General features: G+C 64.8%; 97 protein-coding genes (1 of these 97 running past the window's edge). 43 read left to right on the forward strand and 54 right to left on the reverse strand.

Annotation, left to right across the window (positions count from 1 at the left end; genetic code table 11):
- A protein-coding gene (gene cobJ, locus FGL95_RS27400) for a precorrin-3B C(17)-methyltransferase (protein ID WP_169593348.1) crosses the window boundary here: on the reverse strand, positions 1-1,189 show its 5' portion. The gene continues 323 nt to the left of window position 1, outside the view; the window shows 1,189 of its 1,512 coding nt (coding positions 1-1,189); the start codon lies at positions 1,187-1,189; the stop codon falls past the left edge of the window.
- Complete coding sequence (locus tag FGL95_RS27405; protein ID WP_169593350.1) at positions 1,186-1,812, reverse strand: precorrin-8X methylmutase; 627 nt, start codon at positions 1,810-1,812, stop codon at positions 1,186-1,188. The genes cobJ and FGL95_RS27405 overlap by 4 nt, the downstream gene beginning before the upstream one ends.
- Before the next feature lie 143 nt (positions 1,813-1,955).
- Between FGL95_RS27405 and FGL95_RS27410 the strand changes: the two genes are divergently transcribed.
- Positions 1,956-3,278, forward strand: coding sequence for a glycosyltransferase 87 family protein (locus FGL95_RS27410; protein WP_240963345.1), 1,323 nt, complete (start codon positions 1,956-1,958; stop codon positions 3,276-3,278).
- Here the strand turns inward: FGL95_RS27410 and cobG are convergent.
- Positions 3,250-4,365, reverse strand: a complete 1,116-nt coding sequence (cobG, locus tag FGL95_RS27415) for a precorrin-3B synthase (protein WP_169593518.1) — start codon at positions 4,363-4,365, stop codon at positions 3,250-3,252. The two genes, FGL95_RS27410 and cobG, sit on opposite strands and share 29 nt — an antisense overlap.
- 57 nt (positions 4,366-4,422) lie before the next feature.
- Between cobG and FGL95_RS27420 the strand changes: the two genes are divergently transcribed.
- On the forward strand, positions 4,423-4,878 hold the full coding sequence (locus FGL95_RS27420; RefSeq protein ID WP_169593351.1) for a DUF4282 domain-containing protein: 456 nt from the start codon (positions 4,423-4,425) through the stop codon (positions 4,876-4,878).
- 174 nt (positions 4,879-5,052) lie between these two features.
- Complete coding sequence (gene cobN / locus FGL95_RS27425) at positions 5,053-8,619, forward strand: cobaltochelatase subunit CobN (protein WP_169593353.1); 3,567 nt, start codon at positions 5,053-5,055, stop codon at positions 8,617-8,619.
- On the opposite strand, the gene FGL95_RS27430 is transcribed toward cobN, so the two are convergent.
- The 3 genes from FGL95_RS27430 to FGL95_RS27440 are packed head-to-tail and all read right to left on the reverse strand — an operon-like array spanning position 8,616 to position 10,622.
- Positions 8,616-9,425, reverse strand: a complete 810-nt coding sequence (locus FGL95_RS27430; protein WP_206072368.1) for a heavy metal-binding domain-containing protein — start codon at positions 9,423-9,425, stop codon at positions 8,616-8,618. The two genes, cobN and FGL95_RS27430, sit on opposite strands and share 4 nt — an antisense overlap.
- A 19-nt stretch (positions 9,426-9,444) precedes the next feature.
- On the reverse strand, positions 9,445-10,221 hold the full coding sequence (locus tag FGL95_RS27435; protein ID WP_169593354.1) for a heavy metal-binding domain-containing protein: 777 nt from the start codon (positions 10,219-10,221) through the stop codon (positions 9,445-9,447).
- Positions 10,218-10,622: a hypothetical protein gene (locus FGL95_RS27440; RefSeq protein WP_169593356.1), complete on the reverse strand. Its 405-nt coding sequence runs from the start codon at positions 10,620-10,622 to the stop codon at positions 10,218-10,220. Before FGL95_RS27440 ends, FGL95_RS27435 begins: the two co-directional genes overlap by 4 nt.
- Positions 10,623-10,806: 184 nt before the next feature.
- Between FGL95_RS27440 and FGL95_RS27445 the strand changes: the two genes are divergently transcribed.
- The 3 genes from FGL95_RS27445 to FGL95_RS27455 are packed head-to-tail and all read left to right on the forward strand — an operon-like array spanning position 10,807 to position 13,617.
- Complete coding sequence (locus tag FGL95_RS27445; RefSeq protein ID WP_169593358.1) at positions 10,807-12,210, forward strand: MFS transporter; 1,404 nt, start codon at positions 10,807-10,809, stop codon at positions 12,208-12,210.
- A 14-nt stretch (positions 12,211-12,224) separates the two neighbouring features.
- Complete coding sequence (locus FGL95_RS27450) at positions 12,225-13,217, forward strand: sigma-70 family RNA polymerase sigma factor (RefSeq protein WP_169593360.1); 993 nt, start codon at positions 12,225-12,227, stop codon at positions 13,215-13,217.
- Between the two features lie 19 nt (positions 13,218-13,236).
- Positions 13,237-13,617, forward strand: a complete 381-nt coding sequence (locus tag FGL95_RS27455) for a PPOX class F420-dependent oxidoreductase (RefSeq protein ID WP_169593361.1) — start codon at positions 13,237-13,239, stop codon at positions 13,615-13,617.
- Here FGL95_RS27455 and FGL95_RS27460 read toward each other — a convergent pair.
- Entirely contained in the window at positions 13,614-14,300 is a 687-nt protein-coding gene (locus FGL95_RS27460) for a heme peroxidase (RefSeq protein ID WP_169593363.1), read from the reverse strand. The two genes, FGL95_RS27455 and FGL95_RS27460, sit on opposite strands and share 4 nt — an antisense overlap.
- Before the next feature lie 155 nt (positions 14,301-14,455).
- Here FGL95_RS27460 and FGL95_RS27465 point away from each other — a divergent pair, with 155 nt between their 5' ends.
- Positions 14,456-15,835, forward strand: a complete 1,380-nt coding sequence (locus tag FGL95_RS27465; protein ID WP_169593365.1) for an amidase family protein — start codon at positions 14,456-14,458, stop codon at positions 15,833-15,835.
- On the opposite strand, the gene FGL95_RS27470 is transcribed toward FGL95_RS27465, so the two are convergent.
- The 6 genes from FGL95_RS27470 to FGL95_RS32540 are packed head-to-tail and all read right to left on the reverse strand — an operon-like array spanning position 15,832 to position 22,879.
- A complete protein-coding gene (locus FGL95_RS27470; RefSeq protein WP_169593366.1) occupies positions 15,832-17,196 on the reverse strand; it encodes a metallopeptidase TldD-related protein in 1,365 nt (454 codons plus the stop codon). The genes FGL95_RS27465 and FGL95_RS27470 overlap by 4 nt on opposite strands.
- A complete protein-coding gene (locus tag FGL95_RS27475) occupies positions 17,193-18,710 on the reverse strand; it encodes a metallopeptidase TldD-related protein (protein ID WP_169593368.1) in 1,518 nt (505 codons plus the stop codon). Before FGL95_RS27475 ends, FGL95_RS27470 begins: the two co-directional genes overlap by 4 nt.
- A 9-nt stretch (positions 18,711-18,719) precedes the next feature.
- The gene (locus FGL95_RS27480) at positions 18,720-19,469 is read right to left on the reverse strand and encodes a TSUP family transporter (RefSeq protein ID WP_206072391.1); all 750 of its coding nucleotides are present in this window, start codon (positions 19,467-19,469) and stop codon (positions 18,720-18,722) included.
- 40 nt (positions 19,470-19,509) lie between these two features.
- Positions 19,510-21,336, reverse strand: a complete 1,827-nt coding sequence (locus tag FGL95_RS27485; RefSeq protein WP_338080053.1) for a serine/threonine-protein kinase — start codon at positions 21,334-21,336, stop codon at positions 19,510-19,512.
- Positions 21,333-22,094 (reverse strand): hypothetical protein, encoded by a 762-nt coding sequence (locus FGL95_RS27490; protein WP_169593371.1) that lies wholly within the window; start codon positions 22,092-22,094, stop codon positions 21,333-21,335. Before FGL95_RS27490 ends, FGL95_RS27485 begins: the two co-directional genes overlap by 4 nt.
- An 8-nt stretch (positions 22,095-22,102) precedes the next feature.
- Positions 22,103-22,879, reverse strand: coding sequence for a hypothetical protein (locus FGL95_RS32540; protein WP_240963346.1), 777 nt, complete (start codon positions 22,877-22,879; stop codon positions 22,103-22,105).
- A 153-nt stretch (positions 22,880-23,032) separates the two neighbouring features.
- Here FGL95_RS32540 and FGL95_RS27500 point away from each other — a divergent pair, with 153 nt between their 5' ends.
- Entirely contained in the window at positions 23,033-24,190 is a 1,158-nt protein-coding gene (locus FGL95_RS27500) for a sensor histidine kinase (protein ID WP_169593373.1), read from the forward strand.
- 22 nt (positions 24,191-24,212) lie between these two features.
- Entirely contained in the window at positions 24,213-24,872 is a 660-nt protein-coding gene (locus FGL95_RS27505) for a response regulator (RefSeq protein WP_169593375.1), read from the forward strand.
- A 71-nt stretch (positions 24,873-24,943) separates the two neighbouring features.
- Here the strand turns inward: FGL95_RS27505 and FGL95_RS27510 are convergent, their stop codons facing one another.
- The gene (locus FGL95_RS27510) at positions 24,944-25,576 is read right to left on the reverse strand and encodes a hypothetical protein (RefSeq protein ID WP_169593376.1); all 633 of its coding nucleotides are present in this window, start codon (positions 25,574-25,576) and stop codon (positions 24,944-24,946) included.
- Between the two features lie 156 nt (positions 25,577-25,732).
- Here FGL95_RS27510 and FGL95_RS27515 point away from each other — a divergent pair, with 156 nt between their 5' ends.
- Genes FGL95_RS27515 through FGL95_RS27530 form a run of 4 tightly spaced genes read left to right on the forward strand, consistent with a single transcriptional unit; the run spans position 25,733 to position 30,122 of the window.
- Positions 25,733-26,218, forward strand: coding sequence for an FxsA family protein (locus FGL95_RS27515; RefSeq protein ID WP_169593378.1), 486 nt, complete (start codon positions 25,733-25,735; stop codon positions 26,216-26,218).
- Positions 26,215-27,798, forward strand: coding sequence for an amidohydrolase (locus tag FGL95_RS27520; RefSeq protein ID WP_338080054.1), 1,584 nt, complete (start codon positions 26,215-26,217; stop codon positions 27,796-27,798). Before FGL95_RS27515 ends, FGL95_RS27520 begins: the two co-directional genes overlap by 4 nt.
- Positions 27,791-29,395 (forward strand): apolipoprotein N-acyltransferase, encoded by a 1,605-nt coding sequence (gene lnt, locus FGL95_RS27525; protein WP_169593379.1) that lies wholly within the window; start codon positions 27,791-27,793, stop codon positions 29,393-29,395. Before FGL95_RS27520 ends, lnt begins: the two co-directional genes overlap by 8 nt.
- Complete coding sequence (locus tag FGL95_RS27530) at positions 29,343-30,122, forward strand: polyprenol monophosphomannose synthase (protein WP_169593381.1); 780 nt, start codon at positions 29,343-29,345, stop codon at positions 30,120-30,122. Before lnt ends, FGL95_RS27530 begins: the two co-directional genes overlap by 53 nt.
- A gap of 57 nt (positions 30,123-30,179) precedes the next feature.
- Here the strand turns inward: FGL95_RS27530 and FGL95_RS27535 are convergent, their stop codons facing one another.
- Positions 30,180-30,524 (reverse strand): RNA polymerase-binding protein RbpA, encoded by a 345-nt coding sequence (locus tag FGL95_RS27535; RefSeq protein ID WP_169593383.1) that lies wholly within the window; start codon positions 30,522-30,524, stop codon positions 30,180-30,182.
- Between the two features lie 168 nt (positions 30,525-30,692).
- On the opposite strand from FGL95_RS27535, the gene FGL95_RS27540 reads away from it, so the two are divergent.
- Positions 30,693-31,016, forward strand: coding sequence for a hypothetical protein (locus tag FGL95_RS27540; protein WP_169593385.1), 324 nt, complete (start codon positions 30,693-30,695; stop codon positions 31,014-31,016).
- 11 nt (positions 31,017-31,027) lie between these two features.
- Here FGL95_RS27540 and FGL95_RS27545 read toward each other — a convergent pair whose 3' ends face one another.
- From FGL95_RS27545 to FGL95_RS27565, 5 genes are all read right to left on the reverse strand, one after another.
- The gene (locus FGL95_RS27545) at positions 31,028-31,480 is read right to left on the reverse strand and encodes a GtrA domain-containing protein (RefSeq protein WP_169593387.1); all 453 of its coding nucleotides are present in this window, start codon (positions 31,478-31,480) and stop codon (positions 31,028-31,030) included.
- A 192-nt stretch (positions 31,481-31,672) separates the two neighbouring features.
- Complete coding sequence (locus FGL95_RS27550) at positions 31,673-32,653, reverse strand: hypothetical protein (RefSeq protein WP_338080055.1); 981 nt, start codon at positions 32,651-32,653, stop codon at positions 31,673-31,675.
- A gap of 61 nt (positions 32,654-32,714) precedes the next feature.
- Positions 32,715-32,891: a hypothetical protein gene (locus FGL95_RS27555; protein WP_169593389.1), complete on the reverse strand. Its 177-nt coding sequence runs from the start codon at positions 32,889-32,891 to the stop codon at positions 32,715-32,717.
- Positions 32,888-34,162, reverse strand: a complete 1,275-nt coding sequence (locus tag FGL95_RS27560) for a hypothetical protein (protein ID WP_206072371.1) — start codon at positions 34,160-34,162, stop codon at positions 32,888-32,890. The genes FGL95_RS27555 and FGL95_RS27560 overlap by 4 nt, the downstream gene beginning before the upstream one ends.
- 10 nt (positions 34,163-34,172) lie before the next feature.
- A complete protein-coding gene (locus FGL95_RS27565; protein ID WP_169593391.1) occupies positions 34,173-34,553 on the reverse strand; it encodes a cupredoxin domain-containing protein in 381 nt (126 codons plus the stop codon).
- A gap of 84 nt (positions 34,554-34,637) precedes the next feature.
- Between FGL95_RS27565 and FGL95_RS27570 the strand changes: the two genes are divergently transcribed.
- Positions 34,638-35,219, forward strand: a complete 582-nt coding sequence (locus tag FGL95_RS27570; protein WP_169593393.1) for a TetR/AcrR family transcriptional regulator — start codon at positions 34,638-34,640, stop codon at positions 35,217-35,219.
- A 54-nt stretch (positions 35,220-35,273) separates the two neighbouring features.
- On the opposite strand, the gene FGL95_RS27575 is transcribed toward FGL95_RS27570, so the two are convergent.
- Positions 35,274-35,927, reverse strand: coding sequence for a TetR family transcriptional regulator (locus FGL95_RS27575; protein ID WP_169593395.1), 654 nt, complete (start codon positions 35,925-35,927; stop codon positions 35,274-35,276).
- 95 nt (positions 35,928-36,022) lie between these two features.
- Here FGL95_RS27575 and FGL95_RS27580 point away from each other — a divergent pair, with 95 nt between their 5' ends.
- The 3 genes from FGL95_RS27580 (at position 36,023) to FGL95_RS27590 (ending at position 37,704) form a co-directional block, all read left to right on the forward strand.
- Entirely contained in the window at positions 36,023-36,946 is a 924-nt protein-coding gene (locus tag FGL95_RS27580; RefSeq protein ID WP_169593532.1) for an oxygenase MpaB family protein, read from the forward strand.
- Between the two features lie 89 nt (positions 36,947-37,035).
- Positions 37,036-37,191 (forward strand): DUF6131 family protein, encoded by a 156-nt coding sequence (locus tag FGL95_RS27585; RefSeq protein WP_169593397.1) that lies wholly within the window; start codon positions 37,036-37,038, stop codon positions 37,189-37,191.
- Between the two features lie 12 nt (positions 37,192-37,203).
- On the forward strand, positions 37,204-37,704 hold the full coding sequence (locus FGL95_RS27590) for a flavin reductase (protein ID WP_169593399.1): 501 nt from the start codon (positions 37,204-37,206) through the stop codon (positions 37,702-37,704).
- Between the two features lie 6 nt (positions 37,705-37,710).
- Here the strand turns inward: FGL95_RS27590 and FGL95_RS27595 are convergent, their stop codons facing one another.
- A complete protein-coding gene (locus tag FGL95_RS27595) occupies positions 37,711-38,151 on the reverse strand; it encodes an SRPBCC family protein (RefSeq protein WP_169593401.1) in 441 nt (146 codons plus the stop codon).
- A 31-nt stretch (positions 38,152-38,182) separates the two neighbouring features.
- Positions 38,183-38,593, reverse strand: coding sequence for a MarR family winged helix-turn-helix transcriptional regulator (locus FGL95_RS27600; protein WP_169593403.1), 411 nt, complete (start codon positions 38,591-38,593; stop codon positions 38,183-38,185).
- Between the two features lie 84 nt (positions 38,594-38,677).
- Between FGL95_RS27600 and FGL95_RS27605 the strand changes: the two genes are divergently transcribed.
- Positions 38,678-40,447, forward strand: a complete 1,770-nt coding sequence (locus FGL95_RS27605; RefSeq protein ID WP_169593405.1) for an ABC transporter ATP-binding protein — start codon at positions 38,678-38,680, stop codon at positions 40,445-40,447.
- Between the two features lie 4 nt (positions 40,448-40,451).
- On the opposite strand, the gene FGL95_RS27610 is transcribed toward FGL95_RS27605, so the two are convergent.
- The 4 genes from FGL95_RS27610 to FGL95_RS27625 are packed head-to-tail and all read right to left on the reverse strand — an operon-like array spanning position 40,452 to position 44,059.
- Positions 40,452-41,990, reverse strand: coding sequence for a serine/threonine-protein kinase (locus FGL95_RS27610; RefSeq protein ID WP_169593407.1), 1,539 nt, complete (start codon positions 41,988-41,990; stop codon positions 40,452-40,454).
- A 10-nt stretch (positions 41,991-42,000) separates the two neighbouring features.
- Positions 42,001-42,294, reverse strand: coding sequence for a hypothetical protein (locus FGL95_RS27615; RefSeq protein ID WP_169593409.1), 294 nt, complete (start codon positions 42,292-42,294; stop codon positions 42,001-42,003).
- Positions 42,291-43,559: a TerD family protein gene (locus tag FGL95_RS27620; RefSeq protein ID WP_169593411.1), complete on the reverse strand. Its 1,269-nt coding sequence runs from the start codon at positions 43,557-43,559 to the stop codon at positions 42,291-42,293. The genes FGL95_RS27615 and FGL95_RS27620 overlap by 4 nt, the downstream gene beginning before the upstream one ends.
- A 17-nt stretch (positions 43,560-43,576) precedes the next feature.
- A complete protein-coding gene (locus tag FGL95_RS27625) occupies positions 43,577-44,059 on the reverse strand; it encodes a GNAT family N-acetyltransferase (protein WP_338080056.1) in 483 nt (160 codons plus the stop codon).
- A gap of 52 nt (positions 44,060-44,111) precedes the next feature.
- Between FGL95_RS27625 and FGL95_RS27630 the strand changes: the two genes are divergently transcribed.
- Positions 44,112-44,615 (forward strand): M15 family metallopeptidase, encoded by a 504-nt coding sequence (locus FGL95_RS27630; RefSeq protein WP_169593412.1) that lies wholly within the window; start codon positions 44,112-44,114, stop codon positions 44,613-44,615.
- Positions 44,616-44,691: 76 nt separating this feature from the next.
- Here FGL95_RS27630 and FGL95_RS27635 read toward each other — a convergent pair whose 3' ends face one another.
- The 3 genes from FGL95_RS27635 to FGL95_RS27645 all read right to left on the reverse strand — a co-directional run bounded on the left by FGL95_RS27635 (position 44,692) and on the right by FGL95_RS27645 (position 47,511).
- Positions 44,692-45,990: an HNH endonuclease signature motif containing protein gene (locus FGL95_RS27635; RefSeq protein ID WP_169593414.1), complete on the reverse strand. Its 1,299-nt coding sequence runs from the start codon at positions 45,988-45,990 to the stop codon at positions 44,692-44,694.
- A 157-nt stretch (positions 45,991-46,147) separates the two neighbouring features.
- On the reverse strand, positions 46,148-46,441 hold the full coding sequence (locus FGL95_RS27640; protein ID WP_169593416.1) for a hypothetical protein: 294 nt from the start codon (positions 46,439-46,441) through the stop codon (positions 46,148-46,150).
- A gap of 86 nt (positions 46,442-46,527) precedes the next feature.
- Positions 46,528-47,511 (reverse strand): NAD(P)H-dependent flavin oxidoreductase, encoded by a 984-nt coding sequence (locus FGL95_RS27645; protein ID WP_169593417.1) that lies wholly within the window; start codon positions 47,509-47,511, stop codon positions 46,528-46,530.
- 77 nt (positions 47,512-47,588) lie between these two features.
- On the opposite strand from FGL95_RS27645, the gene FGL95_RS27650 reads away from it, so the two are divergent.
- On the forward strand, positions 47,589-48,437 hold the full coding sequence (locus FGL95_RS27650; RefSeq protein ID WP_169593419.1) for an oxygenase MpaB family protein: 849 nt from the start codon (positions 47,589-47,591) through the stop codon (positions 48,435-48,437).
- Here the strand turns inward: FGL95_RS27650 and FGL95_RS27655 are convergent, their stop codons facing one another.
- Positions 48,438-48,620, reverse strand: a complete 183-nt coding sequence (locus FGL95_RS27655) for a hypothetical protein (protein ID WP_169593421.1) — start codon at positions 48,618-48,620, stop codon at positions 48,438-48,440.
- Positions 48,621-48,876: 256 nt separating this feature from the next.
- On the opposite strand from FGL95_RS27655, the gene FGL95_RS27660 reads away from it, so the two are divergent.
- From FGL95_RS27660 to FGL95_RS27675, 4 genes are read left to right on the forward strand one after another with little or no spacing between them, the layout of a single operon-like run.
- Positions 48,877-51,054 (forward strand): glutamine synthetase III family protein, encoded by a 2,178-nt coding sequence (locus tag FGL95_RS27660; RefSeq protein WP_169593422.1) that lies wholly within the window; start codon positions 48,877-48,879, stop codon positions 51,052-51,054.
- A 31-nt stretch (positions 51,055-51,085) separates the two neighbouring features.
- Positions 51,086-52,192 (forward strand): zinc-binding dehydrogenase, encoded by a 1,107-nt coding sequence (locus FGL95_RS27665; protein WP_169593424.1) that lies wholly within the window; start codon positions 51,086-51,088, stop codon positions 52,190-52,192.
- 17 nt (positions 52,193-52,209) lie between these two features.
- Complete coding sequence (locus FGL95_RS27670) at positions 52,210-52,641, forward strand: acyl-CoA thioesterase (protein ID WP_169593426.1); 432 nt, start codon at positions 52,210-52,212, stop codon at positions 52,639-52,641.
- Between the two features lie 2 nt (positions 52,642-52,643).
- Entirely contained in the window at positions 52,644-54,386 is a 1,743-nt protein-coding gene (locus FGL95_RS27675) for a SulP family inorganic anion transporter (protein ID WP_169593428.1), read from the forward strand.
- Here FGL95_RS27675 and FGL95_RS27680 read toward each other — a convergent pair.
- From FGL95_RS27680 to FGL95_RS27705, 6 genes are all read right to left on the reverse strand, one after another.
- The gene (locus FGL95_RS27680) at positions 54,309-55,088 is read right to left on the reverse strand and encodes a DUF1206 domain-containing protein (RefSeq protein WP_169593430.1); all 780 of its coding nucleotides are present in this window, start codon (positions 55,086-55,088) and stop codon (positions 54,309-54,311) included. The genes FGL95_RS27675 and FGL95_RS27680 overlap by 78 nt on opposite strands.
- Before the next feature lie 3 nt (positions 55,089-55,091).
- Positions 55,092-55,310 (reverse strand): hypothetical protein, encoded by a 219-nt coding sequence (locus FGL95_RS27685; protein ID WP_169593536.1) that lies wholly within the window; start codon positions 55,308-55,310, stop codon positions 55,092-55,094.
- Between the two features lie 125 nt (positions 55,311-55,435).
- Positions 55,436-56,107 carry a DUF998 domain-containing protein gene (locus tag FGL95_RS27690; protein WP_338080057.1) on the reverse strand — a complete coding sequence of 224 codons (672 nt, stop codon included), beginning with the start codon at positions 56,105-56,107 and terminating at the stop codon, positions 55,436-55,438.
- A gap of 111 nt (positions 56,108-56,218) precedes the next feature.
- Positions 56,219-57,910: a DEAD/DEAH box helicase gene (locus FGL95_RS27695; RefSeq protein WP_338080058.1), complete on the reverse strand. Its 1,692-nt coding sequence runs from the start codon at positions 57,908-57,910 to the stop codon at positions 56,219-56,221.
- Between the two features lie 51 nt (positions 57,911-57,961).
- A complete protein-coding gene (locus FGL95_RS27700; protein WP_240963347.1) occupies positions 57,962-58,930 on the reverse strand; it encodes a zinc-binding alcohol dehydrogenase family protein in 969 nt (322 codons plus the stop codon).
- Between the two features lie 60 nt (positions 58,931-58,990).
- Complete coding sequence (locus FGL95_RS27705) at positions 58,991-59,614, reverse strand: hypothetical protein (RefSeq protein ID WP_169593433.1); 624 nt, start codon at positions 59,612-59,614, stop codon at positions 58,991-58,993.
- A 332-nt stretch (positions 59,615-59,946) separates the two neighbouring features.
- Between FGL95_RS27705 and mdo the strand changes: the two genes are divergently transcribed.
- From mdo to FGL95_RS27735, 6 genes are all read left to right on the forward strand, one after another.
- Complete coding sequence (gene mdo / locus FGL95_RS27710) at positions 59,947-61,218, forward strand: NDMA-dependent methanol dehydrogenase (protein ID WP_169593436.1); 1,272 nt, start codon at positions 59,947-59,949, stop codon at positions 61,216-61,218.
- 75 nt (positions 61,219-61,293) lie between these two features.
- On the forward strand, positions 61,294-62,307 hold the full coding sequence (locus tag FGL95_RS27715; RefSeq protein ID WP_169593542.1) for a MadB family AAA-type ATPase: 1,014 nt from the start codon (positions 61,294-61,296) through the stop codon (positions 62,305-62,307).
- On the forward strand, positions 62,304-63,800 hold the full coding sequence (gene madC, locus FGL95_RS27720) for a MadC family VWA domain-containing protein (protein WP_169593438.1): 1,497 nt from the start codon (positions 62,304-62,306) through the stop codon (positions 63,798-63,800). Before FGL95_RS27715 ends, madC begins: the two co-directional genes overlap by 4 nt.
- 113 nt (positions 63,801-63,913) lie before the next feature.
- On the forward strand, positions 63,914-65,152 hold the full coding sequence (locus FGL95_RS27725) for an iron-containing alcohol dehydrogenase (RefSeq protein ID WP_169593440.1): 1,239 nt from the start codon (positions 63,914-63,916) through the stop codon (positions 65,150-65,152).
- Positions 65,149-66,468: a MadS family sensor histidine kinase gene (locus FGL95_RS27730; RefSeq protein ID WP_169593442.1), complete on the forward strand. Its 1,320-nt coding sequence runs from the start codon at positions 65,149-65,151 to the stop codon at positions 66,466-66,468. Before FGL95_RS27725 ends, FGL95_RS27730 begins: the two co-directional genes overlap by 4 nt.
- Positions 66,465-67,115 (forward strand): MadR family response regulator transcription factor, encoded by a 651-nt coding sequence (locus FGL95_RS27735; RefSeq protein WP_169593444.1) that lies wholly within the window; start codon positions 66,465-66,467, stop codon positions 67,113-67,115. The genes FGL95_RS27730 and FGL95_RS27735 overlap by 4 nt, the downstream gene beginning before the upstream one ends.
- A 6-nt stretch (positions 67,116-67,121) precedes the next feature.
- Here FGL95_RS27735 and mftM read toward each other — a convergent pair whose 3' ends face one another.
- Positions 67,122-67,949 carry a mycofactocin oligosaccharide methyltransferase MftM gene (gene mftM / locus FGL95_RS27740; protein WP_169593446.1) on the reverse strand — a complete coding sequence of 276 codons (828 nt, stop codon included), beginning with the start codon at positions 67,947-67,949 and terminating at the stop codon, positions 67,122-67,124.
- Positions 67,950-68,134: 185 nt separating this feature from the next.
- Here mftM and mftA point away from each other — a divergent pair, with 185 nt between their 5' ends.
- From mftA to mftG, 7 genes are read left to right on the forward strand one after another with little or no spacing between them, the layout of a single operon-like run.
- Positions 68,135-68,227 (forward strand): mycofactocin precursor MftA, encoded by a 93-nt coding sequence (mftA, locus tag FGL95_RS27745; protein ID WP_169593448.1) that lies wholly within the window; start codon positions 68,135-68,137, stop codon positions 68,225-68,227.
- A 2-nt stretch (positions 68,228-68,229) separates the two neighbouring features.
- A complete protein-coding gene (gene mftB, locus FGL95_RS27750; RefSeq protein ID WP_169593449.1) occupies positions 68,230-68,529 on the forward strand; it encodes a mycofactocin biosynthesis chaperone MftB in 300 nt (99 codons plus the stop codon).
- Complete coding sequence (gene mftC, locus FGL95_RS27755) at positions 68,526-69,701, forward strand: mycofactocin radical SAM maturase (protein ID WP_169593451.1); 1,176 nt, start codon at positions 68,526-68,528, stop codon at positions 69,699-69,701. Before mftB ends, mftC begins: the two co-directional genes overlap by 4 nt.
- A 1-nt stretch (position 69,702) precedes the next feature.
- Positions 69,703-70,887, forward strand: coding sequence for a pre-mycofactocin synthase MftD (gene mftD / locus FGL95_RS27760; RefSeq protein WP_169593453.1), 1,185 nt, complete (start codon positions 69,703-69,705; stop codon positions 70,885-70,887).
- Complete coding sequence (gene mftE / locus FGL95_RS27765; RefSeq protein WP_169593455.1) at positions 70,871-71,551, forward strand: mycofactocin biosynthesis peptidyl-dipeptidase MftE; 681 nt, start codon at positions 70,871-70,873, stop codon at positions 71,549-71,551. Before mftD ends, mftE begins: the two co-directional genes overlap by 17 nt.
- Positions 71,548-72,933: a mycofactocin biosynthesis glycosyltransferase MftF gene (mftF, locus tag FGL95_RS27770; RefSeq protein ID WP_169593457.1), complete on the forward strand. Its 1,386-nt coding sequence runs from the start codon at positions 71,548-71,550 to the stop codon at positions 72,931-72,933. Before mftE ends, mftF begins: the two co-directional genes overlap by 4 nt.
- On the forward strand, positions 72,930-74,363 hold the full coding sequence (gene mftG / locus FGL95_RS27775) for a mycofactocin dehydrogenase MftG (RefSeq protein WP_169593459.1): 1,434 nt from the start codon (positions 72,930-72,932) through the stop codon (positions 74,361-74,363). Before mftF ends, mftG begins: the two co-directional genes overlap by 4 nt.
- Here mftG and FGL95_RS27780 read toward each other — a convergent pair.
- The 5 genes from FGL95_RS27780 to FGL95_RS27800 are packed head-to-tail and all read right to left on the reverse strand — an operon-like array spanning position 74,360 to position 78,907.
- The gene (locus FGL95_RS27780) at positions 74,360-75,205 is read right to left on the reverse strand and encodes an alpha/beta fold hydrolase (RefSeq protein ID WP_169593460.1); all 846 of its coding nucleotides are present in this window, start codon (positions 75,203-75,205) and stop codon (positions 74,360-74,362) included. The genes mftG and FGL95_RS27780 overlap by 4 nt on opposite strands.
- Positions 75,202-75,999 (reverse strand): SDR family oxidoreductase, encoded by a 798-nt coding sequence (locus FGL95_RS27785; RefSeq protein WP_169593462.1) that lies wholly within the window; start codon positions 75,997-75,999, stop codon positions 75,202-75,204. Before FGL95_RS27785 ends, FGL95_RS27780 begins: the two co-directional genes overlap by 4 nt.
- Positions 75,996-77,663, reverse strand: a complete 1,668-nt coding sequence (locus FGL95_RS27790) for an FAD-binding dehydrogenase (protein WP_169593464.1) — start codon at positions 77,661-77,663, stop codon at positions 75,996-75,998. The genes FGL95_RS27785 and FGL95_RS27790 overlap by 4 nt, the downstream gene beginning before the upstream one ends.
- Positions 77,660-78,280 (reverse strand): TetR/AcrR family transcriptional regulator, encoded by a 621-nt coding sequence (locus FGL95_RS27795; RefSeq protein ID WP_169593465.1) that lies wholly within the window; start codon positions 78,278-78,280, stop codon positions 77,660-77,662. Before FGL95_RS27795 ends, FGL95_RS27790 begins: the two co-directional genes overlap by 4 nt.
- Positions 78,281-78,331: 51 nt before the next feature.
- Positions 78,332-78,907, reverse strand: a complete 576-nt coding sequence (locus FGL95_RS27800; protein ID WP_169593467.1) for a hypothetical protein — start codon at positions 78,905-78,907, stop codon at positions 78,332-78,334.
- 165 nt (positions 78,908-79,072) lie between these two features.
- Between FGL95_RS27800 and FGL95_RS27805 the strand changes: the two genes are divergently transcribed.
- A complete protein-coding gene (locus FGL95_RS27805) occupies positions 79,073-79,957 on the forward strand; it encodes an SDR family NAD(P)-dependent oxidoreductase (RefSeq protein WP_169593469.1) in 885 nt (294 codons plus the stop codon).
- A 3-nt stretch (positions 79,958-79,960) separates the two neighbouring features.
- Here the strand turns inward: FGL95_RS27805 and FGL95_RS27810 are convergent, their stop codons facing one another.
- A complete protein-coding gene (locus FGL95_RS27810) occupies positions 79,961-80,755 on the reverse strand; it encodes a DUF1707 domain-containing protein (protein WP_169593470.1) in 795 nt (264 codons plus the stop codon).
- Positions 80,756-80,856: 101 nt separating this feature from the next.
- Between FGL95_RS27810 and FGL95_RS27815 the strand changes: the two genes are divergently transcribed.
- Positions 80,857-82,434, forward strand: a complete 1,578-nt coding sequence (locus FGL95_RS27815) for a succinic semialdehyde dehydrogenase (RefSeq protein WP_338080061.1) — start codon at positions 80,857-80,859, stop codon at positions 82,432-82,434.
- Positions 82,435-82,491: 57 nt separating this feature from the next.
- Here FGL95_RS27815 and FGL95_RS27820 read toward each other — a convergent pair whose 3' ends face one another.
- Positions 82,492-82,947: a VOC family protein gene (locus tag FGL95_RS27820; RefSeq protein ID WP_169593474.1), complete on the reverse strand. Its 456-nt coding sequence runs from the start codon at positions 82,945-82,947 to the stop codon at positions 82,492-82,494.
- 107 nt (positions 82,948-83,054) lie between these two features.
- On the opposite strand from FGL95_RS27820, the gene FGL95_RS27825 reads away from it, so the two are divergent.
- A complete protein-coding gene (locus FGL95_RS27825; protein ID WP_169593475.1) occupies positions 83,055-84,218 on the forward strand; it encodes a winged helix DNA-binding domain-containing protein in 1,164 nt (387 codons plus the stop codon).
- A 4-nt stretch (positions 84,219-84,222) separates the two neighbouring features.
- On the opposite strand, the gene FGL95_RS27830 is transcribed toward FGL95_RS27825, so the two are convergent.
- Positions 84,223-85,026, reverse strand: coding sequence for a maleylpyruvate isomerase family mycothiol-dependent enzyme (locus FGL95_RS27830; RefSeq protein ID WP_169593477.1), 804 nt, complete (start codon positions 85,024-85,026; stop codon positions 84,223-84,225).
- 36 nt (positions 85,027-85,062) lie between these two features.
- Between FGL95_RS27830 and FGL95_RS27835 the strand changes: the two genes are divergently transcribed.
- Entirely contained in the window at positions 85,063-86,199 is a 1,137-nt protein-coding gene (locus tag FGL95_RS27835) for an FAD-dependent monooxygenase (protein ID WP_206072372.1), read from the forward strand.
- 4 nt (positions 86,200-86,203) lie between these two features.
- Here the strand turns inward: FGL95_RS27835 and FGL95_RS27840 are convergent, their stop codons facing one another.
- From FGL95_RS27840 to FGL95_RS27860, 5 genes are read right to left on the reverse strand one after another with little or no spacing between them, the layout of a single operon-like run.
- Positions 86,204-87,574 (reverse strand): cytochrome P450, encoded by a 1,371-nt coding sequence (locus tag FGL95_RS27840; RefSeq protein ID WP_169593479.1) that lies wholly within the window; start codon positions 87,572-87,574, stop codon positions 86,204-86,206.
- A 31-nt stretch (positions 87,575-87,605) separates the two neighbouring features.
- Entirely contained in the window at positions 87,606-88,901 is a 1,296-nt protein-coding gene (locus FGL95_RS27845; protein ID WP_169593481.1) for a phthiocerol/phthiodiolone dimycocerosyl transferase family protein, read from the reverse strand.
- Complete coding sequence (locus FGL95_RS27850; protein ID WP_169593482.1) at positions 88,898-102,301, reverse strand: non-ribosomal peptide synthetase/type I polyketide synthase; 13,404 nt, start codon at positions 102,299-102,301, stop codon at positions 88,898-88,900. The genes FGL95_RS27845 and FGL95_RS27850 overlap by 4 nt, the downstream gene beginning before the upstream one ends.
- 8 nt (positions 102,302-102,309) lie before the next feature.
- Complete coding sequence (locus tag FGL95_RS27855) at positions 102,310-103,758, reverse strand: MFS transporter (protein ID WP_169593484.1); 1,449 nt, start codon at positions 103,756-103,758, stop codon at positions 102,310-102,312.
- Positions 103,755-104,645, reverse strand: coding sequence for an SDR family oxidoreductase (locus FGL95_RS27860; RefSeq protein ID WP_169593485.1), 891 nt, complete (start codon positions 104,643-104,645; stop codon positions 103,755-103,757). Before FGL95_RS27860 ends, FGL95_RS27855 begins: the two co-directional genes overlap by 4 nt.
- A 179-nt stretch (positions 104,646-104,824) precedes the next feature.
- Here FGL95_RS27860 and FGL95_RS27865 point away from each other — a divergent pair, with 179 nt between their 5' ends.
- A complete protein-coding gene (locus FGL95_RS27865) occupies positions 104,825-105,607 on the forward strand; it encodes an SMP-30/gluconolactonase/LRE family protein (RefSeq protein ID WP_169593487.1) in 783 nt (260 codons plus the stop codon).
- Positions 105,608-105,655: 48 nt separating this feature from the next.
- Here the strand turns inward: FGL95_RS27865 and FGL95_RS27870 are convergent, their stop codons facing one another.
- From FGL95_RS27870 to FGL95_RS27880, 3 genes are read right to left on the reverse strand one after another with little or no spacing between them, the layout of a single operon-like run.
- Positions 105,656-106,618, reverse strand: coding sequence for an NAD(P)-dependent alcohol dehydrogenase (locus FGL95_RS27870; RefSeq protein ID WP_169593488.1), 963 nt, complete (start codon positions 106,616-106,618; stop codon positions 105,656-105,658).
- Positions 106,619-106,642: 24 nt separating this feature from the next.
- Positions 106,643-106,861 (reverse strand): helix-turn-helix transcriptional regulator, encoded by a 219-nt coding sequence (locus tag FGL95_RS27875; protein ID WP_169593490.1) that lies wholly within the window; start codon positions 106,859-106,861, stop codon positions 106,643-106,645.
- Positions 106,855-107,295 carry a hypothetical protein gene (locus FGL95_RS27880; protein WP_206072373.1) on the reverse strand — a complete coding sequence of 147 codons (441 nt, stop codon included), beginning with the start codon at positions 107,293-107,295 and terminating at the stop codon, positions 106,855-106,857. The genes FGL95_RS27875 and FGL95_RS27880 overlap by 7 nt, the downstream gene beginning before the upstream one ends.
- Positions 107,296-107,506: the final 211 nt, after the last annotated feature.

Here is a 107,506-nt window from a genome sequence, read left to right on the forward strand (position 1 = left end):
ACGGCTTGAGCCGGTCCGACAGCGAGATGACCGCGTAGTCGTGGCCCAGGGGAGCGCCGACCCGGCTCGCGACCGCGTTGGCGGCGGTCATCCCCGGAAGGACCCGGACCGCAACGCCTTTCCACTGATCCTCGGCCGCGACCTCCAGGACCGCCGCAGCCATCGCGAACACACCGGGATCACCGGATGACACCACACAGACTCGGGCTCCGCGCTTGGCGAGATCCAATGCCATTGCCGCGCGCTCGGATTCGACGCGATTGTCGCTGGCGTGACGACGCTGACCGATGCGGTGGGCGACGCGGTCCAGGTACGGTCCGTAGCCGACCAGGTCTGTCGCTTGTTCGAGCTCGCGTCGAACCTCGGGAGTGGTCCACTCGCGTGCGCCTGGTCCGAGCCCGACGACGACGACCTCGCCGCACACTTCCGGCTTCGGGGCAGGCAGATGCCCGCCGCCTGCTGGACCTGGCACCAGTGCGATCGAGAAGTACGGGACCTCGTCGTCGACAACCTCCGAGACCTCGAACACGCGCTGCTTCGGGGTGCTTGCGCGCTCGACGTAGCGGGCGTCGTCGAGTCGACCCGAATCCGACAGTGCTTGGCGCACCGAGGGAAAGGTCCGGCCGAGCTTGAGAATCGCGGCGGCATCGGTGTCGCGAAGGTGGCGCGCGAGCTCGGCCTCGGGCAACGTCCCCGGCAGGATCGTCAACACCTCGTCGCCCTCGACGAGCGGAGTTCCCAATGCTGCGCAGGCCGCGCTCACCGACGTGACGCCGGGAATGATCTCGGCGTCGAACCGCCCGACCAGGCGCTTGTGCATATGCATGTAGGAGCTGTAGAACAGCGGATCGCCTGCGGCCAGCAGCGCGACGCTTCGACCGGCTTCGAGATGGACGGCGAGGCGCGCAGCCGCCGACTCGTAGAACTCGTCGATCGCACCCTGGTAGCCGCCGGGATGATCGGTGGTCTCGGTCGTGACCGGGTAGACGAGGTGCTCTTCGATCTGGTCCGGTCGCATGTACGGCGCGGCGATGGCGCGCGAGATGCTTCGACCGTGGCGCGCGCTGTGAAATGCGACGACGTCTGCAGCGGCGATTATGCGTGCCGCCTTGACCGTCACCAACTCCGGGTCGCCGGGGCCGAGTCCGATGCCCCACAGCTTGCCGCTGGATGTTCCGTTGTCAGTCACTCTATTTCGCTCGCGATGCCGTTCACTGCCGCCGCGGTGATCGCACTTCCGCCTCGACGACCGCGGACGACGAGGTACTCCAGACCGCTGGCGTGTTCGATCAGCGCATCCTTCGACTCTGCTGCACCGATGAAGCCGACGGGTCCGCCCACGACCGCAGCGGGGCGTGGCGCACCTTGCGAAATCATATCGAGCAGGTGAAACAGCGCGGTCGGAGCGTTGCCGATCGCGACGACCGCTCCGTCAAGCCGGTCACGCCAGAGTTCGAGTGCCGCAGCCGAGCGGGTCGTGCCCAGGGACGCTGCGAGGTCTGCGCAACGCGGATCGGTGAGCGTGCACACCACCTCGTTGTCGGCGGGAAGGCGTCGTCTCGTCACGCCGGAGGCAACCATGTTCGCGTCGCACAGAATCGGGGCGCCCGCATCGAGGGCCGCGCGGGCGGCGGAGACAACGTTCGGGGTGAAGGCGATGTCGTCGACGAGGTTGACCTGGCCGCTCGCATGAATCATCCGGACGACGACCTGCGAGACATCGGTCGGCAGGCCGGTCAGGTCGGCCTCGGCACGGATTGTGGCGAAAGACCTGCGATAGATCTCCGCACCGTCGCGGATGTAATCGAGCATGCACTGACCTTAGGCGCGGAGCTTGCGGCACGACCATTCGGCCAAGTCGGGGCGTGACCCACCGTCGATCGAGCAGTCGCAAAGTTGCCTCTGCTCACGATCACGCGCAGAATCACTGCCGCGGCCATTCGGGGAACAGGGTGATGACGAGAGCGGGGGACGACGCTATGCATGCGACAACGACCTCGCTGGACTCGCCTGTGAAGTCGAATCGGCGCGTGCAGCCTGTCGTTCTGACGATTGCTCTGGTCGTCGGCGCCATCACCGCAGTCGTTCTCGTCCTCACAACTATCGATCCCTGGTTCCCCAACATCGGCATCTTCGCCGGTAGCGCGGACCTGCACGTCTACCGCGACGCGGGCTTTCGAGTGCAACACGACCTGCCGCTGTACGGCGGTCCGGTGCTGCTCGGCCACCTCTACACCTACACACCGTTTTCCGCGCTCGTGTTCGTTCCCGCTGCGCGCATTCCTGCGAACTGGGTCGACGAATTCGTGATGGCGACGAATATGTGTCTGCTCGTCGTGTGCATCGTGCTGTGCTGGCGGATGCTTGGCTACCGGCTGACGCCGAAGCTCGTCGGCGCAAGCGCGCTGCTGGCTCTGTGTTTCACCTTCCTCGAACCGATCCGCACGACGTTGTTCTACGGCCAGGTCAACATCGGGCTGATGCTGCTGGTGTTGTGGGATTTCTCCCGCAAGGACGACAGCCGGATCAAAGGCATCGGCGTCGGACTGGCAGCAGCGATCAAACTGACCCCGGGCTACTTCGTCGCGTATTCGCTCGCGCTGCGGCAGTGGCGGGCCGCTGCGGTCGCAGTGGGAACGTTCGTCGCGTCGATCGCCGTGGGGTGGCTCGTGCTGCCCGACGACTCGCGGGCGTACTGGACCGAGAAGTTCTTCGAAGCCGACCGCGTTGCCTTTCCCACGCATCCGGCGAACCAATCCTTGCGCGGTGTGATCGCGCACCTCATCGGTCATCAGGCGCCCGGCGTCGTGTGGTTCCCGCTCGCCGCAGGAATTGCGCTGCTCAGTCTCTACGTCTCGGTCCGGCTCCATCGCGACGGCGAACGCCTGCTTGCGCTCGCGTTGTGCGGAATGACGGCGGCCGCAGTGTCCCCGTTCTCGTGGAGCCACCACTGGATCTGGTTCGTGCCGCTACTCGTGTGGATCGCGCACCGTGCCCTGTCGAACCCGAGATGGTGGCTCGCGGGAGTCGCGATCTACCTCCCCGCAGCCGCTTGGTCTTGGCAGTACTCCGATGACTTCGCCGTCGTCGGGCTGTTCATGTACCCGCCGTGGTGGTCGACTATCGACATCCTCATGAACATCTACATGATCATGTTCGTCTTCATCCTCGCCGGCGCGGTCATTGGTGTGCGTCGGCGGGCAGCGACCCCTCGTGAGTCTTTTAGGAGTCCAGGGACTCCAAAAAGACTCACGACCCCTGGTAGTCGGGGGCAATGACGTCGGTGACGTCCCCGCGGGGACGTCCGCAGCGCCGCTCGCACCCGGACCAGTGTTGGCGTCCGACGAGAGGAATCCCGCTCTCGACGGCGTCGGTGAGGTCGGCGCGGACGTCGGCCAGCGCCTTCGCGCAGCCTGGCTGACCAGCGCAGGCACTTACCCGCAGCCACGGCGATTGATCGTCGAAGATCAGCCCCATCGGCGCCAGCACCCGGACCACCGTTTCGGCGATCGATTCGTCGAGGTCGCAGATCAGGAGCGTCCGCCACGGGGTCACGATGATCGGTCGCTCGACCGCGGCGATGAACTCGGCCGTCCGGGCGGGCAGTATCCCGAGCCGCAGACCCGCTCCGAGACTGACGAGGCCGTCGTCCTGGGGGAGCCAGCCGATGGGAGGTTCTGCGGCGGCGAATTCGAGCGCGTCCGCGAGCGGCTGCACGCTCAACGCCGCCAGCACCCCGTCGGCGCCGCCATCGACTTCGGCGAGCCGCCACTCGTCGGACCGCAGGTCCAGGAACGTGCGGGCAGCGGCGATGACGTGCGCGACGCCGTCTGCCACCGGGATGCGCGCACCCGAATCGGCGCCCGCCAAGAGCAGGGCGAATTCGTGATCCGATACCGCGTGCAGACCGACATCGGCACCGAGCCCGCTGACGTTGTCGCTGCCGTCGTCGATGGAAAACAGCACGCGGCCTGGCAAGTCTGCGAGGTCGGCGTCGGCCTGGAGCAACTCGTCGAGTAGCCGGACATGCTCGCGCACGTCGAGTGTGCCGCCGACGCGACCGGTCAGCGGCGACGCGACGATATTGCGTGCGCGTTCGTGCGTGAGCGACGGCAACAGGCCCGCCTCGGCCACTCGGCGCGCGAGTTCGTCCGGGTCGGATATTGCCCGGAGCTGAATGTTTCCCCGCACCGTGAGTTCGAGCTCGCCGTTGCCGAGCTCGACCGCTGCCTCGGCGAGGGTCTCTAGCTGTGCCGGCTCGAGATAGCCGCCAGGCAGGCGAATCCGCGCCAGCGGACCGTCGGCAGCGTCGTGAAGCTGCAACGCACCTGGGCAGGCATCGGGGCGAGATCGATTCATCAGCAACCAGCGTATGCGGCCATTCCGCCGTGCGACGAGGTGTGTCCGCGTCACCATGGTGAGGTGCCGGATCCAGACGAAGAACGCGCAGTTGAAACCAATCAGTCGCCGGAACGGTTGCTCCTTGCGCCGTCGATGGCGGCGTTCAAGCAGATGGGCTCCGTGCGGAAGCTGTTCAACCCGGACCTCACCATCCGCTTCACCCTCGTCGTGCTGCCAGTGCTCTATTCGATGGCCGTGCTGTCGCTGTTGCTCGGCGGGGTCGGGCTTATCGTGGTGTCGTTCTTCACCTATTGGGTCTACGGCATCGTCGCGGTAGTCGTAGTTCCGCCGACCGTCGTGGTGGGCATCCTGATCGCGCGCGTCGTGTGTGAGTTGCTCGCCGCGCTGGAGCTGACGGTCGAGCGGGTAGCGAACATGTCCGACGACTTCGACGACATTCACGAGATCATCCCGCGGTTCTCCTTCAGCTTGCCCAAGCTGATCAGCCGGGTCCTGCCGAAGGACGAGAAGAAATAGCTGCCTTCCTGCAGCGGTAAGGTAATTCGAAACGCTCGGCGGGTTGCGAGGAAACCGGTGTGAATCCGGTGCGGTCGCGCCACTGTGAACCACGAGGTCACGCGCCTCGGGGAAGCCAGACCTTCACCGCCCGGCGACCACCGAAGGGGCGCGCACACCCCAGGGAAGGCCGCGATGATTCTGCTGTTGTCGACCTCGGATACCGATCTGCTCAGCGCCCGCGCCAGCCGTGCGGAGTATCGGTGGGCGAACCCTGCTCGCCTGCTGGTCGACGACCTGCCCGACTTGCTCGCCGGAGTCGACCTCGTCGTCGTGCGCATCCTGGGCGGCAAACGCGCATGGGAAGACGGACTGGCTGCGGTTGTCGCCAGCGGAATCCCGGTCGTCGCGCTCGGTGGGGAGTACGCGCCGGACGCTGAGTTGATGGAGTGTTCGACGGTCCCGGTCGGTGTTGCCGCCGAGGCGCATCGGTACCTCGCCGAGGGCGGTCCCGACAATTTGCGTCAACTCCACAACTTCCTGTCCGACACGATGCTGCTGACCGGCCACGGCTTCGATGCGCCCGTAAAGACGCCTAGCTGGGGAGTGCTGGACCGCGCGGCTACCGATGTCGACGGTCCGACGATCGCGGTCCTCTATTACCGCGCGCAGCAGTTGGCTGGCAACACCGCCTACATCGAAGCGCTCTGCGTCGCAATCGAAGCCGCCGGTGGCCGGCCGTTGCCGATATTCTGCGCGTCGTTGCGGACTGCGGAGCCCGAGTTGCTGTCCGCTTTGAAGCAGGCCGACGCGTTGGTGGTCACGGTGCTCGCCGCGGGTGGCACCAAGCCGGCGAACGCGTCGGCAGGCGGCGATGACGAGGCATGGAACATCGGCGAACTCGCCGACCTCGACGTGCCCATCCTGCAAGGTCTGTGTCTCACGAGCAGCCGCGATGCGTGGGACGGCGACGACGGCGGGCTGTCGCCGTTGGATGTCGCTACCCAGGTCGCCGTTCCGGAGTTCGACGGTCGCATCATCACCGTGCCGTTCTCGTTCAAAGAGTTCGACGCCGACGGGCTGACGACGTACGTGCCCGATCCGGAGCGGGCGGCTCGGGTCGCAGGAATTGCGGTCCGGCACGCTCGGCTCCGACATATTCCAGTGCCGGACAAGCGGATTGCGTTGATGTTTTCGGCCTATCCGACCAAGCACGCGCGGATCGGCAACGCCGTCGGGCTCGATACGCCCGCTAGTGCGGTGGCGTTGTTGGCGCTGCTCCGCGACGCGGGCTACGACCTCGGGACCGAGCCGATTCCGGGGTTGGCCGAATCCGACGGCGACGCATTGGTGCACGCGCTGATCGCCGCAGGTGGTCAGGATCCTGATTGGCTGACGTCGGACCAGTTCGAAGGCAACCCGATTCGCATTTCCGCCGCGCAGTACGGCAAGTGGTTCGCGACCCTTCCTGCGGACTTCCGCGCAGGCGTCGAGGAGCACTGGGGGAGCGCGCCTGGCGAACTCTACGTCGACCGGTCCGCCGATCCGGCAGGCGAGATCGTCGTCGCAGCAATGCAATTCGGCAACGTGGTGCTGATGGTTCAGCCGCCACGCGGCTTCGGCGACAACCCCGTCGCGATCTACCACGACCCCGACCTGCCGCCGAGCCACCATTACCTCGCCGCCTATCGCTGGATCGCCGACGTCTTCCGCGCCGATGCCATGGTGCACCTCGGCAAGCACGGCAACCTCGAGTGGCTGCCGGGCAAGACGTTAGGGATGTCGGCATCGTGCGGAACCGATGCCGCCCTCGGCGATCTGCCGCTGATCTACCCGTTCCTCGTCAACGATCCTGGCGAGGGAACTCAGGCCAAGCGCCGCGCCCACGCCACGCTCGTCGACCATCTGATCCCACCGATGGCACGCGCCGAAAGTTACGGCGACATCGCGCGCCTCGAGCAACTGCTCGATGAGCACCAGAATGTCTCCGCATTGGATCCCGCGAAGCTTCCTGCTGTGCGCCAACAGATCTGGACCCTGATGCGGGCAGCCAAGATGGACCACGACCTCGGTCTGGAGGAGCGGCCCGACGAGGACACGTTCGACGACATGCTGCTCCACGTCGACGGCTGGCTGTGCGAAATCAAGGACGTCCAGATTCGCGACGGACTGCACATTCTCGGCCAAGCGCCGCGCGGTTCGGCCGAGGTCGATCTGGTCCTCGCCATGCTGCGCGCCCGCCAGATCTGGGGCGGAGAACAGCACGTGCCCGGACTTCGCGAAGCGTTGGGGCTCAGCGAAGCCGGCGACGAGGCGCGCGAGCGCGTGGATGCGGTCGAGGAGCATGCACGCGCCTTGGTAGCGGCGCTGCAAGCTGCGGGCTGGGACGCCGACGCGGCCGACACCCTGACCGACAATGCCACGGTCGCAACGATTCTCCGGTTCGCGGCAACCGAAATCGTCCCGCGTTTGCGCCAGACCGACCACGAACTCGAGCGCGTCCTGCATGCGTTGAACGGCGGGTTCATCCCCGCCGGACCGAGCGGCTCACCCCTGCGCGGTCTGATCAACGTCCTGCCGACCGGCCGCAACTTCTACTCGGTCGACCCCAAGGCCGTGCCGTCACGGCTCGCCTGGGAAACCGGTCAGGCGATGGCTGATTCGTTGGTGGCGCGCTACCTCGCCGACCACGGCGAATATCCGAAGTCCGTCGGGTTGTCGGTCTGGGGGACGAGCGCAATGCGGACCTCGGGTGACGACATCGCCGAAGTGCTTGCCCTGCTCGGTGTTCGGCCAGTCTGGGACGAGGCATCGCGACGCGTCGTGTCCCTCGACGCGATTGGGTTGGCCGAACTGGGCCGCCCGCGCATCGACGTCACCGTGCGCATCAGCGGCTTCTTCCGCGATGCATTTCCGCACGTCCTGGCGATGCTCGACGACGCGGTGCAACTGGTGGCAGCGCTCGACGAACCGGCCGAGCAGAACTACGTCCGCGCGCACACCGCGGAGGCCATGGCCGAACACGGCGACGAACGCCGGTCCACGACAAGAATTTTCGGGTCGAAGCCGGGCACCTACGGCGCCGGACTGCTACAACTGATCGACTCCAAGAGTTGGCGCAGCGACGAAGACCTCGCGCAGGTCTACACCGCGTGGGGTGGCTTCGCCTACGGTCGAGGGCTCGACGGCGCGCCCGCCGCCGACGACATGCGGACCGCTTATCGTCGAATTGCGGTGGCCGCCAAAAACACCGACACGCGCGAGCACGACATCGCCGACTCCGACGACTACTTCCAGTACCACGGCGGCATGATCGCGACGGTCCGGGCGTTGACGGGCAAGGACCCGGAGGCCTACATCGGCGACAGCACGCGGCCCGACTCGGTCCGTACGCGGACGCTGTCGGAAGAGACAGCGCGAGTGTTCCGCGCGCGCGTGGTCAACCCGCGCTGGCTCGAGGCAATGCGCAGGCACGGCTACAAGGGCGCCTTCGAAATGGCGGCGACCGTCGATTACCTCTTCGGGTACGACGCGACCACCAACGTCGTCGCCGACTGGATGTACGAAAAGCTGGCCGAGAGCTACGTTTTCGACGAGCAGAACCGCAAGTTCATGGAGAAGTCGAATCCGTGGGCGCTGCACGGGATCACCGAGCGCCTGCTCGAAGCCGCCGAGCGGGACATGTGGGAGCATCCGGAACAAGCCACCCTCGACGGGCTCCGCCAGGCGTACTTGGAAACCGAAGGGGAACTAGAGGGCTAGGAGTCCAGCCCGAGAACCATTGTCGGGCGCTGGATTTCGTGGTCGGCGCGAATCGGGCGGACCGCCGTGCCGATGGCGAAGAACTCCGTGGTGTGGCCGCCCCACGTGTGGTTGTGCTGGGAGAGATTCACGCCGACGATGCCTTCGGCCTGCAGGCGTTCCGCTTCGCGTTGCATACGCTCCATCGCCAGCTCGCGGGCGTCGTAGAGCGCCTGCGTGAAGTCTGGAAGCTCGGTGTTCTGGCCGATGTTGGCGACAACGTTGCCGAGCTTGCGATGGGCGACGTGATAAACGCAGGTACCCATGACCATGCCCAGCGGCATGTAGCCCGTTTGCAGCAAGGTCCAGAAGTCTTGGCCCGAGAGGTCCGACGTGAAGGGCTGATTGCGGTTGTTGCGCCAATTACCGCCGTGCTCGGCTTTCACCGCGGTGCCGACGGCGATGAACTCGGCAATGTCGGTGCCCCACTCCTTCAGCTCCACCTCGAGCCGGACCGCGACGATGCCGTCGGCGCCCAGGACGTTCGCCTCGGCCTCCATTCGGGTCATCGCCAACTCTCGTGCGTGATACATCGCCTGTGACAGAGTGCCGAGTTCCTGGTTCTTGCCCCACCGGCCGACCTGAATCCCCACGTGATACACCGACGAACCCAGTACCAGCCCGAGTGGGCGGAACCCGGCTTGGCGAACGAGCAAGAATTCGTTTACCGACAAGTCGGAGGTGAAGATCGAGCCCGGCCGCCCAGGCTGCAACTCGGCGAGGCGCGCCATCGCGTCGGGTGGCAGGCCCATCTGGTTGGGTTCCATCTCGAGTCCTTTCGACGGCTCAGGTCAGTCGCATGATCGGCAGCGGTGGTGGGCCGCCGACACCACCGCTGGTCCGAAATTGGGTGATTGCGGTGCCGATCATCAACGCCTCGGCGACGTGGTCGACCGTTTCGTACTGCCCGGCGACGCACCGCCACTCGGTGTGGTTCAGGGTCGAGGTGCGCACGACGACGCCGGTTCCGCCCGAGCGCGCGCACTCGTCGGCGAGTTGAGCGCGGACGTGCTGGCGGGTGTATTGCACGAGAGCGGTGTACGCGGCGACTTCGTTGTTGACCCAGCTGTTGGCCGTTTGCTGTTGGGTGTTCCAGTCCTGGTGAATGACCATGACCGACAGTCCGAGCACCAAACCGGTCGGCACCCAGCCCGCCATCAGCAACTTCGCGAAGTCCTGGCCTGTGAGGTCCGACAGGAACGGATGCCGTGGCCGCACGGTGCCGTCCGCACGGATAGCAGTCCCGATGGCTTGAAACTCGAGGCCACCCGCCGGGTAGGGACGAATCTCCAGCCGGACAGCGACGACGCCGTCACCGCCCAACTGCGCGGATTCCTGCTGCATTCGCGACAACGCCAGCATGCGCGCGTCGTAGAGCGACTGCCGAATTCCCGTTGCTTCGACCACGCTCGCTCGGCCGTAGGACCGCCCGTAGCCGCAATAGCCGCCGGTGTAGCCGATTTGATAGACGCACGACCCCAGCACCAATCCGACCGGCGCGAAGCCGACCGAACGGATGGCGTGGTGTTCGTCGACGGTCAGGTCCGAGGTGAACGGCGTCATTGGCCGGGCAGGGTCAGCCGCGCCAACGCCGTTGCCGCTGCGGCATTCTGCTGCGCGAGGCCGGCCAGTGCGGCGGCTAGTCGATGCGACCACGCGTCCATCGCGACCGTATCGGTCTTGAGCACGATGCCACCGGACTCGTGAATGATCTGCGCGATCGCCGGTTGCCCCACTCCCTTGCGGCGGATGACGAAGCGTTCGTCGCCCGCGGTTACCGACACACCGAGCACGGGCGCATCTTCGCGGGTGCGCCCGAACAGCCCGGACTTCCGCTCGACCGAGACCACGTTGGCCGGCAGCGCCGACGAGAGGGTGTTCATCAGGAAGCCGGCGTACAACGAGAGATCATCGCCGTCCATCCGCAGGCTCGCAGCCAGCGAGTTCAGGTCCCACTGAGTCACGTGTTCGCCTCCTTCTGCAGCTATCCCACGACGATAGGACTCCGATCGGGTGCCGCGCACTCGAACGTGGGCGACGCGTCCGGGATGTCGGAATCTGCCCGCTATCAGGCGCGATGAGTTTCCGGTCTCGTCTCGGTATGTACTCGCGAACCGCTTTTCGACGGACGACTACCGGAGGTTGACGATGGAAACGAAACAGCGCTGGGTGCTTGGCCTGACGTCGCTGGCGTCGTTGATGGTGATGCTCGACATGCTTGTCGTGACGACGGCGCTACGCGAGATCCAGCGCGATCTCGGCGCATCGCTTGCGGACCTCGAATGGACCATCAGCGCCTACACCCTCACGTTTGCGGTACTGCTGATGACGGGCGCAGCACTCGGCGACCGTTTCGGCCGACGTCGGGTCGTAAACGCAGGAATCGCAGTGTTCACGCTGGCATCGGTGGGTTGTGCGCTGGCTCCCGATACCGCGTGGCTGATCGCCGACCGAGCCGTCCAAGGAGCCGGATCGGCGTTGATCATGCCGAACGCCATGGCGTTGCTCAGTGCGGCGTTTGCGCCGCAGCACCGTGCACGAGCCCTCGGGATCTTCTCCAGCATCACCGGCCTGGCTACCTTGGGCGGTCCACTTGTCGGCGGTGCCGTTGTGGAAGGGCTTGCCTGGCAATGGATCTTCTGGCTCAGCGTGCCGATCGGCCTACTCCTCGTTCCCCTCGTTCGAGCACACATCACTGAAAGCGAGCGCGTCGACTCGCGGCTCGACGGTCGCGGACTTGTGCTGGTGTCTGGTGCAGCATTCGGCGTCGTGTGGGGCTTGATTCGCGGCAATGCCGCAGGTTGGACCAGTGCGGAGGTCGTCGCGTCACTCGTCACGGGCATCGTGTTCGGGGCAGCGTTCGTTGCGTGGGAGCGCCACGCGATCGCACCGATGATCCCGCTCGAATACTTTCGGATTCGGGCGTTTTCGGCGGGCAACCTCGCCGCGTTTCTGCTGTACGGCTCGGTATTCGGCACGGCCTTCTTCCTAGCCCAGTTCTTGCAGGTCGCATTGCTTTCCAGCCCACTCGAAGCCGGCCTGCAGATGTTGCCGTGGACGGTCACGCTGTTCGTCGTCGCACCGGTCGCCGGTGCGAAGGTCCGTCGGTACGGCGAGCGGCCGTTCATCGTCGGCGGCCTCGCATTGCAGGCGCTCGGGTTCGGCTTGATCGGGGTTCTCGCCGAGCCGGACGTCGCCTACTCGTCGCTGATCGTGCCGATGATGATCGCTGGCATCGGTGTATCGGCAGCAATGCCTGCGGCTCAGAATGCTGTGCTCGGCGCAGTTCCGCCCACCGCCGTCGGCAAGGCCGCCGGGACCGTGAACGTCATGCGTCAACTAGGTGGCACCTTCGGCATAGCGGTCCTTGCCGCGGTGTTTGCCCACGTCGGTGGGTACTCGACCCCCTCGACGATGAGTGCGGGGTTTGGCGCCGCACTGTACATCGCGGCAGTTCTTTCGCTGTCCGGTGCGATCATCGGGTTGGGAACGGACGCGCGGCGTCGGGCGGTCGCCGCCGTGCCCGCCGTTTCCGAACCGGCGCGGGCATGATGGGGCGCGCAACCATGACGACCAGTGAGGCAACCAGGGTGAGCACCCTAGAGGACGAATTCGCAACGGCCACCGACCCATTCCGGCGGGAGCTGCTCGCACACTGCTACCGGATGCTCGGGTCGACCCACGACGCGGAGGATCTCGTGCAGGAAACCCTCCTGCGCGCGTGGCGAGCATTCGACCGGTTCGACGAGAGGAAAGCAACCATGCGTACGTGGCTCCATCGCATTGCGACCAACGCGTGCCTGACCGCCCTCGACCACCGCAGCCGCCGTGTCCTGCCGTCCGGGTTGGGCGGTCCGAGCCACGACGTGGGGGAGTGGCCGCTGCAACGGCGCCCGGAGATCGACTGGATCGAGCCGCTCCCGCAGGCGGTGTACGCCCCGACCGAGAGCGATCCCGCGGCAATTGTCGCGTCGCGCAACAGTGTTCGCTTGGCCTTCATCGCCGCGCTGCAGACCTTGCCGCCGCGCCAACGAGCCGTCCTGCTGCTGCGCGACGTGCTTGCTTGGTCCGCGGCCGAGGTTGCCGAAGCGCTCGACACCTCGACGGCTGCGGTGAACAGCACGCTGCAACGCGCTCGTGCCGAGCTGAAAGACGGCACTCCCGCCGAAGACGACGTGGTCGAACCGGAGGACCTGCTCAGCCGCGACCTGGTCGACCGCTACGTCACACTCCTCGAGACCGCCGACGTCGCCGGCCTCGAGCAGTTGCTGCGAGACGATGCGATCCTCGAGATGCCGCCCATTCCGAATTGGTACGTCGGCGCGGACGCCATCGTCACCTTCATCGCGCGAATCTTCGCAGTACGTGGCGCTTTTCGAGTCCGTCGTATCGAGGCGAACGGCCAGCCGGCCGCCGCGGTCTACGCCAGAGCCGACGATGGCAGCTATTGCGCGCATTCGATTCAGGTCTTCACCGTCACCTCCACCGGTATCGCCAAGGTGGTCGTTTTCCAGGATCCGACGCTCTTCGAGGGCTTCGGACTACAGCCGACTGCCTAGGTCCGCATATCGTTGCCGTATGACCAACGGATTCGGCGACCTGGCCAAGGCTCAGTACATCTCGCTCACCACCTTCAAGAAGGACGGCACCCCACGTGCCACGCCCGTCTGGTTCGCCCAGGATGGCGAAAAGCTGGTCGTGTGGTCCGAGACCAACGCATGGAAGGTCAAGCGCGCGCGTCGCAATCCCGATGTGCTGGTGCAGAAGTGCGACATGCGCGGCAAGACGACCGGTGAGGTTGCCAAGGGATCGGCCGAGGTGCTCGACGAGCAGGCTTCCGAGCGCGTACGCCAGCTGATCATGAAGAAGTACGGCATCATCGGCTTGCTCACCGTCAAGTTCAGCACCCTCCGTCGCGGCAAGAACGGCACCATCGGGATTGCGATCGCGCCCGCCTAACGGAGGGTTCGTTTCGACTCGAAGCGCCAGATGGCGTATTCGAGGAGCTCGGTGTCCAGCTCCGAGCAGGCGGCGGCTTCGGCCACCAACGCGGCGACCGCGTCGTCCGGCAGTTCGGTCTCCCACAACCCCACCGCGTTGCAGACGTACCTGCTGACCAGATGATCAGCGGGCCCCGGCACCCCGGCGAGCATCACGACGTAGCTCCACGTCAGCCCGGACCGCTGACCCGGCACGGCTTTCCACGCCACCTCGGCCGCGTCGAGCGTCGCGGTGTCCGCCGAGCGGAACTGTTCGGCGGTATCGATGCCCAGTTCGAGCAACGCCCGCGCTGCATCGGCAATGGCGGCCGCCTTTAGCGGAGCGTTTGCCGAGGTCGATGTCGGTTTGCGATTGCCGATGCGGTCCGCCCACTGCTCCGGACCGCCCACCTCGTCGAAGGTGGCGAGCAGAACGGTCGCTGAGTCGTCTGCGGCATCGCCACCTTGCTCGGCGCGATAGGCGCGATAGCGATCGAGGATCTTCTCAACCGAGGTGTAGTGCGATCTGGTCGACGCGATCGCGTCGATGATGCACAGCGCCAGCGAGCGGCGGTATTCGTCCGGCGCCGGCCACTGGCTCGGCTCGCCGAGATCGTCGGCGAACCCGGCGAGCAGGACATCGACTCGGTCGTTGGTAATCATTTCGAACCCCCTTGAAACGCTGCGTAACCTGACTTTTCGAGGCAATCAGCGCCCACCGACAAATAAGCTCTCGTGAGTCTTTTGCGAGTCCCTAGACTCCAAAAAGACTCACGACCCCTTGACCCTCACCCTGTGTCAGCCCGTAGACCTGAGCCATGACCGACGTACTGAAGTCCTCTGCCACCGAGGCTGCCGCGATGATTCGGCGCAAGGAAATCTCCTCGCGGGAGCTGACCGAGGCCCTCTTCGCTCACATCGACGAGACGAACCCGGGGATCAATGCCGTCATCGCGTTCCGTCGCGACGAGGCAATGAACGAGGCCGCTGCCGCCGACGACGCACTCGCCCGCGGCGATGACGTCGGACCGCTGCACGGTGTCCCGATGACTATCAAGGAGAGCTTCGACGTCGCCGGTCTGCACACGACGTGGGGCAATCCCGAGTTCGCCGACCCTGTGGCACAAGAAGACTCGACCGTGGTCGCACGGCTGCGCCAGGCCGGTGCGATCATCATCGGCAAGTCGAACGTGGCGTTCATGTTGTCGGACATCCAAACCGCGAACCCGCTGTTCGGCGTGACCAACAACCCCGCAGACCGCGCGCGGACACCCGGCGGGTCCAGCGGCGGCGCGGCAGCTGCACTCGCGTCGGGCATGACGTTCTTGGAATACGGCACGGACCTGTCGGGCTCGATCCGCACCCCCGCGTCGTTCTGCGGCGTCTACGGACTTCGCCCCACCGCCGAGACCGTTCCGCCTACCGGAATGGCCCCGCCCGGACCGCCCGGTGTCCCGGTCGCAATGACGGGCCTGACGGCGGTAGGACCGCTCGCTCGCACAGCTGCGGACCTTCGGCTCGCGCTCCAGGTCACCGCCGGACCGGAAGGGCCCGAGGCCAAGGCGTTGACGTGGCGCTTGCCCGCGCCGCGGCACCGAGACCTCGCCGATTTCCGCATCCGGTTCGTCCTCGACGATCCGACTGCGCCGGTCAGCGGTGAGGTCGTCGACGCGCTCTCGAACACGATCGACGCCATCACAGCCGCAGGAGCAACAGTCGTCGAAGGCTGGCCCGACGGCATGGACCCGGCAGCGCAGTTCAGGGACTTCGGCTTTCACCTGGACGCCTTCTTCGCACTCCAGGGCGACGGCGCGCTCAGTCACAAGGCTTTCATCGAAGCCGACAACCGGCGCATGGAAACTCGCGCCGCGTGGGCCAGGTCCTTCGACGACGTCGACGTCTTCCTCTGCCCGACGAACAGCACGCCCGCGTTCCCGCACGACGAGCGGCCTTTCGACGAGCGCACCTTCGACACGACGAACGGTCCGCGGCGTTATCACGAGCAGTTCTTCTGGACCTCGCACGCAAGCCTTTCGGGGCTGCCCGCCGCGTCCGCGCCGATCGGCACCACTCCGAGCGGCCTTCCGGTCGGCATGCAGATCATCGGCCCGCATTTCGAGGACGATACGGTCCTGACGTTCGCCGAAACCGTGCGTGAATTTAACCCCTCTGGGGGTGAGACGCGCGCACGGGGTTAGGTGGCTTTGCTGACCGAGGACATGTGAAAGTCAGGGATTCGCAAGGGCGGCATGGCCGTTCGGGTGAACCAGTCCTTCATCTCGCGAGGCAAGGTGGGCAGCGTGGCCCCCGCCTCGGTCACCCGCCGAAGCAGGTCGAGTGGACTTTCGTTGAACCGGAAGTTGTTGACCGCGCCGCGGACCTCGCCGTCCTCGATGAGGTACACGCCATCGCGGGTGAGTCCGGTCAGCAACAGCGACGCCGGATCGACCTCGCGGATGTACCAGAGCGTCGTCAGGAGCAGGCCGCGTTCGGTGCGGGCGACCATCTCCTCGATCGTGGCATCGGAACCGCCTGTCAGCAGCAAATTTTCGCCGGGGACCGCAACCTCGGCGCCGAATTCCTGTGCCGCAGCACGCGGATAGGAGAGTGCGTTGATGACGCCGTTGCGGATCCAATCGACGCGGCCCAGGTGCAGACCGTTGTCGAACACCGACACCGAATCGTCCGACGACGCCGTCGCGAGAAACGGCGAGTGCTCCAGGCCCGGCGCCGCGGGATCGGAAAACAAGGTCAGCGGCAGGTCGGTCAACTTCTCGCCGAGCCGCGTACCGCCGGGGCGTGACAACGCGTTGTGGCCCTCTTCGGCGCCCCGGCCTTCCATCGTCCAGACCAGGTAGAGCATCAAGTCGGCCACGGTCGACGGCGGCAGGAGCGTCTCGTAGCGCCCCGCGGGAAGGTCGAAGTGTGTAGCGGACCAGTCGAGGCGTTGCGACAGGTCGGCGAGCAGCGCCGAGACGGCAATGTCGGTGAAATCCTTTGTGGCCGAACCGACCCAGGCGCTGGCGTCGGCGCCACGCTTGCCGTTGATCTCGACCGATCCGGTCGGCAGCACGAACCGTCGCCGCAAGCCTGACGACGACGCGAGCCAGGTGCTGTCCACTTGGTGGTGTGCGAACCCGAACAACCGGTCGGCACTGTCGAAGCCGGCCGCCAAATCGTCAGTGAGCGAGGCGAAGACGCTGACGTCGGTGGCGCCGGGCTCGTCGGTCCAGCCGTCAGGCGCTCCGTCGTCGCCCAGAAGTGCCATTGCGTCGCTCGCAGGCTCCGCCGTGTCAGCCGCTGCCGCGCTTGCCGCGACGACGGCGGCGATGTCGTCGGGATCCACGCTGCTCGAGGTCATGCTGCCGACGCGAGCGGTTGTGCCGTCGCGCACGATCGACAGCACGGTCCAGGTGCGCGACGACGACACTCCGTTCGTCGTCATGGAATTGTTTGCCCAGCGCAGCGATGCCTCGTGCTGGTCGGTGACAATCACGATCGTCTCGTCCGAACGCGATTGGGCCAGTACCCGTTCGGTCAATTCGTGGGCTGGAATCACTGGCCCGCCTCCGTTCGCGTGTTGAGAATGTTCACGCCGCGCACCAGTACCGATGGGCAACCATGGCTGACCGCCGCGACTTGGCCGGGTTGCGCTTTGCCACAGTTGAATGCGCCCCCGAGCCGCCACGTCGACGGACCGCCGACCGCCTCCATCGAACCCCAGAAGTCGGTAGTCGTAGCCTGGTACGCGACATCGCGCAGCTGACCGTCCAACTGCCCGTTGCGGATTCGGAAGAATCGCTGGCCGGTGAACTGAAAGTTATAGCGCTGCATGTCGATCGACCAGCTCTTGTCGCCGACGATGTAGATGCCGTTGTCGACGCGAGAAATCAGATCGTCGGTCGTCGAGTCGCTGACCGGGTCCGGCTGCAAGGAGACGTTGGCCATTCGCTGGATCGGGACGTGATGCGGCGAGTCCGCGTACGAGCAGCCGTTGGACCGCTCGAGGCCGAGCCGAGCGGCGAAGACACGGTCGAGCTGGTAGCCGACCAGGACACCGTCACGGACTAGATCCCACCGCTGACTGGCCACGCCGTCGTCGTCGTAGCCGATGCTGGCGAGCCCGTGTTCTTCGGTGCGGTCTGCGGTGACGTTCATGATCGACGTCCCGTATTGCAAGGTGCCGAGTTTGTCGGGTGTGGCGAACGACGTTCCGGCATAGGCTGATTCGTAGCCGATCGCGCGGTCGTACTCCGTTGCATGGCCGATCGATTCGTGAATGGTCAGCCAGAGATTGGTGGGGTCGATGACCAGGTCCGTCGGGCCGGCTTCCACGGTCGGCGCCTTGACCTTTTCGGCCAGCCACTCAGGGATTCGTGCCAACTCGGTCGACCAGTCCCAGGTGCTGGCGGTGCCGAGATATTCCCACCCACGCCCGACCGGTGGCGCCAACGTTCGCATCGTCTCGAACACGCCGGACGACTGGTCGACTGTGATCGCCTCCAGCGCGGGATGCAGCCGAACCCGCTGCTGGGTGACGGTCGTTCCCGCCGAATCTGCGTAGAACGTCTGCTCTTTCACTTGCAACAGGCTCGCCGAGGTGTGGTCGACGCCGTCGCTTGCGGCCAACCGTGCGGAGTAATCGGTCAGCAGTTCGACCTTCTCGGCAGTGGGCACGCCGAACGGGTCGATCTCGTAGGGCGACACCCACGTCGCGTCCGCATAGACCGGCTCGGCTGCCAACTCGACGCGGTCGCGGTTCAGCGGCCGCAGCGTCGTCGCGACCGCCACAGCCTGCCGGGCTGTCGCGGCGGCGACCTCGGGCGAGAGTTCGGCGTTCGACGCGAACCCCCAGGTGCCGTCGACCACCACCCGGACCGCGAGGCCGAGTGTCGCCGAATCCGCCACCGCCTGGACCGTCCCGTCGCGCAGCCGAATCGACTGCGTCAGAAGGCGGTGCACCCGGCAGTCGGCATGACTCGCCCCTGCGGCTCGCGCCGCTGACAGCGCAGCATCGGCAAGCTGGCGTAGGGGGAGTGCAAGGAATTCTGCGTCGACCTGGTGAGTGCCCACCGGACCAAACTAGCCGAACTGTTGCCAGCCGAGCCGGATGACCATCGCGACGACAACGACGAGCAGGACGATGCGCACGAAGCCCGAGCCTTTGCTCAGTGCCATTCGCGACCCGAAGACCGCTCCGATGATGTTGCAGCACGCCATTGCTGCGCCGAGGCCCCACAGCACGTTGCCGGTGGCGGCGAAGTAGACGACGCCGCCGAAGTTGGAGCCCAGATTGATCACCTTCGCCATTGCGGCGCTGCGGACGAACTCGGTGCCGAGCACAGTCGCGAAGGCGATGATCAGAAACGTTCCGGTCCCGGGTCCGAGCAGACCGTCGTAGAAGCCGATCAGCGCGGCGGCGAGTGCGACGACGAGGACCACTTTGCGTCGCGTCGGCGGATGCGTTGCCATCGTGACGCCGACTTGTGGGCGCAGAGTGACGAACACCGCGACCCCGATCAGGACCACCATGATGATCGGGATGAACAGGTCACGGTTGATCAGCGCGACCGCTGCGGCGCCGCAGCCGGAGGTCACTGCTGCCAGCAATCCTGCGGGAATCATCAAGCGCCACTGCATCGGAACCTTGCGCGCGAACGTCGCAACCGCGGCGCTCGTCCCGGCGATCGCGGTCAGCTTGTTCGTGCCGAGCACTTGTTGTGGCGTGAGCGTTGGAGCGACGAGAAGGAACACCGGCAGCACGATGAGGCCCCCACCGCCGACGACCGCGTCGACCCAACCGGCAGCCATCGCGGCAGCGAGCAGAGCCATCCACTCGCTTGCGCCCACTCGGCCACTCAATCACAAGGCGTCAGCGCGAGGTCGTACGGGCGCGCAACCGTCGCCGCGCGCCGATGCGTCCAGCGCCGACCGTGGCAGCAATACCTGCAACAAGTCCGAGGGTGGCGCTCGACACCAGGGCGGTCGTCGTAGGTTCGTGGCCTTTCAGGATCCAGACCGCGCAGACACCGGTTGCTGCGAGCAGCGCGGTACTCGCCGGGATACCCAGCGATCCGGAGATTCGGCGACGCCCCTGCACGAGCGAACGGACGAACGACTCGAGGTAGGCAACGCCGAACAGCGCCACCAGCGCGACTGCAACCGCAGCGGCGGTCGTCGTCGGCCGCTGTTCGGTGTGCACCAGGAATCGCCAGTTGGCAACGAGTACACCGTCCTTCGTCAAGAACAGCTCACCGGTCAATTGGCCGGCGACCAGGTACGGGTTGACCAGTGGCGGAACCGTCGCGGCAGCAGCATTCGGCGCGGTGGCGACCAGCGGCGCTGACTTCTCGCCGACCGGTACGCCGCCCACCTGCAACGCAACTCGAACGGTGTCGGCAGGGCCGACGTCTGTCGTCGTCACGACCAGGGGAGCGGTGAGGTCGACCGCGACTGGTCCGCCCACGCTGGGATCGACGCCGGCGATAGTGACTGTGCCGGGGCGCAGGTCGCCACCGGTCGTAGCGGCACCGAGACCGATGAACGGGATGACCATGGCAAGGAGCGCGAACACGGCGGCGACCGCGAACGGAACACGCGCAGACTTGACCTTGACCTTGATGACCGACTGGACCGGAACCAGGTCTTCCTGGCGGATATCGGAAAGCTGAAAAGCGGACTCTCGTACGAGGATCGACGGTCGAACGGGCGCCACGTTCGCGGGCGGCGGGGTCCGGCGCGTCGGGTCCGAGTCCGCATACGCGGGACTCGTACGGACTGTCCCGCCTGCTGCCGACACAATGCGGTCCGCGCCGAGTACCGGGATGCCCGGCGCCGCAAGCCAACCCGTGCCCCAACAGTGCGTCGCCGCCTCAGCGAGAGCAATGCCGAAGGTTTCGGCGCTGGCGTAGCGGTCCGCCGGATCGGTTGCGAGACCGTGCATCACGATCTCTGCGAGCGCGAACGGTACGTCGGGGGCAACTCGCGTCAGCGGATCGGGCAATTCGAACGCGTGGCGGAACAACATGGCCATCGCGTCACCGCCGCGCGGGAACGGCAAGACGCCCGAGAGCAGCTCGTACAGCATCGTTGCCAAGGCGTAGACGTCCGTCGCCGGGCTGAGCTCGTGCCCTTGCGCCTGTTCGGGCGCAATGTAGGACGGGGTGCCGATGATGTCGCCGGCCTTGGTGGCGAGAGTTTCGTTGCCGCCGATCATTTTCGCGATACCGAAGTCGGTGACCTTCAACGCCCCCGACGCCGAGAACATCAGGTTCTCGGGCTTGATGTCGCGATGCAGGATTCCGCGGTCGTGCGCAGATTGCAGACCTGCCGCGCACGCCAGTGCGACCGCGACCGCCGACGGCGCGTCGAACCCGTCCTCGGTGAACCGGCTCCAGACCGTCCCGCCGGTCAGCAGCTCCATCACCAGCAAGCACAATCCCTCGTGCTCGACGTAGTCGAACACGGGAACGACGTGGGGGTGATCGATCGATGCGAGTACCCGTGCCTCGGCGACGAATCGCTTTCGTACATCGGGATCTATCGCGAACTCGCGGGGGATCTCCTTGATGGCGACCGGTCGGTCGAGGCGCTTGTGTCGACCGGCGAGAACCACTCCGAAGCCGCCCTGCCCGATCTGTCCACCGACCTCGTAGGACGGGAGCGCCTGCGCGACGAGGTCGAGTTCGGCGATGGTCACTGCGGCTCCAAGACCTTTTCGTCGGCATCCTTACCAGCGGTATCAGGCGTCGGCGTCAGATATCCGATGGCGAAGAACGTTGCGGCGAAGGCGCCGGCGATGATCAACCACCGGTCCGTAGCGGGCACCCAGACCCGTGTCGCCGATAAGGTGAAGACGAGGACCAAGCCGATGCCGATGCCAGGCGTCATGATCCGTAGCGCTCGCCGAAAGCGGTTGGCGGGCAGCTGATGCCTGGCAATGGCAAGTGCAGCGTCCAGCAGCGCGAGGGCGGTCAGCAGGAGCAGCGCGAGGCCGAACAGTCCGTAGACCGAGAGCAAGGAGCCACGCACGTCGGTCACCGTGTCGATCGACGCCAACGCGTTTCCGTCGTCGTCGAACACCGAGAGCGTCGCGCCGATCAGCCCCGTTGCCTGCCCGTTGAGCCTGGACAGATCGATCGCATATTTCACCGATGCAGTCGCCCCCGGGGCAACGGACAGATCCACCGCAGTATCGAATGCGTAGTACGTCAAACCCACTACGCGACCGGCGAATTCGACCCGGTCGATAACGATGGCAGTCGGGCTGTTGTTGGTCACGCGAAGTTCGACAGTGGCCTTGCCGTGCGGCTCGAGACGTATGGGTTGGTCGGCTCCGGGCGTGACGGCCTCGCCGTTGATCGTCGCGGCCAACTCGACGGGATTGGTCGCGGCCGACGCAACTCCCGCCGAAAGCACGACCAGCGCCGTAATCATCAGGGTGAGTAGGGTTTTCATGGCACTTCCTAAACGTGGGTCGAGACGAGCGGCAAGAGACGACGCCGATAGATCACGAGGCCGATGATGAGAAAGAAGACGAGCATCGTGAGAGTTGCTGTCGCGGAGCCGAGTTGAGTCACCAGGACGACGTCCAAGGCGGCGAGCAGCACGGGACCGCAGAGCGCCTCCACTCGATGACTGCCGACGCCCAGCGCGCCAGAAGCGAGCGGAATGTCGAAGACACCTGCGTCGTTTGCGGTGCCGGTGCCGATCTGTTCGCCCGCCGCCGACAACGTGACATCCGAACCCGGCGTGCAGCCCTCACCATGGGCATTGACCGCGCCACCGGGTTGCACACTCTGCCGATCGAGGACCAGCAACATGACAACGGGAGCGGCTTTCGGCGCGGGAGGCGCTGCAGGTGCGGGTTCGGGTTCGGGCTCCGGCTCCGACAGCGCTGCCGGCGGCGTGTACTGCGGTGTCACCGGGGCCTGCTTCGGCGGGGGCACGTATGCAGGCGGCGGCGAGACCTCCGGCTCGGGTTTTGCCGCGGGCTTGACCGGCGGATCCAGGTGCACATTCACCGGCGGGGACGGCTTGGGTTGCCGCTCCGATTGGCGCTCGACGCGGGAACGGTGCTCCCTGGGCTTTCGCGGTGCGGAATCTTCGCTCGACGAGGGACTGTCACATGAGCTGCACTCCGGATCTTGTGCTGTTGCGACCGGCGCTGGTAGCGAGACGAACGTCGCCACTGCGAGCACTGCCGAGATACTGATACCCGCCGCGAGGTTTCGTAGCTTCATTTCGCGGTCCAATCGTTGCTTCGAGTAGTCCGACCCCGACCCTCATCTAGAACGATGGGTCCACCGCAGCCGGATTGTGCGAGTAGCGGACTACGCGTTTTTCAGGTGCGGTACTACTCGCTTGCGCTGGTAGGGGACCTACGCTGAACAACCATGCGCCGATTCAGCTTGTGGTTACGGGGTAAGCCACTGGTTGCCGACTGCATGCTGGCGGCGGCGTTGTTCGTGACCGAGTTGCTCAGCGCCCCGCAGAGCAAAGGCCCATGGCTCTTCCTTGTCGTAGGCGTCGCGTTGTGTGTTCCGGTGTGTTTCCGCAGGCGGCACCCGCGCCTGGTGGCTGTCGTCCTGCTGACCGAGTCGATGACCTGGACGATCGTCGCGCACGTCATCGACCACAAAGAAGACGCGCATCCGGCGTTGCTCGCGCTCGGCATCGCGCTGTACACGCTGGTCGCGTATGTGGGCCGTGTCGACGCCGGCGTCTTCGTCGCCGGTTTGGTCGTGGATTCGGCGCTCGCAATCTGGCTGCTGAACCAAAGCGTCCTAGGGGCAGTAGGCGTCTCGGCGTTGTTCTTCGCGTTGTGCTGGATCACCGCAGAATTCCTCGGAGCGCGTCGCGCCTACGACGAGGAAGTTGCCGCGCGGCTCGCAGTCGCCGATTACGACCGCGAGCGCAGCGCACACGAAGCTGTTGTCGCAGAACGCACCCGGATTGCTCGCGAGTTGCACGACGTCGTGGCGCACGCGGTGAGCGTGATGATCGTGCAAGCCGACGGTGCGTCTTATGCGATTCGGAAAAATCCGCAGGCCGCCGAGGCAGCGCTTGCGAATATTGCATCGACGGGCCGCGAAGCGCTGGGCGAACTGCGGCGGACCGTCGCACTGCTGCGTGACGACGATTCACCCGAGCAGATGCCGCAGCACGGATCGGCCGGACTGGCCAAGGTTGTGCAGATGATGAGCAGCGCGGGCCTGGCGGTCGAGTTGGAGCAATCCGGTCAGCTCGACAATATCGCGCCCCGCGTGAGCCTCGGAGTGCACCGCATCGTGCAGGAGTCGCTGACGAACGTCTTGCGGCACGCCGGTCCGGAGGCCAAGGCGTGGGTCCGGGTGCATCGCCGGGAGAACGACGTCACCATCGAGATACTCGACAACGGCACACCCGCGACTCGATTTGTGCAGGGGAGTGGGAACGGGCTGGTCGGCATGCGGGAGCGGGTTGCGGTCTTGCACGGCACGCTGGATGCGGGACGGCGCGGCAGCGGCGGCTGGCGAGTCGCCGCGACCCTTCCGCTGCACCTCGACGACTGAGGCTGCCGATAGCCTGGTCGCCGTGGGGATAACGGTATTGATCGTCGACGACCAGGAACTCATGCGTATGGGGCTGACCATGGTGCTGGGCGCGCACGACGACATCACGGTGGTCGGCGAGGCGAGTAATGGCGGCGCGGCGGTCGCCGCGGTCAAGGAGTTGGCGCCCGACGTCGTGTTGATGGACATCCGGATGCCGATCGTGGACGGAGTCGCCGCCACCGAACAGATTCTGCAGGCAGGGTGTACCACCAAGGTTTTGGTGATGACGACGTTCGACCTCGACGAGCACGCGCTGGGCGCCCTGCGGGCGGGTGCCAGCGGATTTCTGCTCAAGGACACTCCGCCCGAGGATCTGGTGTCGGCGATTCGCAGTGTTGCGGCGGGCGATGCCGTCGTCTCGCCGAAAGTGACCAAGCGACTGCTGGACCGCTTCATCAACGACCATCCCGCGCAGACCCAGGATCCGGGCGTGCTCGAGGTTCTGACCGTCCGGGAACGGGAAGTCCTCGAGCAGCTGGCCGGCGGGCGATCGAACGCTGAAATCGCTGAGCAACTGTTTCTTTCGGAGGCGACGGTGAAAACTCACGTCGGCCGGGTGCTCACGAAGCTCGGTTTGCGGGATCGCGTTCAAGCTGTGGTTCTTGCGTACGAGACCGGATTGGTCAGGCCAGGAAGCTGACTTGGTTGCCTACGAGACGGGCCTGTACGGCTCGGCTCGTAAGCGCGCCACCAAGTTTTTGTGTTGCGTTCCTAAGCGTTGAAACTGCCCACCGTCGGGAGTGCGAAGCAGCTGGCCCCGGAAGAATAGGTCACACTGCCGAAGAGCGCAGCCAAAACGGTTCCTTGGCCCGATTTCACTGTTTTCGACATTGTCGGCACACCGAGCACGACGTCGTCGAGCCGATCGATGCTGCCCTTCAGGGTCGAGAGGTTGATCCACGCGACGCTCAGATTGGACGCCGTCGGGACGCCGACGTAGCCGGGCAGCGCCTGGAAGCGCAGGTCTCCGCGTTCGATCCACGGCGGGATCGGGAAGTTGGGTCCGGCCTGCGCTGTGGAGATGGTGACCGTCCCCGGCGCGCCTGCGATGCCGCAGCCCAGCGTCGGCGCTGGGTAGAAGAACGGTTGCGGGACGGTCACACCCAGCTCGGGTAGCGCGGTAGCGAGCAGGCGGTTGATTGCGGACTGTGCATCGGGACCGAGAACGTCGGCGGCCTTGTGCATTTCGGCGGAGGTCGCGTTCAACGCAGCGATGGAGAGGCCCGAGAGGGCCGGTGCAGGCATGGGCATGGGGGTGGGGTCCGCGCTGGCTGGTCCGACGAAAACGACCGCTGCTGCGACTGCCGACAATGCGCTGATGGTGATGCGCGAACGCCGATTCATTGTGCTCCTCGATGCCGGTACAGATGTTGCGGGTGGGGCAACAGTGAAAGAATTGCTTAGCAAGAGTCTCAATGTCAACTAGAGGGTTCGATCGTTACTGGACCGACGCTGCATCGATTCCGGGAGCAAAACGCCTTTCTCGCACGTTGAAGGGATATGGCGTTTCTGCTGTTCGTGCTCTATGTCGTCGTCGAGGTCGCTGCTGTCGTTGCGGTGGGTAGTGCCATCGGCGCGGTGTGGACCGTCTGCCTCCTTATCGCGGGCTCGGCGCTGGGTCTCGTGCTCGTCGGTTCCCAAGGCCGGCGCGTCATCGAAGGTCTGCGCGGTGCCGCGCTCGGCCTGCGCTCACCCGAGGGCGCGATTGCCGACGGCGTCCTCGTCGCGCTCGGCGCCGTCCTGATGTTCGTCCCGGGGCTGGTCACGTCCGTGCTCGGCTTGCTGTTGCTGATCCCGCCGACACGGTCCGTGCTCCGTCCAGCGGTCGTCTATATCGCCACTCGTCGCTTCGGCAAGCTGCAGACGGGGCCGGTCGTCGTCGAAGGCGAGGTCGTCAGCCAATGGACCGAACCACAGCTGCGCCCCAAGGCGATCGCTCCCGTCATCATCGATGCCGATACCGGATGGCACACTGACCCGATGTGACGACGGAATTGCTCATCGGCGGCCGTATCTACAGCCCGGGTTCGCCGTACGCCACCTGTATGGCGGTGAGCAACGGAACGATCGTTTGGATCGGAGCCGATAAGGCAGGCCGCAGTCTGCATCCCGATGCGAACATCGTCGACCTCGAAGGCGCTTTCGTCGCACCAGGTTTCGTCGATTCGCATGTGCACACCTCGGCGCTCGGCCGCAAGCTGACCGGGCTGGACCTGACCGGAGCAGCATCGCTGGCGGACTGCATGTCGCGATTGACGCGATTCGCCGCCGAACACCCGGGCGAACTGATCTTGGGACATGGCTGGGAGGAAACGCGCTGGCCGGAAGGTCGCCCCCCGAATGTGGCCGATCTGGAAGCCGCTGCCCCCGGCCGTCAGGTGTATCTGACGCGAATCGATGTCCATTCCGCCGTGTGCTCGTCGAGCCTGCTCGACGCGGTCGGCGGCATCGCTTCTCGCGACGGCCTGGTCCGTGCCGACGACCACCACCGAGTTCGGACCGCCACCCAATCGGCCGCGACGCCCGAGCAGCGTGACCGCGCCCGCCGCGCCGCGCTCGACGAAGCCGCCGCCAACGGCATCGTCGCCGTCCACGAATGCGCCGGACCGCAGATTTCCGGTCGCGACGATCTGCGCGAACTCCGCGGCCTCGAGCACGGCGTCGCAATCCGTACTTACTGGGGCGAGGCGGTCGACAATGCCGAACAAGCCACACAATTGCTGGCCGACACCGGCGCCGACGGATTGGCCGGTGACCTGTTCGTCGACGGTGCCCTCGGCTCCCGGACGGCATGGCTGCACGAGCCCTATCTGGACGACCCGTCGGCAGGCACGGGCAACAAATACCTCGACGTCGACGCGATCGCTGCCCACCTACAGGCCTGCACCCAGCTGCGGGTCCAGGCTGGGTTCCACGTGATCGGGGATGCCGCGGTGAGTGCCGTTATCGAGGCACTCGAGCGAGTAGTCGACGCGGTCGGCGGTCCGGCGGTCGCGACCTGTGGGCACCGGCTCGAGCACGTCGAGATGATCACCCCCAAGCAGGCGGCAAAGCTCGGCGCATGGGGCGTGATTGTCAGCGTTCAGCCGGTGTTCGACGAGCTGTGGGGCGGCGCCGACGGGATGTACGCGACTCGGTTGGGGGCGCAGCGAGCCGCGGCGATGAATCCGTTCTCGACGATGGCGAGCGCCGGTGTCTCCCTCGCCATCAGTTCCGATGCGCCGGTCACCGCACTGCGACCCTGGTCAGCCGTCCGCGCCGCCGTACAACATCGCACACCCGGCGCTGGCATCTCTCCACGTGCAGCGTTCGCTGCGGCAACGCGCGGCGCCTGGCGCGCCGGTGGCGTGCGCGATGGCGTCGCGGGCACTCTGGTTCCCGGTGCTCCTGCAACGTACGCGGTTTGGGAGGTCGACGATTTGGTCGTCGCGAGTCCGGACAACGCAGTGGCGCGTTGGTCCACGGACCCGAGGGCCGGCGTGCCGCCGCTCCCGCGCCTCGACCCTGGGTCGCCCGATCCGACGTGCGTTCGCACAGTTCGAAACGGAGTGACCATTCATGCGTGACTGGCTGACCCAGCACCCGGTGGTGCGAAATCTGATCGGTTCGGTCGTGGGCGGATTGCTGCTGTTCGCGAGCTTCCCGCCGCGGCCGTTGTGGTTTCTCGCACCGTTCGGCGTCGCGCTGATCGTTGCGGTGCTGCGGACCGGCTCGTCGTTGCGCGGTGGGTTCGGCTACGGCTTCGTTGCGGGAGCAGGTTTCTTCGTGCCGCTGTTGCCATGGATCGGCGTCTACGTCGGTCCGTTGCCATGGTTGGCGCTCGCCGCGGCGTGTTCGGTGTTCTTCGGCGCCTTCGGAGCGATTGCCCGCGCGGTAGCGATCCTGCCGTGGGCGCCGCTGTGGATCGCGATGGCGTGGTCGCTGTGCGAATGGGGTCGATCGAGCTTTCCGTTCGGCGGATTCCCCTGGGGGCGTTTGGCATTCGGCCAGGCCGACGGATTGCTCCTCCCGATCGCGAGCGTCGGCGGCGCACCGCTGCTGAGTTTCGCGGTCGCGCTGTGCGGTGTCGGGATCGCTTACCTGGTCGAAGGGGCATTGCGAGGGGAGCGTCGGGCGCTGCTGGGTCCGGGGGTCGCTGTCGCGCTCGGACCGCTCGTCGCCGCCGCGCTGTGGCCGACGCTGTCCACCATGGCCGACGGCGACCGACACATCACCGTCGCCGCAGTCCAGGGCAGTGTTCCGCGGCTCGGTCTCGACTTCAACGAGCAACGAGCCGCGGTGCTCAACAATCACGTCCGCCGGACCTTGCAGCTCGCCGACGACGTGAAAGCTGGCCGGGTCCCCAAGCCCGACGTCGTCATCTGGCCGGAGAATGCGTCCGACATCGATCCGCTGCGTGACGCTACCGCCGACCGCGCGATCACCGATGCGTCCGAGAAGATCAAGGCTCCGATCCTCGTCGGCGCGGTGCTGAGCAACGACGACGACACGACGACCAACTCGGTGATCGTCTGGAACGGCGCGGACGGGCCGGGGGACAGGCACGACAAACGGATCGTTCAGCCGTTCGGCGAATACCTTCCGTACCGCAGCTTCTTCCGCTTGTTCTCCTCCTATGCCGACCGTGCGGGCTATTTCGTTCCCGGTCATGGCGACGGCACCGTCCATGCGGCAGGAGTGACGATCGGCGTCGCGACGTGCTACGAGGTCGCCTTCGACCGTGCACTGAAAGATTCGGTCCGCAACGGCGCGCAGCTGCTCACCGTGCCGACGAACAATGCAACCTTCGGTGACACCGAGATGACGTATCAGCAGCTGGCGATGTCGCGCGTGCGGGCCGTCGAGCATGGCCGCGCTGTCGTCGTCGCAGCCACGAGCGGGGTCAGCGCGATAATCGGTCCGGACGGTGCTGTGGTCGACGAAAGCGAATTGTTCGTACCGGACGTACTGGTTGCGCAAGTTCCTTTGCTCTCGAGTACTACGCTTGCAACTCGACTCGGTCCGATTCCGGAGGTTCTCCTCGGTCTCGGAGCGTTGGCCGCCCTGGGCGTCGCACTATTGCGCCGCCGCAACAACGATCTGCTGGGAACGCCCAGCGGGGAGGAACTCGATGGTAGCGGGGAGCGTGAGCTCGAAGACCTTGGTGATCATCCCGACGTATGACGAGCGGGAGAATTTGCCGAAGATCGTCGGGCGCCTACTAACGGCGCTGCCGGCAACGCACGTGCTCGTCGCCGACGACGACAGTCCGGACGGCACCGGTCAGGTGGCCGACGAATTGGCCGCCAACGATCCGGAAGGCCGCATCCATGTGATGCACCGGACCGAGAAGAACGGCCTCGGCGCGGCGTACATCGCAGGATTCCGTTGGGGACTCGAGCGCGATTACCGGGTCCTGGTCGAGATGGATGCCGACGGCAGTCATTCGCCGGAGCAACTGCACCGACTTCTGCATCAAATCGACGCAGGCGCCGATCTCGTCATCGGGTCGCGCTATGTGCCCGGCGGCAGCGTCGTCAACTGGCCCAAGCGTCGTGAAGTGCTCTCCCGTGGCGGCAACATCTACTCCCGCCTCGCACTCGGAGTGAAGATCAAGGACATCACCGGTGGCTACCGGGCTTACCGGCGCGAGGCGCTGGAGGCACTCGACCTCGACTCCATCGAGTCGCATGGCTACTGCTTCCAGGTCGACATCGGCTGGCGCATGATCCAAAACGGTGCGGTCGCCGTGGAGGTTCCGATCACGTTCACCGAGCGGGAAATCGGCTACTCGAAAATGAGCGGCAGCATCGTCCGAGAGGCGCTGCTCAAGGTAACCGTGTGGGGGATGAAAAACCGCTACGAGAAGCTCAAGAACCTGGTCAGCCGCAAGAAGAGCGCTGCGGAGTAGGGATTACATACAAAAGCGCGCCTTCTGTGGATTCACAGAAGGCGCGCTTTCGTTCGTTCAGGAATTGACGCCGCGACGCTTCGTCTTGAGCAGGTCGAGGCGCTCCTTGAGCAGCTCTTCCAACTCCTCCACGGAACGACGCTCGAGCAGCATGTCCCAGTGCGTGCGGGGCGGCTTGACCTTCTTGGCTTCCGGAGCGGTGCCTTCGATGAGGCTGCCTTCCAGGCCGTTGCGGCACAGCCAGGTGCCGGGGATTTCGGCGTCGTCGGCGAAGGGAACGTCGAACTCTTCGCCATTGTCGGTCCGGTACCGGGCCACGCGCCTGGGTGCGAGGTCGTGGTCGCGGTCGGTTTCGTAGCTCACCGCGCCGAGTCGACTACCCCGAAGTACGCGATCTGCCATGGTGGCGGTCCTCTCGTTTGCGTGCATTGGCGGCTTGGCCGCCGAACACGATATACAACGCATCGACGCTGGATTTGGTTCCCGGCATGCATTCGAGTGCAGCCGAACCTTTTCATTGTACCGGCGGGGGAACGTGAACGACGACGCCTGGCCGGTTACTCTCTCGCTATGTCACGGCGTCAGCAATCCTGCCTCTGGTGCGGTCGCGAGGTCGCGGATTCCGAGGCCGGCCGGCGGCGACGGTATTGCCGCCAATCCTGCCGTCAACGCGCATACGAGCAGCGCAGCGCAGTGAAAGGCACCCAGATTCCCGAAGATGCGGTCGTGCTGTCCGCTCAGGAAGCCGCGGACCTCGCGGACCGGTGGTTCGCAGCCCGTTGCGCAGCCGAGGATGTCGCCACCGCCGTGCGCGAGGGTGCGGACATAGCCGAACTGGCTGCGCTGAGTGACGAACTGGTCGGGCTCACGCGCGAAGCCGAGCGCCTGCGCTGACCGGGCAGTTCTTAGAAAACCCAGCCGCGAAGTGCGAGGAAGCGGGCTCCGCCGACCGCTGCGCTGACCGCGATGACCAGCAAGGCGACTGTGACGTCGGTGGCTGTCGGAAACGCGAAGTTCAGGGCAGCGATAGCTGTTGCGCTGAAGGCGAGGCCGATGACGGCAAGTGCGCCACCTTCCCACTGCGCAGCGAACCAGGTCACGCGATCGGAGGCGTGGAACGTCATGCGACGGTGCAGTTCGTTGGCCAACGCGGTGCTCAGAGCTGCGCCGACAATGTTAGCTATCTGATTGCCCTGACTTGCGAGAGCGAAGAATGCAGCGAAGTAGACGATGTTGCTCAGGCCGCCGACGCCAGCGAAACGCACCAGTTGGGCAATCGCCGAGTCGCCCCGAACGTCGAAGACGGGCACCCGGATTCGTGGAACGGCGACGTCCCAGCGAGTGTCGGTGATGACCATTGGGTTGCCTCCGTTCGACTCGGTTAACCGGAGCGGTTTGCTCCACTTAGTGACAATAGCATAACCGGAGCCCACCGCTCCAGTTAATTTATGATCACGTCAGATGGAAACGTTGACTGCTTGAAGATCGTTCACAAAGCACAACGAAGCCGCCGGATGACCGGCGGCTTCGAGGTGGTGTGAGCTCATGTATTACAGCGTGGCGGGGTGCCCTTTCGCTTTCATTAACGCCGGCTTAAGAACTGCCGAGGTCGCGATCGCCATCCCGGCGAGGATCGTCGCAAAGGCCGCCACCGTGACGTGATCCGGGTGTATCAGCGCCTGACCGCGCAGCGCCTGCCAAGTCACGAGCACCAACACGCTCGAGTAGCCGACCGCGACTATGCCGACGAGCGCCGCTCTGGTCCGGTCGGATCGCAGCCACGCCACCCTCGACGACAGCACTGCCAGGGCGAATGCGGTCGCGAGCATGACCTGGATGCCGTGCAGGCCGACGAAGTGCGGAATTCGCAGGTCACCGCCCGTGGTGCTCCAGTGTGTGATCGGCATTCCGGGACCGCCGATAGGGGTCCCGACGCTGTGGCCTGCGGCGAGTTCGACGTCGTGACCAGCGGCATCGAGAACAGTTCGGCCCTTCTGGAAGCCCATGAGGTAGCCGAGCGCCATTCCCGAGACTGCGAGAACAAGACCCGCGTGAATTGCACGGGTGAGCGATCGGTCGGCGATCTTCTGCCAGACCAGAATCCCCGCGATCAGGAGATTAGCCAGAAACAAGCCCGGCACGCCCGAGGTGAAGATGATCTGTCCGACCGAGTTGAAGGTGTCGGTCGACGTGTTGAAGTGGCTGAAGGTGCCTCGAGCAGCCTGGACCGCGATGAATCCGACATCGACGAACCCGGTGACGGCGAACACCGTCCCAAGCCTGCGGGTCCACTTGGCACCACGATGCGGCAGCGACAGCAACCACGCCAAGGTTGTCCCGTACATCGCGAACGCGAACCCGAACTTCAGTGGCTTCAGCCAGACGGATTCGCCGAGCACAGTCCGGTCGTCGACGACGAGGCCGATCGCGCAGACCAGCACAAGCCCGATCATCGAGACGACCATGAGAACCAGTGGGCGATGCCACTGTGCAACGGCTCGAAGGTGTTGCGGAGCAGCGTATGTGGTCACGACGGTGACGCTATGGGCGCAACCCGCGCCAGCACATCACGCTGTGGAGCGATTCACCGCGTCACCCTTCGGTACTAGGGGTGTCCTCAGGGTCGTCGTCAGACTCGTCGTCGAGTGGGCGGCTGCGACGGGCGATCACTATCAGCGTGCCGACGACAAGGGCAGGGCCGAGCACGGCGAGCATCTCGTCCCAACCGCCTGCGTGCATCTGCACGAACTGTGTAGCGATCGCACTCATACGCCGGAGACCAACTCGATACCCACCATCGTGTACGCGACCATGAGTGCCAGCATTGCGTATTGACCGACTTTGACGTAACCGGTGCGCAGGACCCCGACCGCGCGGTCGTGGGCGGCGACCACGCCGAGGATGTGGCCGCCGACGATAGCCGCGATCTGCACGACTGCGATTGTCGTTGTCGAGACGACCGTGTAGTCGATCTTGCCGCCGAACACCAGCACGTAACCGACCTGGCCTTGGAAGACGAGCAGCGAGAAGTAGTGCGCGACCGTATAGCCGACCATGATCGGGATCAGCGTGTGCACGAACGTCGAGTACGGTTCGACGCCTTTGCGCAGGTACGGCCTGGTGAGCAGGATCGCGCCGGCATACGCCACCGCCACAGCTGCAATGGTGGCGATCAGCCCTGCGGTGCCGAGTCCGATGATCTCGATGCGGGACAGGTCGCGCTTCAGATCCGCCCACCATGGCAAGCGGGTGATGCCGTCGAACGTCGTGGAGCCGAGCGCCAGCAGCACCACAGCGGTCAAGCCGTCGCCAGTGCCGCCAATCAGCAGTCCGTCCAACGGGTTTCGGAGCACGACTCGTCCGTCGTCTCGTCGACCGATGGGGGACAGGCGAGCGACGAGGCCGAAATACACCTCGAAGCCGTCGGCCCGGTCGTACCAGCGCGGTCCGAAGCGGGCGCCCGCCGCGATGTGGACAGCCGCGTAGATCGTGATGAATATGGCGACAGCTCGCGGCGAATCCGAAGCTGGATAGACGAGTTCGAGCCAGAGGAATGCGAACAGTCCGACCAAGGCGGGTCGGTAGCCGACGCGATCGGGCACAGTCGAGTCGGACGAGCCGACAACACTGTGCAAAAGCGTGCCGAGCGTCCGCAACGGGTTCGCCAGCCGATAGATCGGCCCCAGCGCCAGCGACACCGCGACGCCACCGACCCAGAACCACACGTAGAACCACGTGGTGGCCGGGTTTTCGGCCGAGTCGTTCGGACCGATCCAGGCCGTGCCCGCCACCGCTCCGAGCGCCAGCAGCCCCACGACCTGCAACGCCACTCGTATGAACCGCGCGTCGACCCAACGAGTCACCCGCGGCGGCACCCCGAATCCGGCCGCCGAGCCACGCAGTTTCGGGGCCGTCCACAGCAAGCCGAGCGCAACGAACGACACGACGAGAGCCAAGGCTGCTGCGTAGAGCGCGAGCCACAGCGGCACCGGCAGGTCCGAACGACCGCCGACGCCGTGCGCAAGAATCACCTGCGACATTCCCCCGTCGCTACGCTCGCCCCGGATTGACCCGCAGCGATGCGACCACGGAGTCAGTCGAATGCAGCTCGATCTCGAACGTTCCTGGAATGTCTGTGGTGAAGGTGAGGCGGGCAGTGGCGTTCGGCGCCAGCTCGAGCTCCTTGTCGTAGCCGTGGACGTGTAGCTCGTCGGCGACGTTGGACGTCACCTCGAGGGTAAGCGTTTCACCGGATTTGGCGTCGATCGTGTCGGGACCGCTGGTCTTGTGACCGTCGGTGATGGCGAACGTGACGGTGGTCGCTTGCTGTCCGCTGGGGTTGTCCGCGGACTTTCCGCACCCGCTCAGCATCAGCGTTCCGCTTGCGATTGCGGCGACGGTGAGAATTTGGATGCGGGTGATTCGGCTCACGGCAACGAGCTTAAAGACTCACGTCACGGTTCGGTGTGCTCCAATGTCGACCTGAACCTGTGAAGCCCAATACACTGGCGTTCGATGATCGGCGACAAGATTCCAGCACTCCCGTACGCGCAGGCGGCACGTAACCTGTTGCGTGAGACGGTGCTCGTCGCTGTGGATGAACTTGTGCGCCGAAACGGTTGGGCCGCAACAAGTATCTCGACGGTCGCCAAAGCTGCCGGGGTCAGTCGGCAAACGGTCTACAACGAGTTCGGATCTCGCCAGTCGATCGCCGAGGCCTACATCCTGAGCCGTCTCGAAACGCTGTTGGACGCAGTCGAAGCGGTGTTGCTCGATGGCGAGCTCGAGCCTGCAGTTCGCAAAGCCTTGGACATGTTCTTCGACATGGTCGACGAACCGCTCATCCAGACGGTCCTGTCGGGTTGGGCCAACAGGGAAGAGCTCGTTGTTCTGGTGCGGCTCGTCAACGAGCAGACCGTCGAGCATCTGACCAAGATCATTACCGAGATTCGACCGACGGTCGACCCCGAGGACGCCACCATCTTTGCCGACACGATCGCCCGTCTCGTCGTGGCGCACGCGATCGCACCGACCATTCCGCGCAGCGTCGCCACCGAGCGGATGGTTCGTCTGGCGATCATCGTCCTCGGCGAGTAACTCAGTCCGCACACCCTCGTGAGTCTTTTTGGAGTCCCTGGACTCCAAAAAGACTCACGAGGGTGGTGGTTGGAAGCTGGTCGGAATCGCTGAGGCTATGGTGGCGACAAAGGTTGCGAGGCGTTCCGGCGTGAAGTGCGTCGGGTCCGAAATCACCAGTCGCCCAGCTAGTTCCGCTATGCCGAGCATCGTGTGCCCGACCAGTTCGTAGTCGATGTCGATCGGACCGCCACGGAGAGCCAGACCGATATGGGCGAGTCCGATCGCACGCTCGACGATGTCGGCACGCGCCTTGGCGAGATACTCGCGAAAGTCCGGCGGTGCGCCTTCACCGGCGTCGAGAATCAGCCGCCATCGATCCGGATTGGCGACGACGGCGTTCAGGAAGACCTTGATCGTCTCCGCGTACGCGGCCTCTGGATTGGAGAGCAGTTGCGTCGGCATCGCCGCCGATACTTGCTCGAGGCCGCGTTCGCGCTCGCGGGTGAGTAGCGCAGCGACCAACTCCGCGCGCGTCGGATACATCGCGTAGAGCACCGGTTTGGCGACACCGGCTTGTTTGGCGACGGCTTCCATCGTCAGCTGGGGGAGCCCGTCGGCAGCAAGGACCACCAACGCTGCGTCGAGCAATTGCTCGCGTCGTTCCTCGGGCGGAAGGCGCGGACCGTTGCGACGCGGAACGCGCGCGGGCTGCTCTCGAGGACTCACCTTGCAAATATTACTACGGTGCCGTAGAAAATTGCTACGATGGCGTAGAAAATGTTCGAAGGAGAGCGATTGTGAGCACTGGAGCGAGCTGCCCGATGGGGACGACCCGCACGCGTGAGGACTACGGATTCTTCGGTCCCGGATCGCCCACCTGGAAGGTGTGGACCAGCCCGACTGCCATCGTGGGCTTTCAACGGTCGGTCGTCCTCGAACATTTCGATCCCAACCTCGCCGCGGCGGTCGCGGATATGCAGGGCATCTACAAGGATCCACAGGGTCGTCTCGACCGGACGCTCGCGTACTTCTTGACCGTCGCGGTCGCAGACGGGCGTACCGCGATCGAGGTGGCAGATCACCTGATGACGGTCCACGCAAAGGCAACCGGGATCGAGCCGATCAGCGGCAAACGCTACAGCGCGAACAATCCCGCGTCGCAACTGTGGATCCACGTCACCGGTTGGCATTCGGTTCTCAAATGCTACGAGATGTTCGGTCCTGGGCCGCTCTCGCCGGCCGAGGAACAGCAGTATTGGGCCGACTGCGTCGTCGCCGCAGAGTTGCAGACGTGCAAGCCCGCCGATGTCCCGACCTCCCGCGCCGAGGTACGCGAGTACTTTGCCGCGGTACGTCCGCAGCTGTGCACGTCCGAGCGGGCCGACGAAGGAATGCACTACTTACTGCACACCCCTCGCGCAAACGGAAAGCTCAAGCTGTGGGCCGGTAGTCGCTTGCTCGCGCCGGCGGTCATCGCGACGCTGCCACAATGGATGCGAGACATGGGTCGTTTCGATCAGCCTCGTGTGCTCGACGCGACCTACACCCGCGCGATGCGCGTCGCGATTAGGGGGCTACAAGGCGATCGAGCCAAACTGGCGCTTCTCGGCACCCTGGCACCGATGACGAAGCAGGTACTGGAGCGGCACATCCACGCAGAACCGCCGCTGCGGGCAACGACGATCACGCCGGCCGACGCTAGGGCCCGCTACGGTAGCCGCGTCGTTGCGGGCGCGACGGGGTAGGAGACTTGTTTTATGGCAACGGAATCCGGGTAGTCCCTCAATAGAGGGTTGGTTCAACAGCGGACTGGCCCCTGTGAAGCGAGGTTGCCATGATTGCCCTTGGACTGATTCTGCTACTTGCCGGATTCTTGCTCGGCATTCCGATTCTGTGGACGATCGGTATCGTGTTGCTCGTCGTCGGCGCCGTGCTCGCGCTGCTCGGCGGCATCGGCCGTCCCGTCGGCGGTCGCGCGCACTACTACTAAACAGGCGCAAATGTGACGGACGACCCCCAATCCAGCAGCGCATTCGAGAAATTCGTTGCGCTGCTGGACTCTCCGGTGTTCATCGTCACTGTGCACGCAGCGGGGGAGCGGGCCGGTTGCTTGGTCGGCTTCGCTTCGCAAGTGAGCATGGATCCGCCGCGGTTTCTCGTCGGTCTGTCGAACAAGAACTTCACCTATCGCGTTGCACGTAACGCGCAACACCTTGCGGTCCATCTGGTTTCATCCGACGACGTAGCTTTGGCAGAATTGTTCGGCGGCAGCACCGGTGACGAGGTCGACAAGTTCGCCCGATGCGCCTGGACCACCGGGCCGCACGAGCTGCCGGTTCTCACCGACGCACTCGCCTGGTTCAGCGGCCGAATCGTCCACACAGTCGATTTCGGCGATCATGTCGGATTTCTACTCGAACCCGAGGGCGGCGACGTCGGGGCCAAGGAAGACATCGTGACGACCTCTGACGTCGCCGACCTCGAACCTGGCCACGAGGCGTAGCAGAAGTCAGCTGGCAGCACTCTGCTCGACGATCGACTTGAATTCAACGAGGTCCTTGGCGGCCTGCTTGTTCGCCATCTTCTCGATGAGCTTGAACGCGAAACCTTTGATACCCGCAGCGTCTATGGCGATGTCGAGTTCGAACCGGGTTCCATCCTTCGACGGCGCCAGCTTCCATGCTCCGAGTGCCTTGACGTCGCTGTCGTCGCTCTTGATGGCAAGGATGTTGCCGGGCTCGTACTGCGTCAATTCCGCCGTCGAGGTGACATTGCCTAGACCCGCCTTACGGACCTGGCGAAACTTCTTCCCGACACCCCAAGGCGAATCGTCGACGGCGTCGAAAGACACCAGGTCGGCTCGCCATTTCGGCATGATCGCCGAATCTGCGAGGACGGTGAACACGGCCTGTGGGGACGCAGCGATGTCGGTAACAGCGTGAATGCGCATGACGGTAAGCCTAACCTAAGCCAGGTTTAGCTCAGGCGAGCAGATCACCCAAGATGCGGGCGAGGTGCGCACGGTCGGCCTCACTGAGGACCCCGAAGAACGCTTCGGTCTCGGCGCGGCGAGCATCCTGAATTGCACTGCCGATCTGTTCACCCTTCTCGGTCAGTGCAACGAGCGTTGCTCGCCGATCGTCGGGGTCTTGTCGGCGCTCGATGAGTCCGCGGTCCTGCAAACCGTCGACCACCTCGGTCGTCGAGCGTGCTGCAATGTGGAGGTGATCGGTCAATTCGCTCAGCCGCATCGTGCCGTGCCGCAGGAGTACGCCGAGCGCTCGCGAATGCGACGGCGTGATGTCCCAGGGGGCAAGGGTTTCCCGCCACAGCCGCCGGAGCCGACGGGCGACGGACCAGAACGACTCCGAGAGCGCGTCGTCGACGGACATGCGGAATAGCGTATCAGCGACTCGTGTTGTTACCTCATGTTGAGGTAGCCTCAGCATTACCAAGAACGAAACGAGGTGGTTCGCTTGGAACGACCCAAATCGATTACGCAGACCGAGAAGGCACAGGCCCGCGAGGTCTCGTTACGCCGGGTGTGGCGGCTGTTCACGCCCTACCGGTGGTCGCTGGCAATAGTTACCGCGATCATCGTCGCATCGTCGATCGTCGCCATGGCTTCGCCCTTCCTCCTGCGCGCAGTCATCGACGTCGCGCTGCCGCAGCAGAATCTACGGCTGCTCGTCTGGTTGGTGATCGGCATGGTTGCCGTCGCCGCCGTGACCGCAATCTTCGGCGTCGCGCAGACCTGGATCAGCACGACCGTCGGCCAACGGGTCATGCACGCGTTGCGCACCGACGTCTTCACGCACTTGCAGCGACAGTCGATCGCGTTCTTCACGCACACCCGCACGGGTGAGGTGCAGTCCCGCATCACCAACGACATCGGCGGCATGCAAGCTGTCGTCACGTCGACGGCCAGCTCCGTCGCGTCCAATCTCACAACTTCCATCGCCACCGCCGTCGCGATGGCCGCATTGTCCTGGCGGCTCTCGCTGATCTCATTGATCGTCATGCCGCCTGCAATCTACTTGACACGCAAGGTCGCTCGCATGCGTCGCGCGATCACGGCGCAACGGCAACGCGAGCTTTCAGACTTGAACGTGACGATCGAAGAAGGACTCTCGATCAGCGGAATCCAGCTGAGCAAGACGATGGGCGCCGGAGCCGCTTTGATCGAACGGTTCACCGCCTCGTCTAGGAGACTGATCGATCTCGAACTGCGGTCCGAGCTGGCGGGTCGCTGGCGAATGTCGTCGATGAGCATCATCTTTGCCGCGGTCCCTGCCATCATCTACCTGAGCGCGGGTCTGCCGATGACGGCAGGCACGATGACGATCGGCACGCTGGTCGCGTTCACCGCCTTGCAGGCAGGGCTGTTCCGGCCGCTGATGGGTCTGCTCAACGTCGGCGTCTCCCTTGCCAGTTCGCTCGCGTTGTTCGCCAGAATCTTCGAATACCTCGATCTGCGAATCGACGTCGACGAGCCTGCGGACCCGGTCGAGATCGATCCCGCTGCGGTCGCCGGACACGTCCGCTTCGAAGAAGTCACCTTCGCTTACGCGGGCAGCGATACCGCTGCCGTGGCCGGTGTGACGCTGGACGTTCCCGCGGGAACGACGCTGGCAATCGTGGGGGAGACGGGGTCCGGCAAGAGCACGCTCGCAGCTTTGCTTGCGCGCCTTTACGATCCGACGTTCGGTCGCGTCACGATCGATGGCGTCGATGTTCGAGACATGCGGTCGACCGATCTCGCATCGATTGTCGGCGTCGTCAGCCAGGAGACCTACCTACTGCACACGACCGTGCGCGAGAACCTTCGTTACGCCAAACCCGACGCGACCGACGCCGAAATCGAAACCGCCGCCCGCGCTGCGCAATTGCACGACTTCATCATGGAGTTGCCCGACGGATACGACACGGTCGTCGGATCGCGCGGTCATCGCTTCTCCGGTGGCGAGCAACAGCGAATCGCGATAGCCCGGACCCTGTTGCGCAATCCTCGAGTGCTCATTCTCGACGAGGCCACCAGCGCTCTCGACACCGAGACCGAGCGCGCCGTCCAACGGGCATTCGACGAACTCGCCTCCGGCAGAACGACGATCACCATCGCCCACCGCTTGTCGACTGTGCGCGACGCGGACACGATCGCCGTGCTCGACCAGGGCCAGATCATCGAATCCGGAAACCACGAAACCCTTCTCGACGCCAACGGTCGCTACGCGGCCCTGGCGGCGTAATCGGCTACTTCTTCGCCAGTGTTCCGGAGATGTTGCCGACCGGTCCGGACATCGAGTACGACATCGATCCATCCGGCTGCAGCGTCACGGTCGACGTCGACCCGTCGTCGAGGCACTGCGTGCTGCCACCGGAAAGCTTTGCCTCCAAGGTGATCTCGGTTTCACTGACGCCGGTGAGCGTCTCCGTGCGCTCGCATCGCGTGTTGGTGAGTTCGCCGGTGTTGGCCGACGACCCGACCTGGTCACCGACATTGCCCGCGTAGAGCGTGAGCTCGATCGCGTAGGTGGCAAGTCCGTCGCTTGCGGATCCCGTCCATTCGCCCTCGAAACTCGTCGGCAGGGACCCTGTGGCGACGACTGCGGCGGTCTCTGAGGTGGCCTCGGTCACCGCTGTGTCGGTGCTGTTCTTGTCCGACGACGACCGACCCATCAGGGTGACCGCAACGACGATCGCGAGTACGACGGCGATGCCGATCGCGAATGCGCCGAAGATCATCAGCGGCCGTTGGTTTTTGCTCGCAGGAGGCGGAGCGTGGCGCACCTCGGTCGGCTGGGCAGCCGGGCGGTCGGCGATGTCTCTCGAGAAGGTCGGGACATTTGGTCGAGTCGCGATCTGCGGCGACGATGGGGGATCGGCCGCACCGTGGTGTTCACCGGTTTCGAGGTCGAGCAGTCCGACCGCGCGACGGCTCACTTCTTCGAGAATCGGGCCCGGCAGCCAACCGAGCGGTTGCGGCTCGCCGTCCTGGACCAGCTGCGCGACGATTTGCCTTGGCGTCGGGCGTAATTCGGGGTCCTTCTCGAGGCACGCCGCCAGGAGAGGCTGCAGCGCTTCGGGCGCGCCGTCGAGCCGCGCTGGTTCCTGCACGACGCGCCACAGCATCGCCATGGTGTCGCCCTCACCGAAGGGGCCCTGACCGGTCGCGGCGTAGACGAGCACACCGCCGAGGGAGAAGACGTCACCCGACGGACCGATCGCACGCGAACCCGTCACCTGCTCGGGACACATGAACCCTGGCGAGCCGATAACGCTTCCCGTGGTGGTCAGCACGCTGGCGTCCGCGGCCCGTGCGATGCCGAAGTCGATGACCTTCGGACCGTCGAGGGCGAGAATCACGTTGGACGGCTTGAGGTCTCGGTGAATGATGCCCGCCGCGTGCACGGCGATCAGCGCTCGGGCCAACCCGATTGCCAGGACGCGTAACGACTGCTCCGGCAGCGGTCCGTGGTCGGCGATTGCTTCCTGCAGCGACAAACCGGCGACGTAGCTGGTAGCGACCCACGGAGAAGTGGCATTCACGTCCGCACCCAACACAGCAGCGGTGTACTGGCCGCCCACCCGGCTGGCGGCGGTGACCTCGCGCTCGAAGCGCATCCGGAACGTCGCATCGTCGGCAAGCTCAGGTCGCACGACCTTGACCGCGACCGTCCGACCGCCGAAGTTGCGACCCAGGTAGACGCGTCCCATTCCGCCCGCGCCCAAGACACCGAGCAGCCGGTATTCACCGATCATCCGCGGATCGTCGGGACCGAGCGGTCGCATGATGCCCTTTCTAGGCGCCGAGAGAGAACCTGCCGTCCGGGTGCTTTCGCCCGTGTCGGCTCACTGCCGATCGGAAGAGCGAGCGTTTCCCGACTTCGGTCACCCGGACTGACATTGTGTAAGCGGATTCTCGTTGCTCGCGGTACACAGTAAACGTGACTTCATAGGCGACGTCGCCTACGCGGACCTCGCTCGACGTCGAAGACGAGTGCTCGTCCGCGAATGCGAGATTCTCATAGGTGACCGAACGCTGCCACTCGTCGAGGCGTTGCTCAGCGAGACGACCCGCTTCCTGCTTGTTCAACTCTTTCCTTTCGTGGCAACCCAGTCCAAGCCCCAGCCGTACGCCTTGTCGACGTTGACCTTTCCCCACCGCACCTTGTCCGGCGGAGGAAGGATGAAACGGCCTTCGCGGCGGACGACTAGCTCACCGTTGATGTTCTCGATCAGTGCGAGGACGACGTTCCGAGAGGCGTCGTAGCAATCGTCGACCATCATCTCGATTGGCGCAGAATTCACCGGATACAGCGTCGCCGTCGCGTGCACCCCACGGAAATCGGGTGCGCCGTCGTAGATTTCGGCGAATACGAGGATACGCCGGAACTTTGCCGTGAAATCGAGGTTGATGTCGAGATTTTCGCCTGCGACGTTGCCGCCGGTGCGGTCGTCCTTGTCGAGCTTGATGAACGGCGGCCGATCGAGCGCGCCGAAATCACCCAGTGCGTGGATACATCCCTTGGACCCGTCGGTGAGTTCCCACAAGCAGCAGAGGTCGAGATCGAGGTCTACACCCGCGCGGCGTTTGCCGAACAGACCCTTCGCCGCACCTGGCCGCGCTGCCCAATTGAGATTGACTCGCATGGTGCCCGACGTGGCGCCCTGTTTGGTCAGCGAAACCGCAGGCGCCTCCTTCGTCAACGTCACCTTGGCCAAGCTGACCGGTTGCCGCGGCGGTTGGGCGTACGGCGGAGGAGGCGGGGGCGGCGAGACGTGCCGAGGGAATTCGGGGCGAATCGGTGGTGGAGGCGGTGGTGGGGGTGGTGCGGGCGCGTCGTCGACCGTGATGCCGAAATCGCGCGCGAGCCCGGCGAGCCCGGTGGCATAACCCTGACCGACAGCGCGGAACTTCCAGGCGCCTTGGCGCCGGTACAGCTCGCCCAACACGAAAGCCGTCTCGGAAGTCGCGTCGGTGCTGTCGAAACGGGCGATCTCACCGCCGGTCGCAGCATCCAGGACGCGGACGTACAGACCACGGAACTGGCCGAACGTCCCGCCGTCAGCCGACGCAGCGATGACGATCGTATCGACCTGCGGCTCGACGGCGGACAGGCTCACCGACAGCACGTCGACGACGGTCTGACCACGGTGTTTGCCCTCGTGCCGGACGGCGTTCGACGGATGTGTGGGTTGGTTGTAGAACACGAAATCGTTGTCGGAGCGCACTTTTCCGTGTACGAGCAGCAGAGCGGACGCATCGGCATCGGGCATGCCTGGGCCTGCTTGCCAACCCAACTCGACCCAGACGGCCGGGACGGGTACAGCCAGATTGGTCCCCTTCTGCATCGCCATGCGCCAAGACTACTTACTCATCGACTCAGCGATTTCGTCATGAACACGCTGTTCGGGTCTGGGGCGTATTGCCCGAAGGGTTCGCAGAATTCGAAGCCGTTCTTGAGGTAGAGCTTGCGGGCTGGCTCGTAGAAGTTCATCGAGCCAGTTTCGAGGTACATCCGTCGGTAGCCGCGGATCGTCGCTTCTGTGAGGATGTGGTCGAGCAGCGCGGAGGCGACACCGATCCGTTTGTGCCGCGGAGAAGTCCGCATCGACTTGAGTTCGCACTGCTCGTCGCCGATATCTTGCACGGCGCCGCAGCCGACGAGGGTCCTGTCGGCCCATACCGTCCAGACCGTGATGTCCGGCCCGCGCAACGCCTCGATACCCAGCGCATGCGTACTTTCCGGTGGCGATGTCGAGCGCATCTCCGTCAGGTGGTCGAGCAGAAATTCGGCCACCGCAGGCGAGGACAGATCGTCGGTTTCGATACGCAATGCCGGTCCTTCGGCGTTCACGCGGTTACCCTAACTGGGGTTCGCCGTCAGACCGACCTCCGGAGGATGTCCTATGTCAGCTCGTCGTGCGCTCAGCCGCCTGTGCGTCCAGTTGCTCGCGATCGGGTTCGTCCTGACTGCCGGTCTGCTCCTCGCTGGGCCTACTGCCCAAGCCGCCCCGAATGCCGGCTCAGCTGCTGGGACCGACGGACTCGACCCGGCTCTGGCCCTCGCCTACACGCTCGCCGAGCGGGAAGCGCAAGGTGCGGGCGTTCCGTTGTGGATTGTCTCCGGGTACCGCACTCCTGCAGAGCAGGAAGGCCTGTGGCAGGACGGCCTCCGTACCTACGGCAGTCCGGACGTCGCACGGCGCTGGGTCCTGCCGCCGAACGAATCCACGCACGTGAGCGGTCACGCGATCGACGTCGGCCCCCAGCAGGGCGCGCAGTGGCTGCAGGCGAACGGAAGTCGCTACGGCCTGTGCCGCATGTACGACAACGAGTGGTGGCACTTCGAGTTGGCCACCGCCCCCGGCGGTGTGTGCCCGCCGATCCTGCCTGACGCGAGCCACCGCTAACGCGGCCCTGGTTCTACGCACGCAGGCTCTGCATCGGTTCGTGGTCCGATGCAGAGCCTGTGGTTGTGTAGTTGCGTTACGCCGCTTGCGGATTCGCGCGGCCGTGCGCCGCGATGGGTCTTCGCAACGGATCGATCCTGGCAGGTGGGATGAACCACGGGTGCCGGTCTCGACCCATCACCACCTCCCACTCACTGTGGTGGATCAGGCGGTGGTGGAACCGGCACAGCAGCACCAGGTTGTCCAAATCCGTTGCGCCGCCATCGACCCAATGCTGAATATGGTGCGCATCGCACCACGCCGCCGGGCGCCCGCAGCCCCGGAACGCACACCCACCATCACGCGCGACCAGAGCGCGGCGGAGCTTACGATTCGCCGTCCGCACACTACGGCCCAGATTCAATGGCGATCCGTTCTCATCCATCACGATCGGATGCACCACACTGTCGCAGGCAATTCGCCGCGCCGACTCGATGCTCATCGCACCCATCCACGGCATCCGCCCCACACTCGTTTTGCCGAACAGATCGAAGAAGTAGGCATTGTCCGGCTTGTCCGACACCGCCTCCGTCGCGGGTTCTTGACCGGCCAAATCATTGGCCTGAATATGCAGATGCAGATGCGGACGCTCCCCACCGTCGTCGGGACTGGCACCGGAGTCGAGGTAGCGACGCAGAATCTCGGTGAACCCGTCCGCCCGCCGCTGCGCCGGAGTCCGAGTGTCTGGACCCGCTTCATCTGTGGGGCGTGGCGTCGACAACGGTGACAACGCCGCCAACAGCATTTCCCCGGTTTCGGCGTCGAAGTCCCCTTTGACCGCCATCCGCCCGTTGAGTGTGGTGGAGGCGTAGAACTCGTTGCGGTCGGTGTCCTCACTGGCCGGGGTCTCGTCGGCCTCGAACGTTTCCCGCAACCGCGAAATATGCACCCGCAACTCCCGCAGATCCCCGCCTTTGGCGGCGTCGAGCAGAAACGCCCGCACCGAGTCCACCGCCTCCACCGGCATCCCGGGTGGCGGTTTTTCCAGGAACGCCACGATCAACCGGGCGGCGTCGGCGGTGATCAACTTCGCCTGATATGCCGCGGCGATCTCGGGGTGGGCATCCAATGCGACCCCGAGTCTGAGGATCCGGTTCGACTCCCCAGGTGAGAGGGAGGTGCGGTTGGCCAACCAGGTCGCCGTCGAGGTGGCTCCGAGCCCGCCGGGCACACCGTGTTTGTCGAGTTCGGCGACCAACGCGACCCGCAACGCCTCCAACGAATGGATCGCCCCCGACAACGTGGGCAGCACGGCCATGAGTTCGGTCGTGGAGTAGCGCCACGGCTCGACTGTGTCGAGCGTGCCGATCGCTTCGAGAACCTCCCCCAACCCCATGCCACCTATTTTACGTAGCACATATGTGCGAGGCAAGGATTATTTGTGCAGCTAGATCTGGGTATCTACCCCACTCCAACTGTGCGTGAGTTTGGCCCCTCTGGGGGCCAAACTCACGCACGGGGGTTGGTGCCTCGACGCGAGCCTGCGAAGTGTCCTACTTGTCGCCGGCGGTGAGGTAGTTGTGGACCTCGTGCATCGTGATGGTCGGGGGTTCGGTGATGCCGACCGCCGCGGTGAAGGGGCCGATCTGCTCGTCGGCGAATGCCTGGAATTGCTCGGCCGATTGCCATACGTCGGTGACGCGAATTCCGTTGTCGGTCTTCGTCACCCAGTGGAACAACCCGCCGGGCGCGCCGACGCCGTTGGGTTCGAAGCCCATCTTTGCGATGACCTCGTCGTACTGCGTCAGGGTTGCGCCGTTGAAGTCCAGTTCGACTGCGATTGCCATGATGAAGAATTCCTTGCCTTGTCCGAATGGGGTGCCATAAGAATGCGGCGGACCGGCATGGGTCGACATCGGTCGTTCTGCCTATCTCACCGCCCGGCGAGAAGGTCGACTGCGTCCCGCGCCGATACGACGTCGGCGATCCGGACTGCCGATTCACCGGCGTAGAGGGCTCCCGCCTCCACGCAGCGGTCCGGCATCCCTTCCAGCGGAGCCAAGGGGCTGAACATCGGCACGCGAGGCCACTGCAGGCGAATGACAGCGTCGTTGTTGCTCGGGACAATTCGCCCGAGCGGCCCGCTCCACGCGTTCAGGGCGGAGGGCAGGCGACGAGGCCTCCCATCGGCATCGCACCAGCGTCGAGTCGCGGCGTTGGGCAGTACACGGTGGCGCGCTGGCCACCCGAGGCCGAACAGTGTTGTCTCCACAGTAGTTTCGGCGTCGACGAGTCGCTCCTTGTAGCCGCGGTGTGCGCCGGACTCGTTCGTCATCAGGAACCGCGTGCCCGCAACGACGGCGGCCGCGCCGGCATCCAGTGCGCCGCGCACGTCGGCACCGGTCGCAATGCCACCAGCCAGGAGAACTGGACGTCCACCGGCGATCGCAATCGCTCGCGGGAGGAAATCGAGGGCTCGAACCGTGCCACGCAAATGCCCGCCAGCCTCGACACCTTGGGCGATGAGGCCGTCTGCGCCCCACCCGAGAGCGTCGCGCGCTTCGTCGTCGGTCCCGACTTGCGCGAGAACGAAAATTCCCGCGTCGCGCAGCGCGGACACGACCTGCTGGTCACCACCGAAGAACAACACCGCAACGTCGACGCCGCCGCCGACGCAGACGTCGATGTGACGCCGACGAACAAACGGCATGAGCAAATTCACCGCGACTGCACGGTCTGGCGCCTGGGCGCGGACCTCGTCGATCGCAATCCGCAACTGTGCAGGCGGCAGGATCCCGATCGTGCCGAGTGCGCCTGCTGTGGCGACGGCGCCCGCGAGTCGGGCACCGGCGAGTCCGCCACCCATTCCTGCTTGAGCGATGGGAACGTCGAGGCGTAACCGGTCCAGCAGGTCCATGGACTCGAGGGTATCGGTTGACGTTACTGCGCAACGATGAGACGCTTTGAGCATCATTCTCTCAAAGAGGAGCTCGAATGGCCGCACTTGCGGAAGCGTCACCCCGAGTAGAACCGCTCGGCGCCGAATCGCTGAGCTGGCAGATCTCCGGCAGCAGGACCGCTCTTCTCGGGGCGGGCAGCGCCTTGATTCTGCAGGTCGCGCACCCCGTCGTCGGTGCAGGCGTGAAGGACCACTCGATCTTTCGCAAGGACCCATGGGGTCGCCTCGACCGGACGACCGACTCGCTGTTCACCCAGATCTTCGGCGGCGAAGATGCGATCGCAGAGGCTGCACGCCTACGTGACTTTCACAAGGCGATCAAAGGTGTCGACGCCCAAGGTCGGCGGTACCACGCACTGAATCCGGAAGCCTACTTCTGGGTCCACGCGACGCTGTTCATGTCGACGGTCCAGATCGAGAAGTACTTCGGCACGCCGTTGACTCGAGCCCAGCAGGCGGAGTTCTACGCCGAATGGCGTCAGCTCGGTCTGGTCCTTGGCATTCGCGACCGGGACATGCCGGAAACCCTCGAGGGTTTCGAAGAATATGCCGAGGCCATGCTGCGCGAACGCCTCGAGGACAACGAAACGGTCCGTGACGTCCTCTATGCGGTATCGCTTCGCGAGGTCGACCCGCCGCCATGGTGGCCGTTGCCCCACGGCGTGTGGCGCATCGTGGGACGCCCGCTGGGGCGATCTGCGTTCGGGCTGACGACCGTCGGACTGCTGCCACCCCAGGTCCGCGAATTGCTCGGGATGAAATGGACCCGGCGCGACGAACTGGCCCTGCGCGCACTCGGCGCCGTCGTTCGGCGCACGGTGCCGTTGATACCAGCCAAGGCGCGCTTGTATCCCATTGCCTACCAAGCAAAACGGGCGGCGTAGTCAGCCGAGCGAAGTATGGCTCAACACGACAAGGGCCTCCGCGGCATTGGCTTTCGCGCCGTAGCACGGTGACATGAAGCGGTGCAGTTGTTCGACGCGACTGAGCGTCGGTTTTGGCTGCAATGCCTCGGCTAGAGCCTTGATGGCGAGATCGAGATCGGACGTGTCGATAGTGTGATTCATTGGTGTTCCACCTGGCTTGCGGCTGGTTCACGCATCTGAAGCGCCGCCACAATCGACGGGGCGGGCGCTCAACCACCATAGCTCGATTTGGCGAAACTGGCACTGGCCGTTCGGAATACGTCCTCCCGCCAGTTGCTGACAGGTTGCCCAATCGAGATCGTCACAGCGAGGAAACATGCTCGCCACGACCACTTCGTAATGTTCGCCGGGTCCGCAGTATGTCGACTGCGTATTGCCGGTTAGAGGAGTGTCTGAAATGAGTGGGAATACTGTCCGCCTGCAGGCGATCAAAGATGTAGAGGCGTACCTGCCCCCAGCAGTCAGCTTCACGGAGTCCGAGACGCCCGGAGAGGTGTTCGGCGCCAACGTCTTCAACAAAGCGGTCATGCAGAAGCGACTGCCGAAATCGGTGTACAAATCGGTGATTGCCACGATCGAAGACGGCGTCAAACTCGACCCGGTCGTCGCCGACGCTGTCGCCTCCGCCATGAAGGACTGGGCACTGGAGAAGGGTGCGACCCACTACGCGCATGTCTTCTACCCCCTCACCGGCCTGACCGCCGAGAAGCACGACAGCTTCCTCGAGCCGGTCGGCGACGGGTCTGCCCTCGCGGAGTTCGCTGGCAAGACGCTGATTCAAGGCGAGCCCGACGCATCGAGCTTCCCGAACGGCGGTCTGCGCAACACGTTCGAGGCGCGCGGCTACACAGGGTGGGACGTCACCAGTCCCGCGTACGTCCTGGAGAACCCGAACGGCAACACGCTCTGCATCCCGACAGTCTTCGTCTCGATGACCGGCGACGCGCTCGACCACAAGACTCCGCTCCTGCGCTCGCAGCAGGCAATGGGCAAGCATGCCGAGCGAATTCTGAAGCTGTTCGGGCACGAGAACCCTGCACAGATCGTCTCCTTCTGCGGCCCGGAACAGGAATACTTCCTGGTCGACCGGCACTTCTTCCTCGCGCGGCCCGACCTGCTCAACGCCGGCCGTACATTGTTCGGTTCCAAGCCGCCGAAGGGGCAAGAGTTCGACGACCACTACTTCGGCGCGATACCCGAGCGCGTGCTGGGCTTCATGATGGACACCGAGCGTGAGCTGTTCAAATTGGGCATTCCGGCGAAGACGCGGCACAACGAAGTCGCGCCCGGCCAGTTCGAGATCGCGCCGATGTTCGAGCGTGGCAACATCGCGGCCGACCATCAGCAGCTGCTGATGACCACCTTCAAGACCATCGCGAAGAAGCACGGCATGGAGTGTCTGTTCCACGAGAAGCCGTTCGAGGGTGTCAACGGTTCGGGCAAGCACGTGAACTTCTCGATCGGAAACTCCGAGCTCGGCAGTCTCCTCGTGCCAGGCGACAATCCGCACGACAACGCACAGTTCCTCGTGTTCTGCGCCGCTGTCATCCGTGCGGTCCACAAGTACGGCGGCTTGCTGCGCGCCTCGGTCGCATCGGCGACCAACGATCATCGCCTCGGCGCCAACGAGGCTCCGCCTGCGATCATCTCGATCTTCCTCGGCGACCAGCTCGCGGACGTGTTCGAGCAGATTGCGAAAGGCGCGGCGACGTCGTCGAAGGGCAAGGGCACCATGATGATCGGTGCCGACACCCTGCCCGTGCTCCCGACCGATCCGGGCGACCGCAACCGGACCAGCCCATTTGCGTTCACGGGCAACAGGTTCGAATTCCGCGCGCCAGGGTCGATGCAGACGGTCAATGGCCCGATGGTCACCATCAACACGATCATGGCCGAGGCGATGGACTACATCGCGACCGAGTTGGAGACCGCTGTCGCCAGTGGCGTCGAATTCGACACTGCGGTGCAGGATTTGCTCACGGAGATCATCACCAACCACGGGGCAGTGGTGTTCAACGGTGACGGCTACTCCGACAACTGGCAGATCGAAGCGGCGTCGCGCGGGCTGCCCAATCTCCGCACCACGCTCGACGCGCTGCCCGAACTTATCACCGAGCCATCGATGGAACTGTTCGAGAAGTACAAGGTCTTCAACCACCGAGAGATGCACAGCCGCTACGAAGTCGGGCTCGAGCAGTACGCGCTCACCATCGGCGTGGAGGCCCGTCTGACCCTGGAAATGGGTACGACGCTGGTGCTTCCGGCGGCCGTTCGTCATCAGACCGAAGTTGCGCAGAACGTTTCCGCACTCAAGGCCGCGGGTGTGGAAGCAGATATCGAGCCGCTGGTCGCCGTCTCGGAACCGATTGCTGCGCTGCGCACGGCACTCGCCACTTTGAAGGACGCGCTCACCACAGGCGGCGGCGAATCGGCGCTCGAGGAGGCAACGCACGCACGTGACGAACTGTTGCCCGCCATGGCGGCGGTTCGCGCGGCGGCCGACAAGCTCGAAGGGATCGTCGCCGACGACCTGTGGCCGCTTCCGACTTACCAGGAGATGCTCTATATCCTCTAGCGCCACAGCCGCGCCAGGCTAGGTTGGTCTGGTGAAGATTCGTGGCGCCGTACTGAACGAGATCGGCAAGCAATCACCGTTCGCCGAGTCGACTCCGATTTCGATTTCGGAGCTCGAACTCGACGCCCCAGGGCCGGGTGAATTGCTCGTCCGCATAGAGGCCGCCGGGCTGTGCCACTCCGACCTGTCCGTCGTCGACGGAAACCGGGTTCGGCCGGTGCCGATGTTGCTCGGTCATGAGGCGTGCGGCCGCGTCGAGGGCATCGGCGCGGGCGTCGCCGACGAGTTGCTCGGTCAGCGCGTGGTCATGACGTTCCTGCCACGCTGCGGCGATTGCGCAGGCTGTGCCACCGACGGGCGCAGACCGTGCGTTCCCGGCAGCAGTGCCAACAACGCAGGGACGTTGCTCGGCGGTGAGCGTCGACTCCACCGAGACGGCGTCGACGTCCACCATCACCTCGGAGTCTCGGCGTTTGCGACCCACGCCGTCGTCGACCAGCGGTCGGTAGTCGCGGTAGACGACGACATTCCACCTGAGATCGCGGCGGTGCTCGGCTGCGCGGTGCTGACCGGCGGTGGCGCAATCATCAACGCGGGCAAGCCCGTTGCGGGTGATTCCATCATGGTCGTCGGGCTCGGGGGAGTAGGTATGGCAGCGGTGCTCACTGCTGTGTCATTGGGTCTCGGCGACGTGATCGGCGTCGACGGTGTTCCCGAGAAGCTCGCAGCTGCAACGGAGTTGGGCGCCACCCAGGTGTACACACCAGCCGAGGCCGCCGAACAGGGAATCAGGGCCGACCTGGTTATCGAGGCAGCAGGCAATGCTCGCGCATTCGAAGCCGCCGTCCGCGCAACAGCGCCGGGGGGTACGACGGTGACGGTCGGTCTGCCTGCCCCAGAGGCGCGGTCCGAGATTTCGCCGCTGCTGCTGGTTGCCGAGGCGCGGACCATCATCGGGAGTTACCTCGGTTCGGCGGTGCCCGCGCGGGACATTCCGATGTACGCGCAAATGTGGCGCGAGGGACGGTTCCCGGTCGAGAAGCTCATCTCGTCGCACATCACGCTCGACCAGGTCAATCAGGGTATGGACGAGTTGGCGGCAGGCCATGCCATCAGGCAAGTAATCGTGTTCGACTGAGCTATCGTTTTGCTCCGATGACTGCGAACAAGCAAGCTGCCGATTTCCCCGTGTTGTGGCCGGTCGCAACACGGTGGTCGGACAACGATCACTATGGCCACGTCAACAACGTCACGTATTACTCGTACTTCGACACCGCGGTGAATGCGTGGTTGATCGAGACGACGGGCACCGACATTCGGGAGCTGCCGGCGATCGGGATCGTCGCCGAGACGTCGTGCCAATACGTGAGCCAGCTGAGTTTCCCAGAGAAGTTGCTCGTCGGCCTGTCGATCGAACGGCTCGGCAACCGCAGCATCGTGTACTCACTAGCCATCTTTCGCGACACTGCCGACCAGGAACTTGCCGCGACAGGACGATTCGTCCACGTCTACGTCGACCGCGAAACTCGGCAGCCGGTGGCGATACCCGAGCAAATCCGCACGGCCGCAACGACGCTCGTGACCTAGCTATGCAGTGGTCGAAGTTCGCGCCGGGCATCGCGCAGTTGCAGGGCTATCAGCGCAGCTGGTTACGCGGCGACGTGATCGCAGGTATCACGGTCGCGGCGTACTTGGTGCCGCAAGTCATGGCATACGCAACGGTGGCAGGCCTGCCCCCGGTCGTTGGATTGTGGACCGTCATAGGACCTTTGGCGTTGTACGCGGTGCTCGGCTCGTCGCGGCAGCTGTCGGTCGGTCCGGAGTCGACGACGGCATTGATGACGGCGATCGCGTTGGCGCCGCTCGCGGCCGGCAACTCCGAACATTATGCGGCTCTGGCCGCGATCCTCGCGGTCATCGTCGGCGGACTGTGCCTGATCGGCAGACTCGCCCGGCTGGGCTTTCTTGCAGACCTGCTGTCGAAGCCAGTGTTGGTCGGGTACATGGCTGGCATCGCGTTGATGATGATCTCGAGCCAGTTGGGCAAGGTCACCGGGATCTCGGTGCACGGCGAGTCGTTCTTCGATGAACTGCGCTCGTTCGCCACACACCTCGGCTCTGTTCATTGGCCGACGGTGGCGCTGGCACTCCCGGTACTCGTGTCGCTCCTGCTGTTCGCTCGCTTCGCGCCGCGAGTGCCCGGACCGCTCATCGGCATGTTGGTCGCCACCGCAGTCGTCGCAATATTCAGCTTGCAGGACAGCGGTATTCGCGTCGTTGGAGCGATTCCTGCCGGTCTTCCGGTTCCAGGTCTGGCCGGTGTCTCGATCGATGATCTGACGCAGTTGGCACTGCCTGCCTTCGGGATCGCGATCGTCGCGTTCTGCGACAACGTCCTGACCGCACGGTCCTTCGCCGCCCGAGCGGGCCAGGATATCGATGCCAACATCGAACTTGCCGCACTCGGGTCAGCCAACGTGGCAGCGGGTCTGATGCACGGATTCCCGGTCAGCAGCAGCGGCAGCCGGACCGCGATCGGCGATGCCCTGGGCAGCCGCACCCAGCTGTATTCGTTGGTCGCGCTGGTGACCGTGTTGGTCGCGATTCTCACTGCGCGTGGCGTTTTGGCGGTGTTTCCGCTAGCGGCGCTCGGTGCGTTGGTCATCTACGCGGCAATCCGCCTCATCGAAATCGGTGAATTGCGGCGCATTGCCAAGTTCCGGAAATCGGAGTTGGCGCTCGCGCTGCTCACGACGGTAGCGGTCCTTGCGCTTGGCGTGTTGTACGGCGTTCTCGTCGCAATTACGTTGTCGATCCTGGACCTGCTACGCCGCGTCGCCCGCCCGCACGACGCCATTCTCGGCTTCGTCCCCGGGGTGGCAGGGATGCACGATCTCGACGATTACGCCGACGCCACTCCGGTTCCCGGATTGTTGGTGTACCGGTACGACGCTCCGTTGTGTTTCGCGAATGCGGAGAACTTTCGCGAGCGTGCCGTGGCTTCGCTGGACCCGTCGACGCGGTGGTTCGTCCTCAACGCCGAAGCCAACGTCGAGGTCGACCTGACCGCCGTCGACGCGCTCACTCAGCTGCACAAGGATCTCACCAGCAACAACATCGTGTTCGGGATGGCAAGGGTCAAACAGGACTTGCGCGATTCGCTGGCCGCAGCCGGATTCGTCGACATCGTCGGCGAAGACCGGATCTTCATGACGCTGCCCAAAGCTGTCGAGGCATATCGCGATTGGCGAGAGCTACATTCTCGCCTGCCTGGCCATGACGAAGCTGTAGAGGCCGTAGGTGATGATCCCGATGCCGGCGATCACAAGTAGCGCCATCCCGTAGGTCTGCGCTCCCAGCGTTTTGAGTGCGCCATCGAGTCCGGTCGCCTTCTCGGGTTCGGAATTGACGGTCGCGATCACGACCACCACCCCGACACCCACGATGACCGAGCCCTTTGCGATGTATCCGACTATCCCCATCCGTCGTACGAGGTCACTCGAGGCGCCGTGGAGGTCCTTCAGGAAGTTCTTACTGACCCCCTTGTAGACGTGATAGCCGCCGACGCCAACGATGACCAGCGCTGCTGCGATGAGCAATGCTTTGCCGGAAGTAGACGTCATCAGCCGTGCGCTGACCCCCGAGTTCTGCTCGCCGCTGGACTTGCCGCCACCACGGGCGAACCCGAACGCAGAGAACGCAAAGGCGCCATAGACCACGGCCAGCGCAAACGACTTGACCCGGTCCATCACCGATACGTCCTTGGAGTCCGGGTCGCTCGAGCGGCCGAGTGCCGTTTCCACGAGCCGCCACAGCGCCATCGCCGAAAAGGCGACCACAGCTACCCAGAGCGCCGCTTTGCCTCCCGGTTTCGCCGCCAATTCAGCGAGGGCCCCTGATTGGTCGGCGGTGCCGCCGGCACCGCCGACCGCAAGCCGGATCGCGATGTAGCCGATGAGCAGGTGAACAAGCCCGCTCATCACATAACCGGCCCGCGCGAACCGCTCGAAGACTCTGTTCTGTGCGTCAGCCATCGGTTAGGGGCTGGGCTGCGGCAGCTCGGGCATGTTGCAGTCGGTGACCTTCGGGTTGACGCCGAAGTAGTTCAACGGCCCTGCAATTACCGTGACGGCGACTGTGCCCGTACTGGAACAGTTCGCCTCTGGGTCGGTGAAGTACCCGCGTTGCCCACAAGCGATCGCGCCGATCACCAACCACAACAACACCAAAGCAGGTAGCCACCTCCGCACGCCCATCCCGCCGCCCCGCGTCTGGCGAACCCCGCCGAAACTTCTCTCACGCCTGGTTCCTAATCGCATTGCCTTCTCCTTGTTCGATATCCGTGAATCGTGAATGCCCCCAGGAGGGACTATCCAAACGCTCAGTGGGCTCGAATCGGCACCAATCGGCGATAACGTTCGGAAACGGCGTTCGTCAGCGTCGTCGACAGCACTGCGGCGCCGGTGACGGCCATGAAAGCCGGCAACGGGTACAACACAAGTCGCTCGCTGATCCCGATCTGGACAGCGGAGCCCATCAGGAGGACGCCGCCGACAAGTCCGGTCAGGGCGCACGTCGCCGACCACACGGCGACGAGGCGACGTTGGTTCCACAACCAGATCGCGAGCAGGATCAGCACGATATGCCGGGAGATGAATCCCGGCAGCACTGCGAGCAGGTGGACGACGATCCCATTGTTGCTGGGAACGAATCCAGTTGCAGCGGTGCTCATTCCGATGAGGATGGCAAGTGAGACGATCCACCATTGCCGGTATCCGTGGGGAACGTAGCCGCGGAACAGCACGGCGCCGATGATGGTCAGCAGTCCGAGCGCGACGAAAGTCGAGTTCATCAGCAGGTGCAGCGGTGAGCACATGTTCGGCGTGCATGCGGTGACGCCGAGATCACTGATGGTGTCGTGTCGAAAGCTGTATGGAACCTTCCACGCATATGCCGTCGCAATTTCGGCGAGGATGTAGGCGAAAACAAGGGTCCAGGCAACACCCGCAGCACTGTGCCGCACGTTGTGGTTCATCATTTTTGCCGCGCTCACCGCTCGGCCAATGGGTTCGTTGACGCGCAGTGCCGAGGACGTGACTTGCTGCGACTGAACCTCCAGTGAACGCGCCCGCGGCCAGTCTGTCAACGACGGCCGAGTCTGCCGTCAGTCGAAAACGTCCTCCGGCAACCAATCGGCATTGAACAGCGCAGCTATGTCGCGCAGCGCAGTCACGTCGCCCGCCACGCTCGCCGACGTGACGAGGAGTCGATCGACCATCGTCTTCGCAGCGGCTTCCTCCACGGTCCCGACTGCGTACAGCAGGCTCCATGGACACGTTTGGTAATCGCGGTGAGCGCGCCCGATCGTCTGGCGAGCATGAATGCCGGAATAGCGCGGTTGATGGAAGTAGCCGATCCGTTTCGCCGTCGACGCTCGCGTTCCATCGGCCATCAGTTCGCCGGCTTGCAAGTTGATGGCAGAAGCCGTGTTGAATACGACGACGCGGTTCTCGCCGCGTTGGAACAGCAAACGCTCGCGTTCGAGGTCGCCTGTCCCGAAGATGCGCGAGACGCCGATGCCCTGTTGCTCGAGCAAGGTCGCGACCGGATCGGCGGCGGTGGTCACCAGCTCGACGGCGACGAGTACTTGGTAGCCGCGTTCGACTGTCGCACTCACCAATTCGGCAGTCTGCGCCGCTCGGAGATAGCTTGCTTTCTGCCTGAACCGAAGTAATGCGGCGCGCCCGCGGGCCTTGTTGTCGCCGGTCCGTGCCAACCGCATTTCGCGTTGAAAGTCGCCCCACTCCTTGTTGTAGGCGGCCCACTGCTCGAGTGTGAACTCGACCGGCAGCCCCTCGACGGGAGCGGGCCCCCACGGCGCATCCCGATGCAGCATGACGGGCGGGTCGCATTCGGTGAGCCAGTCCTTGACCTGCGTCACCGACGCGCTCTGCAGCCGAGGCGATTGCTTCGCCTCAGCTGTCCAGGTCCACGTCCCCTTGTCCCAGCCTGGTTCCAGCGGGAAGTCGAGGGTGACGAGTTTGCGGCCGAGGTCGGCCCATTCGGTAGGTGGCTCATCGAAGACCTGCGCGAGAAGCGAAGAGAGATAGGTGTATTCGCCGGGATGATGGCCGGGCGTCGCGGTCAGGGTGATGACGAACGGCGCCTTTGCCGGCACCGTCGTCAACTTGTTCACGCGGCGCATGTACGTAGTGCGCTGCGCGGAAAGATGCCGAAAGAGCTGCGCCTCGTCGTTGATGACGACGTCGAAATGGTATTTCGGCCGACCGTTCGGGCCGAGGAGCTTTTTCAATTGGTCGGGCGGCAAGATCAGCCACCGGTAGCCGCCGTCGCCACCGAATGCGGCGATCGACTCGCGCCACGCGGGAATCGTGATCGACGACGGGCGATCGACGGTGATCAGGACGTTCTGCCCGCCACGTTGTTTGAGCACCGCCTTCGCGGCGAGAACCGCCGATCCCGTCTTGCCGCAGCCGGGATCGTCGGCCAACCAGAAACCTCGACGTCCCGAAAGCGCGGCTGTTGCAATGGCTTCCGCCGCTTCAAGTTGCTCGACGCGAGGTTGCTTCGGGAACGCCGTCGCTCCAGGAGAGGCTTCGGCGTTGAGCTCGTCCTCGATCCAGCGCGCATACGAATACGGCTTCGATCGGTAGCCCGCCAAGTCGGGTGGAAGCATTGCCCCGACGAAGACGTAGGCCTTCAGGTCCGCAGCGTACTTCGCGCCGGGAGTCGGCGCCTTGTACGGCACCTCTAGCACCCAGACCCGTTCTCCCGACGCGAGTTCGGGCATTTTCCAGGGCGCCGTCGCGCGGGTACGTCGTCGGGCTCTCTTCACCGGATCAGAGTAGGAGCTTGCACCGACAATTCTGGAGCGGCGCGCTGGCCGTCAGGTGGTCACGACGAGTTTCCCCGTCGCCGCGCCGGATTCCATGTACGTATGAGCTTCTGGGACTTGATCCAGGGTAAAGACGCGGTGGACGGGCACCGTTGCCTCGCCTGCAGCGACGGCGTCGAGAAAGTCTTGCAGCACGTCAGCCGAGAGGTCGCTGGCGTCGCCGCCGTAGGCCGCGAGCCGGACGCCGCGAGGCAGGTAGTCGATAGGGTAGAAGTGCTCGACCGTCCACTCGTTGGACAGCATGCCGGTGAAACAGACGACGCCGTGAACTCTGGTGGCGCGCAATGTATCCGGCAGAGTCGGTGTACCAATCAGTTCGAGTGCTGCGTGGACGCCACCGTCGACGATCGCCCGAACTTGGTCGGCAACTTCGCCGTTGTCGATGATGACGTGGTCGACGCCTGCTCGCGTCAGGGCAGCGGCTTTGGCGGGATTGCGAGTCGTGGACAGCACGGTCATACCGCGTCGTTTGGCGAGGATTGCGGTCGCCATGCCGACCGAGGACGTCCCGCCGCGAATCAGGATCGCTTGCCCCGGTTGGGCATCGAGACCGATTGTCAGCGACCCGTTCGCGGTCTGCAGCATTTCTGGGACGCCGCCGAGGGTGGCCCAGTCCAGGCTGCTTTCGAACGGGATCACTTGTCCGACAGGGACGCAGGTGTATTCCGCGTAGCCGCCGTCGTAGGTCCGGCCCATTCCGCCCATCATCGCGGCGACCTGCTGACCTTCCGCGAACTCGCCACCCGGACATGCGGCTACGACGCCGACGGCTTCGATACCCAGGACTCGCGGGAAGGTCACGCCGTCGGCGAGGCCGAGCCGGGTATGGAGCTCGGATCGGTTGAGCCCGAATGCTTTCACACGAATGAGCACTTGTCCCGGGTGGGGCGTGGGGACGGGGAGGTCACGCAGCTGCAGCGCCTCGGGTGGTCCGGGGGCGTCGAGTACTACAGCGCGCATCGTGATCGCCAACCTCTCGGTGCCCCCGCCTACGCTCGCCGGACCGGTCTACCTCGAGAGTCAATATACATTTCGCGGTCGCGAGAAACTCCCATCGTCGGCCCGGGCGACGACGACGCCGGCGTTCCACCCAGGTGCGCGGCCCCCGGTCGGCGGCTGTACCGCGTTCGCATCCAGGCCACCTCGCTCCAATGCCCAGGCAATCACCGAGTTGGAGTTCCACATCTCGCCGGTCCGCAATTCGTCTCGGCCCCAGACCGGCGTCGGCAGCGCGCGCAGTTCGGCGAGTAGGCGGCGGCAGTCGGCAGCATCGGACGTCAGTCGTATGGGGCTCGAGACCGCTTCGGCGATATCCGCAATGGTGCCGTTCGGCCAACAATGGACCTCGTACCGAAACAGTCGCCAGCGCCCAGCCCATCGTGTACCGACTGCACCCTCGGCGAACACGCCGCGATCGCAGTCGGCCACATTCCACACCGGAGTCATCTCGACGACGAACGAACGCGGCGGCACATGAACCACCAGGGCCGAGTGATAGAGCTTGGACGCGCTACGCCGTTCGAGCATGGCGCTCACGGCCTCGTAGATCCGCCCATTCCAGCGGACGGAATGACCACCGGCGCCCAGCGGTAGCCAGTACAGGTCGACGCCCGCGGACGTCGGACCAGTCGATGCCTCGACCACCACTGTTCCTCCTGAAGATCCTTCCGACTGCAGCTGACTCAAACACACTCTCTGTGTGGCGGAACAGCGCCGCACGTCCCTGCGACCGGTGACCTAGGTCAGCACTGCATGGATGGCCCACCGCCGCAATCTGAGTGAGGCGATGGGCCATTGACGCAGTTCGAGCGGCGGGGGAGGGCCCGTCGCAACGGTCAGTCGTTGCGACCTAGCCATTCGGACGGTTTTTGCTGACGCCCAGAGGGTTTGACGCCGATGACGTTGTGGTGGCCGCCACACTCCTGCGACGGTGAGTTGGTCATCGAGACGACACAAGCCACTCTAGGAGCGCACCAATGGCCATTGAGCTGAACCAGATCTGGGACTTCCCGATCAAGGAATTTCATCCATTTCCGCGGGCACTTATCGGCGTCGGCGCGCACGACATCATCGGCGTCGAAGCGAAGAACCTCGGCTTCAAGCGCTCGCTACTGGTGACGACCGGCCTACGTGGTTCCGGCATCATCGAGGAACTGACCGGAAAGATCGAGCACCAGGGCGTCGAGGTCGTCCTCTACGACAAGGTCGAGTCCAACCCCAAGGACTACAACGTCATGGAGGCCGCCGCGCTGTATCAGAAGGAGAAATGCGACAGCATCATCTCCATCGGTGGCGGCTCGAGCCACGACGCGGCAAAGGGCGCCCGGGTGGTCATCGCACACGACGGCCGCAATATCAACGAGTTCGAGGGCTTCGCAAAGTCCACCAACAAGCAGAATCCACCGCACATCGCCGTATCCACCACTGCTGGAACGGGTTCCGAGACGTCCTGGGCCTATGTCATCACCGACACGTCCGACATGGACCACCCGCACAAGTGGGTTGCCTTCGACGAGGCCTCGATCGTCACCCTCGCAATCGATGACCCGCTGATGTATTACTCGTGCCCGCAGCACTTCACGGCTTTCTGCGGCTTCGACGTGCTGGCGCACGGCAGCGAACCGTACGTGTCCCGGCTCGACTTCGCGCCGTCACTGGGCAACGCGCTCTACTCGATCGAGCTCGTCGCAAAGAACCTGCGCGAGGCGACCTTCGAGCCGCACAACCTGAAGGCGCGCGAAGGGATGATGAACGCGCAGTACATTTCGGCTCAGGCGTTCAACTCCGGTGGCCTCGGCATCGTGCACTCGATTTCGCACGCCGTCAGTGCGTTTTTCGACAGCCACCACGGGTTGAACAACGCAATCGCGCTGCCTCGCGTGTGGGAATACAACCTGCCGTCGCGCTACGAGCACTACGCGAAAATCGCGTCTGCAATGGGTGTGGACACCCGCAACATGACCACGGTGCAGGCCGCCGACGCTGCGGTGGAGGCTGCGATCCGATTGGCCAAGGACGTCGGCATTCCTGACAACTTCGGTCAGGTCCGCACCGACACCTACGACAAGAACCAGATGAACACCAAGAAGTACGCAGGTAGGGGCCAGGTGATCAAGGGCGACGACAAGACCGTCCTCGCGATCTCCGAGCACATTCAGGGCGACTGGTGCACACCGGGCAATCCCCGTGAGGTGACCGTCGATTCGATGATCCCCGTCGTCGACCACGCCATCAACAAGTCGTACTGACCCACCCCCCAGTCGCAGGAACGGACCGTTCACGGCCTGAACGGTCCGTTCATGCGTTCCAGAATCGAGGACCCGATGACCGCCACAGTCGCTCGCATCCAGCCCGAGTTCAGCCACGCCAAGGAGTTGTCCGACGCGCTGCGCGAGCACAACTACATCGCTGACGACGACCTGGCCACCGTGGTCCATCTGGCCACCGCACTGGACCGTCCACTGCTGTTGGAGGGGCCGGCCGGTGTGGGAAAGACTGAACTCGCGAAGTCGCTCGCGCTCGCCGCGGGCCGGCGGCTGGTCCGTCTGCAGTGCTACGAGGGCCTCGACGACAGTCGTGCTCTCTATGAATGGGATTACGCGAAACAGCTACTGCACGTGCAGATGCTGCGTGACAGGATCACGGCGTCGACCGCTCATATCGACGACATCGACGAGGCGTCGCGCTACCTCGCCGGGCGCGATTTCGGGCTCTACTCCGAGGCGTTTCTCTCGGTCCGACCGTTGCTCGAATCAGTTCTCAGCGACGAACCCGTAGTGCTACTGGTCGACGAGGTCGATCGCACGGAGGAGTCGATGGAGGCACTGCTGCTCGAGGTGCTCGGCGAGAAGCAGGTCACGATTCCGGAGATCGGCACCTTCACTGCGCGCTCGACGCCATGGGTGATCCTCACGTCGAACGACACCCGGGAACTGTCGGCCGCGCTGAAACGTCGTTGCCTCCACTTTCATCTGGACTTCCCGACACCGGAGCGCGAACGCGAAATCGTTGCCGTGCGCGCTCCGGAGGTGGAGCCGTCGGTCGTCGCAGACGTCGTCGAGTTGGCGCGCAGCCTGCGGGAGCTCCCGCTTCGGAAGAGTCCATCGATCTCCGAGGTGGTCGACGCATCGCGGGCAGCAATGCTGTTGGGGCGCAACGGCGATGTCGAAAGACACGTGTTGTACAGCGCGCTGCTGAAGTACTCCAGCGACCGTGATCTCGCGATGGGACGGATTCTCGAACCACCCACAGAGCCTGAGCGAGTGACTGTTGCCGCACGGCCGGCGAACACCACGACGACGGTGTTCCGAGGGCGCGGCGGCCGGGACCGGAAATGATCACGAGCGGGGTGCTCGACACCGTCGCCGCGGCATTCGGACGCCTGCTTCGACTCGCGGGCGTCGCTGCGTCGCCTGCCGAGATCATCGAGGTGCGAAGGGTTTTGGGACTCCTCGGTGCGCGTGACCGCGAAGCCTTGCGAGCCGCGCTTCGTGCGACATGCGCGAAGTACGCGCGCGAGCAGCGCGGTTTCGACAAGGCCTTCGACGCACTGTTTCTCGATACCGCCTTGCCGCCGAAGAAGCACGAAAACACCGACAGCCGTGCACATTCGGGCCAGGGTTTGCCCGACGATCTCGAACTGTCGGAGGACCAAGAAATCGGCAGCTACGCCGAATACAACGAGCGCGCAGCCGAAGTGGGCGAACACTTCGACACTCCGGATGCCGACAAAGGGTTCAATCCGCACAAGGACGACGACGACATCAGCGTCTCGGGTACGGACGCGCAACTGTCGGTGTCAGCCGAATCCGATGCCGGCCGTCGCGGTATGCGCTACACCCTCGACGTCGAACGCGCCGGCTCGACGACTGTCGGCGACCTCGCGGACTCGGTCGGCCCCGTCGTCGCAGGGACATTGCACTGGGACGACCCGGAATCGATTCTGGCCTGGCTCGACGCGTACGACCCGACCGCTGCCTATCTCGATGGTGCCGACTCGCAGCAGCTCACCCTCGAGCAGATCGCCGAGCTCACCCAGGCGGTCGAGACGTTCGTCGCGGCGCTCGCCGACCGGGTCGGACTGCTCGCCGAGGGCGATCTGACGGACCCGCTGCAGGAGCGAAACACCGCACCCGACGTCGACCTTGCCTGCCACGAAGTGCTGCGTCGGATGCGCGGTGCACCCCGACTGCGACCACGTGAGCGCGGACGCGGTGTGCTCGACATGCGCCGCACGACCCGGTCGAGCCTGCGCACCGACGGAATACCGTTCCATCTCATCACGCGCACGCCGGTGCCGGATCGAGTGCGGCTGCTCGTACTCGCCGACGTGTCGCTGTCGGTCCGTCCGATCACAGCGTTCACGCTTCGCCTCGCCCAAGCCATGCACCGCCGGGCAGAGCGGTGCACGGTCATCGCGTTCGTCGACCGTCCCGTCGATGTCACCGAGGTCCTGCAGCGTGCAGGCGGCGACGACGCCCTGGCCGCTGTGCTGGGCGACGTGCACCTCGACCTGGAGGCGAGCAGCGACTACGGGCAGGTATTCGACGAGATGCTGACCGCGCACGCCGCGGCGCTCGACTCGCGCACCGCCGTTCTGATCGTCGGCGACGGCCGTTCCGGTGGCTTGCCCGCCAAGCCCGACCAGCTCGCTGCGTTGCGTCGTCGCGTGCACCGCGTGGCCTGGGTGACACCCGAACCAATGCGCTATTGGACGCAAGCCACCTGCGCGATGCCCAGCTACGCGAAGGTGTGTGACGACGTGATCGTCGCGTGCGACGCTGACCAGCTCGCCCGTCGCGCCGGCGAATTGGCCCGAGCGCTCTCCTGACCGCGTACCTACCCGATCGGGTAGGTACCCGCCCGTCCACGTGCAGGTTGGGCGACTGGCGATGCGGACCTATGGTTGAGGGCGGGCAGTTCCACGGATGGCGGTGATCGACAATGGCGGCACAACTCGACCGCTTGGACATTCCGGACGTGTTGGCGTCACTGAACCTTGCTCGGGCACAGCCGGGCGACTCCCCGGAGCCTCCGCGCGTGCTGAAATTTCATGCGCCGGAAATCGTATTCGGCATCGACTCGATGGCGGAGGCAGCTCATGCGGCCGCGCGGTTGGGTGCGCTGCGGCCATTGCTCGTCACTGATCCCGGACTGATCGAAGCAGGCTGGGTCAGCGAACTCGCAGCGCATCTGCGCGAGCAAGGAATCGCCGCACGGGTCTGGCATGAGTTGACGCCGAATCCGAAAGACCACGAGATCGCTGCCGGGCACCAGTTCTACCTCGCGAGCGGCTGCGATGTGTTGATTGCGCTTGGCGGCGGGTCTGTCATCGACGCAGCGAAAGGCATCGCGATCCTTGCCGCGAACGGGGGCGCGATCGGCGATTACGAAGGCATCGACCAGGCGCCCAATCCGATCCCGCCGTTGGTTGTCGTTCCGTCGACGTCGGGGACCGGCGCCGATGTGTCGCAATTCTGCATTGTCACCGACACGGTCCGCGGCACAAAGATCACGATCCTCAGCCGGGCACTCGTTCCCGACGTTACGGTGATCGATCCGCGGCTGTTGACGACGATGCCCGAATGGCTCAATGCGGCAACAGGTCTGGATGCGCTCACCCACGGTATCGAGGCCTTCGTCTCGCTCGGCCACAACCAGCTCACCGACCATCACGCGTTGCGGTCGGTGGCGATGGTCATGCGTCATCTGACGGAGACGATGGAGCGGCCCACCGACATGCACGCCCGAACGATGATGGCGCAAGCAAGCTTGGAGGCCGGGCTTGCGTTCACCAACGCGATTCTCGGTGCTGCGCATGCGATGAGCCATCAAGTCGGCGGCATGCTCGACCTGCCGCATGGCGTGATCAACGCCGTCCTGCTGCCACACGTCATCCGGTTCAACGCCGAAGCCGATCCGCGCGCATTCGCTACCATCGCCGCATGCGTCGGGCTACCCGAGAGCCGCGGGCCGGCAGCCGAAGCCGCTGCAGCGCTGGCAGATCGGGTCGAAAAGCTGGCCACCGACATCGGGGTGCCGCGGCGGCTCAGTGAAATCGGAGTGCACGAAACAGATTTGCCTCGACTGGCCGCGTTGGCAATGCGCGACGCGTGCATGACCACCAACCCCCGACCGGCGACAGAAATCCAGATCGAGGCGCTGTTCCGGGCCGCGCTATGAGCGTGCGGCGATCCGATCTGGAGCGGCTCACCGGGGTGCGCTCCGGCAAAGGCACGTTCTACTCCGAATTTCGCGGCGCGGCACAACGACTCGAGCGAGTGGTCCTTGCGCTGGAGACGATCTCGCATGCTCTCGTGCAGACGGTGGAGGGTCCGGAGAAGCTGGTCCGTGCGGTCGCCGAAGCCGCGCGCTCGCACCTGAGCGCCGAATGGGTGTTGATCGCTCTGGCTGACGGGGCGCTGCCTGAAACGACGCTGCGCCACGTGATCGTCGACTCCGAGGGCCGCGTCTTCGCATACGAGGGACTGCCCGACGCACCACCTCCCGGGCCTGAGTTGCCGGACGCGGTGCTCAACCGGCTCAACGACGTTCTCCGAGGACAGCTGAACGAATTCCGGCTTCCTGTCATGGAGGGGCACCACGCCCACGTACCGATCGAACTCGACGGCGGCGTCGTCGGCGCATTCGCGGCGTGGACGCCGACCTACCGGACGTTGGATCCGACCGACAAAGCCGTGATGCGGATCCTCGCCAGCCAAACCGCTGTCGCGCTGCAGAATTCGGCGCTGTTTCAGAAATCGCAGGATCTACTCCACCAAGCCGAGCAGCGCAACGCCGAGTTGCTCGCGACCCAGCGTGAACTCGGCGCGGCACAACGTCATCACGTCCTCGACTCCGAGCGCCACCGAATCGCACGCGAGCTGCACGACAGCGTCACGCAATGCGTCCTCTCCGCTGGAATGCAGATCGAGGTGTGCCGCACAGAATCTCGTGATGCGCAGCTCGTACAACGCCTCGGTCTTGCGAAGGATCTGACGCGGTCCGCAGTGGAGCAACTGCGCTCGGCAATCTACGCGCTCAACCATCCCACCGACTCCGACCGCTCGAGCCTGCCCGAACTGCTGGAACAACTCTGCACGGTGCACATGCCCGACGATCTGCGAGTCAGCCTTCGGGTCGACGGCCAGGCAGTCGAACTGCCGAACGAACAAGAGCACGCGATGCTCCGCATCGCCGGTGAGGCACTGTTCAATACGGCCATGCACGGCAACGCAACTCGCGCGATCATCCGGCTGGCCTACCGGCCCGACGCAGTCAGTCTGTCGATCGCCGACGACGGCAACGGCGATCCGGAGAAGCTGCGCTTGGTCCTTCGCATGGCAGAAGCTGCCGACGTCGACGGTCATCACCGCGGGCTTGTGAATATGCGTGCTCGCGCGCGCGAGCACAGTGGCACGTTCGAGGTGCGCCGGTCCCGGATGGGCGGCGTGCGGATCGTTGCAACGATTCCTACCAAAGAGGCGGCGGCACAATGAGCATTGCGACCGGAACAATCCGGCTAGCCATCGTGGACGACCACGCGATGCTGCGTCAAGGCCTGCGCTCGGTGTTGGAGCGCGAACCTGATCTGCTCGTCGTCGGTGAAGCATCGTCGGAGAACGAGGCCGAGGCGATGGTGGCCGCGGCGTCGCCCGACGTCGTCATGCTCGATCTCAAGCTCTCGGCCGGGTCAGAATACGAAGGACTTGCCCTGTGCGCCAAGCTGTCTGCGAAGTATCCGACGCTGGGGCTGCTGATACTGACGACGTTCCTCGACGAGGATCTGGTGGTGCGTGCCGTACATGCAGGCGCGCGCGGTTATGTGGTCAAAGACGTCGACACTACCGAGCTGGTCCGTGCCATTCGGGCGGTGTCTGGTGGCGAGAGTGCGTTCGATTCCCGCACCGCGGCTGCGGTCGTGCGGTCCATCAGCGGGCACGGCGCGCACCGCGGGAATCTCACCGATCGAGAACTCGACGTTCTGCGGCTGCTCGCGGCGGGGTTGTCCAACAACAAGATCGGGGAGAAGCTCTTCATCTCCGCGACGACGGCCAAGTTTCACGTCAGCAACATCATGCGCAAGCTCGAGGTGAGCCGACGAGCGGAAGCCGTCTACGCGGCCAGCAAACGTGGCCTCATCTGACTGCGATCAGCGGTCGAGAACCAACCAGCCGCCGTGGTATTCGTCCACCGAGTAGCGCCAACCGGTCGAAACGCCCAGCCTGCGAAGCGCATCGAGATCGAACCGCTGGATGTGCCCGTAGATGGCACGTGGAGTGTCTTCGAACGGCACGGCGACCACGACGCGACGCCTCGCGAGACGCATCGCTTCGGTCACCACCGACTGTGCATCGACGGGTGAAAGATGTTCCAGTAGATGCAGAACGGTCACTGTATCGACACAGCGATCGGGTAGCGGTACCGCTGCCGCGTCGCAGGCGAGTGTCAGTAGCGCTCGCCCCAATGCAGGAGCGACGCCGTCGAGCAAGGCCATGGTCGACGCACTGATGTCGGTCGCCACCACCTCCAGCCCCGCCGCCGCTAGTCGGAGCGGGAAGAAGCCGAAGCACGATCCGAGGTCGACCACTGATTGCCCCACAATCAGCGCGTGCGCGCGCTGGTGGACCGGAGCGAATGCCGCTCGGCCGTCCTCCAGTCGCACGAGCGAATTGCGGTAGAACCGAAGCCAACTCGCGAACGGACCGGGCACAGTCGAGCGAACAATTCCGGTGAATACGAGCTCGAAGTCGGCTTGTCCGCCCGACGACGAAGCATCGAGCCGGTCGGCGATGAGTTCGGCGACGTCGTCGTTCAGTTCGTCCGGCGCCAGATTGTGGGTCACGTTCAGGCCCGTACCGTTTCGGTGAATCCACAGCCTGTCGACTCTGCCGAGGCGCTCCACTCTGTTCACCCGAACATGGCCCTGGCGCCACATTCCGTGCGGGGTGGGGCCGAGGGTGTCGATACGAATGGTCATGGCGGGCAGCCCTTTCGCTACCTTTCACACGCTAGTCCGGCGTTCGGCGAAGGGCAGCAACCCGTTCGGTCGCAATTGCCGAGCCACCCGGACGGGGACAAAAACCGTCCAGATGGCGGGGGCTTTCTGTGGGCGATGTCACTAGCGTTTCAAGGGACAACACACCACGAATATGGAGGTGCCCCATGGCAGATCAGGACGCGGTTTCGACGGACGTGCAAGTCGAAGAGACGCTCATCGAAGAGGTGTCGATCGACGGCATGTGCGGGGTGTACTGACCATGACCGCCATTGCCGCGTCACCGCTGGAACTTGACGGGCGGTGGCGGTTACACCCTCAGGTGGCGTTGCGCCCGGAACCGTTCGGCGCGCTGCTCTACCACTTCGGCACCCGCAAGCTGTCGTTCCTCAAGAACCCGGCGGTGGTGTCGTTGGTGCAGTCGCTACCCGACCACGCCGACGTCGACGATGCACTGCGTGCGTCCGGAATCGACAGTGCAGCAATGGGTCCGTATCGGCGAGCGCTGGCGACACTGGTCGCGTCGAACATGTTGGTTCGTGACGAGGAGACAAAACTATGACCGCAACCCTTCCCGTCGGCCGGTTGGTGGACCAGTTCGAGCTAGGCCTCGACGCTCCCATCTGCCTGACCTGGGAACTCACCTACGCCTGCAATCTGTCGTGCATTCACTGCCTGTCGTCGTCGGGCAAACGAGACCCCAACGAACTGAGTACCGAGCAGTGCAAGGCCGTCATCGACGAACTCGAGCGGATGCAGGTGTTCTACGTGAATATCGGCGGCGGCGAACCGACGGTGCGCTCCGACTTCTGGGAGCTGGTCGACTATGCGACCGCCCATCATGTCGGAGTGAAGTTCTCCACCAACGGAGTTCGTATCGACAAGAAGGGCGCGGCACGATTGGCAGCGTCGGACTACGTCGATGTGCAGATCTCGCTCGACGGCGCGACAGCGGAAGTCAACGACGCTGTGCGGGGCAAGGGATCGTTCGCCATGGCGGTCCGGGCGTTGGAGAACCTCACCGAGGCGGGCTATCGCAACGCGAAGATTTCGGTCGTGGTGACGCGCCACAACGTCCCGCAGTTGGACGAGTTCAAAGCTCTCGCCGACAAGTACGGCGCGACGTTGCGGATCACCAGGTTGCGCCCGTCCGGCCGCGGTGCGGATGTGTGGGATGACCTGCACCCCACAGCAGCTCAGCAACGGGACCTGTACAACTGGCTCGTTGCGAACGGCGAAGGCGTACTGACCGGCGACTCGTTCTTCCATCTTTCTGCCTTCGGCGACGCGCTACCCGGACTCAATCTCTGTGGCGCAGGCCGCATCGTGTGCCTGATCGATCCGGTCGGTGACGTGTACGCCTGCCCGTTCGCTATCCACGAGAACTTCTTGGCAGGCAACGTCGTTCGGGACGGTGGATTCGAGACGGTGTGGCGCGAGTCGGAACTGTTCAACGACTTGCGGTCGCCGCAGACCGGCGGCGCGTGCACCAAGTGTGCGCATTTCGATTCCTGCCGTGGCGGATGCATGGCCGCAAAATTCTTCACCGGTCTGCCAATGGACGGTCCAGATCCGGAATGCGTTGTCGGCTATGGCGAATCGGCCCTCGCAGAGAAGCGATCGATACCCAAACCCGCGGCCGATCATTCGCGGTCGGTTCCGCTGACACTGTTGACCCGTCCGCCTGCGCGGGCGTGCGACGAAAACCCACTAGCCGGCATGAGGAGTACCTGAGATGGTCCAGACAGGATGGTTCGAGACAGTCGCCGAGGCGCAGCGTCGAGCCTCGAAACGTCTTCCCAAGAGCGTCTATTCGGCGTTGCTCGCAGGATCCGAACGTGGCGTGACGCTGGACGACAACCTCGCCGCGTTCGGTGAGATCGGCTTCGCGCCGCACGTCGCAGGCCTGTCGGACAAACGCGATCAATCGACAACCGTCATGGGACAGTCGATCTCACTGCCGGTGATCATCTCGCCGACCGGTGTGCAGGCGGTGAATCCCGATGGCGAGGTCGCCGTCGCGCGAGCCGCAGCCGCGCGGGGAACAGTGATCGGGCTGAGTTCGTTTGCGAGCAAGCCGATCGAGGACGTTGTCGCCGCGAATCCGCAGACGTTTTTCCAGACGTACTGGATGGGCGACCGCGAGACCATGATTCGGCGGCTCGACCGGGCTCGTGCCGCCGGCGCGGTCGGGCTGATCGCCACCCTCGACTGGTCGTTCAGCCAAGGTCGCGACTGGGGGAGTCCTGCTATTCCGGAAAAGATGAACCTGCGAGCCATGATGCGTTTCGCTCCCGAAGCGATCACGCGCCCACAGTGGCTCTACGACTTCGCCAAGACCGGCCGCATTCCCGACCTGACCACGCCCAACCTCACCGAACCGGGCACCGCAGCGCCGACGTTCTTCGGCGCCTACGGCGAATGGATGCAGACCCCGTTGCCCACGTGGGAGGACGTGGAGTGGCTTCGTGAGCAGTGGGGTGGTCCATTCATGCTCAAAGGCGTGTGCCGGGTCGACGACGCCAGGCGCGCTGTTGATGCCGGGTGTACCGCGATTTCGGTGTCCAACCATGGTGGCAACAACCTCGACGGCACACCGGCACCGATTCGGGTGCTGCCCGCCATCGCCGAGGCGGTCGGCGACGAGATCGAGATCGTGCTCGACGGCGGCATTCGGCGCGGCAGCGACGTGGTGAAAGCCGTAGCGCTCGGTGCGCGTGCGGTGATGATCGGACGTGCATACCTGTGGGGCCTCGCCGCGGGCGGCCAGGCCGGGGTGGAGAACGTCCTCGACATCCTGCGGGGTGGAATCGACTCCGCTCTGATGGGTCTCGGGCACAGCACCATTCACGACCTGAGTCCGGCCGATCTCGTCCTCTCGCCCGGGTTCGCGAGGGCACTCGGTGTGGCTAGCGAATAGCACCTGGACCGACGTCCGACCGGAACCGTCTGCTCTTGCGGTTCCGGTCGGCTCGACCGAACAGCACGGACCGCACCTTCCGCTCGATACCGACACCACGATTGCGGCAGCCGTGGCAGCGCGGTTGCCGGACTCTGTGATCACCCCGGCGATCGCGTACGGGGCGAGTGGGGAGCACGAGGGTTTCGCCGGGACTATCTCGATCGGCCAGGCCGCGTTGGAGTTGTTGCTGGTGGAGTACGGCCGCTCCGCATGCGGGTGGGCCTCGCGTGTGGTGTTCGTCAACGGTCACGGGGGCAACGCCCATTCGTTGGCAAACGCCGTGCTGCAGTTGCGGTTCGAGGGACGCGACGTCGCGTGGCTACCCTGCGCGGTGGCTGGCAGCGACGCACACGCGGGGCGGACGGAAACGTCGCTGATGTTGCATCTCGCGCCGGACCGCGTCCGGTTCGACCGCGCAGAACCAGGTAACACCGAGCCGATCGAGACCCTGCTGCCACAACTTCGAACGGCCGGGGTCGCCGCAGTGTCGGCGAACGGCGTATTGGGCGACCCGACCGCAGCGACGACGACCGAAGGTGCAGACCTCTTCGAGCAGTTGGTGACTCACTGCAGTGACGCGCTTGCTCGCTGGCAGCCCGACAGTCGGGGCATGTTGCGATGACCAATGCAGTTCGCCTTCCCGACGGCTTCGCCGTGCAATGCGATCCGAGCAGTCGCGCGTATTCGGGTGGGCGGGTGTTGATCGGCGGATCGCCGACCACGATGCTCACCCTCGCGCCGGCCGCTGCTGCGATGCTCGTCGACGGCCACCTCGAGGTCACCGATCCCGCATCCGCGGCGGTCGCGCGTCGGCTCCTCGATTCCGGAGTGGCACAACCACGCCCCACGGCACGACCCTCGACCGCGGACGTCACGATCATCATCCCGGTCCGCAACAACCCGGCGGGCCTCACCCGCCTGCTCGACGCGGTCCGCGGCTACAGAGTGATCGTCGTCGACGACGGTTCCACGGTGCCGGTGCACAGCCCGCGCCGCGAGGTCAGTGTGCTTCGTCACGGCACCTCGCGCGGTCCGGCTGCTGCTCGCAATACCGGGCTACGTTCCGCGACGACGGAATTCGTCGCCTTCCTCGACTCCGACGTCATCCCACGCGAGGGCTGGCTGCGTGGAATGCTCGGCCACTTCGACGACCCGACGGTCGCGCTGGTCGCACCACGGATCGTCGCGTTCGACCCCGATTCGACCGCGTTGGCGCGCTACGAACACAGCCGCTCCTCCCTCGACCTCGGTCGGCGAGAATCCCGCGTCCGCGCAGGCAGCATCGTCTCCTATGTCCCGAGCGCGGCAATGCTGGTGCGCCGCCGGGTGATTGCAGACGAAGGCGGCTTCGACGAGACCATGACGGTCGCCGAAGACGTCGACCTGTGCTGGCGGCTGGAACGGGCGGGGTGGAGCCTGCGCTACGAACCCACAGCCCAGGTCGCCCACGACCACCGGATCACGATCGGAAAGTGGTTCAGCCGCAGACTGTTCTACGGAACCGGCGCCGCCCTGCTCGCCGAGCGGCACACCGATGCTGTGGCACCGGTGGCCATGCCGGTCTGGACTGCGGCAGCTGTGGGAGGGGCAGCCACTCTGACCCGAGTCGGTTTTGCGGGCGCAGTGGTCTCGATGGCGGTCGCGACAGTGCGGCTGCGCAAGGTCTTTACCGGCCTGGACCAGCCGACCAGCGTCGCTGCACAGTTCGCGGTGCGCGGATTCGCGGCCGCGGTAGGGCAGGTAGCGTCAGCGGCCTGCCGCGACTACTGGCCCGTCACCGCCGTTGCGATGGCCTGCTCCCGCCGATTCCGCCGCGTGGTCATCGCGACCGCGGTCGCCGAAGGAGTCGCAGACTGGTGCACGCACAGGCAGGTCGGCGGTCTGGACCCCGTCCGCTACGTCTGGTTCAAACGACTCGACGACCTCGCCTACGGCACCGGTCTGTGGCGCGGTGCTGCACGCGCGCGCAGCGTCGCGGCGTTGACGCCGAACCTGAGGCGATGAGCAGCCTGCCGACGGCCGCGGACGTCGTGATCGTCGGCGCCGGTACCTGCGGCTGCATCCTGGCCGCACGGTTGAGCGAGCACCCAGGGCGCTCGGTGGTGCTGGTCGAATCGGGACCGACCTATGCGAGCCGGGACCTGTGTCCGCCGGAGCTGACCGATGCGACAGCGCTCCCGATCGGACCGCGCAGCGAATGGGTGCGGCACTACCCGGTCCACCTCACCGACACCCGCGCAGGACACGCGGTCCGGGGTCGCGTCCTCGGCGGTTCCAGCGCTGTCAACGGCTGCGCCTTCGTCCGCGCCCGCCCCCACGATTTCGCCGCTTGGCCGGCCGATCGGTGGTCGTATCCTACTGTCCTGCCGTACTTTCGAGCCCTCGAGCACGACCACGATTTCGGTGGCGACTTCCACGGCGACGCAGGCCCGATGCCGGTCCGCCGCGACGGCGGTACCGACCTCGCCCCGATCAGCACCGCATTCACCCACGCCTGCCTGCACGCCGGTTTCGCCGACGATCCGGACAAGAACGCACCGACCGCCGAAGGGGTCGGACCGGTCCCACTCAACATCGACGGACGCACCCGCGTCAGTACCGCGCTCGCGTACCTGATGCCCGCGATCCAACGGCCGAACCTCACCGTTGTCGGCGACACCACGGTGCGCCGAACAGTGTTCGACGGCGACGTTGCGGTCGCGGTCGACGTGGCGAGCGCCGACGGCGAGCACCGCATCCACGGCGGTCGAATCATCCTGTGCGCCGGGGCAATCGAAACACCGCTGCTGTTGATGAGGTCCGGCGTCGGCAGGCCCGCAGACCTCCGCGCAGCCGACATCCCCGTCGGGCACCCCCTCGCCGGCGTCGGAAGCGGATTCGCCGACCACCCCGAGGTAGTACTGCCGTACCAGCCAGTTGACGGTTGCGACCCTTTGCGGCCCGTCCCCGCATTGCAGACTGTCCTCAATGATGGGGACATCGAAATACGTCCGTACACAACGTCGTTCGGCGGCCAACGCTACCTCGGCGTCGCGTTGATGAACTCCCGCGCACGCGGATCGCTTCGACTGCGCTCACCCCAGATTCGCTACAACTACCTCGACACAGCCGAAGATCGAGCAGCCATGCGTTCCGGTGTCGACACCGCCACCGGACTGCTCCGCCGCCTCGCCGACGCAAAGGTTGTCGGCGACTTCGACATCGAGTCCACCGACGACTGGCTCCTTGCCCACCTCGGCACCTCACAGCACACGACCGGAACCTGCCGAATGGGCACACCTGACGACGCCTACGCCGTCGTCGACGACCAATGCACCGTCATCGGACTGCAGGGACTCACCATCGTCGACGCCTCGATCGTGCCCGGACCCATCAGCCGCGGCGTGCACGCCACCGCCGTCATGATCGCCGAACGAGCCGCCGCCTTCGTCTAAAGGGTGTGTGCCGAGGAGAGGAAGTCACCCAGGATCCGCGCGACCGCCGCGGGCCGCTCGACGTTGGGGGAATGGCCTGCACCATCGATCACCTCGACGCGGGCGCCTGCGGCTTCGTAGCGAGCCTCGGTCTTTGCCCAGTCGTACAACTGATCCTGGCGTCCATGGATGACGAGGGTCGGAAGTCCGCAGTCGCGCAACTGCTCGTCCAACGGTCGGCGAGCCAGCCACTTGCGGCGGTCAGGCAACACCGTCTTGTACATCGTGGGGTTCATGGCGAGGTGGTCGCGCACCGCCTGGTCCCTGATGTCGAAGGCCGTGTCCATGCGGTATCCGGGCGCGAATCCGGACTGCGTGAGCAATGCGATGGCGGCTACCGGTGTCAGTCGGTGCAGCAGCGACGGAACGAACGGCAGGTTCAGCGCAATGTCGACGGGTGGCAGATTGGAGTAGCTGTAGTCGGGTGCCTGGCCGATGATGACGAGCTCAGAGATGAGGTCGGACCCTTCGGCAAGCGCAAGTGCGACGTCAGCACCGTAGGAGTGGCCTGCAACAGCGGCGTCGCGGATGCCGAATTTGTCGAGCACCGGAGCGATTGCGCGCGCCTGCGAGCGCGGCGCGAGATCGGCGTCCCGGGTGCTCAGTCCGTGACCGAGCAGGTCGACACGAATCACGTGAAACTTTTCGGCGAGAAGCAGAGTGACGCGGTCGTACCAATGCATGGACGACGCAAACCCATGAATCAGCACAACAGCTTTGGCGTCAGGCGGACCGTCCTCACGGACATGGATGTCGACGCCGCCGATCGAGGTGATCGTCCCGATCTGTTGCCTCGCGCTCATCGCTTCAGCCCGAACGTCTTCACGACAACCTTCTCCACGATTTCGGCGGGCGCCAGCCTGCGCAACAGGAATACCAGTGGTGCGTTGCTTCCCTTGGCGTACAACGGCTTCGGGTGATCGGCTTCGATCGCCTCGAGAATCGACGCCGCGACCTCCTCGGCCGAGATGCCGGTCGATTCCTTGCTGTCGAGCGCGGAGATCATGGTGTTGAAGTCGGCCAGGTAGGGGGAGTCGTCGGCGATGTACTTGGTGCGCCGCTGACTGATTCCGGTGTTGATCGAGCCTGGCTCGACCGTGGAAATCCAGACGCCGAACGGCGATACCTCCATGCGGGCGGCGTCGGCGAAACCCTTGATGGCCGACTTCGTCGCCGCGTACGACGAACGGTAGGCAAGCGGGAAGCTCGCGATCATGGAGCCCACCATGATGATTCGCCCATAGCCGCGTTTCCGCATACCGGGCAGGACCAGTTGCGTCAGCCGGACCGGACCGAACACGTTGAGCTGGAACAACCGCTCGATCGCGTCGGTCGGCAGTTCTTCGATCGGTCCGCTCTGGCTTTCGCCCGCGTTGTTGACGAGGACGTCGATATCGCCTACCTCGAATGCCTCGATGGATGCCTTGTCGGTGAGGTCGAGTGACCGATACTCGACGCCATCGACGCGGGCGGATGCAGCGATGGTCTCGGCGTTCCGGCTGGTGCCGATCACCCGATAGCCCTTGGCGACAAGCGCTTCCGCAACGGCCTTGCCGATGCCGGACGACGCGCCGGTGACCAACGCAGTGCGCGTCATGCGAGCGACTTTCCGAGTGCGATGCCGGCCGCGCGGCCCGAGAAGATGCAGCCGCCGAGGAATGTTCCCTCCAGTGCGTTGTAGCCGTGAACCCCGCCCCCGCCGAAGCCCGCGACCTCACCGGCTGCGTACAACCCGGTGAAAGGTGTTCCATCCGCGCGCATCACCTGCGAGTCTAGGTTGGTCTCCAAGCCGCCCAACGTCTTTCGCGTGAGGATGTTCAGCCGGACCGCGATCAACGGACCGTGCTCGGGATCGAGGATGCGGTGCGGTTTCGCGGTCCGCGCCAACTTGTCGCCGATGTACTGGCGCGCGTTCGTGATGGCCATGAGCTGCAGATCTTTGGAGAACTTGTTGGCGACCTCGCGGTCGCGGGCGACGATTTGGCGTTCCAACTCAGCGAAGTCGACGGTTGCGCCGCCGCGGCCGATCTTGTTCATACCGTCGACCAGATCGCGCAGATTGTCGGCGACGACGAAATCGACGCCGTGCTCCTTGAACTTCTCGACCGGCCCCGGTGCACCCTTCGCCAGCCGGCTCTTGAGGGTGAACTTGAGGTCCTTCGACGTGATGTCCGGATTCTGCTCCGAACCCGAGAGCGCGAACTCCTTCTCGATGATCGTCTGCGTGAGCACGAACCATGAGTAGTCATGACCGGTCGACAGGATGGCCTTCATCGTGCCGTTGGTATCGAAACCGGGGAAATTCGGTGCGGGTAAACGCTTTCCGGTGGCGTCGAACCACATCGACGACGGACCTGGAATGATCCGGATCGCGTGATTCGGCCAGATCGGATCCCAGTTGTTGATGCCTTCGGTGTAGTTCCACATGCGGTCACGGTTGACGATGTTGCCGCCCGCATTCTCGGTGATCTCCAGCATCCGTCCGTCGACATGGGCGGGAACTCCGGCGATCAACGTCTCCGGGCATTTGCCGTAACGCTCTGTCGGCCAATTCTTTCGGATGAGATCGTGGTTGTGGCCGATGCCGCCAGAGGTGACGATGACCGCGCTCGCCCGAAGTTCGAATTCGCCGACCTTGTTGCGCGAGGAAGCCTTTCCGCGTTCGAGGTCCGTCGGCTCCAACACCGTACCGCGCACGCCGACCACGGCGTCGCCCTCGACGATCAACTCATCGACCTGATGCCGGAACGCGAAGCTGACCAGGCCGGCCTTCTCACCCTCGAGGACTGGTTCCTGGAACACCCGGACCACCTCGGGGCCGGTGCCCCAGGTCAGGTGGAACCGCGGAACCGAGTTGCCATGGCCATCGGCATTGCCGCCGCCGCGCTCCGCCCAACCGAGGATCGGCGTGATCCGCAGGCCGAGATCGTGGAGGTATTGCCGCTTTTCGGTCGTTGCGAATTCGACGTAGGCCTGTGCCCACTGTCGTCCCCAATGGTCTTCTCTTTCACGATCGAACCCGGCCGAGCCCATCCAGTCCTGCAACGCGAGGTCGTAGGAATCTTTGATGCCGAGTCGGCGCTGCTCCGGACTATCTACGAAGAAGAGCCCACCCAGCGACCAGAATGCCTGCCCGCCAAGGTTGTTGCGGTTCTCCTGGTCGACGACGAGGACTCGCCGACCAGCCTTGACGAGCTCGTGAGTGGCGACAAGCCCTGCAAGCCCGGCTCCGACGACGATGACGTCCGGTTGATCAGTCATTTCGTTCCTTCAGTTGAATAGGCGAGGACGACGCGAGTGAAGAGGTTGATTCTGCGTTCGAATGCCGCCGGATTGTCGGGCTCGATCAAGCATTGAACGATTGTGCCGTCGTGGACGGCGATGAGTGCTTGAACGAGCGCGACAGGGTCCGGGACCGTACGGCCGACCTTCTTCAGGTGCGATTCGATGATGGGAATCAGGGTGGCGATGATGGCGTTCTCGCGCGCTGCCATCACGTCGCGCAACGGGGGAGTGCGCAATGCATGGGCGGTGAACTCGGCGGTGATGCGGTACCACGCGTCGTCGATCGGGATTGCGCCGACCAAGCGACGGACGACGGCGTGCACGTCGCGGACGTTCTCCAGCTCACCTTCCAGAGCGGTCCGGATTCCGTCGAGTAGCTCCCCGGAGCGCTGCGTCCACATCGCGAGGAAGAGCTCGTCGAGCGAAGCGAAGTTCGAGTAGAACGCTCCGCGGGTGTAGCCGCCGCGCTCGCAGACCTTCTCGACTGTCGATCGGCCGAAACCCTCCTCGGCGAACGCCTCGGAGGCGGCGTCGAGCAGTCGTTGACGTGTCTCGGCACGTCGTTTGGTAACCCGTTTTTCGGTCGTTGCCATCGATACAGAAATGTATCAGAGACAAATATGTATCGGGAGAGTTTTCGGCGACTACGCCGCGATGTGCCGCGTGATGCCGAACTCCTGGGTGCCGATCGCTGGATCCTCGATGTGGATCGTGAACTCGCCCCGCATCAAGTCGATGTCGGTGCGGATCTTGGTTTGGACCCCACCGGTCAGGTCCAGGCCGAGGGCATCGAGGACCTTCTCCGGCACGTACTTGTTGGAAACCTCGGCAGGCACGTTGGTTGTCACGGTCATCGCAACCACCTTGGTCCGGACCGGCGTGACAGTTCCCTCGACGTAGTAATTGCGCACGTGTAGATCGCCACTGAGAATGTTCGGCGCACCCGCGACGTCGACGGAGACGGTGAACACCTGCTGCTCGGGTGCGGCGGGCTCAACGACCGACGCGAACCCGACGTCGGTCCTGGGTGCTGCGACGGTCGCAACCGTCGGCTTGGCGATGTCGGTGATCGAGGGTAGAGCGTGGATGAAGTCCAGTCCACGCGGCACTGGGACCTTCATATCGCAGAGGCTGCCGAGGATGACGGAGCCTGCGGCGCCGGTCAGGCAGAGACTGGTGACGCTGGCAACCGAAAAAGCTACGACGCGCATACGCGACATGTCAGTCCCCTCTCGTCCGGTCTCGGATGCGCCGGTTAGCGCGCCCTTACCTATATCAACGCAAAATGTTACCGGTGGGTTTCTGCGTCTCCGGTTTTCGAGACTCGGATCATTGCGGGGCTCGGTGTATGACTACCGTCACAGCTAATCGAAAAGGGGTAGCCGATGGCCGGTACAGAGCGCTCGATCACCGATGAGCGAATAGTCGTCACAGGCGGAACGAACGGAATCGGCAAGGAGATCGCGCGAGCACTCGCACAACGCGGAGCTGCATTGACGCTGGTAGCGCGCAATGTGGCCAAAGCGGCCGACGTGCGCGCCGAACTCGAGGCGGAGCCCGGTGCCAGGTCTGGCATCGACGTGGTGCAGGGCGACCTCGGCGACCTCGCGTCCGTTCGCGCAGCAGCCGACGAGATCAACGCGCGGTACGACCACATCGACGTGCTCGTCAACAATGCAGGGATCCATTCGACCGGGTCACAGATCACCGTCGACGGGTTCGACCACATGATGGCCACCAATCACCTCGGCCCTTTCCTGCTGACGAACCTGCTGCTGGACCGACTGAAAGCCGCACCAGCCGCGCGAATCGTCGTGACGGCCTCCGACGCGAGCAGAATCGCTGGCCGCGTCGACCTGGACCGCTTGGCGGAGGCAACACACTACGGTTCGGTCGGCGCGGAATTCCGATACACGGAATCGAAGCTCGTCAACATCCTGTTCACCCAGGAGCTTGCTCGCCGGCTAGCGGGAACGAAGGTCACCGCCAACTCGTTTTGCCCGGGGATGATCGACACACCGCTGGCACGCGAAAGCTTGAGCGTGAACGCCGCACTCACGCTGATGTCTGCGGTCGGTATCGCGAACACGCCGGAGAAGGGCGCCAAGTGGGGAATCCGCCTGGTCGTGAAACCGGAGTTCGCGACGACCTCCGGAAGGCACTTCTCGACCACCAAGCTGCTGGGCCGACTTCCCGCGATGCCGGCCGCCAAGGATCTGGACTACCAGCGACGCCTGTGGGAACGGTCGGCGCAACTCGTCGGCCTCTGAGGGCTACCCGTTCGGCGTCACCCTTTTGACCTTGCCGTCCAGCGTCGCGTCCAACTTCCCGTGTTCGTTGAACTCGTTGGACAACGAGATCGACACTTCCTGGTTGAACATCGGGATGTAGTCGCCGAATACGCTGCCGATCGTGATGCTGCGGCTGGTGGGATCGTCGACGTGGAGCGTCTTCGGCGCGCTGTCCAGTAGCGCCAGCACCGCGGCGACGTTGACGTCGGCCAGATCGACGATCGTGTGCTCGGTTGCACGCGTGCCCTTGGTCCACTCGTCGAAGTCCCGGTGTCGGTACGTGTAGGACACCGATCGGTCCGGCGAGCCTTCCTTCGACCGGGTGAGCACTGCGTAGTCCTGAAAGATGTTCGCCGAATCGAACCGAGTGTCGCCGAAATGTTCCCGGGCGTCGCTCATCATGGTGTCGAAGCCGTCGACGGTGAACAGGTCGGGCGAATCCAGCGCCTCCTGCACGACCAGAACAGTCGCGATCACTGCCACGATTGCCGCAACGATGGCGGCGATGATCACCCAGGATTTTCGGTCGACGCGGCGAATCCGGTCTACGAAGGCAACCGGTGGTCGCGGTTTGCGCAGGTCGACGCGTGGTTGCGGCTGCAGTTGCAGATCGTCGGTGAGCGACGCCAGTTCGCCGAGCGTCTTCGCAGCCATTGCCTTCGCGACCCGAGCCGTGTGCTCGGAATGGTCGAGCTGGCCCTCGGCATACGCGTAGTCGAGGTTTGTGCAGGTGAGCGAACGGTCGATGTCTCTCGCTCGGCGATTGTCGGCTGGCACACCGAACAGCGTCGCACGCCACTGGTCCCTACCGATCCCAGAAATCGGATCGGTATGTGGCCCGGACCACACCCGGGCTAATCTCGATACTGAACATCCGGATTCCCTCAGAGCAGAGGTGCACAATGCCAGCTCCATCCGCTGCGACTTTCGACCGATTGCGGTCGCTTGTCGCAATAGACGACATCGATGCGCGTCAGTCGAAGGTGATCGAGGAGGTGTTCACCGGGAAGGAACTGACGACGATCCCGATCGGCACCGCCGCGGACGTCGATGCTGCATTCGCGAAGGCACGCAAGGCTCAGGTCGAGTGGGCGCAGCGCCCGATCAAGGAGCGGGCCGCAATCTTTGCCAAGTTCCGCGACCTGCTGATGAAGAATCGTGAATTCATCATGGACGTGGCGCAGGCGGAGACCGGCAAGGTCCGGGCCAATGCGCAAGAAGAAATCGTGAGCATGCTGCTGAATTCGCGCTATTACGCGCAGAATGCGGTGGAATTCCTCGAGCCCAAGCAAGTGCAAGGCCTGTTGCCAGGGCTGACGAAGACGGTCATCCGGCGCCAGCCGAAGGGTGTCGTCGGCTTGATCGCGCCCTGGAATTACCCGATGGCGCTGTCGATTTCGGATGCGATTCCGGCGCTGATCGCGGGTAACGCGGTCGTCGTGAAGCCGGACAGCCAGACGCCGTACTGCGTCCTAGCGAACGTCGAATTGCTGTACGAGGCGGGCCTGCCGCGCGATCTGATGGCGATTGTGCCTGGTCCGGGTTCGGTTGTCGGCGCAGCGATCGTTGCCCAATGCGACTACCTCATGTTCACGGGCTCGACGGCCACCGGTCTGGCGCTCGCCGAGCAATGCGCCGCGCGGCTGATCGGCATCTCCGCCGAGCTCGGCGGCAAGAACCCGATGATCGTCACCAAAGGCGCGAATCTCGACACCGTCGCCGAGGCAGCGACCCGTGCGTGTTTCAGCAACGCCGGCCAACTATGTGTGTCGATCGAACGTATTTACGTCGAAGACGAAATCGCGGATGAATTCATTCGGAAGTTCGCGGACGCGACAAACAATTTCTCGATGGGCACGTCGTACGACTACGTGCACAAGATGAGCAGCCTGATCTCCGAGGATCAGGTCAAGACCGTCTCGGGCCACGTCGACGACGCAAGAGCAAAGGGCGCGACCGTCATCGCGGGCGGAAATGCGCGTCCCGACGTCGGTCCGCGGTTCTACGAGCCGACGATCCTCACCGACGTGACCGAGGAAATGGAGTGCTGCCGCAACGAAACCTTCGGTCCGGTGGTCTCGATCTACCGCGTCGCCGACGTCGAAGAAGCGATCGCCAAGGCCAACGACACGAAGTACGGGCTGAACGCCAGCGTCTGGGCCGCCAACGATGCCGAGGGTGAAGCGATCGCAGCACGCCTTCGCGCGGGCAGCGTCAACGTCAACGAGGGCTACGGTCCGTCGATGGGCAGCGTCGCCGCACCGATGGGTGGCATGAAGGAGTCCGGACTCGGCCGCAGGCACGGACCCGACGGCATCTTGAAGTACACCGAGCCGCAGACGGTTGCGACGTCACGCGTCGTCAACCTGGGCACGCCGCCCGGATTCTCCGACGAGACGTGGCAGAAGATGCTCACCCCGCTGCTCGACGTCGTGAAATACCTGCCGGGCCGCTGACCGACAACCGTGCGCGAGTCTTACCCCGCCAGGGGTGAAACTCGCGCACGGTTCTGGTCAGGCGCGGTCGTATGCGTCCTGCAGACCTTGGATATCGATCTTGCGCATGGTCTGCATCGCAGCCGCGACGGCACCCGCCTTCGCCGGGTTCGGGTCACCCATCAGCGTTTGCAATGCCGTGGGAATGACCTGCCATGACAGTCCGTAGCGGTCCTTGCACCAACCGCACGGACCTTCCTCGCCGCCGTCGGTGAGTGCATTCCACAATTCGTCGACCTCGCTTTGCGTTTCCACGCTGACGAAAATGGACGTGGCTTCGGAAAACGAATGCGTCGGACCGCCGTTGAGCGCGACGAACTGCTGACCGTCGAGTTCGAACGAGACGATAAAGGCCGCTCCGCCCGGTCCGCGAGCGACGTTGGTGACCGCGGAATTCTTGACCAGCGAGGTGTAGCGGTTCGCTGCTTCTTCGGCTTCGGTGTCGAACCAGAGGAAGGTCGAAACTGTAGACATGATGTGCTCCGTTCGGTAGTTGTTCTCGTGTTCGCCAGTGGGTCGGAGCCGCTCGAGACATTTCGACACTCGGTGGGGGTGTCAGTGTGGCCTGGTAGCAATAATCCATGGATTTCTCGGTCGACCAGCGTCGTGCCCGGCTTGTCGCGCGGCATCACCTCGGTGGCACCGCCGCAGATCCAGTCCAGGCGACGACCGATCTGGTGGTCCTGCACGCAACCGACCCGGCGACGGTCTACCTGTCCGTCCTGGCGCGCTGCCCGTCGGTGACGTTCAATGACATCGCTCGGGCGATGTACGACGACCGCACCTTGGTCCGGATGCTTGCCATGCGACGCACCTTGTTTCTCGTGCCCGCCGACCTCGTGCCGGTCGTGCATCACGGTGCGTCCCTGGACATCGCGGCACAACAGCGCAAACGATTGGTGGCACAGTTGACCACCATCCCGACCGAACCGGCCGTTCCCGCCGACCTCGACGCCTGGTTGGAGTCGATCGAGACCTCGGTCGAGGCGGCGCTCGCCAAGCGCGGGTCCGCGACGGCCGCTCAGTTGTCGACCGACGAGCCCAGGCTACGGACCGCCTTGCTGCCGACCTCGGACAAGAAGTGGGATGTCAAGCGCAACATCACTTCTCAGGTCCTGACGTTGATGGCGGCCGAAGGTCGGATGGTCCGGTGCGAGCCTCGTGGTGCGTGGACATCCCGCGCCCACACGTGGGAGCCGGGAGCGTCGTGGTGGCCCGGCGGTATTGCCGACGTGCCGAATGCGAAGGCAGCACTCGTCGAACAGTATTTGCGTCGTTTCGGCCCGGCGACGGTCGCCGATGTCGCGTGGTGGACGGGGTGGCCTTTGGGCGTGACCCGCAAAGCACTTGAGGCGCTCGACACGGTCGACCTCGGCGGTGCCCTTGTGCTGGCAGACGACGCAGTGCCCGAGCAGCCGTCGGCACCGAAGGCCGCGTTGCTGCCCGCGCTGGACCCGACGCCGATGGGCTGGAAGGAGCGCGAGTGGTACCTGCCGGAGGATTGGCAGCCGCTCTACGACCGCAACGGCAACATCGGGCCGACCATTTGGTGGGGTGGCGAGGTCATCGGTGGGTGGGCCGTCAAACCAGGTGGCATCGTCGCGACACAGCTTCTGCTGGATCGCGGTAAGGCTGCAGCGAAAGCAGTGACGCGCGCTGCCGAGAAGCTGCAGGAACGGCTCGAAGGTGCGGCTGTGGTGCCGTCGTTCCCTACGCCGTTGGAGATCGAACTCCGAAAGGGTTGAACGCTCAGATGAGGTTGAGGGTGTCGAGGAACTTCGTGGCATAGGCGGCATCGCCGCCGAGTTCGATGTGGGCTTGGCGCCACGGTGTCCGAGTCGTCGACCAGGCGACGAATTCGCTTGCTTCGCCGGTGATGTGGGCGGCAGCATCCGTCGCCGGTCCGGCGGTCACGCGTAGTTTGCCGCCCTTGCCGGGGGCGATACGCCACGTTCCGCCGCCGGCACCCTGCAACGTGAGCGCGAGCGGCCGGTCCACCCAGCCCATCGTCGTCCGGTTCATCTGTTCGAGGCCGGGAATCAGCCAATAGAGGATGACGGCTGTGCGCTGGCCGGTCGGGGGGTCGATCGTGAGACCGATTGCGGGCGCGATGTCGTAGCGCAAGTGGGTGTCGAAGTCGAACGTGAACAGCGACGGAAACACCGAGGTCGGGTATGTTCCGAGGTCGCCGATCGGCAACGGAAATGCGCCGAACGGTCGTCGGGACGCGACAGACACGAATCCGATCGTTCGCTTCGTCCACACATCGAACTCGCTCAGCACCTGGTCGATCGGCCAATAACGACGCGCATCGACGGTCGTGTCGTTGAGCCGCTCGATGTCCTTGGAGAACATCTGCTGCACGATCATCGGTGTGAACATGCCCTTGCACACCGCGCCGATGTGGGCGATGACGTCGCGCACTCGCCAACCCTCTGCGCAACTGGGGGAGAGCCACTGGTCGTCGGTCAGGCCAGTGCACAAGGTCAACAGATCCTCGCGGGACGATCTCAGCTCGGCCATCCGCTCGGCGTGCCCGACGTTTGCGCTCATGCCGTCCTACCCTGCCACACCAGCTAAGTTGTTCGCGTGAGTAAGCGGGCATCGATCATCGTCGTCGGAGCAGGCATCGGCGGCCTCAGCACCGCCGTTGCACTGCGCAATGCCAACGTCGATGTGGAGGTCTACGAATCGCTGCCCGAGATCCGCACGACCGGCACCGCATTGGGCATCGCGAGCAACGCGGTCCGCGTGTTGACCGAGCTTGGCATCGACCTCACCGGCGATGGCCAAGAACTTCTGAACTTCGAGTTCCGCACTGCCACAGGCGAACTGATTCGCAAACTTCCGATCGCACAGATGACAGAAAACCTGGGCGCGCCCACGATCAGCATCTATCGCAACGAATTGCTGGACGTGCTTGCCGCCGCAGCGGAAGGCATTCCGATACATCGTGATTGGGCGGTCGACAGCGTCAGCATCAACGGTAAGGTGACCATCGTCGGCGTCGACGGTCGCACTGCGACGGCAGACGGGATCGTCGGAGCGGACGGAATTCGCTCGACAGTCCGGGCGCACATCGCAGGCGCAGCCGAGGTCCGCGAAGCGGGTTACGTCTGCTGGTTGGCCGTCATCCCGTTCGAGCACCGTGGCCTCGCTAGAGGCGACGCACTGCATTACTGGGGCGCGGGTCAACGGTTCGGTCTGATCGACATCGGTGGCGGCCGCGCCTACTGGTGGGGGACCAAGACCATGCCGATCGGGCAGGCGCGGGGGACCAAGCAGGAAGTGGCGGCGGCGTTCGCGGGGTGGGCGCCCGAGGTGTGCGCCGCGATCGACCAGACCCCCGACGACGCGATCATCACCGTTCCCGCCCAGGATCGACCGTTTCTGCGGCGGCGCGGTGCGGGGCCAGTGACGCTCGTCGGCGACGCAGCGCACCCCATGCTCACCAGCCTGAGCCAGGGCGCAGGATCGGCGATCGAGGATGCCTACGTCTTAGGCCGATCCCTCGCCGACACAACCGATCCCGCGACGGCCTTCCGATCGTACGAAAAGGCGCGGCAACGCAGGACGCGGTGGCTCGTCCGAACGTCGCGGTCGGTGAGCCTGATGGAACAGATCTCGCACCCGGTCCCGCGGACGGTCCGCGACTACTTGTTGCGGCACCTGCCGGACTCGGTCGTGCGGCGGCAATACGAGTCGGCGATGCGCTTCGACCTCTAGCCCCTCACATGGGGCGGAAGGTTACGGGTAGTCCGTCGACCGGGTAGGGCAAAGACGGCTGGCCCCAAGGGATCTCGTAGTCCTGCGGCAAGGTCCAGGAGAATCGGCGGACCAGGGCGTCGAGCATGCCGACCAACTGGATGGTGCCCAGGTTGATGCCGATGCATTTGTGCACGCCCGCGCCGAAGGGGATCCAGGCCATGCGGTGCGAATTGTCTTCGCGCCGTGGCGCAGCGAAGCGCGAGGGGTCGAAAATCGCTGGGTCGGTCCAGAATTCCTCCAGATGATGATTGACGCCGTCGCACACCATGATCAGGTGGTCTTTCGGGATGAAGAAGCCGGCGATCTCGGTGTCTTTCACGGACTTGCGCATCAGCGACGGGACCGGCGCGGTGAGTCGTAGCGCTTCCTTCACGACCAGGTCGAGCGTGGTCAGCTTCTCTAGCCCGACAAGATCGAGCGCGGCATCACCCCGCGCGAGCGATTCTTCGCGCGCACGCTGCTGCCATTCCGGATTCTTGCCGAGGTGGTAGACGGCTGTCGCGGCAGTGGTCGCCGTGGTGTCGTGGCCCGCCATGATCAGAAAGATCATGTGGTTGACGATGTCGTCATCGTCGAATCCGGCCGAGATCATTGTCGACAGAAAGTCGTCGCGCGGGCGGGAGCGCCGCTCCGCGATCGCATTGCGGTAGTACTGCTGCAGCGCCTGCCGACCGCGTACACCCGCGCGGTACTTGCCACCGGGCATGGGCAGCCTGATTGCCGCGAGCCGACCGTCGGTGCAGTCGAGCATGGCGTCGAGCAGTCGGGTCCGCTCCGCGCCGAGGGAACCAGTCATGAAGATCTCGGCGATGAGGTCGAGGGACAGCTGCTTGACCGCTGGATACGCCAGGACTTGCTCTCCTGCGGGCCATTTCGTCACCTCGTCGGCGCTGACCGTTGTGACGATCTCGGTGTAGCGGGCCAGACGCGCCCGCGTGAACGCGACGTTCATCAACCGGCGATGGGCGAAATGCTCGTCGAAATCGAGCAACAACAGGCCGCGGTGGAAGAAGGGTTCGAAGAATCGACCGAGGTCGTTGGCGAAGGACTGATCTTTGTTCAGCATCACCGCGTGCGTCGCCTCGGCCCCGGCGACCATAATCGCCCGCATCCCGAATGCATGCGTCCACGAGACCGCGCCATGCCGTCGGTAGAGCTGCATCTGCAGGGCGGGCGCGTCCAGCAGCCCGCCGAGCAGATGGCCCGCAAGGGGCAGACCACGTTCTCCCGGAACGGCTTTCAGCCCATTCGGCGGCGACGCGGTGAGCGGTCGCGGCCGCGGCGGCACTCGGAGCGAGACGTCGCGAGCGCCGTCGACTATGCGACGCGACATCGTGCGGATATTCATGGCACCCCCCGGACTGTCACTCGATCCCGGCCAACAGCGTACGGACCGCGCCGTCCGCGATCCGATTCGCACGCTCTCTCGACACGCATTCGTCGATGTAGGTGAAATTCCAATGCAGCACACCGTGACTGGTGTTGACGGTCGCTACGTAGAAGCCGCTGATCGAGATCCCTGCGATGAACTGCGCACCGGAGAGTTCCCATTCGCCGATCCGGCCGGCGAAGTCGAAGCGCCCGATGTTGGAGATACAGACGTTGCCTGGGCCCTTGCTCTCGGCGAGGGCGAACGATCTCCCACTCGAGCTCACGGACTTCGGGCAGATCAGTCGCAGCGTGGCCAGCAAGACCAGGTGCTGTCGAAATCGCTTGCGACGCTCCAACTCCGTGTTCAGCGATCGACCGCAATCCCACAAATCGACCGACTCGCCATATTGCAAGTGCGACGGCACTGTCGCGACGTACGCCCCGGCGTCGTCTTTCGGGACCGGGGGTTCGAGTTCGCCGCGAAAATCGATCGGCGAGCCGATGCACAATCGACCCGAGCCGCCAGGATCGATCTCCTGCCCGATTGCCGACGCCATGGCCGCGGTAAGCGCTCCATGCACTGTGACACCTTTCGCGCGACACGTATCGACCAGTGCAGCAAGCACGTCACCGTCGATGCGATGCCGAATCAGCCGGGTGCGACGACGCGCCGCATCGACAGCAACCTCCGGTTGCAACCGTGCCGGTCGAGCGACTGCGACGGTGACCTGATCAGCTACACCGCCGCCGACGATGCGCAATCCACCTCGCGGCCCGCGGAATCCTTTCGGCAGCAGTTCTTCCGGTGCCGGAAGCGGGTTCCGCGGCGCAAGCTCAGCCCCGGCTGCCAGTTCCAGCAGTCGCTGCAGCAGCACCAAGACCGTCGTACCGTCGGCGATGATGTGGGACGCAGTCAGGACGATGTCGTGCGAATCATCAGCGCTCACATGGAGAATCCGGACAAGGGGACCGGTTCGCCAGTCCAATGATGTGGACAGCTCTACGGAGTCCACCTCGCGTTCCCACGCATCGGCCTCGACTACGGACCGAACCGGAATCGTGGGTTGCGCCGGCGCAACGAACCGCGGACGCGTCCCGTCCGTATCCGCGGCGATCGACACCCGCAACAACGGCTGTTCGGCAGCCAACCGTGCTGCGGCATCGACCAGCAGTTCGTCGGACAACGGTCCGCGCACATGCACGCGTGCAATGACATTCAACGGCGAGACCTGGTCGGCGACCCAGTACCACCGCTCGACCGGACTGAGTTCCCGGCGGATCTCGCTCACCGCGCGCTCCGATCGCCGACGGCGTCGAGCACAGAATCGAGCGCACGAGCGACGGCGCCGACGTGGGGTTGCGACATCATGGTCAGGTGGTCGCCCGGTATGTCGACGACCTCGAGCCGGCGGCCTGCCCACCTGGCCCAACCGTTGGTCGGGCTGTCGAACATCGAGCCGACGCGACGGTGCGCAATGTCGACGTCGCGCGGCAGCTCCTCACGCGCCCGCAGCAGCACGATATCGCGATCGAGCACCGCAGGCTGATACGCAAGCGTCGCTGTGTAGTTGGCATGGAATACCGCGTAGAGCCGCCGAATCAGCTGTGGGGAACTGTGTTCCGGCAGGATGCCGGCCTGGATCGACTGGCGCAGCACCGAGTCGAACAGCTCCTCACGATCGCCGGACCCGGTATCGAACGACACTGCCGTGCTGTCGGATCCGCGCGCGTACCAGAGCAGTTCCATGAAGAACCAGACGATGAGGTCCTTGTCGGCGATCGGCTCCCGAGGGCCGTCCTCCAACGCGATCGTGTCGAGCAACACGAGCTTCTCCAGGTCGTCCTCGGATAGCTGACGTGCCATTTCGAGCGCGACGTAACCACCGAACGACCAGCCTGCGATGTGGTACGGACCGTCGGGCTGCGTTCGTCGGATCGCCTCGAGGTAGCTGGCCGCCAGGTCGGGAACCGACCGTAGTGGCTCCGCACCGGGTTCGGTGCCCGCTGCCTGCAGTCCGTACACGGGCCGGTCCAGCTGCTTCGCCAGGTCGACGTAGCAGATGACGTTTCCGCCGCTCGGGTGAACGAAGAAGATCGGTGCGCGGGATCCGGTACGACGCAGGGGGACAACGGGGTCGAACGCCGACCGTTGCCCACCCGAGCGCACTCGCGCCGCCAGCGCAGCTGGGGTGGGTGCGGAGATAAGGGCCTGCAGTGGAATGTCGACACCCCATCGCCTGCTGATTGCCATCGCCACCCGCATCACGCCGATCGACGTGCCGCCGGACTCGAAGAAGTCAGTGTCCGCGGCGAATTCACGTACTCCGGCGAATTCGGCCATGACGTCGGCGATGACCTGCTCGTACTCGTCGGCGGGCGCGCGGCCCGATACGGCAACCGCTACATCCGGCAGCGCCCGCAATGCCGCGTCGTCTCGCTTGCCGCTCGGGGTGAGCGGCAGGTCGTCGACCGCTCGAAAACGGGTGGGAATCATGTATGACGGCAGTACCTTCGCAAGATCTGCCCGGATACCTGCGGTATCGAGTTCGGTACCAACGACATACGCATTCAAGGCTGCGTCGACGCCGTTGCGTGCCGTTGCCAGGACAGCGGTCTGCGCGAAACCCAGCCCAGCCAACGCGATTTCGACCTCTGCGCACTCGACGCGGTACCCCCGGACCTTCACTTGGGTGTCCGACCGACCCAGGTACGCGATGTCACCGCTCGGGAGCTGAACGCCCAGATCGCCGGTCCGGTAACGGATTCGGCCGCCTGCATCGGCGACGAACCGCTCGGCAGTGAGCCCTGGTCGCTGTTCGTAGCCTTGCGCCACGACAGCCCCGCCGAGATAGATCTCGCCACGAACTCCTGGTGCAACCGGTTTCAGCCGCGCATCCAGGATGGAAGCGCTTGCGTCGGAGATGGGCCTGCCGATCGGCGGAAGCTGTGGCAGCGCCTCGGGCTTTCCGGTCAACGTATGGCTGATCGCGACGTGAGTTTCGGTGGGCCCGTAGTGGTTGTCGACGATCACCTGCGGGTTGGCCGACAAGAGCGTCTGGATCTCCGGCGTGATGCGCAATTGCTCGCCCGCCGAAACGAGCGCGGTCAATGCGGTCGGATAACGACCCGTCGACTGCGCGGCCTCGGCGAGAGTTTGCAGGGCGACATACGGCAGGAAGATTCGGTTGACGTCGCCGTCTGCGACCGTGCGAACAAGAACAGCCGGGTCGTTGCGCTCGGCCTCGGTGATCAGTCGCAGGGTCCCGCCGCCGGCGAGCGTCGAGAAGATCTCCTGGAACGCGACGTCGAAGCCAAGCGACGTGAATTGCAGCGTCGTCTGGCCGAGTGCCGCTGTCGCCGAGCGGTTCTGCCACTCGATCAGATTGGCAAGAGCACGGTGCGGCATCGCGACACCCTTGGGCTCGCCGGTCGAACCCGACGTGAATTGCACGTACGCAATGCTTTCCGGCTGGATCACCGGTAGCGTGCCGACTATCGGCGAATTCGACAGCAGCGCAGCAACATCGGCATCGGTGATCACCCGGAACGGGCGGGCCAGCGCCAATACCGCTTCGCGACGACGGACCGGGTAGCTGACGTCGAGCGGCACGACAGCGCCGCCTGCTCGCAGCACTCCCAACACGACGGCGATCAACTCAGGGGAGCGGTTCATCGAGACACCGATCCGTGCACCCGGCCGTAACCCAGCTGCCAACAGTCGCAGCGCGATTCGCTCGGAGGTCGTACTCAATCGGCGATAGGTCCACTCGTCGCCGATCCCGGTGAGAGCATTCGAGTCGGGCGCCGCCGCGGCCGCGGCTTCGACAAGGTGGCCGACGTCGCGGGAGCGCACGACGTCGACCTGTCCGTCGGGTTCGCGGACGATGGACTCGAGGACGGCGATGAACAACCGCGCGAACTCTCCGCATTGGGAGCGGGTGATCGAGTCGCGTCCCGCGTCGACCCGAACAGCGATCTCCTCGGTCCGCGGGTCGATCGCGGCGGTGACCAGCAGCTCCAGATTGGTCTCTTCACGGGCTTCGAAGTCGATGAACTCGAAGCCTGCTGCGCCGAGCACCTGGCCGAAGACGTGGTAATCCACGAAGTTGAACGCGGTCTCGAACGGCTGCCTGCCCAGGTCGGCGACCAACGCTCGGACCGGGTAGCGCCGGTACCGCGAGCCCGTCCGCTCCTGGGTCGCAACCTGTTCGACAGCGCTGCGCCAGCTCGAGTGCTCGGAGCAGTCGAGCCGCATCGCCACGGTATTGAGGAACAGCCCTGCGCAATGCTCGGCGCCGGACCGCCCGGGTCGACCGTGCGTGACGAGACCGGTCGTGACGTCGTCCGCTCCGGACATCGCATGCAAGGCGAGGCAATGCGCAGTGAGCAACAGCGACTTCAGCGGCAGTTGCGCCTGCGCGACGAACGCGTCGCATTGGGCGCGCAACCAGGTCGGGAGGGTGAGTGTTGCACGCACCGGACCCTCGACGTCAGGCGCCTCGTAGGCCCTCGCCGATTCGATTCGGGTCGGCGTCGATCCGAGCAGGACCTGAGCCCAGTATTTTCTGGCCGTCTCGCTGTTTCGGGATTCTTGTTCGGCCCTGGCGAATTCGGCGAGCAGAGTCGTCGACTGCCGCATCGAATCGACCGAGTCGACCCGCAACCCGAGCTGACCGAGATAGTCCTGCAGCAGTTCGCGAATCAGATTCGCAACGCTCCAGCCGTCCAGAATTGCGTGGTGGAAGCTGAAAACCAGATCGACTATCCCCTCGCCGGGGAAGGCACGCATTCGGTAGAGCGGCGCCTCGGCCAGCAGGTACGTCGCGCGCTGCTGCTCGTCGAGATAACGTTCGACGTCGTCGCCCGGCTCAGCCACGTCGAACGCGCTCAGAACGCGATGGGAGACAATCTGCAGTGGCAACGATCGGCTCGTGAGATCGAACGCGGACCGCAGCGCAGGCTGACGGTCGACCAATCGCTCGACAGCTGCCTCGAACTCGGCGCGATGCCACGGCATTGCGACCCGATACCGGAAAACATCCTTGTAGACCGATGATTCGGCGCGTTCCATGCTGTGAAACAGCATTCCGAGCTGTAAAGATGTTGCCGGGAAGGCATCCTCGACCTCCTGCAAGGATGCGCGGTCGATCAGTGGGACCAGCTCGAACGGCGAGCTGACGCCGGTGTCGCTCGAAACCGACGGCGCTGCAACGGCTTCCGCGAGGTCGGCAATGGTCGGGCGGGCAAAGAAATCGTCGATGTCGTAGGTGTACCCGAGCCGCTCTGCCGCGGTCCGTAGGTGTAGCGCGAGGATGGAATCACCTCCGACAGTGAAGAAGTCGTCGTGCACACCTGGTTGCTCGACACCCAGCACCGACGACCACGCCTGTGCGAGTGCGCGTTCGGTGTCGGTCCGCGGCTGCTGGGCTCCGCTGTGTCGTTGCTGTCCGGGCGCCGGGAGTGCGCGTCGGTCGACCTTTCCGCTTGGAGTCAGCGGAAGCTGCTCCAGCGCAACGATCGTCGTCGGAACCATGTACTGCGGCAGGCGCGCGCCCAGATGAGCGACGACCTCCTCGGTCGACGCCGACCCGACGATGTAGGCGGTGAGTGTCGCTCCATAGCTCGCATTCGCCTCAGCGACAACGACCGCCGATCGAACCCCAGCGCACGTTGCGAGGTGATTCTCGACCTCGCCGAGCGTGACGCGATTGCCCCGGACCTTGACCTGATCATCCAGCCTGCCAAGGTATTCGAGATTTCCGTCGTGCAGCCAGCGGACCAGGTCGCCGGTGCGGTACCGTCGCCCGCCGAGCACCTCCAGGTCGGTAACGAAGGATTTGAGCGTCAGTTCGGGCGCACCGTAATACCCCCGGCCCACGCCGACACCGGCGATGTTGAGCTCGCCGGGAACCCCGACTGGGCAGCGGCGGCCCTTGGCGTCGAGGACCAGCAACGCAATGTTGTCGATCGGCCTACCGATCGGGACCGTATCGACCGCGCGATCCCCAGGGACGTCGAAGTACGACACGTCGACCGTTGCCTCGGTCGGACCGTAGAGGTTCACCAGCCTGACGCCGGGCAGTATCCGCCTGAACCGATCCGCCAACACCGGCGTCAGTGCCTCGCCGCTGCAGAACACGATCCGAAGCGACCTCGGGGCCGAATCAGGTTGGGCGGCCAGCTGATCGAGGAACGGTCCGAGCATCGACGGCACGAAATGCATAACAGTCACACCGTGCCGGTGTACTGCGGCGATGATCTTGCGTGGATCACGTTCGGCGCCTGCGGGAAGCAGAGCGACGCTCGCGCCGGCGAACGCCCACCACATCAGTTCCCACACCGACACGTCGAACGTCGCTGGGGTCTTCTGCAGGATGACGTCCGACGACGTCAACGGGTAGCGCCGCTGCATCCAGGTCAGGCGATTGACGACCGAACGATGCTCGATCATCACGCCCTTGGGAGTGCCCGTCGATCCGGAGGTGTAGATGACGTAGGCGAGGTCGGTCGCACGCGTGCTGGATGGCACGGCACCGGAGGCATCGTCATGCAGCGCGATGCGAGAGATGCCGAGTTCCTCGGCAAGATCACCGAATCGGTCCGCAGCCAACACGAACCGTGCCCGGCAATCGGTCAGGATCGTGCGGATTCGCAGCTCCGGATACTCCGGATCGATCGGAACGTAGGCGCCGCCCGCGGCCAGGACCGCATGGATTGCCACCAACAGTTCGGGCGACCGAGGGAGCAAGATCGGCACGCATTCCTCTGGACGCAATCCAGCTGCACGCAGCCGGTGTGCAAGGGAATGCACGGATTCCGCGAATTCGGCGTACGTCCACGCGGCGGTGGCGCCATCGTCGCCGAGCCATTCGAGCGCAGTGTGCGACGGCACGCGGGCGGCTTGATCAACCACGAACCGATCCAGCGTCGCGTACTCGTCGAACGCAACGGGCGGTTCGTGTTCGAACGAAGTCAACTGCTTGCGCTCGGCGCTGGAGAGCAATTCGAGCGCACCGACTGCTGCCTCCGGAGCGCGGAGTGCCCCATCGATCACCTTCAGCACGTGCCGCAATGCGTGATCGACAGCGAAGTCGTCGTCGAACACGTCGTCGGCGTAGAAGATGTCGACCTCGAGCGAGCCGTCCCGTTCATGATCGCGGACAACGATATTGAGCGCATCGAGCGAATATCCGGACGACAGAACCGTCGTCTCGCTGCCCATCGATTGCAGCTGCTCCGAATCCGGGATGGGGAAGTAGGAGTAGGTGACGTCGAAAAGATTCTGGGTCCGGCCGCTCTCACGCAGGGCGCTGGTGAGATTGCCGATCGCAAAGCGTTGCCGCGCCTGGAGTTCCCACACTTCGGCGCTGACTCGGTCCGCCAGCTCGAGCATCGTCGACGAGTAGTCGACGGCCACGACCAACGGCAAGATGTTCGCGAGGTTGCCGACCGTGGCCAACTCCTCGGGCGTGCGGCGATTGAGCAATGGAACACCGAGCACGATGTCGCCGTCACGATGAACGCGTCGTAAGTAGGTCGCTAGCGCGGCGACTGTGAACGCGAACACCGATCGTCCGGTCGCCCGAATGCGATCGACGGCGTCGCGCTCAAACCGGACGCTGCGCTGGCTCCGGTGATGGCTTGCGACACTTGCGGTCCGGGTGAACAACGCTGGTGATACGTCGCGCATCCGGTCGACGAGATACGCCTTGTCTGCTGCCCACTCGGCGGAACCCAGATAGCGCTGGTCGGCTTGGACAACATCGAAATAGCTTGGGAATCGAGCGCTGTCCGTCTCCACGCCGCTGACGGCTGCAACATAGTCGGCACACAGGCCACGCAGGGCAATGCTCATGCCCCAGCCGTCGCCGACAGCGTGATGGAAACGGCCGTACAGCACGAACGAATCGGGCGCGTCCAGCAGGATCGCGCACTGTGCCAATTCGCCGTCCGGCGGCATCACGCGGTCCGTTGCCTGGCGCATCCAGTCCAAGCAGGCTGCGCGCGGGTCGGGCGCATCGGTGAAGTCGACGACCTCGGCGGGGGAGACCTCGAGGCCCACCCGTTGCACGACGTCGCGATCCCGAAACTCGATGCGCAGCCGCAACGCGTCGAACTTAGTGAACCCGCGTCGAATGCACCGCTGCATGGTGTCGATGTCGACCGCGCCGTCCAGCCGCACATAACCCGCGACCTGGGTGATCGGCAGGTCGGGGAAGCGAGAACTGATGGCGACGATGTCTCTTTGGTATTCGGTGAGGGGCCAGTAGGAGACCACCGGGTCGTCGGCCGCTTCCGGTTCCGCGGTGGGTGCCGCGCCTTCGATGAGCGCGAACAATTCTTCGTCGGCAAGAGCCTCGCTCGGCGCCAGCCCCCGGACGATCTCGATCAATCGTTGCACCGCGGGTGCAGTGACATCGACGGTCGCGAGTTCGGTTGCGAGAGCTTCGACTTGGGCGAGTAGCCGATCCGAGGGGTCGGGAGCTGACGGTGCCGCCGCCGCTGCGGGTGCGATCTGGCTGCTGATGTGGCCGGCCAAAGCGAGGGGAGTGGCGTAGTCGAACACCACCGTGGTGGCCAACGGTAGCCCGGTCGCGGACTTGAGCCGGTTGCGAAATTCGACAGCACCGAGCGAATCGAAACCGAGGTCCTTGAACGGTTGATCGGGGCTGACCGCGTCAGGACTGTCGTGTCCCAGCACCGCCGCGGCGACGGAGCGAACCAGCGCCAGCACTGCGTGCTGCTGCTCCGTTGCGGTGAGACCGGCCAACCGTTGCGCCAGGGTGGCCGCCTGTTCCTCAGGCGTCGCCGTGCCGGCCGCGCGTCGGGTGGCACGGATCAGCCCGCGCAGCATCGGCGGCACATCACCGGCAGTGGCTGCGGCGGTGTTCAACCGCGCAGGCACGGCGAACGACCTACCGAGGTGCAAGGCAGCGTCGAAGAGTGCGAGTCCCTCAGCCGACGACATAGCGACGAATCCGCCTCGGCTCAACCGGGAATGGTCCCGTTCGTCGAGGTGACCGGTCATACCGGTCGCATCCGCCCACCAGCCCCAGGCAAGCGAGGTGCCCGGCAGGCCGAGCTGGCGACGATGCTGGGCGAGCGCATCGAGGAACACGTTCGCAGCGGCGTAGTTCGCCTGGCCGGGTGAACCGAAAAGCCCAGCTGCGGAGGAGAACATGACGAACGCCGACAGGTCGAGCCCGGCGGTCGCACGATGCAGATTCCACGCGGCGTCGACCTTGGGTCGCAGCGCCGCGTCGAGTTGCGCGGGCTTCATCGTCGCGAAGATGCCGTCGTCCAGCGCTCCGGCCGCATGGACCACCATCGAAAGCGGGTGTGCTGGATCGACGGCCGCGAGCGCGGAGTCGAGCGAAACCCGTTCCGCGACATCGCACGCCGCAACCTGCACCGTGGCACCGAGGCCGGTCAGTTCACTCGCCAGGTCGGCTGCGCCTGGGGCGTCGAGTCCGCGGCGACTGATCAGTAACAGGTGACGGTAGCCGTGCACCGTGACCAGGTGGTGCGCGAACAGCGCACCGAGCACACCGGTTCCGCCGGTGATCAGCACGGTGCCGTTCGTGTCCGGCCGACGCGGCACCGTGAGCGCGAGCTTGCCCGTGTGCTTGGCCTGGCTCAGGAAACGCAGCGCCTCCGGTGCCCGGCGCACATCCCATGCCGAGACCGGCAACGGGTGCAGCACACCTGCATCGAACAGCTCGACCAGTTCGGCGAGGACGCGATGGATGTAGTCCGGACCGGCTTCGAAGAGGTCGAAGGCCTGGTAGCGCACGCCGGGGTATTGCTCGGCGATCACCTGCGGGTCGCGGATATCGGTTTTGCCCATTTCGACGAAACGTCCACCGCGCGGCAGCAATCTCAATGAGGCGTCGACGAATTCGCGTGCGAGGGAGTCGAGGATGACGTCGAAGCCGGCACCGTCGGTCGCGCCGAGGAACTTGGGTTCGAACTCGAGTGTCCGGCTGTTGCCGATGTGGGCATCGTCGAAGCCCAAGTCCCGCAACAACTGCTGCTTCGGCGGGCTGGCGGTGACGAAGAGGTCGACCCCCCAGTTGCGCGCGAGTTGGATGGCCGCAAGGCCGACACCGCCGGTCGCTCCGTGTACGAGTAGCCGCTCGCCGCGCTGCAGACCGGCGAGGTCGTGCAGCCCGTAGTAGGCGGTCAGAAAAACGGCTGACGTCGAGGCACCTTGTTCGAAGGAGAACCCGCGCGGCATCCGGGCGACGTACCGATAGTCGGTGATGACCGTCGGACCGATGCCTTCGAACACACCCATGACGCGGTCACCGGGCGCAACATTGGTCACGTCGTCTGCGACTTCGAGGACGACGCCAGCGCCTTCGCCACCGATGTCGGCCCGAGGGTCGGCATAGATCGCGAGCGCAATCATGATGTCGCGGAAGTTGACTCCCGTAGCGCGGACCGCGATCCGAACCTGACCGGGCTCGAGAGCACGTTCGACCTCGGGCCATTCGCGCAGCGCGAGATTGTTCGAGTCGAGACTGCCGTGGCCAAGGGTCCGCAGGCGCCAGGTCGCCAATTCGGTCATTTCGGCTGCTGCAATCTCGTCGGTCCGGCCGCGAACGAGCCTTGGTGCGTAGGCAATTCCGCGCCGGAACGCGAGCTGTGGTTCGTCGCCAGCTACCGCGGCCGCAATCGCCGACTGCGCGTCGTCGGAACCGTCGGCGTCCACCAACAGAATTCGACCGGGGTTCTCGGTCTGGGCACTGCGAAGCAATCCCCACACGGGCGCGTGGACGAGGTCGAGCACATCTTCGCCGCTGGTCACCGCGATCGCGCGGGTCGTCACAACCACGAGCCGGCCCGACTCGTTACCCGCGTCCGCAAGCCATTCCTGGACCTGTGCAAGCACGTCGGTCAGTGCGCTACGGACCGCGCCAGGCGTGTCCGCCGAATCGTGTGATGTTGGTGTGCAACGCAATACGGTCGGTGCAGCCTGATCGTCGATGACGGGCTTCGTCGTGACGGGCACCCAATCGAGCCCGTAGAGCGCGTCGGTCGCCGAACTGCCGATGCTCGCCAACTGCGCCGTCGGCACCTCGCGCATGGTCAGCACGTCGACGCTGCAGACCACCGACCCCGCCACATCCGACGTGGTGACCGATACGCGGTCGTCGCCGAGCGGACTCACATGCACGCGCAACGTCGTCGCGCCCACGGCATGCAGGCTGAGTCCCTCCCACGAGAACGGCAACCGGATCTTGCCTGGTTGGGTCGTCGCGGCGAAGCCACCGATGATCAACGCGTGCAACGACGCATCGAGCAGTGCGGGATGCAGACCGAACCGGCGGGCGTCGGCTCCTGCACCCTCGGGCAGCGCGACCTCGGCGAAGACGTCACTGCCACGACGCCAGGCCGCTCGGAGGCCACGGAACACCGGACCGTATTCGTAGCCGGACTCTGCGAGCCGGTCGTAGCTGCCGGTCACGTCGACCGGCTCGGCGCCGGCGGGCGGCCAGACCGGCGAACCTGCAGGTATGGAAGGGGTCTGAGTGGTCAGCAGTCCCTCGGCGTGCAACGTCCACGCTCCGTCGTTGGCATCGGCGCAAGAGTACATCCGTACGGACCGTTCACCGGACGGCTGCGGATCACCCACGACGACGTGCAGGCGGACCGCGCCCTGCTCACCGACGATGAGCGGCGCGTGCAACACGAGTTCGCTCACGCGCGGGTTGCCGACGCGGTCACCGACGAACAGCGCGAGTTCCGCCATCGCAGCGCCGGGCACCAAGATCGTCCCGTGTACGGCGTGGTCGGCGAGCCAGGGATGGGTGGCGAGCGAGAGCCGACCGGTGAAGCTCATCGCGTCGGACTCCGGCTGCGCGACGACCGCACCGAGCAACGGATGCTCAGCGTCGGAAAGCCCGAGCCCGGCCACGTCGGTACCTGCGCCACCCGACCAGTCGATCCAGAATCTGCTGTCCTGGAACGGGTAGGTCGGTAAGTCGACCCGGCGCCCACCGCGTTCGCCAAGGTAGGCGGCCCATTCGGGTGCGCCGCCATCGACGTAGTACTGGGCGACCGAAGCGAGAAAACGAGACAGTCCGCCGTCGTCCTTGCGCAAGGACCCGACGACGGACACAGGATCGGTGCCTGCTGCTTCGATCGACTCTTCTGCGCTAGCTGTCAGCACCGGATGTGGGCTCACCTCGACAAAGCAGCGGTACCCGAGTTCGTACGCGGCGGCGACGGCAGCGGAGAAGTGGACCGTCTGTCGCAGGCTCGTAAACCAGTACGACGCATCGAGTTCCGTGGAGTCGATGCGTGCGCCGGTGACCGGCGAGATGATGGCAACGCCACAAGTTCGTGGTTCGATGACGCCCAGCGCCCTGCTGATGGCCGGAGCCAGGCGGTCGACTTGTACGGAGTGCGAAGCATAGTCGACCGGGATCCTGCGAGCACGAATGTCGTCGGCATCGCAGCGGGCCATCAGTTCGTCCAGCGCTGCGGCCTCGCCTGCAACAACCGTTGTCCGCGGACCGTTGATCGCCGCCACGCTGATTCGAGCGGACCACGACGCGATCAGCGCACGGACCTCGTTGTCCGGCAACGCGATCGACACCATTCCGCCCGTACCTGCGATCTCCCGCAGGGTCTTACTACGCAACGTGACCACCCGTGCGGCATCGCGCAACGACAGTGCGCCAGCGACATACGCCGCAGCGATCTCACCTTGCGAGTGCCCGATCACCGCGGCTGGCGTGACCCCAAGGGATTCCCAGAGTTTCGCGAGCGACACCATCACGGCGAAGAGGACGGGTTGGACGACGTCCACGCGGTCCAAGGTCGGCGCGTCGGGACGGGCGCGCAGCACGTCGACCAACGACCAGTCGACGAATTCGGCGAAAGCCTCGCCGCACGATTCGATGCTCTTCGCGAAAACCGGTGCGGTGTCGAGCAGTTCGACCGCCATCCCTGCCCATTGCGAACCCTGCCCAGGGAAGACGAAGACGGTGCCTCCGACGACCCCGGCCCTGCCGGTGACGACAGTGGTCGCGGGCTCGCCGTCGACCACCGCGGTCAGGCCGCGCCGCAGGTCCGCGCGGTCCGTACCGATGACGGCGGCACGGTGGGCGAAGGTCGCGCGACCAGCGGCCAACGAGTACGCGATGTCGAGCGGGGACTGGTCGGCGTGCTCATCGAGGTGTGTCACCAGTCGAGCAGCTTGTGCCTGAAGCGCTTTGGGAGTCTTTGCGGAAATCATCAGCGGGACAGGGCCGCTGGTCGGCGTCGTCGAGGCTGGAGTAGCAATTCGTGGTGCCTGTTCGAGCACGACATGTGCGTTGGTTCCGCTGATTCCGAAGGCGGACACCGCTGCCCGGCGCGGTCGCGGCCCGTTGGGCGACGCAGGCCACGGCTCGAGTTCGGTCACCACCCGGACCGTTCCGTCTGACCAATCCACCTCGGGCGTCGGCCGGTCGACATGGAGCGTGCCAGGCACCGCTGCTCGCCGGATCGCCTCGACCATCTTGATCACGCCGGCAACGCCTGCGGCTGCCTGAGAATGACCGATGTTCGATTTCATCGAGCCGAGCAGCAGTGGGGTGTCGCTCGACCGTGCCGCACCGTAGGTCGCGAGCAGTGCGGTCGCTTCGATCGGATCACCGAGTTTGGTGCCGGTGCCATGTGCCTCGACGACGTCGACGTCTGCTGCGGTCAGGTCCGCGTCGGCCAACGCCTCCCGGATGGCTCGTTGCTGCGCTGGACCGTTCGGTGCCGACAAACCGTTCGAGGCACCGTCCTGGCCAACTGCGGCGCCACGCACAACGGCCAGCACCGGGTGGCCGTTGCGTTGCGCGTCGGACAAGCGCTCGAGCACCAGGACGCCCACGCCTTCGGCGACACCGAATCCATCTGCCCTGCCGGAGAACGGCTTACACCGACCGTCGGGCGCCAGTGCGCCCAGTCGTGCGAAACCGACGAAAATGCTGGGCGAACTGACGACCGTCGCGCCGCCCGCGAGCGCGAGCGAGCATTGGCCGGACCGCAAGGCCTGCACGGCCAGGTTGATCGCCACCAACGACGAGGAGCACGCGGTGTCGACGGAGATCGCGGGCCCGGCCAGACCCAACGCGTACGACACCCGACCGGACGCCACGCTGACCGTCGTACCGGTCGTCAGATAGCCCGCGTAGCCATCGCGTTCGTCGTGGATGCGCGGTCCGTACTCCTGGGTGTAGACGCCTGCATAGACCCCGGTCGAAGTCCCTTCCAGTGAGGACGGGTCGATGCCCGCGCGCTCGAGCGCCTCCCACGAGGTTTCGAGAAGCAGCCGCTGCTGCGGATCCATGGCCGTGGCTTCACGCGGACTGATGCCGAAGAACGCCGCGTCGAAGTCGCCCGCAGCGTCGAGGAAACCGCCCTGGCGAGAGTAGGTCGACCCCTGCCGCTCCGGGTCGGGATCGGTGAGCAGACCGAGATCCCATCCTCGGTCCGTAGGGAATTCCCCTGTGGCGCTGCGACCTTCGGCCACGAATTCCCACAAGCCGGCAGGGTCGACGATTCCGCCGGGAAACCGGCAGCCCATTCCGACTATCGCGATCGGTTCCGACGCCAAGGTCTCCAGCTCGTCGAGACGCTTCCTGGTTTCCTGCAGTTGTGCTGCTGCCTTCGTCAAGTACGCGCGCAGCTCGGACTCGGTAGCCATATAGAAGATCAGCTCTTATCAGTCGTCAGGACATTGTCTTCTGCGTCGGTCCGCGGAATCGGCCGGATCCGCCGTGGCATCAGGGCCGCCACCACGACCGCGCCGGTTGCCGTGACGCCGACCGCCACCCAGGACGCGACGCCGGTCGCGTGCACGAACGTGTCGGGCTGCAGGGGAGTGGCGTGGTACGAAGCGAGTACCGAACCGAGCACCGCGACGCCGAGCGCGCCGCCGACCTCGCGCGAAGTGTCGTTCACGCCCGCACCTGCGCCTGCTTCGTCGGGGCGCAGGGAATCCATGATCGACGATGTCGCCGCACTCTGCACGAATGCCAGTCCGAGGCCCATCAACGCCATCATCGGCACGATGACCACCGGGTACGACGTGTGCGCGTCGCAGGTCGAGGCGATGGCGAACACACCGCACATCGCGAGCAGCCCCACGCTGACCGACGGACCGATCCCGATGTATTTCGTCGCCACGATGCCCAGGGGCGCGAAGATCGCGATCGAAATGGCGTACGGAATCATGCGCACGCCCGTCTGCAACGTGTCGTAGCCCAAGATCGACTGGAAGAACATCGTGAAGATGAAGGCGAAGCCGAACAGGGCGAAATAGGCTGTTGCAATCGCATACGTGGGCACGGCGAAGGTGCGAATCCGGAACAGTCCCAGGTCGAGTAGCGGGAACGCACCGCGGTGTTGCCACGCGACAAAGGCCGCGAGGACTGCCGCTCCGCCGAAGAAGGTCGCAGCGGTTGGCGCGCTCAACCAGCCGCGTCGGGGAGCTTCGATGATGCTCCACACGATTATGGTGATGCCCGTGATCGAGAGTGCGGCGCCGACGTAGTCGAGACGTTCGTCGACCTCCGATTTCGATTCCGGCACCCACAGCCACGCGCCGATCGTGCCAACGACCACCACGGGAACGTTCACCCAGAACACAGCCGGCCAGCTGAAGTGCGCCAGCAACCAGCCGCTGACGACCGGTCCGGCTGCGATGCCGACGCCTGCGACGGCCGCCCACGCGCCGATGGCGAATTGCCGTCGGTCAGGATCGGGGAAGATCGCCGAGATCAGCGCCAGCGTCGCCGGAAATACTGCGGCAGCAAAGATTCCCATGACGGCGCGCCACATCACCAGCCAGTTTTCCGACGGTGCGCCGGCGGCCAATATGGAGACGACGCCGAAGCCGACCATGCCGATGCAGAGGACTGCCTGGCGACCGTATTTGTCGCCCAGCTTGCCTGCGGCCAACAAAAATCCGGCGAACGTGAGGGTGTAGGCGTCGACTATCCACTGCAACCCAGTCACGCTGGAACCGAATTCGCGGCCAAGCGTCGGCAACGCAATGTTGATGATCGTGTTGTCCAGCACGACGATCAGTTCGGCGAGACACAGCACGGCGAGCGCCGCGTTCTGGCCCCGTCTGCTCAGCGGCAACTGCGGGCGAGTCACTGCTTCGTGAACTTCATGCCCGCCGCGATGACGACGTCGAGGAGTCGGTCGGGGAGTACGCGAAATGCGACGGCGGTGCTGTGCGAGTCGAGTCCGACCTGATAGCGCGCTTTGGGCTTTTCCGTTTCGAGGATGGACGCAACGGTCCGGGCGAAATCCTCCGGTCGAGTGTGCGACGCTGCCGCTCGCGCGGCGTTCGCGGCCAAAAAGCCTTCGAAGCCTTTGCGATACAGATCCGCCACAGCAGGCGGAGTCGCTGCCAACAGATCGTCGGCTGTCGTGCGCATCTTGTCCCAGATCGCGGTGTTGATCGCACCCGGCTGGATCACCGAGACGCTGACGCCCAGCGGTTTCAGCTCTCGCCGAAGGGAATCGCTCAGCCCTTCCTTGCCGAACTGCGAGGCGGCATAGACGCCGAGGTAGGGCGGCGCAATCCGGCCGATCCCGGAACTGACGTTCACGATGCGGCCTTTCGCGGCGCGCAGCAGCGGCAGGAATCGTTGCGTGACCGCAAGCGCGCCGATCAGATTCGTTTCCAGCTGGGTCCGCAGTACGTCGATCGGTACGCATTCCAGCGGCATCGTCACCGAGATTCCGGCGTTGTTCACCACCGCCCAGAACTGCGCGCCGTCGAGTTCTTCCTCGATCTGTTTGCCCGCCAACGCGATCGACGATGCGTCGGTGACGTCGAGGATGACCGGTCGCAACAGCCCCGACGCGTCGGCTTGACGCAGGTCCGACGCCGCGTCCTCGGTCCGAACGCCGGCGAAGACCGAGTAGCCGAGGTCCGCGAGATGGAGGGCCGCGGCACGTCCTAGACCCGACGACGACCCCGTGACGAGGACCGCCTTCGCGCCATTCTCGACCTTCTTGGATTCAGCTGACATCGTCGACCTCCACACATCGGGTGGGTCAAACATATTGCAAGCATTCTCTTACTGCGCACGAGACTGCGTACGATCGAGCGATGTCTCTGCGACTTGCCGTCACAGCAATAGTAGTCTGCGCCAGCGTTATTCACCCAACTAAGGCCGTCGCCCAACCATTTTCCTGCCGAGCGGCGTCGATGACGGAAGTTCTACCTGCGACGACACCCATCATCGACTGGGTCGAGAACGCGGCCTACGACAAGCAAGGCAATCTGTGGATCGCACGGCTCCGACGCCATCAGGTGGAGCGTTACGACAGCTCGGGGCGCCTCACCGGCACGGTCGGCGTCGAGTATCCCGGCGCGATCCGCCTGGGCCAGGACGGCCTCCTCTACGTGGTGTACGGCAACAGCCAGACCAGCCTCCTTCCTGGGAAGAGTGGTGGCGTCGTCCGCTTCGATCCCGCCGCGCCCAACCCGGTGCCGGAGCTCTTCGCTTCCGGACTCGGTCAGGCCAACGGCGCCGATTTCGATTCCGCCGGCTACCTCTATGTCGCCGATTCGTTTGCGGGCGTGGTCCGCTACCGGCCGGACGGCACCATCGACACCGACTGGACCGGGCGGGCGAGAATGTTCGGCGTCGACGGAATCGCCGTCCACGGCAACGACATCTACGTCACGCTGCCGTTCAGCACGACCGGCCGGATCATGCGCGTACCGATCGACGACCCCGCGCACCCGGCTGTTGCCGCAGATCTGTCGCCCGCGCTGGTGCCTGACGACGGGACATTCGGACCCGACGGCGTGCTGTACGTCGGCACGGGAGTCGGCCTTGTCGCGGTGGATACGGTCCGGCAGCAGTCGTGCACCATCCTGACCAGCGAGCCATTGACGTCGGCTGCCTTCGTGCCTGGCTCCGATAGCGACTTGATGGTCGGCACCTACCGAGGCGCGTTGCTCCGCGTCCACCTACCCTCGTGAGTCTTTTTGGAGTCCAGGGACTCCAAAAAGACTCGCGAGGGGTGGGGGTCAAGACACGGTGATGACGACCTTGCCGCGGGCCTTGCCTGCGTGCTGGTAATCGATCGCTTGCGGCACGTCGACGAGAGGGAAGGTGCGGTCAATAACTGGTGTGATGACGCCTTGTTCGGCCAAGTCCCGCAAAGTTTCCAGGTCTTCCAATCGTTCACCGGAAATCAATCCGCGAAGGGTCTGCCGGACGAACGGCGACAGTAGGAGGGCGCGGAGGGCGCGGTCCGTACCGCCCAGCAGGCGACCGTTCGTCTCGGACCCGACGATCACGATGGTTCCGCGCTCGGTGGCAGCACGCCGCAGGGCGGACAGCGAGCGGTGGCCAGCGCAGTCGAGAATGACGTCGTAGCTGTGATCAGCGATGTCCGCGCGCGTGTAGTCGATGACGTCGTCCGCGCCGAGCGAGCGGACCAGGTCCATCTTGCTCGTGCTGCACACACCGGTCACTGTGGCGCCGAACGACTTTGCCAGCTGGACGGCAAAGGTGCCGACGCCACCCGCGGCGCCGATGACGAGGACGTGCTGGCCGGCCGCGACGTGACCGCTATCGCGCAAACCCTGCAGCGCCGTGATCCCGGAGATAGGCAGGGCTGCCGCCTGCTGGAAGGTGAGCCGGGTCGGCTTGTGAACCAGCTTGTTGATCGGTGCAAGACAGTACTCGGCGAACGCGCCGACTCCGATGCCGCAGACTTCGTCGCCGGGCGCGAAGTTCGTGACGTTCGGTCCGACGGCTTCCACGGTCCCTGCGACTTCCATCCCTGGCGGATTCTTCGGCGCGCGCAGTCCGACGGCGAGGCGGGCAACGTAAGGGAGTCCAGCCATGAGGTGCCAGTCCCCGGCATGGACCCCTGCGGCGACGACGCGGATCAGCACCTGACCGTCGCCAGGGGTGGGTATATCGACATCGCGAAGTTCCAAGACCTCGGTGGGTCCGTATGCGTCGGCGACGATGGCTTTCATAGTGATCAGTCCTCAGTCTTGGGTCTAGGAATCGGGATATTGGAATACGTCGTCGAGTGGGACGTCGAAGACTCGGGCAATCTGGAATGCCAGCTCCAGCGACGGCGAATACCGTCCCTGCTCGATGGCGATGACGGTCTGTCGCGTCACGCCGATTCGTCGAGCGAGTTCTGCTTGGGTCAGGTCGCCGTGCGAAGCGCGAAGCGCCCGAATGTTATTGGTGACGCTGGTGGCTTTCACCATCGCGGAATGCCGACACGGTAGGCGGAGAGCTTGGCCATTGAGCCGACGGCCGCGGACAGGAAGAACGCGAGGGCCAGCACGTTCGCTATCCAGAAGTACTCGACTTCCGCCATCGCCAACCCCAGCGCCGCAATCGCGCCGATGACGAGGAACGACTGCCCGGTGTATTCGCCGAATCGCCCGATCTCTCTGTCGCGCTGGTCTTTCCGGTCCTCACCCTTGGGGGAGAAGGCGCCGATGACGATGTGGGCGATGATCGACAGCAGGATTGAGATGCCGATTGCCCACAGCATCGGGGACACGTAGGCCACCTCGGTCAGCGCTACGTTGCGAGCCCGCTGCCACACGACGGCGGCGTAGCCGGCGTAGGTCCCGACCGCGAGCACCAGCATGATCCAGGCGCTCTTTTCTTGGTACGACACGTTGGCTCCCATGTAAACAATTTTTGACATGCCCAACGTAGATCGCGTCGGTCCGCATGTCAAACATTCTTTACAACCCTCGTGAGTCTTTTAGGAGTCCAGGGACTCTGTGCTGTCTACATACATGTGGCACAGATATGTCTACATACATGCGGGACACATTCTAGGCCGCGAGGTGGAGTTGGCCTTGGTATCGCTTGGTCGGATCGAGCATCAGGTGGCC

It is taken from the genome of Antrihabitans stalactiti (assembly GCF_012932915.1).
GTDB lineage: Bacteria > Actinomycetota > Actinomycetes > Mycobacteriales > Mycobacteriaceae > Antrihabitans > Antrihabitans stalactiti.

Excerpts from the sequence above, each read along its gene's own strand:
- FGL95_RS27405 (WP_169593350.1), bottom strand. The coding sequence starts at position 1,812 with ATGCTCGATTACATCCGCGACGGTGCGGAGATCTATCGCAGGTCTTTC.
- FGL95_RS27410 (WP_240963345.1), top strand. The coding sequence starts at position 1,956 with ATGACGAGAGCGGGGGACGACGCTATGCATGCGACAACGACCTCGCTG.
- cobN (WP_169593353.1), top strand. The coding sequence starts at position 5,053 with ATGATTCTGCTGTTGTCGACCTCGGATACCGATCTGCTCAGCGCCCGC.
- FGL95_RS27430 (WP_206072368.1), bottom strand. The coding sequence starts at position 9,425 with ATGGAACCCAACCAGATGGGCCTGCCACCCGACGCGATGGCGCGCCTC.
- FGL95_RS27435 (WP_169593354.1), bottom strand. The coding sequence starts at position 10,221 with ATGACGCCGTTCACCTCGGACCTGACCGTCGACGAACACCACGCCATC.
- FGL95_RS27445 (WP_169593358.1), top strand. The coding sequence starts at position 10,807 with ATGGAAACGAAACAGCGCTGGGTGCTTGGCCTGACGTCGCTGGCGTCG.
- FGL95_RS27450 (WP_169593360.1), top strand. The coding sequence starts at position 12,225 with ATGACGACCAGTGAGGCAACCAGGGTGAGCACCCTAGAGGACGAATTC.
- FGL95_RS27455 (WP_169593361.1), top strand. The coding sequence starts at position 13,237 with ATGACCAACGGATTCGGCGACCTGGCCAAGGCTCAGTACATCTCGCTC.
- FGL95_RS27460 (WP_169593363.1), bottom strand. The coding sequence starts at position 14,300 with ATGATTACCAACGACCGAGTCGATGTCCTGCTCGCCGGGTTCGCCGAC.
- FGL95_RS27465 (WP_169593365.1), top strand. The coding sequence starts at position 14,456 with ATGACCGACGTACTGAAGTCCTCTGCCACCGAGGCTGCCGCGATGATT.
- FGL95_RS27480 (WP_206072391.1), bottom strand. The coding sequence starts at position 19,469 with ATGGCTCTGCTCGCTGCCGCGATGGCTGCCGGTTGGGTCGACGCGGTC.
- FGL95_RS27490 (WP_169593371.1), bottom strand. The coding sequence starts at position 22,094 with ATGAAAACCCTACTCACCCTGATGATTACGGCGCTGGTCGTGCTTTCG.
- FGL95_RS32540 (WP_240963346.1), bottom strand. The coding sequence starts at position 22,879 with ATGAAGCTACGAAACCTCGCGGCGGGTATCAGTATCTCGGCAGTGCTC.
- FGL95_RS27500 (WP_169593373.1), top strand. The coding sequence starts at position 23,033 with ATGCGCCGATTCAGCTTGTGGTTACGGGGTAAGCCACTGGTTGCCGAC.
- FGL95_RS27510 (WP_169593376.1), bottom strand. The coding sequence starts at position 25,576 with ATGAATCGGCGTTCGCGCATCACCATCAGCGCATTGTCGGCAGTCGCA.
- FGL95_RS27515 (WP_169593378.1), top strand. The coding sequence starts at position 25,733 with ATGGCGTTTCTGCTGTTCGTGCTCTATGTCGTCGTCGAGGTCGCTGCT.
- lnt (WP_169593379.1), top strand. The coding sequence starts at position 27,791 with ATGCGTGACTGGCTGACCCAGCACCCGGTGGTGCGAAATCTGATCGGT.
- FGL95_RS27530 (WP_169593381.1), top strand. The coding sequence starts at position 29,343 with ATGGTAGCGGGGAGCGTGAGCTCGAAGACCTTGGTGATCATCCCGACG.
- FGL95_RS27535 (WP_169593383.1), bottom strand. The coding sequence starts at position 30,524 with ATGGCAGATCGCGTACTTCGGGGTAGTCGACTCGGCGCGGTGAGCTAC.
- FGL95_RS27540 (WP_169593385.1), top strand. The coding sequence starts at position 30,693 with ATGTCACGGCGTCAGCAATCCTGCCTCTGGTGCGGTCGCGAGGTCGCG.
- FGL95_RS27545 (WP_169593387.1), bottom strand. The coding sequence starts at position 31,480 with ATGGTCATCACCGACACTCGCTGGGACGTCGCCGTTCCACGAATCCGG.
- FGL95_RS27555 (WP_169593389.1), bottom strand. The coding sequence starts at position 32,891 with ATGAGTGCGATCGCTACACAGTTCGTGCAGATGCACGCAGGCGGTTGG.
- FGL95_RS27560 (WP_206072371.1), bottom strand. The coding sequence starts at position 34,162 with ATGTCGCAGGTGATTCTTGCGCACGGCGTCGGCGGTCGTTCGGACCTG.
- FGL95_RS27570 (WP_169593393.1), top strand. The coding sequence starts at position 34,638 with ATGATCGGCGACAAGATTCCAGCACTCCCGTACGCGCAGGCGGCACGT.
- FGL95_RS27580 (WP_169593532.1), top strand. The coding sequence starts at position 36,023 with ATGGGGACGACCCGCACGCGTGAGGACTACGGATTCTTCGGTCCCGGA.
- FGL95_RS27585 (WP_169593397.1), top strand. The coding sequence starts at position 37,036 with ATGATTGCCCTTGGACTGATTCTGCTACTTGCCGGATTCTTGCTCGGC.
- FGL95_RS27595 (WP_169593401.1), bottom strand. The coding sequence starts at position 38,151 with ATGCGCATTCACGCTGTTACCGACATCGCTGCGTCCCCACAGGCCGTG.
- FGL95_RS27600 (WP_169593403.1), bottom strand. The coding sequence starts at position 38,593 with ATGTCCGTCGACGACGCGCTCTCGGAGTCGTTCTGGTCCGTCGCCCGT.
- FGL95_RS27610 (WP_169593407.1), bottom strand. The coding sequence starts at position 41,990 with ATGCGACCGCTCGGTCCCGACGATCCGCGGATGATCGGTGAATACCGG.
- FGL95_RS27620 (WP_169593411.1), bottom strand. The coding sequence starts at position 43,559 with ATGGCGATGCAGAAGGGGACCAATCTGGCTGTACCCGTCCCGGCCGTC.
- FGL95_RS27630 (WP_169593412.1), top strand. The coding sequence starts at position 44,112 with ATGTCAGCTCGTCGTGCGCTCAGCCGCCTGTGCGTCCAGTTGCTCGCG.
- FGL95_RS27635 (WP_169593414.1), bottom strand. The coding sequence starts at position 45,990 with ATGGGGTTGGGGGAGGTTCTCGAAGCGATCGGCACGCTCGACACAGTC.
- FGL95_RS27640 (WP_169593416.1), bottom strand. The coding sequence starts at position 46,441 with ATGGCAATCGCAGTCGAACTGGACTTCAACGGCGCAACCCTGACGCAG.
- FGL95_RS27645 (WP_169593417.1), bottom strand. The coding sequence starts at position 47,511 with ATGGACCTGCTGGACCGGTTACGCCTCGACGTTCCCATCGCTCAAGCA.
- FGL95_RS27650 (WP_169593419.1), top strand. The coding sequence starts at position 47,589 with ATGGCCGCACTTGCGGAAGCGTCACCCCGAGTAGAACCGCTCGGCGCC.
- FGL95_RS27655 (WP_169593421.1), bottom strand. The coding sequence starts at position 48,620 with ATGAATCACACTATCGACACGTCCGATCTCGATCTCGCCATCAAGGCT.
- FGL95_RS27660 (WP_169593422.1), top strand. The coding sequence starts at position 48,877 with ATGAGTGGGAATACTGTCCGCCTGCAGGCGATCAAAGATGTAGAGGCG.
- FGL95_RS27670 (WP_169593426.1), top strand. The coding sequence starts at position 52,210 with ATGACTGCGAACAAGCAAGCTGCCGATTTCCCCGTGTTGTGGCCGGTC.
- FGL95_RS27675 (WP_169593428.1), top strand. The coding sequence starts at position 52,644 with ATGCAGTGGTCGAAGTTCGCGCCGGGCATCGCGCAGTTGCAGGGCTAT.
- FGL95_RS27680 (WP_169593430.1), bottom strand. The coding sequence starts at position 55,088 with ATGGCTGACGCACAGAACAGAGTCTTCGAGCGGTTCGCGCGGGCCGGT.
- FGL95_RS27685 (WP_169593536.1), bottom strand. The coding sequence starts at position 55,310 with ATGGGCGTGCGGAGGTGGCTACCTGCTTTGGTGTTGTTGTGGTTGGTG.
- FGL95_RS27700 (WP_240963347.1), bottom strand. The coding sequence starts at position 58,930 with ATGCGCGCTGTAGTACTCGACGCCCCCGGACCACCCGAGGCGCTGCAG.
- mdo (WP_169593436.1), top strand. The coding sequence starts at position 59,947 with ATGGCCATTGAGCTGAACCAGATCTGGGACTTCCCGATCAAGGAATTT.
- FGL95_RS27715 (WP_169593542.1), top strand. The coding sequence starts at position 61,294 with ATGACCGCCACAGTCGCTCGCATCCAGCCCGAGTTCAGCCACGCCAAG.
- madC (WP_169593438.1), top strand. The coding sequence starts at position 62,304 with ATGATCACGAGCGGGGTGCTCGACACCGTCGCCGCGGCATTCGGACGC.
- FGL95_RS27725 (WP_169593440.1), top strand. The coding sequence starts at position 63,914 with ATGGCGGCACAACTCGACCGCTTGGACATTCCGGACGTGTTGGCGTCA.
- FGL95_RS27730 (WP_169593442.1), top strand. The coding sequence starts at position 65,149 with ATGAGCGTGCGGCGATCCGATCTGGAGCGGCTCACCGGGGTGCGCTCC.
- FGL95_RS27735 (WP_169593444.1), top strand. The coding sequence starts at position 66,465 with ATGAGCATTGCGACCGGAACAATCCGGCTAGCCATCGTGGACGACCAC.
- mftM (WP_169593446.1), bottom strand. The coding sequence starts at position 67,949 with ATGACCATTCGTATCGACACCCTCGGCCCCACCCCGCACGGAATGTGG.
- mftA (WP_169593448.1), top strand. The coding sequence starts at position 68,135 with ATGGCAGATCAGGACGCGGTTTCGACGGACGTGCAAGTCGAAGAGACG.
- mftB (WP_169593449.1), top strand. The coding sequence starts at position 68,230 with ATGACCGCCATTGCCGCGTCACCGCTGGAACTTGACGGGCGGTGGCGG.
- mftC (WP_169593451.1), top strand. The coding sequence starts at position 68,526 with ATGACCGCAACCCTTCCCGTCGGCCGGTTGGTGGACCAGTTCGAGCTA.
- mftD (WP_169593453.1), top strand. The coding sequence starts at position 69,703 with ATGGTCCAGACAGGATGGTTCGAGACAGTCGCCGAGGCGCAGCGTCGA.
- mftF (WP_169593457.1), top strand. The coding sequence starts at position 71,548 with ATGACCAATGCAGTTCGCCTTCCCGACGGCTTCGCCGTGCAATGCGAT.
- mftG (WP_169593459.1), top strand. The coding sequence starts at position 72,930 with ATGAGCAGCCTGCCGACGGCCGCGGACGTCGTGATCGTCGGCGCCGGT.
- FGL95_RS27780 (WP_169593460.1), bottom strand. The coding sequence starts at position 75,205 with ATGAGCGCGAGGCAACAGATCGGGACGATCACCTCGATCGGCGGCGTC.
- FGL95_RS27785 (WP_169593462.1), bottom strand. The coding sequence starts at position 75,999 with ATGACGCGCACTGCGTTGGTCACCGGCGCGTCGTCCGGCATCGGCAAG.
- FGL95_RS27790 (WP_169593464.1), bottom strand. The coding sequence starts at position 77,663 with ATGACTGATCAACCGGACGTCATCGTCGTCGGAGCCGGGCTTGCAGGG.
- FGL95_RS27795 (WP_169593465.1), bottom strand. The coding sequence starts at position 78,280 with ATGGCAACGACCGAAAAACGGGTTACCAAACGACGTGCCGAGACACGT.
- FGL95_RS27800 (WP_169593467.1), bottom strand. The coding sequence starts at position 78,907 with ATGTCGCGTATGCGCGTCGTAGCTTTTTCGGTTGCCAGCGTCACCAGT.
- FGL95_RS27805 (WP_169593469.1), top strand. The coding sequence starts at position 79,073 with ATGGCCGGTACAGAGCGCTCGATCACCGATGAGCGAATAGTCGTCACA.
- FGL95_RS27820 (WP_169593474.1), bottom strand. The coding sequence starts at position 82,947 with ATGTCTACAGTTTCGACCTTCCTCTGGTTCGACACCGAAGCCGAAGAA.
- FGL95_RS27825 (WP_169593475.1), top strand. The coding sequence starts at position 83,055 with ATGGATTTCTCGGTCGACCAGCGTCGTGCCCGGCTTGTCGCGCGGCAT.
- FGL95_RS27830 (WP_169593477.1), bottom strand. The coding sequence starts at position 85,026 with ATGAGCGCAAACGTCGGGCACGCCGAGCGGATGGCCGAGCTGAGATCG.
- FGL95_RS27840 (WP_169593479.1), bottom strand. The coding sequence starts at position 87,574 with ATGTCGCGTCGCATAGTCGACGGCGCTCGCGACGTCTCGCTCCGAGTG.
- FGL95_RS27850 (WP_169593482.1), bottom strand. The coding sequence starts at position 102,301 with ATGGCTACCGAGTCCGAGCTGCGCGCGTACTTGACGAAGGCAGCAGCA.
- FGL95_RS27860 (WP_169593485.1), bottom strand. The coding sequence starts at position 104,645 with ATGTCAGCTGAATCCAAGAAGGTCGAGAATGGCGCGAAGGCGGTCCTC.
- FGL95_RS27865 (WP_169593487.1), top strand. The coding sequence starts at position 104,825 with ATGACGGAAGTTCTACCTGCGACGACACCCATCATCGACTGGGTCGAG.
- FGL95_RS27870 (WP_169593488.1), bottom strand. The coding sequence starts at position 106,618 with ATGAAAGCCATCGTCGCCGACGCATACGGACCCACCGAGGTCTTGGAA.
- FGL95_RS27875 (WP_169593490.1), bottom strand. The coding sequence starts at position 106,861 with ATGGTGAAAGCCACCAGCGTCACCAATAACATTCGGGCGCTTCGCGCT.
- FGL95_RS27880 (WP_206072373.1), bottom strand. The coding sequence starts at position 107,295 with ATGGGAGCCAACGTGTCGTACCAAGAAAAGAGCGCCTGGATCATGCTG.